The sequence below is a fragment of the Streptomyces sp. NPDC111606 genome, from assembly GCF_055656945.1.
In genome coordinates this window covers 56,279-170,098 of sequence record NZ_JBVKBY010000015.1, presented here as the reverse complement: position 1 = coordinate 170,098, position 113,820 = coordinate 56,279, and the positions used below count along the sequence as shown (strand labels likewise).

General features: G+C 69.8%; 102 protein-coding genes, 3 pseudogenes and 1 riboswitch (2 of these 106 only partly in view). Of the genes and pseudogenes, 41 read left to right on the top strand and 64 right to left on the bottom strand.

The genetic code is table 11. The annotated features are described in order from the left end of the window. The 3 genes in view from ACZ7M7_RS39915 to ACZ7M7_RS39905 are tightly spaced (each overlapping or abutting the next) and all read right to left on the bottom strand, a layout consistent with a single transcriptional unit that may run on beyond the window. Positions 1-1,544, bottom strand: partial view of an NADH-quinone oxidoreductase subunit C gene (locus ACZ7M7_RS39915; RefSeq protein ID WP_472125772.1) — the 5' portion only. It extends 139 nt beyond the left edge of the window; 1,544 of the gene's 1,683 nt are visible here — the first part of the coding sequence; it begins with the start codon at positions 1,542-1,544; the stop codon falls past the left edge of the window. Beyond that, entirely contained in the window at positions 1,541-2,209 is a 669-nt protein-coding gene (locus ACZ7M7_RS39910) for an NADH-quinone oxidoreductase subunit B (protein WP_472125769.1), read from the bottom strand. The genes ACZ7M7_RS39915 and ACZ7M7_RS39910 overlap by 4 nt, the downstream gene beginning before the upstream one ends. Beyond that, positions 2,200-2,622, bottom strand: a complete 423-nt coding sequence (locus ACZ7M7_RS39905) for an NADH-quinone oxidoreductase subunit A (RefSeq protein WP_328424719.1) — start codon at positions 2,620-2,622, stop codon at positions 2,200-2,202. The genes ACZ7M7_RS39910 and ACZ7M7_RS39905 overlap by 10 nt, the downstream gene beginning before the upstream one ends. Before the next feature lie 304 nt (positions 2,623-2,926). Here ACZ7M7_RS39905 and ACZ7M7_RS39900 point away from each other — a divergent pair, with 304 nt between their 5' ends. The 5 genes from ACZ7M7_RS39900 to ACZ7M7_RS39880 all read left to right on the top strand — a co-directional run bounded on the left by ACZ7M7_RS39900 (position 2,927) and on the right by ACZ7M7_RS39880 (position 9,936). Further along, on the top strand, positions 2,927-4,135 hold the full coding sequence (locus ACZ7M7_RS39900) for a sensor histidine kinase (RefSeq protein ID WP_472125763.1): 1,209 nt from the start codon (positions 2,927-2,929) through the stop codon (positions 4,133-4,135). A 137-nt stretch (positions 4,136-4,272) separates the two neighbouring features. Further along, complete coding sequence (locus tag ACZ7M7_RS39895) at positions 4,273-5,649, top strand: sensor histidine kinase (RefSeq protein WP_472125760.1); 1,377 nt, start codon at positions 4,273-4,275, stop codon at positions 5,647-5,649. Positions 5,650-5,950: 301 nt separating this feature from the next. Then, positions 5,951-6,649, top strand: a complete 699-nt coding sequence (locus ACZ7M7_RS39890) for a LuxR C-terminal-related transcriptional regulator (protein WP_383610069.1) — start codon at positions 5,951-5,953, stop codon at positions 6,647-6,649. A 286-nt stretch (positions 6,650-6,935) separates the two neighbouring features. Then, a complete protein-coding gene (locus ACZ7M7_RS39885; RefSeq protein WP_383630858.1) occupies positions 6,936-8,864 on the top strand; it encodes a 2-oxoacid:acceptor oxidoreductase subunit alpha in 1,929 nt (642 codons plus the stop codon). Beyond that, positions 8,857-9,936, top strand: coding sequence for a 2-oxoacid:ferredoxin oxidoreductase subunit beta (locus tag ACZ7M7_RS39880; protein ID WP_472125756.1), 1,080 nt, complete (start codon positions 8,857-8,859; stop codon positions 9,934-9,936). Before ACZ7M7_RS39885 ends, ACZ7M7_RS39880 begins: the two co-directional genes overlap by 8 nt. A 156-nt stretch (positions 9,937-10,092) precedes the next feature. Here ACZ7M7_RS39880 and ACZ7M7_RS39875 read toward each other — a convergent pair whose 3' ends face one another. Further along, positions 10,093-10,491, bottom strand: coding sequence for a winged helix-turn-helix transcriptional regulator (locus ACZ7M7_RS39875; protein WP_383610077.1), 399 nt, complete (start codon positions 10,489-10,491; stop codon positions 10,093-10,095). Between the two features lie 89 nt (positions 10,492-10,580). Between ACZ7M7_RS39875 and ACZ7M7_RS39870 the strand changes: the two genes are divergently transcribed. The 4 genes from ACZ7M7_RS39870 to ACZ7M7_RS39855 all read left to right on the top strand — a co-directional run bounded on the left by ACZ7M7_RS39870 (position 10,581) and on the right by ACZ7M7_RS39855 (position 14,347). After that, positions 10,581-11,435 (top strand): SDR family oxidoreductase, encoded by an 855-nt coding sequence (locus ACZ7M7_RS39870; RefSeq protein WP_472125753.1) that lies wholly within the window; start codon positions 10,581-10,583, stop codon positions 11,433-11,435. 121 nt (positions 11,436-11,556) lie between these two features. Further along, positions 11,557-12,546 carry an EamA family transporter RarD gene (rarD, locus tag ACZ7M7_RS39865; RefSeq protein WP_383610082.1) on the top strand — a complete coding sequence of 330 codons (990 nt, stop codon included), beginning with the start codon at positions 11,557-11,559 and terminating at the stop codon, positions 12,544-12,546. Between the two features lie 212 nt (positions 12,547-12,758). Further along, entirely contained in the window at positions 12,759-13,241 is a 483-nt protein-coding gene (locus tag ACZ7M7_RS39860) for a VOC family protein (RefSeq protein WP_383610085.1), read from the top strand. A 161-nt stretch (positions 13,242-13,402) separates the two neighbouring features. Then, positions 13,403-14,347 carry a M28 family metallopeptidase gene (locus ACZ7M7_RS39855; protein ID WP_472125749.1) on the top strand — a complete coding sequence of 315 codons (945 nt, stop codon included), beginning with the start codon at positions 13,403-13,405 and terminating at the stop codon, positions 14,345-14,347. A gap of 27 nt (positions 14,348-14,374) precedes the next feature. Here ACZ7M7_RS39855 and ACZ7M7_RS39850 read toward each other — a convergent pair whose 3' ends face one another. Continuing rightward, complete coding sequence (locus tag ACZ7M7_RS39850; protein ID WP_472125746.1) at positions 14,375-15,679, bottom strand: tetratricopeptide repeat protein; 1,305 nt, start codon at positions 15,677-15,679, stop codon at positions 14,375-14,377. A gap of 291 nt (positions 15,680-15,970) precedes the next feature. On the opposite strand from ACZ7M7_RS39850, the gene ACZ7M7_RS39845 reads away from it, so the two are divergent. The 3 genes from ACZ7M7_RS39845 (at position 15,971) to ACZ7M7_RS39835 (ending at position 18,721) form a co-directional block, all read left to right on the top strand. Then, positions 15,971-16,492, top strand: coding sequence for a DUF6668 family protein (locus ACZ7M7_RS39845; protein ID WP_472125743.1), 522 nt, complete (start codon positions 15,971-15,973; stop codon positions 16,490-16,492). 101 nt (positions 16,493-16,593) lie between these two features. Beyond that, a complete protein-coding gene (locus ACZ7M7_RS39840; protein ID WP_472125740.1) occupies positions 16,594-18,054 on the top strand; it encodes an amidase in 1,461 nt (486 codons plus the stop codon). A gap of 82 nt (positions 18,055-18,136) precedes the next feature. Beyond that, the gene (locus tag ACZ7M7_RS39835) at positions 18,137-18,721 is read left to right on the top strand and encodes a flavodoxin family protein (RefSeq protein ID WP_383610099.1); all 585 of its coding nucleotides are present in this window, start codon (positions 18,137-18,139) and stop codon (positions 18,719-18,721) included. Between the two features lie 23 nt (positions 18,722-18,744). On the opposite strand, the gene ACZ7M7_RS39830 is transcribed toward ACZ7M7_RS39835, so the two are convergent. The 5 genes from ACZ7M7_RS39830 to ACZ7M7_RS39810 all read right to left on the bottom strand — a co-directional run bounded on the left by ACZ7M7_RS39830 (position 18,745) and on the right by ACZ7M7_RS39810 (position 24,727). Next, positions 18,745-19,665: an ABC transporter permease gene (locus tag ACZ7M7_RS39830; protein WP_472125737.1), complete on the bottom strand. Its 921-nt coding sequence runs from the start codon at positions 19,663-19,665 to the stop codon at positions 18,745-18,747. After that, positions 19,652-20,761, bottom strand: a complete 1,110-nt coding sequence (locus ACZ7M7_RS39825; protein WP_472125734.1) for an ABC transporter ATP-binding protein — start codon at positions 20,759-20,761, stop codon at positions 19,652-19,654. The genes ACZ7M7_RS39830 and ACZ7M7_RS39825 overlap by 14 nt, the downstream gene beginning before the upstream one ends. Before the next feature lie 97 nt (positions 20,762-20,858). After that, positions 20,859-22,124, bottom strand: a complete 1,266-nt coding sequence (locus tag ACZ7M7_RS39820) for a LolA family protein (protein ID WP_472125731.1) — start codon at positions 22,122-22,124, stop codon at positions 20,859-20,861. A gap of 284 nt (positions 22,125-22,408) precedes the next feature. Beyond that, positions 22,409-23,434: a CHRD domain-containing protein gene (locus ACZ7M7_RS39815; protein ID WP_472125728.1), complete on the bottom strand. Its 1,026-nt coding sequence runs from the start codon at positions 23,432-23,434 to the stop codon at positions 22,409-22,411. Positions 23,435-23,716: 282 nt separating this feature from the next. Then, positions 23,717-24,727 (bottom strand): polyprenyl synthetase family protein, encoded by a 1,011-nt coding sequence (locus ACZ7M7_RS39810; protein WP_383610112.1) that lies wholly within the window; start codon positions 24,725-24,727, stop codon positions 23,717-23,719. A 228-nt stretch (positions 24,728-24,955) separates the two neighbouring features. On the opposite strand from ACZ7M7_RS39810, the pseudogene ACZ7M7_RS39805 reads away from it, so the two are divergent. From ACZ7M7_RS39805 to ACZ7M7_RS39795, 3 genes and pseudogenes are all read left to right on the top strand, one after another. Further along, positions 24,956-25,594: pseudogene (locus tag ACZ7M7_RS39805) on the top strand (oligopeptide:H+ symporter); the annotation flags it as partial. 22 nt (positions 25,595-25,616) lie between these two features. Next, positions 25,617-27,626: pseudogene (locus ACZ7M7_RS39800) on the top strand (CocE/NonD family hydrolase). A 281-nt stretch (positions 27,627-27,907) separates the two neighbouring features. Beyond that, a riboswitch (cyclic di-AMP (ydaO/yuaA leader) is annotated at positions 27,908-28,082 on the top strand. Between the two features lie 5 nt (positions 28,083-28,087). Further along, complete coding sequence (locus ACZ7M7_RS39795; RefSeq protein ID WP_472125725.1) at positions 28,088-28,852, top strand: transglycosylase SLT domain-containing protein; 765 nt, start codon at positions 28,088-28,090, stop codon at positions 28,850-28,852. A 36-nt stretch (positions 28,853-28,888) separates the two neighbouring features. Here the strand turns inward: ACZ7M7_RS39795 and ACZ7M7_RS39790 are convergent, their stop codons facing one another. Then, positions 28,889-29,719: an HAD family hydrolase gene (locus ACZ7M7_RS39790; protein WP_369272789.1), complete on the bottom strand. Its 831-nt coding sequence runs from the start codon at positions 29,717-29,719 to the stop codon at positions 28,889-28,891. A gap of 324 nt (positions 29,720-30,043) precedes the next feature. Here ACZ7M7_RS39790 and fahA point away from each other — a divergent pair, with 324 nt between their 5' ends. Both fahA and ACZ7M7_RS39780 read left to right on the top strand, forming a co-directional pair. After that, positions 30,044-31,264: a fumarylacetoacetase gene (gene fahA, locus ACZ7M7_RS39785; RefSeq protein WP_472125722.1), complete on the top strand. Its 1,221-nt coding sequence runs from the start codon at positions 30,044-30,046 to the stop codon at positions 31,262-31,264. Between the two features lie 177 nt (positions 31,265-31,441). Next, complete coding sequence (locus tag ACZ7M7_RS39780; RefSeq protein WP_472125719.1) at positions 31,442-32,380, top strand: M56 family metallopeptidase; 939 nt, start codon at positions 31,442-31,444, stop codon at positions 32,378-32,380. A gap of 42 nt (positions 32,381-32,422) precedes the next feature. Here ACZ7M7_RS39780 and recQ read toward each other — a convergent pair whose 3' ends face one another. The 15 genes from recQ to ACZ7M7_RS39705 form a co-directional block, all read right to left on the bottom strand. Next, positions 32,423-34,441, bottom strand: coding sequence for a DNA helicase RecQ (gene recQ / locus ACZ7M7_RS39775; protein ID WP_472125879.1), 2,019 nt, complete (start codon positions 34,439-34,441; stop codon positions 32,423-32,425). Positions 34,442-34,682: 241 nt separating this feature from the next. Further along, a complete protein-coding gene (nuoN, locus tag ACZ7M7_RS39770) occupies positions 34,683-36,332 on the bottom strand; it encodes an NADH-quinone oxidoreductase subunit NuoN (protein ID WP_383610128.1) in 1,650 nt (549 codons plus the stop codon). Further along, on the bottom strand, positions 36,329-37,900 hold the full coding sequence (locus ACZ7M7_RS39765) for an NADH-quinone oxidoreductase subunit M (RefSeq protein ID WP_451170418.1): 1,572 nt from the start codon (positions 37,898-37,900) through the stop codon (positions 36,329-36,331). Before ACZ7M7_RS39765 ends, nuoN begins: the two co-directional genes overlap by 4 nt. 5 nt (positions 37,901-37,905) lie before the next feature. Beyond that, on the bottom strand, positions 37,906-39,819 hold the full coding sequence (nuoL, locus tag ACZ7M7_RS39760; RefSeq protein ID WP_472125716.1) for an NADH-quinone oxidoreductase subunit L: 1,914 nt from the start codon (positions 39,817-39,819) through the stop codon (positions 37,906-37,908). A 15-nt stretch (positions 39,820-39,834) separates the two neighbouring features. Beyond that, positions 39,835-40,134, bottom strand: a complete 300-nt coding sequence (gene nuoK / locus ACZ7M7_RS39755) for an NADH-quinone oxidoreductase subunit NuoK (RefSeq protein WP_003998919.1) — start codon at positions 40,132-40,134, stop codon at positions 39,835-39,837. After that, positions 40,131-40,973 (bottom strand): NADH-quinone oxidoreductase subunit J, encoded by an 843-nt coding sequence (locus ACZ7M7_RS39750; RefSeq protein ID WP_383610134.1) that lies wholly within the window; start codon positions 40,971-40,973, stop codon positions 40,131-40,133. Before ACZ7M7_RS39750 ends, nuoK begins: the two co-directional genes overlap by 4 nt. Beyond that, a complete protein-coding gene (gene nuoI / locus ACZ7M7_RS39745) occupies positions 40,970-41,611 on the bottom strand; it encodes an NADH-quinone oxidoreductase subunit NuoI (protein ID WP_383610137.1) in 642 nt (213 codons plus the stop codon). The genes ACZ7M7_RS39750 and nuoI overlap by 4 nt, the downstream gene beginning before the upstream one ends. Further along, positions 41,604-42,968 (bottom strand): NADH-quinone oxidoreductase subunit NuoH, encoded by a 1,365-nt coding sequence (gene nuoH / locus ACZ7M7_RS39740; RefSeq protein WP_383610140.1) that lies wholly within the window; start codon positions 42,966-42,968, stop codon positions 41,604-41,606. Before nuoH ends, nuoI begins: the two co-directional genes overlap by 8 nt. Continuing rightward, the gene (locus ACZ7M7_RS39735) at positions 42,965-45,469 is read right to left on the bottom strand and encodes an NADH-quinone oxidoreductase subunit G (protein WP_472125711.1); all 2,505 of its coding nucleotides are present in this window, start codon (positions 45,467-45,469) and stop codon (positions 42,965-42,967) included. Before ACZ7M7_RS39735 ends, nuoH begins: the two co-directional genes overlap by 4 nt. Further along, positions 45,466-46,815 carry an NADH-quinone oxidoreductase subunit NuoF gene (gene nuoF / locus ACZ7M7_RS39730; RefSeq protein ID WP_383610146.1) on the bottom strand — a complete coding sequence of 450 codons (1,350 nt, stop codon included), beginning with the start codon at positions 46,813-46,815 and terminating at the stop codon, positions 45,466-45,468. Before nuoF ends, ACZ7M7_RS39735 begins: the two co-directional genes overlap by 4 nt. Next, complete coding sequence (nuoE, locus tag ACZ7M7_RS39725; protein WP_472125708.1) at positions 46,815-47,687, bottom strand: NADH-quinone oxidoreductase subunit NuoE; 873 nt, start codon at positions 47,685-47,687, stop codon at positions 46,815-46,817. The genes nuoF and nuoE overlap by 1 nt, the downstream gene beginning before the upstream one ends. Next, a complete protein-coding gene (locus ACZ7M7_RS39720; RefSeq protein WP_383610152.1) occupies positions 47,684-49,006 on the bottom strand; it encodes an NADH-quinone oxidoreductase subunit D in 1,323 nt (440 codons plus the stop codon). The genes nuoE and ACZ7M7_RS39720 overlap by 4 nt, the downstream gene beginning before the upstream one ends. After that, positions 49,003-49,764, bottom strand: coding sequence for an NADH-quinone oxidoreductase subunit C (locus tag ACZ7M7_RS39715; RefSeq protein WP_383610155.1), 762 nt, complete (start codon positions 49,762-49,764; stop codon positions 49,003-49,005). The genes ACZ7M7_RS39720 and ACZ7M7_RS39715 overlap by 4 nt, the downstream gene beginning before the upstream one ends. Continuing rightward, the gene (locus ACZ7M7_RS39710) at positions 49,761-50,315 is read right to left on the bottom strand and encodes a NuoB/complex I 20 kDa subunit family protein (RefSeq protein WP_383610158.1); all 555 of its coding nucleotides are present in this window, start codon (positions 50,313-50,315) and stop codon (positions 49,761-49,763) included. Before ACZ7M7_RS39710 ends, ACZ7M7_RS39715 begins: the two co-directional genes overlap by 4 nt. Before the next feature lie 15 nt (positions 50,316-50,330). Next, positions 50,331-50,690 carry an NADH-quinone oxidoreductase subunit A gene (locus ACZ7M7_RS39705; protein WP_030950624.1) on the bottom strand — a complete coding sequence of 120 codons (360 nt, stop codon included), beginning with the start codon at positions 50,688-50,690 and terminating at the stop codon, positions 50,331-50,333. Between the two features lie 713 nt (positions 50,691-51,403). Between ACZ7M7_RS39705 and ACZ7M7_RS39700 the strand changes: the two genes are divergently transcribed. Continuing rightward, positions 51,404-52,237, top strand: coding sequence for a C40 family peptidase (locus ACZ7M7_RS39700; RefSeq protein ID WP_472125703.1), 834 nt, complete (start codon positions 51,404-51,406; stop codon positions 52,235-52,237). Between the two features lie 77 nt (positions 52,238-52,314). Here ACZ7M7_RS39700 and ACZ7M7_RS39695 read toward each other — a convergent pair whose 3' ends face one another. Next, entirely contained in the window at positions 52,315-54,141 is a 1,827-nt protein-coding gene (locus tag ACZ7M7_RS39695; RefSeq protein WP_472125700.1) for a hydroxysqualene dehydroxylase, read from the bottom strand. A 116-nt stretch (positions 54,142-54,257) separates the two neighbouring features. Between ACZ7M7_RS39695 and def the strand changes: the two genes are divergently transcribed. Continuing rightward, a complete protein-coding gene (def, locus tag ACZ7M7_RS39690) occupies positions 54,258-54,887 on the top strand; it encodes a peptide deformylase (protein WP_472125697.1) in 630 nt (209 codons plus the stop codon). A gap of 218 nt (positions 54,888-55,105) precedes the next feature. On the opposite strand, the gene ACZ7M7_RS39685 is transcribed toward def, so the two are convergent. Next, on the bottom strand, positions 55,106-56,413 hold the full coding sequence (locus tag ACZ7M7_RS39685; RefSeq protein WP_383610169.1) for a geranylgeranyl reductase family protein: 1,308 nt from the start codon (positions 56,411-56,413) through the stop codon (positions 55,106-55,108). 98 nt (positions 56,414-56,511) lie between these two features. Here ACZ7M7_RS39685 and ACZ7M7_RS39680 point away from each other — a divergent pair, with 98 nt between their 5' ends. Both ACZ7M7_RS39680 and ACZ7M7_RS39675 read left to right on the top strand, forming a co-directional pair. After that, entirely contained in the window at positions 56,512-57,018 is a 507-nt protein-coding gene (locus tag ACZ7M7_RS39680; protein ID WP_472125694.1) for a GNAT family N-acetyltransferase, read from the top strand. Positions 57,019-57,173: 155 nt separating this feature from the next. Further along, entirely contained in the window at positions 57,174-57,485 is a 312-nt protein-coding gene (locus ACZ7M7_RS39675; protein ID WP_365063776.1) for a PASTA domain-containing protein, read from the top strand. Here the strand turns inward: ACZ7M7_RS39675 and ACZ7M7_RS39670 are convergent. The 4 genes from ACZ7M7_RS39670 to ACZ7M7_RS39655 are packed head-to-tail and all read right to left on the bottom strand — an operon-like array spanning position 57,472 to position 62,003. After that, a complete protein-coding gene (locus ACZ7M7_RS39670) occupies positions 57,472-58,167 on the bottom strand; it encodes a demethylmenaquinone methyltransferase (protein WP_472125690.1) in 696 nt (231 codons plus the stop codon). The genes ACZ7M7_RS39675 and ACZ7M7_RS39670 overlap by 14 nt on opposite strands. A 48-nt stretch (positions 58,168-58,215) precedes the next feature. Continuing rightward, positions 58,216-59,337: an acyltransferase family protein gene (locus tag ACZ7M7_RS39665; protein ID WP_472125687.1), complete on the bottom strand. Its 1,122-nt coding sequence runs from the start codon at positions 59,335-59,337 to the stop codon at positions 58,216-58,218. Between the two features lies 1 nt (position 59,338). Then, entirely contained in the window at positions 59,339-61,657 is a 2,319-nt protein-coding gene (locus ACZ7M7_RS39660; RefSeq protein WP_472125684.1) for a bifunctional polysaccharide deacetylase/glycosyltransferase family 2 protein, read from the bottom strand. A 19-nt stretch (positions 61,658-61,676) separates the two neighbouring features. After that, on the bottom strand, positions 61,677-62,003 hold the full coding sequence (locus tag ACZ7M7_RS39655; protein ID WP_472125681.1) for a hypothetical protein: 327 nt from the start codon (positions 62,001-62,003) through the stop codon (positions 61,677-61,679). A 234-nt stretch (positions 62,004-62,237) separates the two neighbouring features. On the opposite strand from ACZ7M7_RS39655, the gene ACZ7M7_RS39650 reads away from it, so the two are divergent. Then, complete coding sequence (locus ACZ7M7_RS39650) at positions 62,238-63,287, top strand: chitinase (RefSeq protein WP_472125678.1); 1,050 nt, start codon at positions 62,238-62,240, stop codon at positions 63,285-63,287. 14 nt (positions 63,288-63,301) lie between these two features. On the opposite strand, the gene ACZ7M7_RS39645 is transcribed toward ACZ7M7_RS39650, so the two are convergent. The 5 genes from ACZ7M7_RS39645 to ACZ7M7_RS39625 all read right to left on the bottom strand — a co-directional run bounded on the left by ACZ7M7_RS39645 (position 63,302) and on the right by ACZ7M7_RS39625 (position 68,592). Beyond that, positions 63,302-63,904, bottom strand: a complete 603-nt coding sequence (locus tag ACZ7M7_RS39645; RefSeq protein WP_383610193.1) for an imidazolonepropionase-like domain-containing protein — start codon at positions 63,902-63,904, stop codon at positions 63,302-63,304. A gap of 17 nt (positions 63,905-63,921) precedes the next feature. Continuing rightward, entirely contained in the window at positions 63,922-65,121 is a 1,200-nt protein-coding gene (mqnC, locus tag ACZ7M7_RS39640) for a cyclic dehypoxanthinyl futalosine synthase (protein WP_383610196.1), read from the bottom strand. A 99-nt stretch (positions 65,122-65,220) separates the two neighbouring features. Continuing rightward, positions 65,221-65,952, bottom strand: a complete 732-nt coding sequence (locus ACZ7M7_RS39635; protein WP_472125675.1) for a prepilin peptidase — start codon at positions 65,950-65,952, stop codon at positions 65,221-65,223. A gap of 25 nt (positions 65,953-65,977) precedes the next feature. Beyond that, positions 65,978-67,666, bottom strand: a complete 1,689-nt coding sequence (locus ACZ7M7_RS39630; protein ID WP_472125672.1) for a serine/threonine-protein kinase — start codon at positions 67,664-67,666, stop codon at positions 65,978-65,980. 77 nt (positions 67,667-67,743) lie between these two features. Continuing rightward, positions 67,744-68,592, bottom strand: a complete 849-nt coding sequence (locus ACZ7M7_RS39625) for a menaquinone biosynthetic enzyme MqnA/MqnD family protein (protein WP_328424814.1) — start codon at positions 68,590-68,592, stop codon at positions 67,744-67,746. 322 nt (positions 68,593-68,914) lie between these two features. Here ACZ7M7_RS39625 and ACZ7M7_RS39620 point away from each other — a divergent pair, with 322 nt between their 5' ends. Beyond that, entirely contained in the window at positions 68,915-69,118 is a 204-nt protein-coding gene (locus tag ACZ7M7_RS39620; RefSeq protein ID WP_003992177.1) for a cold-shock protein, read from the top strand. Positions 69,119-69,244: 126 nt separating this feature from the next. On the opposite strand, the gene ACZ7M7_RS39615 is transcribed toward ACZ7M7_RS39620, so the two are convergent. Beyond that, a complete protein-coding gene (locus ACZ7M7_RS39615; protein WP_472125669.1) occupies positions 69,245-69,793 on the bottom strand; it encodes a helix-turn-helix domain-containing protein in 549 nt (182 codons plus the stop codon). 132 nt (positions 69,794-69,925) lie between these two features. Here ACZ7M7_RS39615 and ACZ7M7_RS39610 point away from each other — a divergent pair, with 132 nt between their 5' ends. Genes ACZ7M7_RS39610 through ACZ7M7_RS39595 form a run of 4 tightly spaced genes read left to right on the top strand, consistent with a single transcriptional unit; the run spans position 69,926 to position 71,857 of the window. Beyond that, complete coding sequence (locus tag ACZ7M7_RS39610; protein WP_472125666.1) at positions 69,926-70,591, top strand: AzlC family ABC transporter permease; 666 nt, start codon at positions 69,926-69,928, stop codon at positions 70,589-70,591. Then, the gene (locus ACZ7M7_RS39605; protein ID WP_472125663.1) at positions 70,588-70,911 is read left to right on the top strand and encodes an AzlD domain-containing protein; all 324 of its coding nucleotides are present in this window, start codon (positions 70,588-70,590) and stop codon (positions 70,909-70,911) included. The genes ACZ7M7_RS39610 and ACZ7M7_RS39605 overlap by 4 nt, the downstream gene beginning before the upstream one ends. 25 nt (positions 70,912-70,936) lie before the next feature. Then, the gene (locus ACZ7M7_RS39600) at positions 70,937-71,179 is read left to right on the top strand and encodes a hypothetical protein (protein ID WP_472125661.1); all 243 of its coding nucleotides are present in this window, start codon (positions 70,937-70,939) and stop codon (positions 71,177-71,179) included. A gap of 27 nt (positions 71,180-71,206) precedes the next feature. Next, the gene (locus ACZ7M7_RS39595) at positions 71,207-71,857 is read left to right on the top strand and encodes a class I SAM-dependent DNA methyltransferase (protein WP_472125658.1); all 651 of its coding nucleotides are present in this window, start codon (positions 71,207-71,209) and stop codon (positions 71,855-71,857) included. Between the two features lie 12 nt (positions 71,858-71,869). Here ACZ7M7_RS39595 and kstD read toward each other — a convergent pair whose 3' ends face one another. Continuing rightward, on the bottom strand, positions 71,870-73,642 hold the full coding sequence (gene kstD / locus ACZ7M7_RS39590; protein WP_472125655.1) for a 3-oxosteroid 1-dehydrogenase: 1,773 nt from the start codon (positions 73,640-73,642) through the stop codon (positions 71,870-71,872). 279 nt (positions 73,643-73,921) lie between these two features. Between kstD and ACZ7M7_RS39585 the strand changes: the two genes are divergently transcribed. Then, complete coding sequence (locus ACZ7M7_RS39585; RefSeq protein ID WP_472125652.1) at positions 73,922-74,908, top strand: LysR family transcriptional regulator; 987 nt, start codon at positions 73,922-73,924, stop codon at positions 74,906-74,908. On the opposite strand, the gene ACZ7M7_RS39580 is transcribed toward ACZ7M7_RS39585, so the two are convergent. The 3 genes and pseudogenes from ACZ7M7_RS39580 to ACZ7M7_RS39570 form a co-directional block, all read right to left on the bottom strand. Further along, positions 74,850-75,965 carry a sugar ABC transporter substrate-binding protein gene (locus ACZ7M7_RS39580; RefSeq protein WP_383630795.1) on the bottom strand — a complete coding sequence of 372 codons (1,116 nt, stop codon included), beginning with the start codon at positions 75,963-75,965 and terminating at the stop codon, positions 74,850-74,852. The genes ACZ7M7_RS39585 and ACZ7M7_RS39580 overlap by 59 nt on opposite strands. Positions 75,966-76,134: 169 nt before the next feature. Further along, complete coding sequence (locus tag ACZ7M7_RS39575; protein ID WP_383610228.1) at positions 76,135-78,063, bottom strand: AMP-dependent synthetase/ligase; 1,929 nt, start codon at positions 78,061-78,063, stop codon at positions 76,135-76,137. A gap of 267 nt (positions 78,064-78,330) precedes the next feature. Beyond that, positions 78,331-78,981, bottom strand: a pseudogene (locus ACZ7M7_RS39570) (IS200/IS605 family accessory protein TnpB-related protein); the annotation flags it as partial. 221 nt (positions 78,982-79,202) lie between these two features. Here ACZ7M7_RS39570 and ACZ7M7_RS39565 point away from each other — a divergent pair. Then, a complete protein-coding gene (locus tag ACZ7M7_RS39565) occupies positions 79,203-80,537 on the top strand; it encodes a 3-oxoacyl-ACP reductase (protein WP_472125649.1) in 1,335 nt (444 codons plus the stop codon). Then, positions 80,537-81,388 (top strand): MaoC family dehydratase, encoded by an 852-nt coding sequence (locus ACZ7M7_RS39560; protein WP_472125646.1) that lies wholly within the window; start codon positions 80,537-80,539, stop codon positions 81,386-81,388. The genes ACZ7M7_RS39565 and ACZ7M7_RS39560 overlap by 1 nt, the downstream gene beginning before the upstream one ends. Here ACZ7M7_RS39560 and ACZ7M7_RS39555 read toward each other — a convergent pair. The 9 genes from ACZ7M7_RS39555 to ACZ7M7_RS39515 all read right to left on the bottom strand — a co-directional run bounded on the left by ACZ7M7_RS39555 (position 81,370) and on the right by ACZ7M7_RS39515 (position 89,100). Next, positions 81,370-82,032, bottom strand: a complete 663-nt coding sequence (locus tag ACZ7M7_RS39555; protein ID WP_472125643.1) for a TetR/AcrR family transcriptional regulator — start codon at positions 82,030-82,032, stop codon at positions 81,370-81,372. The genes ACZ7M7_RS39560 and ACZ7M7_RS39555 overlap by 19 nt on opposite strands. A gap of 58 nt (positions 82,033-82,090) precedes the next feature. After that, the gene (locus ACZ7M7_RS39550; protein ID WP_383610237.1) at positions 82,091-83,434 is read right to left on the bottom strand and encodes an SPFH domain-containing protein; all 1,344 of its coding nucleotides are present in this window, start codon (positions 83,432-83,434) and stop codon (positions 82,091-82,093) included. Further along, positions 83,431-85,095, bottom strand: coding sequence for an SPFH domain-containing protein (locus tag ACZ7M7_RS39545; RefSeq protein ID WP_472125639.1), 1,665 nt, complete (start codon positions 85,093-85,095; stop codon positions 83,431-83,433). Before ACZ7M7_RS39545 ends, ACZ7M7_RS39550 begins: the two co-directional genes overlap by 4 nt. 143 nt (positions 85,096-85,238) lie before the next feature. Beyond that, positions 85,239-85,541 carry a DUF4229 domain-containing protein gene (locus ACZ7M7_RS39540; protein ID WP_383610243.1) on the bottom strand — a complete coding sequence of 101 codons (303 nt, stop codon included), beginning with the start codon at positions 85,539-85,541 and terminating at the stop codon, positions 85,239-85,241. 88 nt (positions 85,542-85,629) lie between these two features. Further along, positions 85,630-86,154 carry a GNAT family N-acetyltransferase gene (locus ACZ7M7_RS39535; protein WP_472125636.1) on the bottom strand — a complete coding sequence of 175 codons (525 nt, stop codon included), beginning with the start codon at positions 86,152-86,154 and terminating at the stop codon, positions 85,630-85,632. Positions 86,155-86,194: 40 nt separating this feature from the next. Further along, positions 86,195-86,473 carry a uracil-DNA glycosylase family protein gene (locus ACZ7M7_RS39530; protein WP_472125633.1) on the bottom strand — a complete coding sequence of 93 codons (279 nt, stop codon included), beginning with the start codon at positions 86,471-86,473 and terminating at the stop codon, positions 86,195-86,197. Between the two features lie 175 nt (positions 86,474-86,648). Continuing rightward, positions 86,649-87,812 carry an aminofutalosine synthase MqnE gene (mqnE, locus tag ACZ7M7_RS39525; RefSeq protein ID WP_383610249.1) on the bottom strand — a complete coding sequence of 388 codons (1,164 nt, stop codon included), beginning with the start codon at positions 87,810-87,812 and terminating at the stop codon, positions 86,649-86,651. 74 nt (positions 87,813-87,886) lie between these two features. After that, on the bottom strand, positions 87,887-88,348 hold the full coding sequence (locus ACZ7M7_RS39520; protein ID WP_369272747.1) for an Lrp/AsnC family transcriptional regulator: 462 nt from the start codon (positions 88,346-88,348) through the stop codon (positions 87,887-87,889). A gap of 68 nt (positions 88,349-88,416) precedes the next feature. Beyond that, positions 88,417-89,100 (bottom strand): UbiX family flavin prenyltransferase, encoded by a 684-nt coding sequence (locus tag ACZ7M7_RS39515; RefSeq protein WP_383610252.1) that lies wholly within the window; start codon positions 89,098-89,100, stop codon positions 88,417-88,419. Positions 89,101-89,191: 91 nt separating this feature from the next. Here ACZ7M7_RS39515 and ACZ7M7_RS39510 point away from each other — a divergent pair, with 91 nt between their 5' ends. From ACZ7M7_RS39510 to ACZ7M7_RS39500, 3 genes are all read left to right on the top strand, one after another. Further along, complete coding sequence (locus tag ACZ7M7_RS39510; RefSeq protein ID WP_383610255.1) at positions 89,192-89,803, top strand: rhomboid family intramembrane serine protease; 612 nt, start codon at positions 89,192-89,194, stop codon at positions 89,801-89,803. A gap of 140 nt (positions 89,804-89,943) precedes the next feature. Further along, positions 89,944-91,350 (top strand): S1 family peptidase, encoded by a 1,407-nt coding sequence (locus ACZ7M7_RS39505; protein WP_472125628.1) that lies wholly within the window; start codon positions 89,944-89,946, stop codon positions 91,348-91,350. Positions 91,351-91,423: 73 nt separating this feature from the next. After that, on the top strand, positions 91,424-91,930 hold the full coding sequence (locus ACZ7M7_RS39500) for a hypothetical protein (RefSeq protein WP_383630770.1): 507 nt from the start codon (positions 91,424-91,426) through the stop codon (positions 91,928-91,930). 14 nt (positions 91,931-91,944) lie between these two features. Here the strand turns inward: ACZ7M7_RS39500 and mqnP are convergent, their stop codons facing one another. Together mqnP and ACZ7M7_RS39490 are read right to left on the bottom strand one after the other, a co-directional pair. Next, the gene (gene mqnP, locus ACZ7M7_RS39495; protein WP_383610264.1) at positions 91,945-92,847 is read right to left on the bottom strand and encodes a menaquinone biosynthesis prenyltransferase MqnP; all 903 of its coding nucleotides are present in this window, start codon (positions 92,845-92,847) and stop codon (positions 91,945-91,947) included. Further along, positions 92,844-94,301 carry a menaquinone biosynthesis decarboxylase gene (locus ACZ7M7_RS39490; protein ID WP_383610266.1) on the bottom strand — a complete coding sequence of 486 codons (1,458 nt, stop codon included), beginning with the start codon at positions 94,299-94,301 and terminating at the stop codon, positions 92,844-92,846. The genes mqnP and ACZ7M7_RS39490 overlap by 4 nt, the downstream gene beginning before the upstream one ends. A gap of 88 nt (positions 94,302-94,389) precedes the next feature. On the opposite strand from ACZ7M7_RS39490, the gene ACZ7M7_RS39485 reads away from it, so the two are divergent. Further along, positions 94,390-94,713 carry a PLD nuclease N-terminal domain-containing protein gene (locus ACZ7M7_RS39485; protein WP_383610269.1) on the top strand — a complete coding sequence of 108 codons (324 nt, stop codon included), beginning with the start codon at positions 94,390-94,392 and terminating at the stop codon, positions 94,711-94,713. Between the two features lie 19 nt (positions 94,714-94,732). Here ACZ7M7_RS39485 and ACZ7M7_RS39480 read toward each other — a convergent pair whose 3' ends face one another. Together ACZ7M7_RS39480 and ACZ7M7_RS39475 are read right to left on the bottom strand one after the other, a co-directional pair. Continuing rightward, the gene (locus ACZ7M7_RS39480) at positions 94,733-95,221 is read right to left on the bottom strand and encodes a hypothetical protein (RefSeq protein WP_451170340.1); all 489 of its coding nucleotides are present in this window, start codon (positions 95,219-95,221) and stop codon (positions 94,733-94,735) included. A gap of 115 nt (positions 95,222-95,336) precedes the next feature. Further along, positions 95,337-95,885: a hypothetical protein gene (locus tag ACZ7M7_RS39475; protein ID WP_472125623.1), complete on the bottom strand. Its 549-nt coding sequence runs from the start codon at positions 95,883-95,885 to the stop codon at positions 95,337-95,339. Positions 95,886-96,169: 284 nt separating this feature from the next. Between ACZ7M7_RS39475 and ACZ7M7_RS39470 the strand changes: the two genes are divergently transcribed. The 3 genes from ACZ7M7_RS39470 (at position 96,170) to ACZ7M7_RS39460 (ending at position 99,147) form a co-directional block, all read left to right on the top strand. Continuing rightward, positions 96,170-96,628: a nucleoside deaminase gene (locus ACZ7M7_RS39470; RefSeq protein ID WP_472125621.1), complete on the top strand. Its 459-nt coding sequence runs from the start codon at positions 96,170-96,172 to the stop codon at positions 96,626-96,628. Then, a complete protein-coding gene (locus tag ACZ7M7_RS39465; RefSeq protein WP_383610279.1) occupies positions 96,621-97,610 on the top strand; it encodes an isopenicillin N synthase family dioxygenase in 990 nt (329 codons plus the stop codon). Before ACZ7M7_RS39470 ends, ACZ7M7_RS39465 begins: the two co-directional genes overlap by 8 nt. A gap of 145 nt (positions 97,611-97,755) precedes the next feature. Continuing rightward, positions 97,756-99,147 (top strand): condensation domain-containing protein, encoded by a 1,392-nt coding sequence (locus ACZ7M7_RS39460; protein WP_472125618.1) that lies wholly within the window; start codon positions 97,756-97,758, stop codon positions 99,145-99,147. Between the two features lie 14 nt (positions 99,148-99,161). Here ACZ7M7_RS39460 and ACZ7M7_RS39455 read toward each other — a convergent pair whose 3' ends face one another. The 8 genes from ACZ7M7_RS39455 to hemL all read right to left on the bottom strand — a co-directional run bounded on the left by ACZ7M7_RS39455 (position 99,162) and on the right by hemL (position 107,465). Continuing rightward, the gene (locus ACZ7M7_RS39455) at positions 99,162-99,566 is read right to left on the bottom strand and encodes an SRPBCC domain-containing protein (protein WP_472125614.1); all 405 of its coding nucleotides are present in this window, start codon (positions 99,564-99,566) and stop codon (positions 99,162-99,164) included. Between the two features lie 192 nt (positions 99,567-99,758). Further along, positions 99,759-100,862, bottom strand: coding sequence for a c-type cytochrome biogenesis protein CcsB (gene ccsB, locus ACZ7M7_RS39450; RefSeq protein ID WP_472125611.1), 1,104 nt, complete (start codon positions 100,860-100,862; stop codon positions 99,759-99,761). Beyond that, entirely contained in the window at positions 100,859-102,586 is a 1,728-nt protein-coding gene (gene resB / locus ACZ7M7_RS39445) for a cytochrome c biogenesis protein ResB (protein ID WP_472125609.1), read from the bottom strand. The genes ccsB and resB overlap by 4 nt, the downstream gene beginning before the upstream one ends. Before the next feature lie 3 nt (positions 102,587-102,589). After that, positions 102,590-103,357, bottom strand: a complete 768-nt coding sequence (locus ACZ7M7_RS39440; RefSeq protein ID WP_328880046.1) for a cytochrome c biogenesis CcdA family protein — start codon at positions 103,355-103,357, stop codon at positions 102,590-102,592. Between the two features lies 1 nt (position 103,358). Further along, positions 103,359-103,973: a TlpA family protein disulfide reductase gene (locus ACZ7M7_RS39435; protein WP_472125606.1), complete on the bottom strand. Its 615-nt coding sequence runs from the start codon at positions 103,971-103,973 to the stop codon at positions 103,359-103,361. Between the two features lie 66 nt (positions 103,974-104,039). Further along, positions 104,040-105,326: a polysaccharide deacetylase family protein gene (locus tag ACZ7M7_RS39430; RefSeq protein ID WP_472125602.1), complete on the bottom strand. Its 1,287-nt coding sequence runs from the start codon at positions 105,324-105,326 to the stop codon at positions 104,040-104,042. Between the two features lie 109 nt (positions 105,327-105,435). Next, entirely contained in the window at positions 105,436-106,149 is a 714-nt protein-coding gene (locus tag ACZ7M7_RS39425; protein ID WP_383610301.1) for a histidine phosphatase family protein, read from the bottom strand. Beyond that, complete coding sequence (gene hemL, locus ACZ7M7_RS39420; protein WP_472125599.1) at positions 106,146-107,465, bottom strand: glutamate-1-semialdehyde 2,1-aminomutase; 1,320 nt, start codon at positions 107,463-107,465, stop codon at positions 106,146-106,148. The genes ACZ7M7_RS39425 and hemL overlap by 4 nt, the downstream gene beginning before the upstream one ends. Before the next feature lie 509 nt (positions 107,466-107,974). Here hemL and ACZ7M7_RS39415 point away from each other — a divergent pair. From ACZ7M7_RS39415 to ACZ7M7_RS39405, 3 genes are all read left to right on the top strand, one after another. Continuing rightward, complete coding sequence (locus tag ACZ7M7_RS39415) at positions 107,975-108,412, top strand: hypothetical protein (protein ID WP_003974483.1); 438 nt, start codon at positions 107,975-107,977, stop codon at positions 108,410-108,412. Between the two features lie 162 nt (positions 108,413-108,574). Beyond that, positions 108,575-110,200 carry an MFS transporter gene (locus tag ACZ7M7_RS39410; protein WP_472125597.1) on the top strand — a complete coding sequence of 542 codons (1,626 nt, stop codon included), beginning with the start codon at positions 108,575-108,577 and terminating at the stop codon, positions 110,198-110,200. Between the two features lie 213 nt (positions 110,201-110,413). Then, entirely contained in the window at positions 110,414-111,076 is a 663-nt protein-coding gene (locus tag ACZ7M7_RS39405; protein ID WP_472125594.1) for an HdeD family acid-resistance protein, read from the top strand. Between the two features lie 140 nt (positions 111,077-111,216). Here the strand turns inward: ACZ7M7_RS39405 and ACZ7M7_RS39400 are convergent, their stop codons facing one another. Further along, positions 111,217-112,263 carry a LacI family DNA-binding transcriptional regulator gene (locus ACZ7M7_RS39400; RefSeq protein WP_472125591.1) on the bottom strand — a complete coding sequence of 349 codons (1,047 nt, stop codon included), beginning with the start codon at positions 112,261-112,263 and terminating at the stop codon, positions 111,217-111,219. Positions 112,264-112,522: 259 nt separating this feature from the next. Here ACZ7M7_RS39400 and ACZ7M7_RS39395 point away from each other — a divergent pair, with 259 nt between their 5' ends. Next, positions 112,523-113,820, top strand: the 5' portion of a protein-coding gene (locus ACZ7M7_RS39395; RefSeq protein ID WP_472125587.1) for an ABC transporter substrate-binding protein. The gene runs 19 nt beyond the window's last position; only the first 1,298 of its 1,317 coding nucleotides appear in the window; its start codon is at positions 112,523-112,525; its stop codon lies beyond the right edge, outside the window.

Below are 113,820 nucleotides of genomic sequence, written 5' to 3'. Positions count from 1 at the left end.
GGGGTCTCCGACGGTGACTCGGCCTCGGGCTGGGCCTCGGCTTCGGTCTGGGCCTCGGCTTCGGCCTGGGTCTGGGTCTGCTCCTCGGCCAGGCTCTTCGGCTCGGGCTCAGGCTGCTGATCGGCTTCGGGCCGTGGCTCGACTGCCGGTTCGTCGAAGGCCGGGCGGGCGTGGTGCCAGGGGGCGTCCGAGCTGCGGGGGGTCGAGGGGAGCTTGGGAGTGGCCGACGGGGTGGAGGGGTTGGTGGCTTCGTCGGCCGTGTCAGCCGACGCCCCATCCGTTGCAGCCGCCTTGGACGCAGCCGCGCCGGAAGCAGCTGTATCCGACGCCGCCTCGCGGGATGCCTCCACATCGGAAGGGGTCCGCTGACTCGCCGAGCCCTCGTCTGCGCTCCGGGTGCGGCGCGGCGTGGTCGACGTGCCTGACGGGGTTGCCTGCGCACCGGTGCCCGCCGGGGACCCGCCGCCCGCCTCCGGCGAGTTCTCGGAGTCCATAGCGGCCACCTCGCCGGCCGACGCCTCGGCTGCCGGAGCCGTCTCCTGCTGAGCCGTAGCGGGCGTCTCCCTGCCCGCCTCCTGCTGGCTGACCGACCCTTCGGCTGCCGTGCGCGCACGCCGGGCCGCACCCGTCGCGGGCGCTGCACCAGCCAAGGGTTCCGTCTGGCTGGCCGAACCCTCCGCCGCCGTACGCGACCGCCGCGCCGCACCCGCAGCAGCAGCGCCCGTCGGAGCCCCACCCGCAGCCGGGGCCTCCGCCTGGCTCGCCGAACCCTCCGCCGCCGTACGCGACCGCCGCGCCGGACCCGCAGCAGGAGCGCCCGGCGGAGTCCCACCCGCAGCCGGCGTCTCCGCCTGGCTCGCCGAACCCTCCGCCGATGTGCGTGCTCGTCGGACCGGTCGCTCGCCCGCTGCGCGGGTCGGCCTTTCTCCGGGCGTGCGTGCCGCGCCGCGGGCCGGGCGGGCCGGGGCAGGGGGGAGTTGGCCCTTCAGGGGGCCCCATTCGTTCGGGTCGGGGACGCCGGGGGGCAGCATTTGGCGGCGTTTGGGGCCGCCGTGTTCGGACTCGCCGGGTTCCTTGGCGCCGGGCCAGGCCTTGGCGACGCGGGCGGCCAGGACGAAGTCCTTGCGGAGGGGGTGGCCCTCGAAGTTCTCCGGGAGGAGCAGGTGGTCGAGGGCGGGGTGGTCGGTGAAGGCGACGCCGAACATTTCGTGCGTCTCGCGTTCGTGCCAGGCCGCGCCCGCGTAGACACCGATCGCGGAGGGCAGGGTCGGCGCCTCGTGCGGGACCGTCGTGCGGACCAGCAGGCGCCGTACCGGAGACAGGGCGGCGACGTGGGCCGCGACGCGGAAGCCCGTGCCGGGTTCGTCGACGGCGCTCAGCCAGTCGAAGTAGGTGCAGCCCAGCTCGTCGCGGGCTGCTTCAAGTGCCGGGATCCAGGACGTCGGGGGGACGTCGACTGTCAGGACCTCGTAGGACTCCTCGGCCGTGGCCTCCGGGCCGAAGAGGTCCTCGACGGGGGCGGGCAGCCAGCCGATCGTCGTCATCGGTCGGTCTCCCCCGCGCTTTCGGCACCCGTTCCGCCGGCGCCGGGCGCCTCCGGCCCGCGCACGAGCCCACTCTGCAACGCCGCCGTGGAGGGCCGGGCCGTGCCGACGCCGTACCGCTCCCCCAGCGACTCCCGCGCGATCTTCTCCTGGAGCTTCAGGATGCCCTGGAGCAGTGCCTCGGGGCGTGGCGGGCAGCCGGGGACGTAGACGTCCACCGGGATGATCTGGTCGACGCCCTTGGTGACGGAGTAGGAGTCCCAGTACGGGCCGCCGCAGTTCGAGCAGGCGCCGAAGGAGATGACGTACTTCGGCTCGGGCATCTGTTCGTACAGGCGCTTCACGGCCGGGGCCATCTTGTCGGTGACCGTGCCCGAGACGACCATGAGGTCGGCCTGCCGGGGGCCGGGCGCGAAGGGGATCACGCCGAGGCGGATGAAGTCGTGGCGGGCCATCGACGCGGCGATGAACTCGATCGCGCAGCAGGCGAGCCCGAAGTTGAAGACCCAGAGCGAGTAGCGGCGGCCCCAGTTCAGGATCACCTTCATCGGCTCGGGGGCGAGGCGGGCCAAGGCGCCCAGCCGCTTCGGCTCCGGGAGCAGAACGGGCTCCGGCGAATCCACTTCCGCGCGCTCCGGCGAGTTCACTTCTGGCGTCACGTCCATGCCAGGACGCCCTTCTTGTATGCGTAGAGCAGGCCCACGGCCAGGAAGCCGAGGAAGATGAACATCTCGACGAGGGTGGTCGCGCCGTAGCCCGGGTCGGCGAACACCGTCGCCCAGGGGAACAGGAAGATCGAGTCGATGGCGAAGATCACGTAGAGGAAGGCGTAGACGTAGTAGCGGACCTGGGTGTGGGCCCAGCCCTCGCCGACGGGGTCGACGCCGCACTCGTACGTCAGGAGCTTCTCGGGCGTGGGGACCACGGGGCGCAGCAGTCGGCCCGCCCCGAAGGCGACAGCGACGAACAGCACGCCGATGACTGCGAGCAGTCCGACGACCGAGTAGGACTGGAAGTAGTCCGCCGAGACGACGACGTAATGCACATCCGCCGCGACGACGACGGTCTGTTCCGACACGTCCGCCCCTCGCTCCCTGACCTCGTTGCCTACCAGTGTCCTGCGACCTGTGTTCTCGTGAACACCGCTGTTCGACGATCTGTACGCACGGGAGTCTAGGCCCTGCTAAAGACAGCGTAAGCAGCCCGTCACACGTTGAGATCTCGTCGAGACTCGCCCCAGGACGCCGCACGTCCGTCGTCGGGATACGGCGGCCGATCCCCGGCCGGTCGCGAGGTTCGGCGCGGGGGTGGGGATTTCCCCCGGAAGACCGCGGCGGTCCGCCTCATGGCGCGGCGGCGCACCGCGCGGCACGCTAGCCCATATGACCGAAAGCCCCAGCCCTTCGTGGGACGCCTCCCGGCGTTCCGAGGGTGACCAGCCGCCGCTGCCGCCCGCCCGTTTCGCCTACGACCGGCACACCTGGAAGGAGATCGCGCACCTCCTGGCGAACCTTCCGATGTCGCTGCTCGGCTTCGTCTACGTCGTGACAGTGCTGTTCACCGGTGCATTGCTGACGCTGACGGTGATCGGGTTCCCGCTGCTCGCCGCCGGCCTGCTGGGCGCGCGGCAGTTGGGCAAGCTGGAGCGCTCACGCGCGCGTGCGTTGCTCGGGTTGCAGGTGGACGAGCCGAGTCGGCTGCCGTTGCGCGGCGGCAAGGACGGCTTCTTCCCACAGCTGTGGCTGGCGCTGAAGGACCCCGTCGGCTGGCGCACGATCCTGTACGACTTCATCCGCCTGCCCTGGGGCGTCCTCACCTTCACCATCACGCTGACCTCGCTGTTCGTGCTGTGGCCGGTGCTGCCGTTCATCGCGCGGGGCCTGGCGAACGCGGACCGGGCGATGGTGCGGAGCCTGCTGTCGCCCTCCGACGAGTTGGAGCGCCGTATCGCCGAACTGGAGTCGGACCGAGGGGTCGTGGTGGACACGGCCGCGGCCGATCTGCGGCGCATCGAGCGCGACCTGCACGACGGCGCTCAGGCCCGTCTGGTCAACCTGGCCATGGGGCTGGGCCTGGCCAAGGAGAAGCTGCTGGAGGACCCCGACGTGGCGGCGTCGATGGTCGCGGAGGCGCACGGCGAGGTGAAACTGGCGCTTCAGGAGCTACGGGATCTCGCCCGCGGCATCCATCCGGCCGTCCTGACCGACCGCGGCCTGGATGCCGCCCTTTCGGCGGTCGCGTCGCGCTGCACGGTGCCGGTGAAGGTGACCGTCGGCCTGCCGTCCAGACCGGCCGCGGCCATCGAGGGCATCGCCTATTTCACCGTCTCCGAACTGCTGCAGAACGTCAGCAAGCACAGCGGGGCGAAGTCGGCGTCGGTCGACGTGTGGCGTTCGGACGAGCGGCTGCTCATCCAGGTGTGGGACGACGGCCGCGGGGGCGCGCGCCTCGACGGCGGCACGGGCATGCGCGGTCTCGCCGACCGGCTGGACGCCGTGGACGGCCTGTTCGTCATCGAGTCACCCCTGGGCGGCCCTACGACTGTGACGGCGGAGCTGCCCTGGCGCGATCGCGTCCCCGGGCAGGGGTAGCGCAGGGGTAGGGAAAACCCCCCGTTCAAGACGCCGACGGCCTCCATGGTCCGTGGACCTGCGGCGCAGCAGGGTTGGAGATACGACGGCACAGCCCCGGGGCGGGGCTGACGGGACGAGGAGAACGGACGACGCCGATGGCCACGGAGTACGGACAGGGCTACGGGCAGGGCTACGGGCACGGGCTCGATTACCCCGAGCACGGCCTTCCCGAGCAGGGTGGCGAGCGACGGCACCGGCTGCCGGCCGGGCTGCGGGCGCCGTTCGAGGCACGCAGTTGGCGGGAGTTCGGGTATGTGCTGCTGAGCCTGCCGATCAGCATCATGCTGTTCGTGTACGCCATCACGATGGTGTCGCTGGGAGCGGGCCTGCTGGTGACGTTCCTCGGCGTCCCCGTGCTGGCGGCGGCGCTCGCCGGCTGCCGGGCCTTCGGGGCGCTGGAGCGGGCACGCGCGCGTGCGTTGCTGCACCTGGAGGTGGCCGACCCGGAGCCGCTGCGCATGCGTCGGCGCGGGTTCATGGCGTGGATGGGCGCCGTACTGAAGAGCGGGACGTCGTGGCGGAGCGTGCTGTACGCGGTGCTGCACTTCCCGTGGGCGGTGTTCTCCTTCGTCGTCGCGGTGAACGTCTGGGCGTACGGCTGGGCGCTGCTGACGTATCCGCTGTGGTTCTGGGTGTTCCCGATGTGGGCCGGACAGGACGGCCTTCAGGTGTACGGCGACGAGACGCACCAGTTCTACCTCGACAACCCCTTCGAGATCACGGTCACCGCGCTGGTGGGCCTGCTGTTCACGCTGGCCACGCCGTGGATCGTGCGGGCGCTGACGCAGGTGGACCGGCTGCTGGTGCACGGCCTGCTCGGCCCCTCGCGGCTGGCCACGCGTGTGGTGGAGCTGGAGTCGGACCGCGGTGTCGTCGTCGATACGGCCGCTGCGGACCTGCGGCGCATCGAGCGCGACCTGCACGACGGTGCCCAGGCCCGCCTGGTGGCTCTGGCCATGGATCTGGGTCTGGCGAAGGAGAAGCTGACGGAGGACCCGCAGGCGGCGGCGCGGATGGTCGACGAGGCGCACGGCGAGGTGAAGACGGCGCTTCAGGAGCTGCGAGATCTGGCCCGCGGGATCCATCCGGCCGTCCTCACCGACCGAGGACTGGACGCGGCCCTGTCTGCGGTGGCCTCGCGGTGCACGGTGCCGGTGGAGGTCCAGGTGGATCTGGAGGAGCGGCCGGTGCCGGCGATCGAGGGGATCGCCTACTTCACGGTGTCGGAGCTGCTGCAGAACATCAGCAAGCATGCGCGGGCCACATGGTCGGCCGTGGATGTGTGGCGGGTGGAGAACCGGCTGATGCTGCAGGTCGTGGACAACGGGATCGGCGGCGCCGACATATCCGGGGGATCGGGGCTCGCCGGGCTTGCGGAGCGGCTGGACGCGGTGGACGGGATTCTGGTGGTGGACTCGCCGGTCGGTGGGCCTACGCGGGTCACGGCGGAGCTTCCCTGGCGGACCGTGTAGCCGCACCTTGTAAGCCCACTGTGCAGTTCGACAAAAGTCATTGGCCTGGAGCGGACCTCGTCCGCCTCCAGGCCATCGTCACGCCCCCCACGGCCCTGCTTCGGTCCCGGCTCTTCGGCCCCGGCTCTCCTTCGGTCTCTTGCGCGCGAGTGCTCCCCGAGCACGCGCCCCCAAAGACGCCTCCTTTGTCCACAAGCGATCCCGTCCGGCTCGGGCAGGTTATCCACAGGCCCGGTGACGGAGAGCAGATCGCGGGATACTGAGGTCGCGAGGACGACAGGGCCGGGGCACACTCGGCCGAATGCCGAGGCACGGGGGGCCGGGGATCGTGGAGGACAGGGTGCGGGTGGTCATCGCCGAGGATTCGGTGCTGCTCAGGGAGGGGCTGACCCGGCTGTTGACCGACCGGGGGCACGAGGTCGTGGCCGGCGTCGGGGACGGCGAAGCGTTGATCAAGACCATCACGGAGCTGGACGCGCAGGGCGAGCTGCCGGACGTGGTGGTGGCGGACGTCAGAATGCCGCCGACGCACACCGACGAAGGCGTGCGGGCGGCCGTGCAGCTGCGCAGGACGCACCCCGGACTCGGGGTACTCGTACTGTCGCAGTACGTGGAGGAGCGGTACGCCACGGAACTGCTGGCCGGTTCCAGCCGTGGGGTCGGCTATCTGCTCAAGGACCGCGTGGCGGAGGTTCGGGAGTTCGTGGACGCCGTCGTGCGGGTGGCCCAAGGGGGTACGGCCCTCGACCCGGAGGTCGTCGCCCAGCTGCTGGGCCGCAGCCGTAAGCAGGACGTGCTGGCGAGGCTCACCCCGCGGGAGCGGGAGGTCCTGGGGCTGATGGCGGAGGGGCGGACCAACTCCGCGATCGCCCGGCAGCTGGTGGTGAGCGACGGTGCCGTCGAGAAGCACGTCAGCAACATCTTCCTCAAGCTCGGACTGAACCAGAGTGACGGGGATCACCGACGCGTTCTCGCGGTCCTCACCTATCTGAACTCCTGACGGACTGACACCGTGTCAGTCAAATAGGCAACCGCTCGCGCGGCACCCACCGAACAGACCGGCCGACAAGCACGAAAGCGGCAACCGAACAAAGAACAGGGAGCGTCTTCAAAAGAAGCGCCGGGGGGCGTGTAAATCATGACAAGTCAGGGTGGCGAACCAGCGCAAACCGACGTCCGTCATGCGAATGGCCCAGGGAGGGCGACCTTTGCGGACGTAGGGTTGATCCTGGGAAGGCTTGCGGGAAGGCCAGCGCAGACAGCCGCCTCGAAGGAGGTCCAGTTCAGTGACCAGCCAGGTCAGTAGCCCAGCGGAGCAGGCCGACGAAGCCGTCGTGGGAGAGCAGCGCAAACCGGCAGGGACGAAGGACGTCCGCCGGCTGGACCGGGTGATCATTCGTTTCGCGGGGGACTCGGGCGACGGTATGCAGCTCACCGGCGACCGTTTCACCTCGGAAACGGCGTCCTTCGGCAACGACCTGTCGACGTTGCCGAACTTCCCGGCCGAGATCCGCGCTCCCGCCGGCACTCTGCCGGGCGTGTCCTCCTTTCAGCTGCACTTCGCCGACCACGACATCCTGACCCCGGGCGACGCACCGAACGTGCTGGTCGCGATGAACCCGGCGGCCCTGAAGGCCAACATCGGCGATCTTCCACGAGGCGCGGAGATCATCGTCAACACGGACGAGTTCACCAAGCGGGCGATGCAGAAGGTGGGCTATGACACCAGCCCCCTGGAGGACGGCTCGCTCGACGGTTACAGCCTCCATCCGGTGCCGCTGACCACGCTGACGGTCGAGGCGCTCAAGGAGTTCGACCTCACCCGCAAGGAGGCCGAGCGCAGCAAGAACATGTTCGCGTTGGGCCTGCTGAGCTGGATGTACCACCGGCCGACGGAGGGCACCGAGAAGTTCCTGGCGTCGAAGTTCGCCAAGAAGCCGCACATCGCGGCGGCGAACATCGCGGCCTTCCACGCGGGCTGGAACTTCGGGGAGACGACCGAGGACTTCGCCGTCTCCTACGAGATCGCGCCGGCGACGACGGCCTTCCCGGTCGGCACCTACCGCAACATCTCCGGGAACCTCGCCCTGTCCTACGGGCTGATCGCCGCGTCCCGCCAGGCGGATCTTCCGCTCTACCTGGGCTCGTATCCGATCACCCCGGCCTCGGACATCCTGCACGAGCTGAGCCGGCACAAGAACTTCGGTGTGCGGACCTTCCAGGCCGAGGACGAGATCGCGGGCATCGGTGCGGCGCTGGGTGCGGCCTTCGGCGGTTCGCTGGCGGTGACCACGACGTCCGGCCCCGGTGTGGCGCTGAAGTCGGAGACGATCGGGCTGGCGGTGTCGCTGGAGCTGCCGCTGCTGGTGATCGACATCCAGCGCGGAGGGCCCTCGACGGGGCTGCCGACCAAGACGGAGCAGGCGGACCTGCTGCAGGCGATGTTCGGCCGCAACGGCGAGGCGCCGATCCCGATCGTCGCCCCGTGCACCCCGGCCGACTGCTTCGACGCGGCTCTGGAGGCGGCGCGGATCGCGTTGACGTACCGCACTCCGGTGATGCTGCTGTCGGACGGCTATCTCGCCAACGGCTCGGAGCCCTGGCGGATCCCGGAGCTGGAGGAGCTGCCGGATCTGACCGTGCAGTTCGCGCAGGGCCCGAACCACACCCTGGAGGACGGCAGCGAGGTCTTCTGGCCGTACAAGCGCGACCCGCAGACCCTCGCCCGGCCGTGGGCGATCCCGGGCACGCCGGGCCTGGAGCACCGGATCGGCGGCATCGAGAAGGAGGACGGCACGGGCAACATCTCCTACGCCCCGGCCAACCACGACTTCATGGTCCGCACCCGCCAGGCCAAGATCGACGGCATCGAGGTACCCGACCTGGAGGTCGACGACCCGCACGAGGCGAAGACGCTGGTGCTGGGCTGGGGATCGACGTACGGCCCGATCACGGCCGCGGTCCGCCGACTGCGCACCGCCGGCGAGTCGATCGCGCAGGCGCATCTGCGCCATCTGAACCCGTTCCCGAGCAACCTGGGCGTGGTACTCGGGCGCTACGAGAAGGTGGTGATCCCCGAGATGAACCTCGGCCAGCTCGCCACCCTGGTCCGGGCGAGGTACCTGGTGGATGCCCACTCGTACAACCAGGTCAACGGCATGCCGTTCAAGGCGGAACAGCTCGCCAAGGCTCTCAAGGAGGCCATCGATGCCTGAGACGTCCACGGAAGGCACGGGCACGATCGAGGCACTTTCGCTGATCCCCAGGGCCGAGGCCCGCCAGTCCATGAAGGACTTCAAGTCCGATCAGGAAGTGCGCTGGTGCCCCGGTTGCGGTGACTACGCGATCCTTGCCGCGGTCCAGGGCTTCATGCCGGAGCTGGGCCTTGCCAAGGAGAACATCGTCTTCGTGTCGGGCATCGGCTGTTCGTCGCGCTTCCCGTACTACATGAACACGTACGGCATGCACTCCATCCACGGCCGCGCCCCCGCGATCGCGACCGGGCTGGCCACATCGCGCCGAGACCTGAGCGTGTGGGTGGTGACGGGCGACGGTGACGCGCTGTCGATCGGCGGCAACCATCTGATCCACGCCCTGCGCCGCAACGTCAACCTCAAGATCCTGCTGTTCAACAACCGGATCTACGGCCTGACGAAGGGCCAGTACTCCCCGACCTCCGAAGTCGGCAAGATCACCAAGTCGACGCCGATGGGCTCGCTGGACGCGCCCTTCAACCCGGTGTCCCTGGCCATCGGCGCGGAGGCGTCCTTCGTGGCGCGGACGGTCGACTCCGACCGCAAGCACCTCACGCAGGTGCTGCGCGAGGCGGCCGCCCACCGGGGTACGGCACTGATCGAGATCTATCAGAACTGCAACATCTTCAACGACGGCGCCTTCGAGGTCCTCAAGGACAAGCAGCAGGCCGAGGAGGCCGTGATCCGGCTGGAGCACGGGCAGCCGATCCGCTTCGGCACCGATGGCGCCCGCGGCGTCGTACGGGACCCGCAGACGGGCGACCTGAAGGTCGTCACCGTGACCCCGGAGAACGAGTCGCAGATCCTGATCCACGACGCCCATTGCGCATCCCCGACCACCGCCTTCGCCCTGTCCCGCCTGGCCGACCCGGACACCCTGCACCACACCCCGATCGGCGTGCTGCGCTCGGTGGAGCGGCCGGTGTACGACACGCAGATGGCCGACCAGCTGGACACGGCGATCGAGCAGAACGGCAAGGGGGATCTGGCCGCGCTGCTGGCGGGTGGGGACACCTGGACGGTGGTGGGCTGACCGGCACGTTCGAAGAGAGTCGAGGGCCTGGATGTCGTACGGCATCCAGGCCCTCGGTCGTTCCGGCCTGGTCCTGCCGGGGCCTGGGTCCTGCCGACTCCTGGGATCGGTCGACTGCTGAGTCCTGTCGTTCAGGAGCCACTCCAGGCGCCCGCTCTAGGAGCCGCTCTTACGCGCGTCGTACGCGTCACGCGCCTTCTCTACGTCTTCCATCCGGTCCTTGGTCCACAGCGCCAGTCCGCGCACTTGTTCCGCCGCCTCGCGGCCCAGGTCGGTCAGGGAGTAGTCGACCCGCGGTGGGATCACGGGCTGGGCGTCGCGGTGGATCAGGCCGTCCCGTTCCAGGGTCTGGAGGGTCTGGGTCAGCATCTTCTCGCTGACCCGGCCGATCGCCCGGCGCAGTTCGCTGAAGCGGTAGGGGCGTTCCATCAGTTCGATCAGGACAAGGACGCCCCAGCGGCTGGTGACGTGCTCCAGGACCAGGCGGTAGGGGCACATCTGCTCGCCGATGTCGTACTTGCTCGTCGTCACGCTCACCGCGTCACTTACTGCCATACCAGTACCTTACTTCAAAGTGGGTACTTTCGTCGAGTTAGTGCACCTCCTAGGGTTAGTGCCAACGCACCCCACAAGGAGTTCTGATCATGAGCATCGTCGTCACCGGAGCCACCGGACACCTCGGCCGCCACGTCGTGGAGCAGTTGCTGGAGAAGGTTCCGGCCGACCAGGTCACCGCCGTCGTCCGCACTCCCGAGAAGGCCTCCGACTTCGCCGAGCGCGGCGTGAAGATCGCCGTCGCCGACTACAACGCGCCCGAGACCTTCGACGGACTGTTGGCTTCCGGCGACAAGGTGCTGCTCATATCCGGCAGCGAGGTGGGCAGCGACCGCATCGGCCAGCACAAGGTCGTCATCGACGCCGCAAAGGCAGCCGGTGTCGCCCTGCTCGCCTACACCAGTGCCCCCGGCAGCCTCACGGCCGCCCTCGCCGACGACCACCGCGGCACCGAGAAGGCACTCCTGGAGTCCGGGCTGCCGTACGCGTTGCTCCGCAACGGCTGGTACCACGAGAACTACACCGAGAACCTCGCCCCGGTCCTGCAGTACAACGCCGTCACCCACGCCGCCGGCGAGGGCCGCGTCTCCTCCGCCCCCCGCGCCGACTACGCGGCCGCCGCCGTCGCCGTACTGACCGGCGAGGGGCACGAGAACCAGACGTACGAGCTGGGCGGCGACGTCGCCTGGAGCCTCGCCGAGTACGCCGCCGAGCTGAGCCGGCAGACCGGCAAGGAGATCGCCGACAACCGCGTCTCCGCCGACGCCCTCGTCGGCATCCTGGCCGGCGCGGGGCTGCCCGAGCCGTTCGCCGTGATCCTGGCGGGTGTGGACGCCTCCATCGAGAAGGGCGAGCTGGTCGTCGGCAGCGGAGACCTGTCCCGGCTGGCCGGCCGTCCGACCACGCCGCTGGCCGAGGCGATCGCGGCCGGACTCAAGGCCTGAGATCCCATGAACTGACTCCCCCGGTTCTTCCTGGGCGCGTCACCCTCGCCTGTCATGACCGTATGGCGATACGGGCATGACAGGCGGGGGCATTCGGCGTTACCTTCGTGCAGACCGTCGTATGGGCGCGGTCCGGTGTGTGCGCGAAGGAGGGGCCGTGAGCGGGAAGTCGCAGGGAGAGCGGCGTATAGGACTGCTGAACGGCTTCGCCGCGTATGGGATGTGGGGGCTCGTTCCCCTCTTCTGGCCTCTTCTGAAGCCCGCCGGCGCGGCCGAGATCCTCGCGCACCGGATGGCCTGGTCCCTCGTCTTCGTGGCGGTCGCGCTGGTCTTCGTGCGGCGCTGGGCCTGGGCGGGTGAGCTGATACGGCAGCCGCGGCGGCTGGCGCTCGTCACCGTTGCCGCGGCCGTGATCACCGTCAACTGGGGCGTCTACATCTGGTCCGTGAACTCGGGACACGTGGTCGAGGCGTCCCTCGGGTACTTCATCAATCCGCTCGTCACCATCGCGATGGGCGTGCTGCTGCTGAAGGAGCGGCTGCGGCCGGTGCAGTGGACGGCGGTGGGGGTCGGCCTCGCGGCCGTGATCGTGCTGACCGTCGGGTACGGGCGGCCGCCGTGGATCTCCCTCGTCCTCGCCTTCTCCTTCGCCACGTACGGGCTGGTGAAGAAGAAGGTCAACCTCGGCGGCGTCGAGTCGCTGGCCGCGGAGACCGCGATCCAGTTCCTGCCTGCCGTGGGGTATCTGGCCTGGCTGGCGACGCACGGGGAGTCGACGTTCACCTCGGAGGGGCCCGGGCATGTGGCCCTGCTGGCGGCCACCGGCGTCGTGACCGCCCTGCCGCTCGTCTGCTTCGGCGCAGCCGCGATACGCGTGCCGCTCTCGACGCTGGGGCTGCTGCAGTACCTGGCGCCGGTCTTCCAGTTCCTGCTCGGCATCCTGTACTTCCATGAGGCGATGCCTGCCGAGCGGTGGGCCGGGTTCGCGCTGGTGTGGCTGGCGTTGACCTTGCTGACGGCCGATGCGTGGCGCTCCGCGCACCGGGGCAGGGTGGCCCGGCTCAGCGTGCCGCGGGTGGAGAAGCCGGCGTCCGCCGCGGTGGACGCCTGAAGCACCGGCGGGCTGAAACTGGCCGCACGGCGGACACCGGACAGGCCGAGACTGCCCGCACCGGCGGACACCAGACGGACCGAGACTGCCCGCACCGGCGGACACCAGACGGACCGAGACTGCCCGCACCGGCGGACACCAGACGGGCTGAGAGTGCCCCGCCCCGGCGATTCTCATTGCGGCCCCCTCCCTCACCCCATATGAGTGGTCGCATGACACAGGCACCGAAATCCACCTCCGCGCCCGCCCCCCTCCACTGGAAGCTCGTCGTCGACAGCGCCAACCCCCAGTCCCAGGCCGACTTCTGGGCCGCCGCGCTGCACTACGAGGTCGAGGACAACGGCGCGTTCATCGAGCGGCTGCTGGAGCTCGGCGTGCTGCCGCGGGAGGACGTCGTCGAGTTCCACGCGCGTCTCGCCTTCCGGGACCTGGTGGCCGTACGGCATCCGGACGACCCGTACGACAAGGACAGCGGGACCGGGCTGGGGCGGCGGGTGCTGTTCCAGCGCGTGCCGGAGGCGAAGTCCGTCAAGAACCGGCTCCATCTCGATCTGCACGCGGCGGCCGGGGAGCGCGAGAGCGAGGTCCAGCGGCTGCAGGGGCTGGGGGCGAGTGTGCTGCGGCACGTGAAGGAGCCGGGCGGGGAGTGGGCGGTGATGGCGGATCCGGAGGGGAACGAGTTCTGCGTGCAGTGAGGCATGCCGGACCCTCAAACCCCCTCCAGGCCCCGAACTTCCTGCGCTTACAGCCCTCTTGACGGAGAGTCAGGCTTAGCTCCACGATCCAGGCACCCCATTCACTGTGGCTCCCCTGTGGCCACCCCACAGGGAGCCCCCTGGAATTCGGAGCCCCCCACATGAAGCTCTCCGTCTCCGGGCGCGCGATGACGGCCGGTACCGTCGCGGCCGTCCTGCTGCTGACCGGCGGATCCATAGCCGGCGCGGCACCCGCGCCCTCCGTCGCCGCCGCGCCCGACATACCCGTGGCGAGCGTGAAGGCCCACCTCACTCAGCTCCAGTCCATAGCCACCGCCAACGGCGGCAACCGCGCCCACGGCCGCCCCGGCTACAAGGCGTCCCTCGACTATGTGAAGGCCAAGCTGGACGCCGCCGGGTACACCACGGCCATCCAGCCGTTCACTTCCGGCGGCCGTACCGGCTACAACCTGATCGCCGACTGGCCCGGCGGCGACACCAACCAGGTCGTCATGGCCGGCTCGCACCTCGACAGCGTCTCCTCCGGCCCCGGCATCAACGACAACGGCTCCGGCTCCGCGGCCGTCCTGGAGACCGCGCTCGCCGTGTCGCGGGCCGGCTACCAGCCCACCAAGCATCTGCGGTTCGCCTGGTGGGGGGCGGAGGAGCTGGGGCTCGTCGGCTCCCGCTACTACGTCAACAACCTCTCCGCCGCCAACCGCGCCAAGATCAGCGGCTATCTGAACTTCGACATGATCGGCTCGCCCAACGCCGGCTACTTCGTCTACGACGACGACCCCGCGATCGAGAAGACCTTCAAGGACTACTACGCCGGCCTCGGCGTCGCGACCGAGATCGAGACCGAGGGCGACGGCCGCTCCGACCACGCGCCGTTCAAGAGCGCGGGCGTGCCGGTGGGCGGGCTGTTCACGGGGGCCAGCCGTACGAAGACCGCGGCGCAGGCAGCCAAGTGGGGCGGTACGTCGGGGCAGTCCTTCGACCGCTGCTACCACTCGTCCTGCGACAACACGTCCAACATCAACGACACCGCCCTGAACCGCAACAGCGACGCCGTCGCGTACGCGGTGTGGGAGCTGTCGGACTAAGGCACCGGGCCTTCAGCCTCGGGGCCCTCAACCGGTGGGCGGTTCGGCCGACTTGGCGGCTCGGGCGGTGAGGCGGTCCATGCGGGCGTGGGCCGACTCCAGTTCCTCGGCCTCCTCGGCGGCCGGGCCGCCCTCCGCCATGAGCTCGTCCCACAGTGCGAGCAGATCCCGGCCGAGGGCCAGGCCCAGCGCCGGGTCACGTACCGCCCGCCAGGCCGTGGCCGCGCCGTGGAGGCTGCCGTAAGCCGCCTCCGCGTCGCGGGTGCGGTGATGCGTCCGGGCCACTTCCAGGGCGAGGGCGAAAGCACGCTCCGGCTCGCCCGCCAGGTACGCGATGTACGCGGCGAGTTCACGCATCCCGAGTACCTCGGGGTGCTCCAGCCCCAGCACTGCCGACGCCTGGGCCACCGTCCGCTCCGCGAGCGCCGTCGCCTCCGTCGTCCGCCCCTCCTTCACGGCCTCGTTGACCTGCGCCATCTGCTGCGCGAAGGGCGCGGCGTCGGCGGTCGTGGCCGGGGGCGTGTCGCCGAGGACGGCTTCGGCCACGGCGTCGAACCCGCGGGGCGGGGTGGGCTTGGGGTCGAGGTCAGGGGTGGGGTCGAGGACGAGGCCGGGGTCGGGGACCCGGGCGGAGGTGGCGGCGGGAGCAGGGGACGAGGCCGGGGCAGGGGGCGGAGCAGGCAGGTTCGTCGGCTCCGGCCACGCGTCCATGGACGGCGGTGGGCCGAACTCCCCCAGCGGCGGGGGGACCGTGCCGGGTACGGCGTCCTCCACCGGCTCGGGCAGCGCGCGCATCCGGAACGTGGGCGAGGCCTCCGGCTCCGAGCCCGGCAGCGGTCGTAGGACATGCGTGGGCCTGTCCCGGTAAGGAGCCTGATCCGAGGGGAGTGGCAAGGGCTGCGGGGCCGGCGGCGCGGGCTGTGCTGCCGGGGGCGCGGGTGGGGCGAGTGGGCCAGGCTGGTCCGCGGGGGGCCGTACGGCCTCTGCCGGCGCCGGAGACTCGCTCGGCGTCGCCGGAGGCGTCCGCACGGGCTCGTCGGTGAAGTGGCTGGATCCGTCCGCCTCCACCCGCAGCGGCACGACGTACCCGATCCGCTCGTCGTGGATCGTGGCGTGCACGGAATGACCGGCGGCGACGGCGATGCGCTGGAGGTGGGTCAGAACGGTGTGCTGGATCTCCTCACCGGGAACCGCGGTGACGGGTACGCCGCCGATCGACGCACCGCCCGCGCCCGGACCACCGGCGGGGACGCGTACGTCGATCGGCGCGACCACGGGGGCCGCCGCGGCGCGTTTGTGTTCCCGCTTCATCGCGCGGCTCAGTCGAGACATCGCTTCCCTCACTCGCATGTGTCGGGGGTTTCGCCGACAGCACGTTCGGGCTCCATGGTGCTCCCTCCCGCCGTCGGGTACCGCTTCCCCGGCATCAACATCCGGTCGTACAGGTCGGACACGTCGTGCACGTACTTCGGACACGTCGTACCCGTACTGTCGAGTCTCTCCGGTACCGCCCGGCGCGGGCGTCACCGGGTCGTCACAGACTCGTTCCAGGAGCTTGTGCCACGTCACAGCGTTCTCATGCCTGGCGCCAAGATCAATCGCGTGAGAGGGAGGAGTACGGGCATGCGGACTGACATGCACGTGCAGCAGGGGCGGCCCGAGCCGGGGCCGGAGATCTGGATCCGCGGACCGGTGGCCCTGCCCGAGGAGCCCTCGCCCTCCCCTGCCGCCGTCACGCCGCGGCGCTTCTCCTGGGTCGGCGTGCACGGCGGAGCGGGTGCCTCCACGCTCGCCGCGGTCTACGGCGGCCATGACTGCGGACGTGGCTGGCCCGGCCCGGCCGATCCCCCGTCGGTGCTGCTCGTGGCCCGCACGCATGCGGCCGGGCTGGCCGCAGCCCTGGGCGCCCTCGAGGTCTTCCGACGCGGGGAGGCTCCGCACGGGCTCGATCTCGACGCCGTCGTCCTGGTCGCGGACGCGCCGGGCCGGCTGCCGCGACCGCTCGCCGAGCGCGTCAAGGTGATCGAGTCGGTCATCGATGTGTACCGGGTGCCGTGGGTGGCTGCCTGGCGGCTCGGCGAACTGAGCGGGCAGGCGCCACGGGAGGCGGCGGCGCTGGCTCGGTTGACGGGGCGCTCTCGCTGAGGCGGACTGTTCGGGTCGGCGGTTCAGGCTCGGCGGTTCAGCTCGGCGGTTCAGCTCGGCTGAGCGCAGGGCCTTGCGAAGGCCTCGCGGAGAATCACCCCATGACGCCCGCACCCGGCCCAGGCCCTGACCCCGCTCCCATACCCACACCCACCATCGCCCCCGACCCCGGCTGCGGCCCCACCCCTGCCGCCCTGTCGGCCGTGGAGATCGCCTCGGCCGTACGCTCGCGCTCCCTCCGCGCAGTCGACGTGGTCGCGCAGGCCCTCGACCGGATCGAGCGGGCCGACCCCGTCCTGTCCGCCTTCATCGAAGTGTGGGGCGACGAGGCGCTCCGGCGGGCCGGTGAGGTGGACGCGCGGGTCGATGCGGGTGAGCGACTGCCGTTGGCCGGGGTGCCGATCGGGGTGAAGGGGCGGCGGGGGCTGCGGACCGCGGGGCCCCTGCTCGCGGCGGGGTGTGTGCCGGTCGGCGCGACGTCCGTTCCGGGGCCCGGAACCCCCTGGCAGACCTGGGGACTTGGCCGGTACGGCCGTACCGCCAACCCCTGGCGCCATGACCGTACGCCGGGCGGCTCCTCGGCCGGGTCCGCGGCGGCGGTGGCGGCGGGCCTGGTGCCGCTCGCGACCGGGAGCGACGGGGCCGGGTCGGTGCGGATTCCGGCGGCATGGTGCGGGGTCATCGGGTTCAAGGCCGGCAACGGACGACTGCCGTCGACCGATCGCACGGGGCTGATGACGCCGGGAGTGCTCGCGCGGTGTGCGGCGGATGTGGCGGCGTACTGGGGCGTGGTGTCGGGGGAGAAGGCGGCCTCGGACGGGCCACCCGCTTCCAGTGGGTACGGCAGCCTGGCCGGGCCAGCCGGTGCCGGGCTCCACGCCAGCCTCGCCGGGCCCCTCGGTTCCGGGCCGTACGACAGCCTGGCCAGACCCGTCGGTTCCGGGCCGTACGACAGCCTGGCCGGGCCAGCCACCGCCCCGCAAGACAGCCTGGCCGGGCCGCCCGACCCCGCCCCGCACGACAGGCCGACCGACCGGCCCGAGGTTCCGGCCGCCGTATGGTCCCCCGACCTCGGCTTCGACTCCCCCGACCCGGACGTCGTCGCCGTGGCCCACGCCGCGGCCGTACGGCTGGCCGAAGCCGGCGCGATACGGCTCATACGCCCACCCGCTCCGCTCCGCCTCGACGACCCCGCCCCGGCATGGCTCGCCCTGCGCTCCCCCGCCGCCGCCCCCGCCGACCCCCACACCCACCGCATCCGGGCCGCCAATGACACCCGCCTGGCCGACCTCTTCGCCGAGGCCCGGCTACTGCTGACCCCGACAGCACCCATCCCGCCGCACGGCCACGACGGTCCCGGCGACCGGTACTCCACCGCACTCACCTGGGCGTTCAACCTGAGCGGGCATCCGGCGATCAGCATCCCGGCGGGATTCGGGCCGGACGGGTGTCCGGTCGGGCTCCAGTTGGTGGCGGCGCATGGCGAGGAGTCGCTGTTGCTCGCGGCGGCAGGGATGGCCGAGAGACATATCGGACCTTGGCCGATCGTCGGCGGCATCTGAATGCGTATGCATATAATGCACATGCGATTAGTTGCCGTACGTCGACCATGGCCTGGTGACGGGCCGACCGTTTGGGGGACCCATGACCCGCCGTTTCCTGTTCGTCCTCGGCAGCAGCCGCCCGGACGGCAACACCGAACTACTGGCCCGCCGCGCCGCCGAGCAGCTGCCCGCGGGTGTTGAACAGCAGTGGATCGACCTCGCCGCACACCCGCTGCCCGACTTCGAGGATCTGCGGCACGACAGCGACCATGTCCGCCCCACGCAGGGGAACGTGGCACTGCTGCTCGACGCCACCCTCGCCGCCACCGACATCGTGATCGCCTCGCCCCTGTACTGGTACTCGGTGTCCGCCCACGTCAAGCGCTACCTCGACTACTGGTCGGGCTGGCTGCGCACCCCCGGGATCGACTTCAAGGCGACCATGGGCGGGCGCACCCTGTGGGGCGTCACCGCGCTCGCGCACGAGGAGCAGGAGGTTGCCGACCCGCTGGTCGGGACGCTGAGCAACTCCGCCGCGTACATGGGGATGCGCTTCGGCGGGGTGCTGCTCGGCAACGGCAGCAAGCCCGGTGACGTGCTGAACGACGCCGAGGCCCTGGCCCATGCGAAGACCTTCTTCGCGCAGGAGGCGCCGCTCGCACGCTTCCCGTACGAAACGGAGTGACTGCCGCCGAAACGGCGTGACTCCTATGCGGTGACGTCCTTCGCCGTGAACCTCGCCCACGCCGCCGAGCCGAACACCGCCGCGTACAGCGCCTGGATCCCCAGGTTCTTGACCAGGTCGTCCCAGTAGACGGGTTCGCGCATGAGGTCGGCGAAGGACAGCCAGTAGTGGGAGAAGAAGTACGGCTGGATCGCGTGCAGCTGGGGGATCTGGTCGAGGATCTGGACGGTGATCAGCAGGCCGACCGTCGTCGCCATCGCCGCGATGCCGCTGTTGGTCAGCGTCGAGACGAACAGCCCGAGCGCCGCCACACCTATCAGGGACGCGGCGACCACCAGGGCGATCAGCAGGGCGCGGCCCAGCCCCTCCGCGAAGCTGATCTGTGTGCCTGAGATCGTCGTCAGGTCGCCCAGCGGGAAGAGCAACGCTCCGACCGTGAGCGCCGAGCCGGCAACCACGAGGGTGGCCACCAGGCAGAAGGCCATCGTGGTGGCGTACTTGGTCAGGAGCAGGCGGGTACGGCCGGCGGGGGCGACCAGGAGATAGCGGAGGGTGCCCGCGTTCGCCTCGCCGGCTATCGCGTCGCCCGCGATGACGCCTATCGCCATGGGCAGGAAGAACGGGAGCGTCGCGGCCAGCGCGGTGAAGACCAGGAACAGGCCGTTGTTGGTGATCTGCGAGATGAACGCCGGCCCGCCGCCCTGCGGGCCACCACCCGTCGACCCATCGCCGCTCGTCTCGATCTTCACGGCGATCCCGACCAGGATCGGCACGGCTGCCAGGACGGCGAGCAGCGCGAGGGTGCGCCAGCGCCGGAACGTGGTGAGCAGTTCGCTGCGGAGGAGACCGAAGGTCCACAGCGGACTGACCTTGCGGGCGCCCGCGATCTCGATACCCGGCCGCATGTTCTCCCCGCCCTGCAGGGCCGCTTCAGCCTGCGACATCGAACCCCTCCCCCGTGAGCGCCACGAACGCGTCCTCCAGGGAGGCCCGTTCGACGCCGAAGCCCCGGACGCGCACTCCGGCCGACACCAACGCCGCGTTGACGTCCGCGAGATCACGGTCCGGAGGTTCTGCGGTCACCCGGTCTTCGGTGATGACGACGTCGCCGGCACCCTGCTCCTTCAGCACCCGGGCGGCGTCGCCGGGGTCGGGAGTGGTCACGACGAGCCGGCCGCGCGTCCCGGCCGCCAGCTCCGCGACCGCGCCCTGGGTGATCAGCCTGCCCTGGGCCATCACGGCCGCGTGCGTGCAGACCTGCTCGATCTCGTCGAGGAGGTGGGAGGAGAGGAAGACGGTCGTGCCGTCGGACGCCAACTCCCGGATCAGGGAACGGATTTCACGCATGCCCTGCGGATCGAGGCCGTTGGTCGGTTCGTCGAGGACGAGGAGTCTGCGCGGCTGGAGCAGCGCGGCCGCGAGGCCCAGCCGCTGCTTCATGCCGAGCGAGTACGCCTTGGCCTTCTTGCCGGACGCGGCCGCGAGGCCCACCCGGTCCAGTGCAGCCGCGACACGCGTGCGCCGGGTGCGCGGATCGGCGGTCGGGTCGGCGGAGTCGTACCGGATGAGGTTGTCGCGGCCGGAGAGGAAGCCGTACAGGGCGGGTCCCTCGATGAGGGCTCCGACGTGCGGCAGCACCGCGCGCGCAAATTGGGGCATGGGCTGCCCGAGCACGCGCGCGGTACCGGAGGTGGGCTGGATGAGGCCCATCAGCATGCGGATGGTGGTGGTCTTGCCCGAGCCGTTCGGGCCGAGGAAGCCGAAGACGCTGCCCGCCGGGACGGTCAGATCGAGACCGTCCACGGCGAGCTGCCCGCCGCGGTAGCGCTTGGTGAGCGCGCGGGTGGCAATCACCGTGTCGACGTGGTCGACGGGGGCCGAGGGGACGGTCCGACCGGCCTGGCCGACCGGGCCGACCGGGCCGACCGGGCCGACCGGGCCGACGTGACCAGCCCGGCCGACTCGATCCGTCCGGACCGCCCGATCCACCTGGCCGGCCTTGTCGACCTCGTCGCCCTCCGCGGCGGGCAGTTCCTCCATGTGCTCCCTTGGCTCCCTCGGCTCCTCTGGCACCTCGTCGCGTGGCGCGTGACGCGCGGCGGCGCAGGTGCGCCGCCGACGCCGCTCCGGCTGGGGCCTACTTGCCCGAGTCGGCCGCCTTCACGAGCGCGTCCTTGTCGACCGCGCCCACGTAGACCTTGCCGTCGTCCGTGATCAGGGCGTTGATCAGGCGGGTCTTGAAGACCGTGCCCGAGCCGAACTTGCCGGTGACCTTGTCGCCCAGGGCGTCGAGGAAGCCGCCCATGTCGCCGCCGACCTCGGCGCCGGAGGGGACGCCCTCGCCGCCGTTGTCGAAGACGGCCACGGAGTTCCAGCCCTCGCCGATGACCTCGGGACCCTCGTCGGAGGCCTTGCCGAGCTTGCCCTCGGACTTCAGGCCGCCGAGTTCCTTGTCGAGCTCCTTGCGCAGCTCGTCCTCGGACTTGGGGCCGCCGTGCTCCCGGGCCTTGCCTTCCAGCTCACCCTCCTCGGTGACCTTCGCACCCTTGGGCGGGGTGAAGTCGAAGGTCGAGGCGGCCGGCTTGGCGAAGCTGACCTGGGTGAAGCCGGCGTCGATCACTGCCGCGCCGCCGCTCGACGGGGTCAGCGTGAACTTCAGCGGCATGCCCGTCTTGGCGTCCACGGCCACGGTGATCGCGCCGACCGTGGTCCCGGACTGCTTCGGCTTGATGAGCAGCCGGTACGCGTCCCGGCCCGCGACATGTGCGGTGCCGTCGACGGTGACGGACGTGGTGTCGTCGACCGACTTGAGCGCCTCCTCGGCGAAGTCCTTGGGCGTGGCCGGAGCTTCTTCCTTCCCGTGCCCGTCCTTCGACTCCTCGGCGGTGCCGTGGAAGACCTCGTTCGACTTGCTGTCGTAGCCCCAGATGTCCTTGCCGTTGTGGATGAGGCTGTACTCGGAGGCGTTCTCCAGGAGGGAGAGCTTCTGCCTGTTCTCGCCGTCGAGGGCGACGCGCAGGGTGTGCGTGCCGGACGCCAGCTCGGTGAGCTTGGCGGTCGGGTCGGCGGACGATCCGCCGTCCGAGCCCGACGCCATGGCGCCGGAGGCGAAGCTGGACTCCAGCCCGCCGAGGTCCGGCAGCCCCAGGTCGGTGCTGATCTTCACGGTGCCGGACAGCTGCTGCACGTCCGACTGGGCGATCTTCTGGATGAGTTGCTCTGCGGTGATCTTCGGCAGGTCCGGGTCGCCGGAGTCGGCGAGCGCCGGGACGAGCCCGATGGTCGCCGCCGCGACGCCCACGACCGCGACCGGGACGACGTACCGCGCGGCCTTGCGCCGCCCCGCGCGGTGGTCGTCGACCTCCGCTGCGGCCGTACTGTCGTCGGATTCGTACGGTGCCATGTCTGCCTTACCTCCGTCGTCGGCGGCGGCTGTCCTTCTCGTTCGTCGCCCGCGAGTCTTTCGACCCCGCACTGCTCCACCCCTGTGCCGCCATTCTCACCCGAATCGGTGAGGAGTGGTGTTGTCCGTGGTGTCCATCTGACCAAATCGGCCGCAGAGATACGTCAACCTTCGGAGCCAACTCCGTGTACACCTCCGGTATGACGCACGAGGGCGGCGCCTCCCCCGACCCGTAGGGGTCGGTGTGGAAGACGCCGCCGTACGTGCCGCGCCGGCGCGCAGGATCAGCCGTTGATGAACACGTAGTCCGCCTGGTACGACACCCCGACGATCGCGCCCGGTGTGCAGGAGCCGGCCGGGGCGACGCCGCCGACGGTGTTCAGCCGCAGGATCTCGGCGGTGTCGGCGAGCAGGCCACGGTGCTTGCCGGACTGGCCGGCCTTCAGGTCCAGCTCGGGGATGTTCCCTTCGCCGTTGGGCGTCTTGGAGATGACGGCCCCCGTCACCGCACTGCCGTCCCGCGCGATCCACTGCGGCGTACCGGAGTTGGGGGCGACGAAGGAGTGTGCGATACGGCCGCCGAGTACGGCACTGACGTCTCGTTGGGCGAAGGCGTACCCGCCGCCCTCGGCCGGCTTGCACTCGTAGATCTGCTTGCCCTTGATGACGGATGCCTGGAAGTTGTCGAGCGCGTCGCGGAAGTCGAACTTGGCGACGGTGACCTTGTGGAGCTGCCCCCGGACGGCGCCGCCCGGGAACTCGGCGGTGTGGAGGTTGGCGTAGAAGGAACTCGGGTCGGTCTTGAGGGCGTTGAGAAGGGCGCGGTCCTTCACGGTGACGGTGCCGGTGAGGCTGTGCCCGTTGCTCTTGCCCTTCCCCCCGCCCTTGCCGAGCAGGCCACCGAAGTCGACCTTGATGCCGCCGTTGGTGCCCTTGGCGCCCTGGTGGATGTGGAGGGCGGTCGGTTTGCCGGTGCCGCGCCAGGCGACGGCGACGGACACCTTGTCGCCCTTGACCTTCACGAACTGCACAGCGGCACCGTCCTTGTCCCCGACGGCGGGGCCACCCGCCACGGGCACCTCGTTCGCCCCCCGAAGACTGGCGGCGAGGACCGTGCCCCCGGTGCCGGCAGCGGTCCCACTCCGGCTCACGATCCCCTGCGCATCGCCTCCGGCGTGACCCGCGTGGTCGGCGCGGACACCTCCGGCGGCGAAGGCGGGAATCACCGCGGCGGCGACCCCACCGGCGGCAGCCACCGCGACAGCGGTGACGATCAGGCTCTTACGGCGCTTCGAGAACGTCGCGTTCATGCCCATGATTCTGTTTTCTCCCCGTAATGCGGCTGACGCCCCCTGCGTCAGCTTCTGGGCATTCATACGGAGCCGATCTCACTTTGGACTCAGTCCAACGTAGTGACGTGCGTCACAGTCACGCCGAGTGCGAGTCCAGGCACTTCAGCCCGTCCGGCGTTTGAGGGCGAGGCCGTTCAGGCCGAAGCGGGGGTCTGGGGGCGACACCCCCCAGGACCCGGGGTCGAAGGGGCAGAGCCCCTTCAAGGACGGGAAGAGTAAGGGCGGCGGGGGCGGGAAAACCTACCCGGCCCGATGCACCACCGCATCGCACAACTCCATCAACGCAGCCTTGGCCCCGATGTCCGCCAACGGCGCCAGCGCGGCCCGCGCATCCTCCGCATACCGCACCGTGTCCCGCCGAGCCTGCTCCAACGCAGGATGCTCCCGCAGCGCGGCCAACGCCTCCGCATGCCGCGCATCGTCCGTCAGATCGGAGTCCAGCAGCTCGCACAGGGCGACATCCTCCGCCAGCCCCAACCGCTCGGCCCGCTCCCGCAACCGCAGCACGGGCAGCGTGGGAATCCCTTCCCGGAGATCCGTCCCCGGCGTCTTCCCGGACTCGTGGGAGTCACTCGCGATGTCCAGTACGTCGTCCGCGAGCTGGAAGGCGACCCCCAGCCGCTCCCCGTACTGGGTGAGCACATCGACCACCGTCTCGTCGGCGCCCGACATCATCGCCCCGAACCGGCACGACACCGCGACCAGCGACCCGGTCTTGCCGCTCAGCACGTCCAGGTAGTGCTCCACCGGATCGCGCCCGTCCTGCGGCCCTGCCGTCTCCAGGATCTGTCCGGTGACCAGCCGCTCGAACGCCTCGGCCTGCACCCGCACCGCCTCGGGTCCGAGGTCGGCGAGAGTGTGCGAGGCGCGCGCGAAGAGGAAGTCGCCGGTCAATACGGCAACCGAGTTCCCCCAGCGGGTGTTCGCGCTGTCGACACCCCGCCGCACCGCGGCCTCGTCCATCACGTCGTCGTGGTACAGCGTCGCCAGATGGGTCAGCTCCACCACGACCGCCGACGGCACGATCCCCGGCGCATACCGGTCGCCGAACTGGGCAGCGAGCATCACGAGCAACGGCCGGAACCGCTTTCCACCCGCCCGCACCAGATGCTGGGCGGCCTCCGTGATGAAGGGGACCTCACTCTTGGTGGCTTCGAGCAATCCCTCCTCGACAGCCGCCAATCCGGCCTGGACATCGGCTTCCAGAGCCTGGTCCCGCACGCTCAGCCCGAACGGCCCGACGACGGTCACGAGGGGTCTCCTGTCTGCTGGTGTCTACTGGCGGTTACACGGTTTGTCGATAGGTCGCTGCCATCACTCAAGTCAGCGTATCCGGTCACGTTTCGATCACCGATGCCGCCCACCCGTCCACCACGGGCGGTATCGGATCACGACCGGTATGTTTTTGATCACCTGATAAGGCGGGATATCCATCCACTTATAGGGAAGTAACGGTCCGAGTCCCGAACCGACGTCGGCATCGAGCCCGAGCGCGGTCCCCCGCCCCGCGACGACCATGCCTTCCTCGGCCAGCCGAAGGGCCTCCTCACCCTGTCCGGTCTTGAGGTCTGGGAACGCTTCTCGTTCCTCGGTATGCAGGCCATCCTCGTCCTGTACTTCGCCGACACGGTCACCCACGGCGGTACGGGCATGTCGGCCGGAACCGCGGCCTCCGTCTCCGCCGCGTACGGCACCCTCGCCCATCTGGTCCCGGTCGTCGGCGGCTGACTCGCCGACCGTGTCCTCGGCTCGTACCGGGCGGTGCTGTGGGGCGGCATCCTCATCGCCTGCGGCCATTACGCCATGGCGGTGCCGACCGCCGGCATGACCTGGGTGGGCCTCGGCCTGATCAGCGCAGGCACGGGGCTCCTCAAGCCCAACGTCGCCACCATGGTCGGCAAGCTCTACCGCACCGACGACGACCGCCGTGACGCCGGCTTCGCGCTCTCCTACATGGCGATCAACATCGGCGCCTTCGCGGGCCCGCTCATCACCGGCTGGCTCGGCGACGTCACCAAGCCCGCCCACTTCGGCCTCAACGGCGCGATCGCGGTGGCCGCGGGGCTCGCCGTGATGGCCGCGGCACGCCGGCTTCGCCGCACGATGCACCCGGTGCACCGACCTGACGGGGATACCGCTCATGCACATCCGTACGTCCTTCCCTACGAGACGACTCACCACGACATCCGCATCCCGCTCCCGGACGGGACCCTGCCGTACGCGCGCGTGTGGCGCCCCCTGACGGACGAGCCCGTACCGGCGCTCCTCGAGTACCTGCCGTACCGCCTGACCGACTGGACCGCACCCCGCGACCACCAGCGCCACCCCTGGTAGCCGGCCACGGTTACGCCTCCGTGCGCGTCGACATCCGCGGGCACGGCAGCAGCGAGGGCATGCCGACCGACGAGTACTCGGCGACGGAGCTCGCCGACGGGGGCGAGGTCGTCAACTGGCCGGCGGCCCAGCCCTGGTGCAATGGCCGGGTCGGCATGTTCGGCATCTCCTGGGGCGGCTTCAACTCCCTCCAGATCGCGGCCCTCGCGCCCGAACCGCTCAAGGCGATCGTCACGGTCTGCTCCGCGGACGATCGCTATGACAACGACGTGCACTACATGGGAGGTTCCGCCCTCGCCGTCGACATGCACGCCTGGGCCTCGACGATGCTGGCCTTCGTCGCCCGCCCGCCGGATCCGCTGTATGCCGGGGACACCTGGCGGGAGATGTGGCTCAAGCGGCTGGACGCCGTCGAACCGTTCCTGCACACCTGGCTCGGCCACCAGACGCGCAACGACTACTGGCGCCACGGCAGCGTCTGCGAGGACTACGGCGCGATCGACGCCGCCGTCCTGGCGGTGGGCCGCCGGCACGACCCGTACCGCGACACCGTCCTGCGCCTCGTCCAGCACCTGCCGGCGGATCGCGTGCGCGGCCTGATCGGCCCCTGGTCGCACCAGTACCCCGACACCGCGGCCTGCCGCCGGGCCCGGCGATCGACTTCCTCCAGGAGACGCTGCGCTGGTGGGACCACTGGCTGAAGGACGAGGACACGGGCGTCATGACCGAGCCCCTGCTGTGCTCGTACGTCAGTGACTCGCACCGCCCGGCCACGGTGTACCCCACGCTGCCCGGCCGCTGGGTCGGCGAGCCCGCCTGGCCCTCTCCGCACGTGCACGCGGTGACGTACGCCTTCCAGGGCGCCCCCGTCCTCGTCCGCTCCCGCATACACACCGGCATCGACGCCGGCCGCTTCTTCCCCTTCGGTAACGACGCCGACCTGCCGCCGGACCAGCGGGAAGAGGACGCGCGGTCCGCCTGCTTCGAGTTCGAAGTGGGCGAGGGGACCTGGGTGTTGGGGCGGCCGAAGGTGCGGCTGCGGCTGACGTCGGAGGTGCCGCGCGGGCAGGTCGTCGCCCGGCTCTGCGACGTGGCACCGGACGCCTCCTCGACCCTGGTCACGCGGGGCGTGCTGAACCTGTCGGCGCGCCACGGCCGGGACCGCACGGTGCCGTGGGAGCCGGGCGCGACCGAGGACGTGAACTTCGAGCTGAACGGCATCGGCCATGCCTTCCCGCCCGGCCACCGCATCCGCCTGGACGTCTCCTCCGCGTACTGGGCCGTGGATCTGGCCCCAGCCCGATTCGGCGGCGGGCTTCGAACTGGAACCGTCGGCAAGCTCGCTGGAACTTCCGGTATGCGCACGTGCGTTGGACGAATCGACTGACGGCACAGCCATCATTTTCGGGGAACCGGAGCAGGCGGAACCGCTCGGCGTGAACTCCCCCATCACGCTGGACGAGCCCCGCTCCGAGCGCCTCGTCGTGCGGGACGTGGCCAAGGCCGAGTGGCGCCTCAAGGTCGACCCCCGGTACAACGGCACGCGCGTGTACCCCGACGGCCTGGAGTTCACCGAGGACGCAGTGGAGACGTACACGATCAACGAGTGGGACCCCCTGTCGGCCCGCACCCGCTCGGACTGGTCGATCCGCCTGCACCGCCCGGAATGGGGTGGGACGCAACCGTGCGCACCCGCTCGGAGATCAGCTGCGACCGGCATGACTTCATCGCCTCCGACGAGGTGATCTGCATGGAGGGCGAAGAGGTACTTTTCCACCGGACATGGGAGAAACGGACTCCACGGACAGCCGGTTAAAGGCGAGTTGGATTCATTGCCCGATTTGCCGCTCTTGTGGAAGCCAGTGAGTTGGGTCACTTATGCCGATTCATGGAACCGTCCTGGCAAACCCACGTCTCCCCTTGCCCCCAGAGCAAGTTGAGGCTTGGCAACCGCAAAGGATCAAGCGCCCCATTCGCACCAGACCATGGTCAACCGGCCAACAGGTGACCACGGCACTTGTTCCGGACATGTGCTCTCGCATACGTTCCCGCTCAGTCGGGCGGACGCCTAATCCTGCCGCCGCCCGAGTCATCCACCCACGCAACTCACTCACGCACGGCAGGAGCGGGGGACCCAGGTAAGTCGCTGGACCGGACGCCTTGATGGCGCGCCGGACCGGCTCGGGGTGAAGTCGCGCCGCCGCACGGTGGCACGGCCGGGCATCTCCCGCCCGAACCCGACAGCTCACCTCGCAGGCGCCGGAGAGGAACAGCGCCATGCCCCGAGGCAAGCACCGCCGCCCCCGCACCAACCCGCTCACCCGGCACGTCATCGCAGCCGGCACCGGTACCGCCGCCCTCGCCATCCCGCTCCTGAGCGCGACCACCGCGAGCGCCGCACAGCCGGCCCAGTCCCCCACCGTCGCGCAGGCCGCTCCCCAGGCCGCCGTGAAGGCCAAGACCCTCGCGTACACCACGAAGAAGGGCGACACGCTCTACGGCATCGCCGACCGGTACGACGCGCAGGGCGGCTGGAAGCAGCTCTACAAGGACAACCGCAAGGCCGTCGGCGACGACCCCCGTCTGATCCACCCGGGCCTCGACCTGGAGGTCCGGGCGACGAAGAAGGCGAGCTCGCCGGGCAAGTCGGCCGACAAGGCGTCCGCGCCCGCCAAGAAGTCCAACGTCGCCAAGGCCACCCAGTCGTCCGTGAAGAATTACCCGAACAACCTGGACGGCTGGATCCGCAACGCACTGGACATAATGTCGCAAAACGGAATTCCGGGTTCTTACGAGGGCATTCACCGCAACATCATGCGCGAGTCGTCCGGCAACCCCCAGGCCATCAACAACTGGGACTCCAACGCCGTCGCGGGCACCCCGTCCAAGGGCCTCCTGCAGGTCATCGACCCGACCTTCGCGTCGTACCACGTGCCGGGGACGGTGTACGACCCCTACGACCCGGTCGCGAACATCACGGCCGCGTGCAACTACGCGGCCGCGCGTTACGGCTCGATCGACAACGTCAACGGTCCCTACTAGGCCCTGGCGCGGGAGCCTGGCCGCCGACGACATGCCCTACCGGGCGAAGTCGGCCAGGCTCCCCGCGAACAGCCTCTCGAGGACGACGGCGATGCCGTCGTCCTCGTTCGAGAGAGTGATCTCGTCGGCGACCGCCTTGAGTTCGGGATGCGCATTGGCCATCGCCACCCCGCGGGCGGCCCAGTCGAACATGGGGATGTCGTTGGGCATGTCCCCGAAGGCGATCGTCTCGCGAGCGCCGAGACCGAGATGCTCGGCGGCGAGCGCGAGACCGGTCGCCTTGGTGATGCCGCATGGCTGGAGTTCGACGGTCCCAGGCCCCGACATGGTGACCGTCGCGAGGGAGCCGACCACCGACCGCGCCGTCGCCGCCAACTCGTCGTCGGACAGGGTGGGATGGCGCAGCAGCACCTTACTGATCGGCTCACACCACAGGTCGTCGCGGTGCCGGACGCGTACGGCGGGCAGGGTGGGGTGCGGCATCAGGTACCCGGGCTCGATGAGCGTGAGCCCGTCCACGCCGTCCTGGTCGACGGCCGCGTACACCTGCCCCACCTCGGCCTCGATCTTGCCGAGCGCGGTCTCCGCCAGCTCCCGGTCCAGGGTGATGGACCACAGCAGACAGTCCGCTCCGGCGTCGTACAACTGCGCACCCTGTCCGCACACCGCGAGCCCCCGGCTGCCCAGGACGTCGAGGAGCGGGCGCACTCTGGGCGCAGGCCGCCCCGTCACGACGAGGTGCTGCGCACCGGCCGCCGCCGCCTGCGCGAGCGCATCGAGGGAACGATCGGAGAGCGTGTCGTCGCCTCGGAGCAGCGTCCCGTCCAGGTCAGTGGCGATGAGTGAATATGCGATGGGTCGGGCCATGATCAGAGAATACGGACAGGAGGCCCCATCGACTCGACTCGAACCGGACGGCTGCTGTGTTCACATGCGTTGACACCTGTTCCGGTTCCAGTTCTGACTCCGCGCGGGCAACTTCCTTTTGCTTGTGGCGATTTCACCCCCACGTGGTGCCTGCGGACTCCTGGACGGCACCGACCCCCCTCCTGTCGATGTGGCCGAGCGCGGCGACCTGCTGATTCGCCGACCCCCGCGACGCGAGTTCTGCACTGCCCAAGACCCTCGCCTCACCCGTAACGTGTGGCCCGACCACATGGCACGGAGCGTATGAGAGTGAGGCAGCACCCCATGCCCCCCTTCGATCTCCCCGAGGGCGACCCCTTCGGCACGCACAACCTTCCGTACGGCGTCTTCTCCCTTCCCGGCTCGGACTCCGCGCGACGGGTCGGCGTCCGGCTCGGCGACCACGTCCTCGACGCGGGCAAGGCGGCCTACGCACTCGGCTCGCCGTACGCCCCGCTGCTCGCCCAGGACTCCCTGAACGCGCTGCTCGCCGCGGGCCACACCACGTGGTCGGACGTACGGCGCGCACTGACGGCGTGGGTGACGGTGCCGGCGCACCAGGAGGCCATCGCGGACCTCCTCCACCCGCTGTCCTCAGTCACCCTGCACCTCCCCTTCGAGGTCGCGGACTACGTCGACTTCTACGCCTCCGAGAACCACGCCCGGAACGTCGGCCAGATCTTCCGCCCCGACGCCGAGGACTCCCTCACCCCCAACTGGAAGCACCTGCCGATCGGTTACCACGGCCGCTCCGGCACGGTCGTCGTCTCCGGCACGGACGTCGTACGACCGTCCGGCCAGCGCAAGGCTCCCGCCGATCCGGAGCCGGTCTTCGGCCCGTCGGTCCGCCTCGACATCGAGGCCGAGGTCGGCTTCGTGGTCGGCACGCCCTCGGAGATGGGCAGGCCGGTGGCGCTGGGCGACTTCCGTGAGCACGTCTTCGGCCTGTGCCTGCTCAACGACTGGTCGGCACGCGACGTCCAGGCCTGGGAGTACGTCCCCCTCGGCCCGTTCCTCGGCAAGTCCTTCACCACGTCGGTGTCGGCGTGGATCACCCCGCTGGACGCGCTGGAGGAAGCGCGGGTGGCACCGCCGGAGCGGACACACCCCCTGCTGCCGTACCTGGACGACTCCGGCCCCGACGCCGAGCCCGGCGGCTACGACCTGCGTATCTCCGTGGCCATCAACGGCCACGTCGTGTCCGAGCCCCCCTTCTCCACCATGTACTGGACGGCCGCCCAGCAGCTGGCCCACATGACCGTGAACGGCGCCTCCCTGCGCACCGGCGACCTGTACGGCTCGGGCACGGTGAGCGGCCCGACGGAGCGCGAGCGCGGCTCACTGCTGGAGCTGACCTGGAACGGCCGGGACCCTCTCGAACTCCCGGACGGCAAGCGGGCGTTCCTGGAGGACGGCGATGTGGTGACCCTGTCCGCCTGGGCCCCGGGCCCCGGTGGGGTTCGGGTCGGACTCGGGGAGGTGACGGGGCAGGTCGTGGCGTCGTGATCAGACGGGGCGGGGCGCAGTGACGCCGGGCATTCGGCGAGTCCTGCCCACTGACTCCTGCGATGGCCACCGTCATACTGGCTGGCGGTGGGAACCGAGCCGCAACCGGTGTTCGTAACCCACCGCCCCGTACTGCCGCCCCCGCACCTTCCCTGACCAGGATCCGGAGCCCTTGGCATGACCGTCTGCCTGCTCCTGTTGAGCATCGTCGCCCTGACGGCCGCCGTACCCGTCCCCCAGGCGCTGACCCGGGCCTCCTGGCCCGAACGGGAACCGGTGGTCGCGCTCTGGGTGTGGCAGTGCCTGGTCGCCACCGTCCTGCTGTGCTGCCTGACGGCCCTGGCGCTGGGCACCGCCGCGGTCTTCGGCACGGTACGCGCCCAGCTCTTCGCTCCGGCGCCGCCGTCGGTGACCGAGGCGTACGACCTCTCGGCCGCGCCCGCGTGGGCGGTGGCCTCCACCCTGCTCCTGGCCGCCGGTGCCGCCTGGACGACCGCGATGCTGGCCCGCGAACTCGTCGAGGCCCGTCGGCGGCGCGGCCAGGCCAGGGCCCACCTGCTCGAACGCGCCCCCGACCTGCCGGCCGGCCTGGGCTCGGGGCGGGGCCCGCTGCTGGTGCTGGAGGACGAGTACCCCGACGCCTGGTGGATGCCCGGCAGCCCGCCCCAGCTGATCGTCACCACGGGCGCCCTGCACCGCCTGACCGACCACCAGCTCGACGCCGTCCTCACCCACGAGCGCGGCCACGCCCGGGCCCACCACGACTGGCTGCTGCACCTCTCGACCGCGCTTGCCACCGGATTCCCCCACATCCCGTTGTTCGCCCACTTCTGCGACCAGACCCACCGCCTGGTCGAACTGGCCGCCGACGACACGGCCTCCCGCCGCTGCGGTCACCTGACGACGGCGCTGGCCCTGATCGAGCTCAACCAGCACCGAGGCGTCCTGTCCTGCGCGTCCACCAACCGCCTCCTGGGCGAACGCGTCAACCGCCTCCTTCAGCCGCCCCCACGCCTGGGCCGCCGCAACCGGGCCCTCACCACGACGCTGGCAGCGCTGGTACCGCTGCTCCCGCTCCTGATCACGTTCGCTCCGGGGCTGACGGCGTTGAGCTGACCGGCGTCGCCGACGAGCGCTCGCACACGCGGGTGGCTCTTCCTAGGCCCAGTCCTCCGGCTCCGGCTCCGGTTCCATCTCGGGCCAGTCGTCCGCCCCGTCATGGGTGCCAGGCCCAGGGTTCGTCTCGGCCGCCGCCCCCGCACCGGACTCGCCACGCAGGGAGGTCAGCACCTCGAGCACGCCCTCCCCATACGTGGCCAGCTTCTTCTCACCGACACCGCCGACGCTCCCGAGCTCACGCACGGACGCGGGCCACACCGTCACGATCTCCCGCAACGTCGCGTCATGGAAGATCACATAGGCCGGAACCCCCTGCTCCCGAGCCTGCTCGGCACGCCAGGCCCGCAGTGCCTCGAAAGCCGGCACCAGCGCCTCGGGCAGCTCGGCCACCGCGGCCTTCGCCTTGCGCTCTCCGCGCCCGGACCCGGCGGACCCCGACGCCGACCGCGAGGTCACCGGCTTCATCGGCTCCTTACGCAGCGGCACCTCCCGCTCCCGCCGCAGGACCGTCCCGCTCGCCTCCGTCAGCACGAGCGTCCCGTACTCGCCCTCGACCGCGAGCAGTCCCTGTGCCAGCAACTGCCGGACGACGCCCCGCCATTCGCCCTCGCCCAGCTCCTCGCCGATGCCGAAGACGGACAGCTGGTCGTGATCGAACTGGATCACCTTGCCGGTGCGCCGCCCCAGCAGGATGTCGACGATCTGCAGCGCCCCGAACTTCTGCCCCCGCTCACGCTGCAGCCGCACCACCGTCGACAGCACCTTCTGCGCAGCGATGGTGCCGTCCCAGGTCTCCGGCGGTGTCAGGCAGGTGTCGCAGTTGCCGCAGCCCGTCGGATCGGGGTCCTGGCCGAAGTAGGCGAGCAGCTGACCGCGCCGGCACTGCGCGGTTTCACACAGCGCCAGCATCGCGTCCAGGTGCGCGGCCGCCCGGCGCCGGAACGCCTCGTCGCCCTCGCCCGACTGGATCAGCTTGCGCTGTTGTATGACGTCGTTGAGGCCGTAGGCCATCCAGGCCGTGGAGGGGAGTCCGTCGCGGCCGGCGCGGCCCGTCTCCTGGTAGTAGCCCTCGACCGACTTGGGCAGGTCGAGGTGGGCGACGAACCGCACGTCCGGCTTGTCGATGCCCATACCGAAGGCGATGGTCGCCACCACGACCAGCCCCTCCTCGCGCAGGAACCGGGACTGGTGCGCCGCGCGCGTGCCCGCGTCCAGGCCGGCGTGGTAGGGCACCGCCTCGATGCCGTTGCGGCTCAGGAACTCGGCCGTCGCCTCCACGGACTTGCGCGACAGGCAGTACACGATGCCGGCGTCACCGGCGTGTTCCTCGCGCAGGAAGCTCAGCAGCTGCTTCTTCGGGTCCGCCTTCGGCACGATCCGGTACTGGATGTTGGGCCGGTCGAAGCTCGCCACGAAGTGCCGGGCACTCGGCATGTCCAGCCGCTGGGTGATCTCCTGGTGCGTGGCATGCGTGGCCGTCGCCGTGAGTGCGATGCGCGGGACGTCCGGCCAGCGCTCGCCCAGCAGCGACAGGGCCAGATAGTCCGGGCGGAAGTCATGCCCCCACTGGGACACACAGTGCGCCTCGTCGATCGCGAACACTGCGATCTTGCCGCGCGACAGCAGGTCCAGCGTCGACTCGACCCGCAATCGCTCCGGCGCCAGGTAGAGCAGGTCCAGCTCGCCCGCGAGGAACTCCGCCTCCACCACGCGCCGCTCGTCGAAGTCCTGCGTGGAGTTGATGAACCCGGCGCGCACGCCGAGCGCCCGCAGCGCGTCCACCTGGTCCTGCATCAGGGCGATGAGGGGCGAGACGACGATGCCGGTACCCGGTCTGACCAGGGACGGGATCTGGTAGCACAGCGACTTCCCGCCGCCGGTCGGCATGAGCACCACGGCGTCGCCGCCGGCCACCACGTGCTCGATGACGGCTTCCTGCTCGCCGCGGAAGGCCTCGTACCCGAAGACCCGCTGCAGTGCGGCGAGCACCTCGCCGTCACCGGCCTGTGCCACCTCGCTCAACCCTGGCATCTCGCTGATCCCGCCCGTCGCACCCATCGCCATGTCCCCCGTACGTCGACCCTCGACCACTGCCTCCACGATAGGGGCCGCCACCGACAGCGCCGGAGTTATCCACAGGCTCTCCGTTCACCCGTCCGTGAGCGAGCGATAGCCCTGAGCTATCGGCACGGGCGCCCCGCCATCACGCGGGCTCGCCACCGCGCGGTTCCCACCACATCACAGTGGCCCGGCATCCCCTGAGGGAAGCCGGGCCACCGCCGTGCAGGCGTGCGCCGGGTCAGCGCACGAACACCCCCGCATTGCCGGCCAGATCCAGGAAGTACTGCGGCGCCACACCCAGTACCAGCGTGACCGCCACGCCCACCCCGATCGCCGTCATCGTCAGCGGCGACGGAACGGCCACGGTCGGCCCCTCCGGGTTCGGCTCGCTGAAGAACATCAGGACGATGACGCGGATGTAGAAGAACGCCGCGATCGCGGACGAGATCACACCGACCACGACCAGCGGGCCCGCCCCGCCCTCCGCCGCCGCCTTGAACACGGCGAACTTCCCTGCGAAGCCCGAGGTCAGCGGGATACCGGCGAAGGCCAGCAGGAACACTGCGAACACGGCCGCGACCATGGGTGAACGCCGGCCCAGACCGGCCCACTTGGACAGGTGCGTCGCCTCGCCGCCGGCGTCGCGCACCAGCGTCACCACCGCGAACGCCCCAATCGTCACGAACGAGTAGGCGGCCAGGTAGAAGAGGACGGACGACACCCCGTCCGGCGTGGTCGCGATGACACCCGCGAGGATGAAGCCCGCGTGCGCGATCGACGAGTACGCCAGCAGCCGCTTGATGTCGGTCTGCGTGATCGCGACGATCGCACCGCCCAGCATCGTGACGATCGCGACGCCCCACATGACCGGCCGCCAGTCCCAGCGCAGGCCGGGCAGCACGACGTAGAGGATGCGGAGCAGCGCACCGAACGCCGCCACCTTGGTCGCCGCCGCCATGAACCCTGTCACCGGCGTCGGCGCGCCCTGGTAGACGTCGGGCGTCCACATGTGGAACGGCACCGCGCCCACCTTGAACAGCAGGCCCATGACGATCATCGCGGCGCCGACGAGCAGCAGCGCGTCGTTGCCCATCGTGTCCGCGAGCGCCGGGGTGACGTCCGGGACCGTACCGTCGACGACCTGCGCGATCGTCGCGTACGACACGGAACCCGCGTACCCGTACAGCAGCGCGATGCCGAACAGGGTGAACGCGGACGCGAAGGCGCCCAGCAGGAAGTACTTGACCGCGGCTTCCTGCGACATGAGCCGCTTGCGGCGGGCCAGCGCGCACATCAGGTACAGCGGGAGCGAGAAGACCTCCAGCGCGATGAACAGCGTCAGCAGGTCGTTGGCCGCCGGGAAGATCAGCATGCCCGCGACCGCGAACATCAGCAGCGGGAACACCTCGGTGGTGGTGAACCCGGCCTTCACCGCGGCCTTCTCACTGTCGCTGCCCGGCACGGACGCGGCCTGTGCGGCGAAGGAGTCGACCCGGTTGCCGTGTGCCTCCGGGTCGAGCCGCCGCTCGGCGAAGGTGAACAGGCCGACCAGACCCGCCAGCAGGATCGTGCCCTGCAGGAAGAGGGCCGGTCCGTCGACGGCGATCGCGCCCATCGCGGCGATGCCCGCCTTGGTCGTGGCGTATCCGCCGGCCGCCAGCGCCACCACGGCGGCGAAGGCGGCGACGAGCGCCACGACGCAGACGAACACCTGCGCGTAGTAGCGGGACTTGCGCGGGACCACCGCCTCGATCAGCACCCCGAGGATCGCCGCTCCGACGATGATCAGGGTGGGCGACAATTGTCCGTACTCGATCTTGGGTGCGTCGATCTTCGAGATCGGATCGGCCGCGGTTGTCCACAGGCTGTGGACGGCTGATGCGCTCACTTGGCCGCCTCCACCTCGGGCTGGGGGTCCTTCTTCTGTACGTCGGACATGGTCTGCTTGACCGCCGGGTTGACGATGTCCGTGAGGGGCTTCGGGTAGACGCCCAGGAAGATCAGCAGTGCCACCAGCGGGGCGACGACCACAAGTTCACGCACCCTGAGGTCGGGCATCGCGGAGACCTCCGCCTTCACCGGGCCCGTCATCGTCCGCTGGTAGAGGACGAGCGTGTAGAGCGCGGCGAGCACGATGCCGAAGGTGGCGATGATGCCGATCACCGGGTAGCGCGTGAATGTGCCGACCAGGACCAGGAATTCACTGACGAAGGGTGCAAGGCCCGGCAGCGACAGGGTCGCCAGGCTGCCGATCAGGAAGGTGCCGGCGAGCACCGGGGCGACCTTCTGCACACCGCCGTAGTCGGCGATGAGCCGCGAACCCCGCCGTGAGATCAGGAATCCGGCCACCAGCATCAACGCGGCCGTCGAGATGCCGTGGTTGACCATGTAGAGCGTCGCGCCGGACTGGCCCTGGCTGGTCATCGCGAAGATGCCCATGATGATGAAGCCGAAGTGGGAGATCGACGCGTACGCCACCAGGCGCTTGATGTCCCGCTGCCCGACCGCGAGCAGGGCGCCGTAGATGATGCTGATCAGCGCCAGTACGAGGATCGCGGGCGTCGCCCACTTGCTCGCCTCCGGGAACAGCTGGAGGCAGAAGCGGAGCATCGCGAAGGTGCCCACCTTGTCGACGACCGCGGTGATGAGGACGGCGACCGGTGCGGTGGCCTCCCCCATCGCATTGGGCAGCCAGGTGTGCAGCGGCCACAGCGGCGCCTTCACCGCGAAGGCGAAGAAGAAGCCGAGGAACAGCCAGCGTTCGGTGTTCGTCGCCATGTCGAGCGTGCCGTTGGCGCGGGCCTCGGCGATCTCCTGGAGGCTGAAGTTCCCGGCGACCACATACAAGCCGATCACCGCGGCCAGCATGATCAGACCGCCGACCAGGTTGTAGAGCAGGAACTTCACGGCGGCGTACGACCGTTGCGTGGACGCCACCTTCTCGCCGTGCTCGTGGGCACGGTCCCCGAAGCCGCCGATGAGGAAGTACATCGGGATGAGCATGGCTTCGAAGAAGATGTAGAAGAGGAAGACGTCGGTGGCCTCGAAGGAGAGGATCACCATCGCCTCGACGGCCAGGATCAGGGCGAAGAAGCCCTGCGTCGGCCGCCAGCGCCTGCTGCCGGTCTCCAGCGGGTCGGCATCGTGCCAGCCCGCGAGGATGATGAACGGCATCAGCAGCGCCGTCAGCGCGATCAGCGCCACCGCGATGCCGTCGACGCCGAGTTCGTAGCGGACCCCGAACTCCGCGATCCAGGCGTGGGATTCAGTGAGTTGGTAGCGGTCGCCGTTCGGCTCGAAGCGGACCAGGACGGTGATCGCGAGGGCGAGCGTGGCGAGCGAGAAGAGCAGCGCCAGCCACTTGGCGGCGGTGCGCCGGGCGGCCGGTACGGCGGCCGTGGCGATCGCCCCGATCGCCGGGAGCGCCGCCGTAGCTGTCAGCAGAGGAAAGGACATCGGTATCAGACCGCCCTCATCAGCAGGGTCACGGCGATGAGGACCGCCGCACCCCCGAACATCGAGACCGCGTACGACCGTGCGAAGCCGTTCTGGAGCTTGCGCATCCGTCCGGACAGACCGCCGACCGACGCCGCCGTGCCGTTGACGACGCCGTCGACCAGGGTGTGGTCGACGTACACCAGGGAGCGCGTGAGGTGTTCGCCGCCGCGCACGAGGACGACGTGGTTGAAGTCGTCCTGGAGCAGGTCGCGCCGGGCGGCCCGGGTGAGCAGCGACCCGCGCGGGGCGACGACCGGGACCGGCCGGCGGCCGTACTGGCCGTAGGCGATGGCGACGCCGATCACCATGCAAGCGACGGTCGCGCCGGTGACGACTCCCGCGCTGATCGGCGGATGGCCGTGCTCGAACCCGGTGATGGGCTCCAGCCAGTGCACGAAGCGTTCGCCGATGCTGAAGAACCCACCGGCGGCGACCGACCCGACGGCCAGCACGATCATCGGGATCGTCATGACCTTGGGCGACTCGTGCGGGTGCGGCTCATTGCCCTTCTCGTCGGGCTGCCAGCGCTTCTCGCCGAAGAACGTCATCAGCATCACGCGCGTCATGTAGTACGCCGTGATGGCCGCGCCCAGCAGCGCGCAGCCGCCGAGGATCCAGCCCTCGGTGCCGCCCTTGGCGAACGCCGCCTCAATGATCTTGTCCTTGGAAAAGAAGCCGGACAGGCCCGGGAAACCGATGATGGCGAGGTAGCCGAGGCCGAAGGTGACGAAGGTGACCGGCATGTACTTGCGCAGGGCGCCGTACTTGCGCATGTCCACCTCGTCGTTCATGCCGTGCATGACCGAACCGGCGCCGAGGAACAGCCCGGCCTTGAAGAAGCCGTGCGTCACCAGGTGCATGATCGCGAAGACGTAGCCGATGGGGCCGAGGCCGGCGGCGAGGACCATGTAGCCGATCTGCGACATGGTCGAGCCGGCCAGCGCCTTCTTGATGTCGTCCTTCGCGCAACCGACGATCGCACCGAAGAGGAGCGTGACGGCACCGACGATGGTGACGACCAGCTGCGCGTCCGGCGCGGCGTTGAAGATCGCTCCGGAACGCACGATCAGGTAGACGCCCGCGGTCACCATCGTCGCGGCGTGGATGAGGGCCGAGACCGGGGTCGGGCCCTCCATCGCGTCCCCGAGCCAGGACTGCAGCGGCACCTGGGCGGACTTGCCGCACGCGGCGAGCAACAGCATCAGGCCGATGGCGGTGAGCCTGCCCTCGCTCGTGTCGGCGACGAGTCCGGCCTCCTCGTGGGAGCCGAGCACCGGCCCGAAGGCGAAGCTGCCGAACCAGAGGAACATCAGCATGATCGCGATCGACAGGCCCATGTCGCCGACGCGGTTGACCAGGAAGGCCTTCTTCGCGGCCGTGGCCGCGCTGGGCTTGTGCTGCCAGAAGCCGATCAGCAGGTAGGAGGCGAGACCGACGCCCTCCCAGCCGACGTACAGCAGCAGGTAGTTGTCGGCGAGGACGAGCAGCAGCATCGCCGCGAGGAACAGGTTCAGATAGCCGAAGAAGCGGCGGCGCCGCTCGTCGTGCTCCATGTACCCGACCGAGTACAGGTGGATCAGCGAGCCGACGCCGGTGATCAGCAGCACGAACGTGATCGACAGCTGATCGAGGCGGAAGGCGACGTCCGCCTGGAAGCCCTCGACCGGGATCCAGCTGTACAGGTGCTGGGTGAGGGTCCGGCTCTCGGCGTCCTTGCCCAGCAGGTCGGCGAAGAGGATCACGCCGAAGACGAAGGAGACGAAGGACAGGAGCGTGCCGATCCACTGGCCGACGGCGTCGAGACGCCGGCCGCCGCACAACAGGAGGGCCGCTCCGAGCAATGGCGCCGCGATCAGCAGCGCAATCAGGTTCTCCACGATTCTTCCGACCCCTTAGAGCTTCATCAGGCTGGCGTCGTCGACCGAGGCCGAGTGGCGGGAACGGAACAGCGACACGATGATCGCGAGCCCGACGACCACCTCCGCGGCGGCGACGACCATCGTGAAGAAGGCGATGATCTGGCCGTCGAGATTGCCGTGCATCCGCGAGAAAGCCACGAGCGTGAGGTTGCACGCGTTGAGCATGAGCTCGATGCACATGAAGACGACGATCGCGTTGCGCCTGATCAGCACGCCGGTGGCGCCGATCGTGAACAACAGGGCGGCGAGGTAGAGGTAGTTGACCGGGTTCACTTCGACGCCTCCTCGGGCCGCTTGAAGGTCGACGGCTCGATCGCGGTCCGCTCCAGCCGTTCCTCCGCGCGCTGTTCCAGGGCCCGCAGGTCGTTGAGCGCCTCGGTGGACACGTCACGGATCTGGCCGCGCTCGCGCAGCGTCTTGCTGACCGTGAGGTCGGACGGGGTGCCGTCGGGCAGGAGGCCCGCGATGTCGACCGCGTTGTGGCGGGCGTACACGCCGGGGGCCGGCAGCGGCGGGACGTGCTTGCCTTCGCGGACGCGCTCCTCGGACATCTCGCGCTGGGTCTTGGCACGCTCGGTGCGTTCGCGGTGCGTGAGCACCATGGCGCCGATGGCGGCCGTGATCAGCAGGGCGCCGGTGATCTCGAAGGCGAAGACGTACTTGGTGAAGATGAGGGTGGCGAGGCCCTCCACGTTGCCGTTCGCGTTCGCCTGGGCGAGACCGTTGAACTCCGTGATCGAGGCATTGCCGATACCACCGATCAGCAGGGTGCCGAAGCCCAGGCCACAGAGAAGGGCCAGCCAGCGCTGGCCCTTGATGGTCTCCTTCAGGGAGTCAGCGGCCGTGACGCCGACAAGCATCACCACGAACAGGAACAGCATCATGATCGCGCCGGTGTAGACGACGATCTGCACGATGCCCAGGAAGTATGCGCCGTTGGCGAGGTAGAAGACCGCCAGGATGATCATGGTCCCGGCGAGACAGAGCGCGCTGTGCACGGCCTTCTTCATGAAGACGGTGCACAGGGCGCCGATCACGGCGACGGTGCCGAGGACCCAGAACTGGAAGGCCTCTCCGGTGGAGGTGGAGTAGGCGGCGAGTTGCTCGGTCATCGGCCGGTCACCTTCTCGGACGCCGGTTCGTCCTCACCGACGGTCGAGTCCGCGTCCTGCGGGACCTCGCCCTTGGAGAGCGCGACCTGCTGGGTCGTGCCCGGCGCGGCCTCCGTCACCAGACCCCGGTAGTAGTCCTGCTCGTCCGTGCCCGGGTAGATGGCATGGGGGCTGTCGACCATGCCGTCCTCGAGACCGGCGAGCAGCTGCTCCTTGGTGTAGATGAGGTTGGCGCGGCTGGAGTCCGCGAGCTCGAACTCGTTGGTCATCGTGAGCGCGCGCGTGGGGCACGCCTCGATGCACAGGCCGCACAGGATGCAGCGGGCGTAGTTGATCTGGTAAACGCGGCCGTACCGCTCGCCCGGCGAGTAGCGCTCCTCGTCGGTGTTGTCGGCGCCCTCCACATAGATGGCGTCGGCGGGGCAGGCCCAGGCGCACAACTCACAGCCGACGCACTTCTCCAGGCCGTCCGGATGGCGGTTGAGCTGGTGCCGTCCGTGGAAGCGCGGAGCGGTGGTCTTCTGCTGCTCCGGGTACTGCTCGGTCAGCCGCTTCTTGAACATGGCCTTGAAGGTCACGCCGAAGCCGGCCACGGGGTTCTGGAAACCGGGCTTGGTCTCCTTGGGCTCCTCAGCCATCGGACGCCTCCTTTCCATCCAGAGATCCGTCACTCTGAGTATCGGGCCCACCACTGACAATCAGCTCCCGCTCATGGCGCGGGCGACGTCGAGGCACTGGCGGAAGTTCCTGTCCGGGCAGTGGCGGTACGGGGAATCCGCCCGCCATCGCGTCGAAGCCGGCGGGTTCCTCCGCGGTCTGCTCGGCCGTCTTCGCCCGGTCGCGGAACATGTCCACGACGAAGGAGAGCAGGAGCAGCGCGAGGACGCCGCCGCCGACGTAGAGGGCGATGTCGGCGAAGTCGTAGTTCTCGTTCCGCAGGGTCCGCACGGTCGCGACGAGCATCAACCAGACCACGGAGACCGGGATGAGGACCTTCCAGCCGAGCTTCATCAGCTGGTCGTAGCGGACGCGGGGCAGCGTGCCGCGCAGCCAGATGAAGAAGAACAGCAGCAACTGGACCTTGATCACGAACCAGAGCAGCGGCCACCAGCCGTGGTTCGCGCCCTCCCAGAAGGTGCTGACCGGATACGGGGCCCGCCAGCCGCCCAGGAAGAGCGTCACGGACACCGCCGAGACCGTCACCATGTTCACGTACTCGGCGAGCATGAACATCGCGAACTTGATCGACGAGTACTCGGTGTTGAAGCCGCCGACCAGGTCGCCCTCGGACTCCGGCATGTCGAAGGGGGCGCGGTTGGTCTCGCCGACCATCGTCACGATGTAGATCAGGAAGGAGACCGGCAGCAGCACGATGTACCAGCGGTCCTGCTGCGCCTCGACGATCGCCGAGGTCGACATCGACCCGGAGTAGAGGAACACCGAGGCGAAGGCCGCGCCCATCGCGATCTCGTACGAGATCATCTGCGCGCAGGAACGCAGGCCACCCAGCAGCGGGTAGGTGGATCCGGAACTCCAACCCGCAAGGACGATGCCGTAGATGCCGACCGAAGCGACCGCGAGGATGTAGAGCATCGCGATCGGCAGGTCGGTGAGCTGCATCGTGGTGCGCTGGCCGAAGATCGAGATCTCGTTGCCGGCCGGGCCGAAGGGGATCACCGCGATCGCCATGAAGGCCGGGATGGCCGCGACGATCGGCGCGAGGACGTAGACGACCTTGTCCGCGCGTTTGACGATGACGTCTTCCTTGAGCATCAGCTTGATGCCGTCGGCGAGCGACTGGAGCATGCCCCAGGGGCCGTGCCGGTTGGGGCCGATGCGCAGCTGCATCCAGGCGACGACCTTGCGCTCCCAGACGATGGAGAACAGCACGGTCACCATCAGGAAGGCGAAGCAGAACACCGCCTTGATGACGACCAGCCACCAGGGGTCGCGGCCGAACATCGACAGGTCTTCAGCGGCGAGGAAAGGGCTCATGCCTCCACCTCCTCGGGGGCCTCGGACGCGAGGGTCGCCGGGCCGATGCGGACGAGTGAGCCGGGCAGCGCCCCGGTGTCGGAGGCGACGCCGGCGCCCACGGAGTTCAGTGGGAGCCACACGACCCGGTCGGGCATCTCCGTGATCTGCAGGGGCAGTTCGGCGACTCCGGCGGGGCCGGTCACGGCGAGGATGTCGCCTTCCTTCACGCCGGCCTCGGCGGCCGTGGCGGCCGACACCCGCGCGTGGGCGGCGTGCCGGGTGCCGGCGAGCGCCTCGTCGCCCTGCTGGAGGAGCCCCTGGTCGAGCAGCAGCCGGTGCCCGGCGAGGACTGCCTCACCGGCGGCCGGCCGCGGCAACTGGGCGGCGATCGTCAGGGGTTCGGTGGCCCTGGGTCCGTCCCAGGCGCCGAGCCGGTCGATCTCCGCGCGCGTGGTGCGCAGATCCGGCAGGCCCAGGTGTACGTCCATGGCGTCGGCCAGCATCTGCAGCACGCGCGCGTCGGTCGGGGCCAGGCGGCGGGTCATCTGGTCGGGCTTGAGCGCGGCCTCGAAGAAGCGCACCCGGCCCTCCCAGTTGAGGAAGGTGCCGGCCTTCTCGGCGACCGCCGCGACCGGCAGGACCACATCGGCGAGCTCGGTGACCTCGCCGGGCCGCAGCTCCAGCGACACCACGAAGCCGACCTCGCCGAGCGCCTCACGCGCGCGTGCCGGGTCGGGCAGGTCGGAGACCTCGACACCCGCGACCAGCAGGGCCTGGAGTTCACCGGCCGCGGCGGCCTCGACGATCTGGCCGGTGTCGCGGCCGTAGCGGTGCGGGAGTTCGGCGACTCCCCAGACGGCGGCGACCTCCTCCCGCGCGCGCGGGTCGGTCGCGGGACGTCCGCCCGGCAGCAGCGACGGCAGCGCGCCCACCTCCACGGCAGCGCGCTCCCCCGCCCGGCGCGGGATCCACACCAGCTGGGCACCGGTCGCGGACGCGGCCCGTACGGCGGCGGTGAGCCCGCCCGCCACGCCGGCCAGCCGCTCGCCGACGACGATCACCGCACCCTCGGTGCGCAGCGCGTCGGACGCCTTCGATCCGGCCTCGTCCAGGCCGACTCCGCCGGCGAGCGCGTCCAGCCACTCGGTCTCGGTGCCGGGGGCGGCGGGCAGCAGGGTGCCGCCGGCCTTCTCCAGTCCGCGCGTGGCGTGCGTGGCGAGCGAGAAGACCTTCTGGCCGTGCTTGCGCCAGGCCTTGCGCAGCCGCAGGAAGATGCCGGGCGCCTCCTCCTCGGCCTCGAACCCGGCCAGCAGGACGGCCGGTGCCTTCTCCACGGCGGTGTACGTGACGCCCGTACCGTCGAGGTCACGGCCGTGACCTGCGACCCGCGCGGCGAGGAAGTCGGCCTCCTCGCTGCTGTGCAAGCGCGCGCGGAAGTCGATGTCGTTGGTGTCGAGCGCCACGCGCGCGAACTTGCTGTACGCGTAGGCGTCCTCGACGGTGAGACGGCCGCCGGTCAGCACGCCGGTCCGGCCGCGTGAGGCGAGCAGCCCCTGGGCCGCGATCTGCAGCGCCTCCGGCCAGGAAGCCGGCTCGAGGTCACCCTCGGCGTTGCGCACCAGAGGCGTCTGGAGCCGGTCGCGCTGCTGCGCGTACCGGAACCCGAACCGCCCCTTGTCGCAGATCCACTCCTCGTTGACCTCGGGGTCGTTGGCGGCCAGTCGCCGCATGACCTTGCCGCGCCGGTGGTCGGTGCGGGTGGCGCAGCCGCCGGAGCAGTGCTCGCAGACGCTCGGCGAGGACACCAGGTCGAAGGGGCGGGAGCGGAATCGGTACGCCGCCGAGGTCAGCGCGCCGACCGGGCAGATCTGGATGGTGTTGCCGGAGAAGTACGACTCGAAGGGGTCGCCCTCGCCGGTGCCGACCTGCTGGAGCGCGCCCCGCTCGATCAGCTCGATCATCGGGTCGCCCGCGACCTGGTTGGAGAACCGGGTGCAGCGGGCGCACAGCACGCACCGCTCGCGGTCGAGCAGCACCTGCGTGGAGATCGGCACGGGCTTCTCGTACGTCCGCTTCCTGCCCTCGAAGCGGGACTCGGCGTGCCCGTGCGACATGGCCTGGTTCTGCAGCGGGCACTCGCCGCCCTTGTCGCAGACCGGGCAGTCCAGCGGGTGATTGATGAGCAGGAGCTCCATCACACCCTTCTGGGCCTTCTCGGCGGCCTGCGAGGTCAGGTGCGTCTTCACGACCATGCCGTCCGTGCACGTGATCGTGCAGGACGCCATCGGCTTGCGCTGGCCCTCGACCTCGACGATGCACTGGCGGCAGGCGCCGGCCGGGTCGAGCAGGGGATGGTCGCAGAAGCGGGGGATCTCGATGCCGAGTTGCTCGGCGGCCCGGATGACCAGGGTGCCCTTCGGCACGCTGATCTCGGCGCCGTCGATCGTCAGCGACACGAGATCCTCCGGCGGGACCGCCGCCTCTCCCCCTCCGGAGGGAGCGCTGGTGGTCACAGTCATGCGTTCACCTCCGTGCGGTGGTCGGCCCAGGCCGTCGACTTGGCCGGGTCGAACGGGCAGCCGCGGCCCGTGATGTGCTGCTCGTACTCCTCACGGAAGTACTTCAGCGAGGAGAAGATCGGCGAGGCGGCACCGTCGCCGAGGGCGCAGAAGGACTTGCCGTTGATGTTGTCGGCGATGTCGTTCAGCTTGTCGAGGTCGGACATGACGCCCTTGCCGGCCTCGATGTCACGCAGCAACTGCACGAGCCAGTACGTGCCTTCGCGGCAGGGCGTGCACTTGCCGCAGGACTCGTGGGCGTAGAACTCGGTCCAGCGGGTGACGGCGCGCACGACGCAGGTCGTCTCGTCGAAGCACTGGAGGGCCTTCGTGCCGAGCATGGAACCCGCGGCGCCCACTCCCTCGTAGTCAAGGGGGACGTCGAGGTGCTCGTCGGTGAACATCGGCGTCGAGGAGCCGCCCGGGGTCCAGAACTTCAGGCGATGCCCGGGCCGCATCCCGCCGCTCATCTCCAGCAGCTGGCGGAGCGTAATGCCGAGCGGGGCCTCGTACTGGCCGGGGTTGGTGACATGGCCGCTGAGCGAGTAGAGCGTGAAGCCCGGGGACTTCTCGCTGCCCATCGACCTGAACCAGTCCTTGCCGCGATTCACAATCGCGGGAACTGACGCAATCGACTCGACGTTGTTCACAACAGTCGGGCAGGCGTAGAGACCTGCCACCGCAGGGAAGGGGGGACGGAGCCGCGGTTGACCACGGCGGCCTTCGAGCGAGTCGAGCAGTGCGGTCTCCTCACCGCAGATGTACGCGCCCGCGCCCGCGTGCACGGTGAGTTCGAGATCGAGGCCGCTGCCGAGGATGTTCTCTCCGAGGTAGCCGGCCGCGTAGGCCTCGCTCACGGCCGAGTGCAACCGCCGCAGCACAGGGACGACTTCACCGCGCAGATAGATGAAGGCATGCGACGACCTGATGGCATAACACGCGATGATCATGCCCTCGATGAGGCTATGCGGGTTCGCGAAGAGGAGCGGAATGTCCTTGCAGGTTCCGGGCTCCGATTCGTCGGCGTTGACAACTAGATAGTGCGGTTTTCCATCGCCCTGGGGAATGAACTGCCATTTCATTCCCGTCGGGAATCCCGCGCCGCCGCGCCCGCGAAGACCGGAGTCCTTGACGTACGCGATCAGGTCGTCCGGCGTCATGGCGAGCGCCTTGCGAAGGCCCTCGTACCCTTCGTGCCTTCGGTAGACGTCCAGCGTCCAGGACCTGTCCTCGTCCCAGAAGGCCGACAGCACGGGTGCGAGCAGCTTCTCGGGGCTGTTTTCCTTCAGCTCGGGTGCCAATGTCATCACTCCCCCTCCTCGGCGACAGGCCCTGCCGGGTGGGCCGGGTCGGACGCGGACGAATCCTGCGGCGCGTCGTGCGAGCTGAGGTGTTCAGCCGGCGACGGTTCGTGCACTGCCCTGTCCTGCGGTCCCTCGTGCGGGCCGCCGTTCCGCGGATGGACCACGCGCGCGGGTGCGGCCTCTCCCCTGGCCAGGCGGAGGCCCACCAGCGACGCCGGGCCCGCACTGCCGCTCTCCTCGACGGCCCCGGGCCGCTCGTCGGGGAAGCCGGCCAGGATCCGCGCGGTCTCCTTGAAGGTGCACAGCCGAGCGCCACGCGTGGGCTCGACGGGCCGTCCCGCCCGGAGGTCGTCGACCAGGCTCTTGGCGCTGGCGGGGTTCTGGTTGTCGAAGAACTCCCAGTTGACCATCACGACCGGTGCGAAGTCGCAGGCCGCGTTGCACTCGATGTGCTCCAGCGTGACCTTGCCGTCGTCGGTGGTCTCGCCGTTGCCGACGCCCAGGTGCTCCTGGAGCTCCTCGAAGATCGCGTCACCGCCCATCACCGCACACAGGGTGTTGGTGCACACGCCCACCTGGTAGTCGCCGGAGGGCCTGCGGCGGTACATCGTGTAGAAGGTGGCGACCGCGGTGACCTCGGCCGTGGTCAGGCCGAGCACGTCCGCACAGAACTGCATCCCGGTGCGCGTGACGTGGCCCTCCTCCGACTGCACGAGGTGCAGCAACGGCAGGAGGGCGGACCGGGAGTCCGGGTAGCGGGCGATGATCTCGCGCGCGTCGGTCTCCAGCCGGGCTCGAACGTCGTCCGGGTAGCCGGGCGCGGGCAGTTCGGGCATGCCCAGGCTGACGCCCCGCTCCGAAGAAGAGGTGGTCACCGGTCGACGCCTCCCATCACGGGGTCGATGGACGCGACGGCGACGATGACGTCGGCGACCTGGCCGCCCTCGCACATCGCCGCCATGGCCTGCAGGTTGGTGAAGGACGGGTCACGGAAGTGGACCCGGAAGGGGCGGGTGCCGCCGTCGGAGACGACATGCACCCCGAGCTCGCCCTTGGGCGACTCGACGGCCGCGTAAGCCTGTCCCGGCGGGACGCGGAAGCCCTCGGTGACCAGCTTGAAGTGGTGGATCAGGGCCTCCATGGAGGTGCCCATGATCTTCTTGATGTGGTCGAGGGAGTTGCCGAGCCCGTCGGGTCCCAGGGCGAGCTGGGCGGGCCAGGCGATCTTCTTGTCGGCGACCATGACGGGGCCGGGCTGGAGCCGGTCCAGGCACTGCTCGACGATCCCGAGCGACTGGCGCATCTCTTCCAGGCGGATCAGGAAACGCCCGTAGGAGTCGCAGGTGTCGGCGGTCGGGATCTCGAAGTCGTACGTCTCGTAGTCGCAGTACGGCTGCGACTTGCGCAGGTCGTGCGGCAGGCCGGTGGAGCGCAGGATCGGGCCGGTGGCGCCGAGGGCCATGCAGCCGGCCAGGTCGAGATAGCCGATGTCCTGCATGCGGGCCTTGAAGATGGGGTTCCCGGTGGCGAGCTTGTCGTACTCCGGGAGGTTCTTCTTCATCTTCTTCACGAACTCGCGGATGTGGTCCACCGCGCCGGGCGGCAGGTCCTGGGCGAGTCCGCCGGGGCGGATGTACGCGTGGTTCATCCGCAGGCCCGTGATGAGCTCGTAGATGTCGAGAATCATTTCACGATCACGGAATCCGTAGATCATGATCGTGGTGGCGCCGAGCTCCATGCCGCCGGTGGCGATGCACACCAGGTGGGAGGAGAGCCGGTTCAGCTCCATCAGGAGCACCCGGATGATCTTGGCGCGCTCGGTGATCTGGTCCTCGATGCCGAGGAGCTTCTCGACGGCGAGACAGTAGGCGGTCTCGTTGAAGAAGGACGTCAGGTAGTCCATGCGCGTCACGAACGTGGTGCCCTGCGTCCAGGTCCGGTACTCGAGGTTCTTCTCGATACCGGTGTGGAGATAGCCGATGCCGCAACGGGCCTCGGTGACCGTCTCGCCGTCGATCTCCAGGATCAGGCGGAGCACCCCGTGGGTGGAGGGGTGCTGCGGGCCCATGTTGAGGACGATGCGCTCGTCGTCGGCCCGGGCCGCGGCCTGGACGACCTCGTCCCAGTCGCCACCGGTGACCGTATATACGGTGCCCTCGGTGGTCTCACGGGCGGATGCTGACTGCGTGCTCACGAGTACGACCTCCGCTGGTCCGGAGCCGGGATCTGGGCGCCCTTGTACTCGACGGGGATACCGCCGAGGGGGTAGTCCTTGCGCTGCGGGTGGCCCTGCCAGTCGTCCGGCATCATGATCCGCGTCAGGGCGGGGTGACCGTCGAAGACGATCCCGAAGAAGTCGTACGTCTCGCGTTCGTGCCAGTCGTTCGTCGGATACACGGAGACGAGCGACGGGATGTGCGGGTCGCTGTCGGGGGCGCTGACTTCGAGGCGGATCAGCCGGTTGTGGGTGATCGAGCGCAGGTGGTAGACGGCGTGCAGCTCGCGGCCGGGGTCGCTGAGGTAGTGGACGCCGCTGACGCCGGTGCACAGTTCGAAGCGCAGGGCCGGGTCGTCGCGCAGGGTGCGGGCGACGCGGACCAGGTGCTCGCGTTCGATGTGGAAGGTGAGTTCGCCGCGGTCGACGATCGTCTTCTCGATGGCGTTGTCGGGGAGGAGTCCCTGTTCCTCCAGTGCGCCCTCGAGTTCGTCGGCGACCTCGTCGAACCAGCCTCCGTAGGGGCGGCTCGCCGGTCCCGGGAGCCGGACCGAGCGGACGAGACCGCCGTAGCCGGATGTGTCGCCGCCGCTGTTGGCGCCGAACATGCCGCGCTGGACGCGGATCTCCTCGCCGCCCTGGCCGCGCTGGCCGGGGAGGTTGGAGGCGGAGAGGTCCTTCTCGGGGTTGACCCCGTTCGACCCGTTCGCGCCGTTGGTACCGTTCGCGTCGCTCACTGCAGCAGCCCCTTCATCTCGATCGTGGGCAGGGCCTTGAGCGCCGCCTCCTCCGCCTCGCGGGCCGCTTCCTCGGCGTTCACGCCGAGCTTGGAGGTCTGGATCTTCTGGTGGAGCTTGAGGATGGCGTCCAGCAACATCTCGGGCCGCGGCGGGCAGCCGGGGAGATAGATGTCGACCGGGACGATGTGGTCGACGCCCTGGACGATCGCGTAGTTGTTGAACATGCCGCCCGAGGAGGCGCAGACCCCCATGGAGATCACCCACTTGGGGTTAGGCATCTGGTCATAGACCTGCCTGAGCACCGGCGCCATCTTCTGGCTGACCCGGCCGGCGACGATCATCAGGTCGGCCTGGCGCGGCGAGCCGCGGAAGACCTCCATGCCGAAGCGCGCCAGGTCGTAGCGGCCGGCGCCGGTGGTCATCATCTCGATGGCACAGCAGGCGAGGCCGAAGGTGGCCGGGAAGACGGACGATTTACGCACCCAGCCCGCGGCCTGCTCGACGGTGGTCAGCAGGAATCCGCTCGGCAGTTTTTCTTCGAGTCCCATGTCGTTAAAGGCCCCTCAGTCCCATTCCAGGCCGCCGCGCCGCCATACGTACGCGTACGCGACGAAGACGGTGAGCACGAAGAGCAGCATCTCCACGAGCCCGAAAATCCCCAGGGAGTCGAAGGTGACGGCCCAGGGGTAGAGGAAGACGATCTCGATATCGAAGATGATGAAGAGCATCGCCGTCAGGTAGTACTTGATCGGGAAGCGCCCGCCGCCGGCCGGCGTGGGGGTCGGCTCGATGCCGCACTCGTAGGCTTCGAGCTTGGCCCGGTTGTACCGCTTCGGACCGATCAGCGTGGCCATGACCACGGAGAAGATCGCAAAGCCTGCCCCGAGGGCTCCCAGTACGAGGATGGGCGCATAGGCGTTCACCGCTCCTCGCTCCTCTCAGTCGGCACTGACTGCTGGCGGTTGCACTGGGCTCACATCCGCCTCACCGGTCCCACAAGCCCCGCTCGTCCCGGCGAAGATCGAGAACATGTGAAGCAGGTCACAAGCCCAACTGCCTCGCATCCTATGCCTGCCGCTCTGTGATCTGCGACACGGGGTATTACACAAGCTTTGTGATCTCCACCACCTGACGAAGGATCATGAAGCCGGATGAGCGGTGATCTTCGCACGAGAAGCGTCCGAGTGATCACCAGAGGTGACATTTTCGCTCATCACTGCAGCTCGGAGGGGTCGTCTCAATATCAAGAGACTTCTCTTGCATGCAAATTGGTGATGGACGGGCTGTCTTGATAGAGGAGCGCGTTCACACTTCAGAGGGAGCCCCGGAGGGGGATGTGGACGCGTGCACGCGTTCACGAGCGTCGGCGGGCGTGATCCGGGCACAGGACGCGCACGAGGCTGTGACCGTTGCGTGACCTCCGCCACATGATGAGAGAGCCCTGAGAACCGGGCTTGGCCACCGGTCTCAACAAGTGGTAAGCGCTGGGCAATTCGGACTTAATGATGAAAGACCGTGATCACGGGCTGAGTGCTATGCGTCCGCAATGTCCGTTACGGCGTCAATAAAGGGCGTCACGCCGGGAATTTGGGGCCGCCATTGAGTAACTGTGGCGCAGCACACGTTTCTTGTAGGTATGGAGGAGCCCCTGATACCGGTTGTTCTCATGTCCCACACCGCTCACATACGCAGCCACCGGAAGCCCCGCCGCAGCGCGACGACGACCATCGCGATGCGCGCCGGAGTTACCGGTGGCGTCCTCAGCATGGCAGCGGCTGGCGCTGCGGCTACGGCGAACGCCGCCGAGCCGGTGACGCAGACCATCGAACTGCCCGCCCTCACGGGCGACCTGGCGAACCAGCTCGCCCAGTCCGCGGACGCCACTCAGCTGGCGGCGGCGAACTACGAGCTCGACGCCGAGCGTGACGCGGCCGCAGCCGCGGCGGCCAAGGAAGCCAAGAAGGACCTCGCGGAGGCCAAGAAGAAGGCCGAGGCGAAGAAGAAGGCCGAGGAGGCCCGCCGGGCCGCCGCAGAGGCCGCCGCCTCGCGCAGCGCCGAGCGGACCACCCTGTCCGCCTCCGCTTCCACGAGCACCGACGTGTCCGCTCCCGCCAGCGGCAGCGTCGGGACGGTCGTCTCCTTCCTCAAGGCCCAGCTGGGAGACGCGTACGTCATGGGTGCCACCGGCCCCAGCGCGTGGGACTGCTCCAGCCTGGTCCAGGCCGCGTTCAAGCAGGTCGGCGTCGACCTGCCGCGGGTCTCGCAGGACCAGTCGATGGCCGGCACCGACGTGTCGCTGTCCAACCTTCAGGTCGGCGACATCCTGTACTGGGGCGGCAAGGGCTCCGCGTACCACGTGGGCGTCTACATCGGAGACGGCCAGTACCTGGACGCGGCCAACCCGTCCAAGGGCGTCGTCATCCAGGACCTGTCCGGGTACCCGGCGTCGGGTGCGGTGCGCGTCCTCTGAGTCGCGTCCGGGTCGCATCCGACTCGCAGAGATCAACGTAAGGGCCGCAGCCGCTCGGGGGCAGCGGCCCTTACGCCTCATCCGAGGTCGAAGGTGTTGGGCAGACCCAGCCTGTAGCGCACTTCGTCGACCCGCTTCAGCGGCTCCAGCTCCGGGGGCCGGTAGAGCCCCCAGGTCCGGCATCGTTCGGCGTCCGAATCGTCCGCTTTCAGGAGGGCGTTGACGGCCAGGCGGGCCGATTCGTTGGCGCCCTCCATCGACGCCAGGTCGACGTCGGTGCGGACGTAGTCACCCGCGAGGAAGAAGTTCGGGACCTTTGTGCGGGCCGTGGGGCGGTTGTAGAGGGTTCCCGTGGGGTGGATGAGGAGCTGTTCGCGGTTCTGCGGGTTCGGGCCGCCCAGGCCCGTCACCGCCGGGTCCATGAACCAGCCCAGGCGGTCCTCGTCCCGGAGCGTGGTCCTGCCCGCGTCGTTGAGGCCGTCCTTGAGCTGAGCCCAGAGTTCGGCGACGACCTCCTCCTTGGTGCACTCCTTGGCCGTCTTGCCGTACAGGATGCCCGGCTTGTCCCACTCCGAGATGATCGCGGAGAGGCAGTCGTGGGCGCGCCCGTCGCCGTAGTCGCGGGAGAAGTCCCGGCCGGCCCAGAACTGCGCCTGGCCGACGCCGGTGACCGCCCACGGTGAGTCGAGGCAGTTGATGTGGCCGTGCACGACGGGGGTGGGCGTGCGCAGGTAGAACATCACGCCGGTCATCCAGTCCGTCTGCAGCGCGTCGCACCGGGCGAGCTGGGGGTCGGCCGCGCGCAGGGCCGGGCCCCACGTCCCGCGGGCGTGCTCGACGGGCAGGGCGGAGATGTAGTGGTCGGCGGTGACGGTGCGTTCGTCGCCGCCGTCGCGGGCCGAGACGCGGACGCCGGTCACCCGACCACCGTCGTAGTGGACCTCGCGGACCTGGGTGCCGAGGGCGAAGTCGACGCCCAGGGAGCGCAGGTGCCTCTCCCAGGGGTCGATCCAGGCCTCGCTGGTGGGTGCGTTGAGGACGCGGTCGATGTCGGCGTCGCCGTCCATGCCGCGGCCGAGCAGGCCCCATAGGAGCAGGGCCTCGATGATGACGCGGCCGACGGTTCGGGTGGACGCCACCTCCGCGCGTGTGGCGACGAGGTTGCGGGTCTGGCCGATGCCGAGGAGCGTCCGGTACTCCTCGCTCATCTCCTCGGCGCGGATGAAGTCCCACCATGCGACCTTCTCCCACACCTCCTCTCGGCGGGCGTCGCAGCTGGTGAGGTGGACCAGAAGGCGGTCGGCGAAGTAGGCCACCTCGTGGGCGGGGAGGCGGGTGCCGAGGTCCAGGACCGACAGGAGCTGGTCGCGGATCCAGCCGAGGGTGAGGTCGCCGGGGCGGGGCGGGGTGGTGCCGCGGCGGAGCGGGAAGTGCAGGTCGGGGCGGCCGTCGGCGCGGGCGAACAGGGCCTCGGTGCCGCTGACGAGGTTGTCGTGGACGCCGTGTGCGTTGCCGACGACGGGGATGCGGCGCATGGTGTCCGGCAGGTTCCGGTAAAAGCCGGGGAAGAAACGGAAGCCGTGCTCGGCGGGGAGGTCCGCGCGGCCGCCGGTCGCCGTGCCCGGGACGGGCATCGAGCGGGCCTTGCCGCCGAGGGCGTCGTAGTACTCGTAGACGGTGACGGCGTAGCCGCGTTCGGCGAGTTCGTGGGCGGCGCTCAGGCCGGAGACTCCGCCGCCCAGGACGGCGACGCGTCCACCGGAAGCAGCCTTCGCGGTTCCCGCGGACCATAAGGCGAGGCCTCCGGCCACTCCCCCGGCACCGGCCAGAAAGCGTCTGCGGGTGTGGCCGGATCGTGTGTGACCTGTCTGCTCCTGGGGCTTCTGCGTGTGTTCTGTTGTCATGAATCCCGGAGGGTAGGGAGGGTCTGCGGAGGTCGGAAGCCTGATTCCCGGCCGACCACAGCATTCTCACAACCCGCAACAGGACAAGGACAGAAGCCCGGAAAGGGAGAAAAGCGATGCCCAGCGTTTTTGTGCAAGGCAGGCCCGTCGACTCGCATCCGCCGCTCGCGCCGGAGGCCCGGCAGGGGACGGTGCGCAGGATCACCGAGATGGGTGAGGAGGTGTTGCACAAGCCGTGCCGGGACGTGACCGAGTTCGGGCCGGATCTCGCCGCGCTCATCGACGACATGTTCCTGACGATGTACATCGCCGACGGGGCCGGCCTGGCGGCGAACCAGGTCGGTGTCGCTCTGCGGCTGTTCGTGTACGACTGCCCGGACGACGACGGGGTCCGGCACGTCGGGCACATCGTCAACCCGGTGCTGGAACCGCTCGACGCGGCGCGCAGGAGGCTCCTCGACGACAGCGAGGGGTGTCTGTCGGTGCCGGGCGCGGTGATGGACGTACCGCGTCCGGACCGGGCCGTGGTGCGCGGCCTCGACAGGGACGGCGAGCCGGTCGTGATCGAGGGCACGGGGTACTTCGCCCGTTGCCTCGCGCACGAGACCGATCACTGCAACGGGCAGGTCTATGTGGACCGGCTCTCCAAGCGGGAGCGGAAGGAGGCGCTGCGGCAGGTGGCGGACCGGCGGGACGAGGTGTTCGCGCGCCGGGCCGCCAACATCGAGGCCCTCAGCAGGGCCTAGGTCGTGTCCGCAAAGTCCCGTCGTCCGCCCGGAGGGCGGGCCCCGCGGCGTCCGGTGCGTGCTCTCGGCGTGCCGGGCGGAGCCCTGTGTACTGGATGTACTCGGGGCTTCGCCCGGTGCGGCGGTGGGGGCCCCTCCCGCTCGAGCGAAGCCGAGAGTGGGGGAGCGGGCCAGGCGTCGCGGGGCAGGCGGGACTTTGCGGACACGGCCTAGGGGCCTCAGGCCTTCGGTGCCACCTTGCTGAGGCCGTTGATGATGCGGTCCATCGCGTCGCCGCCGGTCGGGTCCGTGAGGTTCGCGAGCAGCTTCAGCGTGAACTTCATCAGCATGGGGTGCGTCAGGCCGCGCTGGGCCGCGATCTTCATGACCTTCGGGTTGCCGATGAGCTTCACGAAGGCACGGCCCAGTGTGTAGTAGCCGCCGTAGGTGTCCTTCAGGACGCGCGGGTAGCGCTGGAGGGCCATTTCGCGCCCCGCGGGAGTCGAGCGGGCGTGGGCCTGGACGATGACGTCGGCGGCGATCTGGCCGGACTCCATGGCGTAGGCGATGCCCTCGCCGTTGAAGGGGTTCACCAGGCCGCCGGCGTCGCCGACCAGGAGCAGGCCCTTGGTGTAGTGCGGTTGGCGGTTGAAGGCCATCGGGAGGGCGGCGCCGCGGATGGGGCCGGTCATGTTCTCCGGGGTGTAGCCCCAGTCCTCCGGCATGGAGGCGCACCAGGCCTTCAGGACCTCGCGCCAGTCCAGTTCCTTGAAGGAGTCGGAGGTGTTGAGCACGCCCAGACCGACGTTCGACGTGCCGTCGCCCATGCCGAAGATCCAGCCGTAGCCGGGCAGGAGGCGGTCCTCGCCGGGGCCGCGGCGGTCCCACAGCTCCAGCCAGGACTCCAGGTAGTCGTCCTCGTGGCGGGGGCTTTCGAAGTACGTCCGTACGGCCACGCCCATCGGGCGGTCCTCGCGGCGGTGCAGGCCCATCGCCAGCGACAGGCGCGTGGAGTTGCCGTCGGCGGCGACGACCAGCGGCGCGTGGAAGGTGACTTCGCGCTTCTCCTCGCCGAGCTTGGCGTGGACGCCCGTGATGCGGCCGGTGCGGTCGTCGATGATCGGGGCGCCGACGTTGCAGCGCTCGTAGAGGCGGGCGCCGGCCTTCTGGGCCTGGCGGGCGAGTTGCTCGTCGAAGTCGTCGCGCTTGCGGACGAGGCCGTAGTCGGGGAAGGAGGCGAGATCGGGCCAGTCCAGCTGGAGGCGCACGCCGCCGCCGATGATCCGCAGGCCCTTGTTGCGCAGCCAGCCCGCTTCCTCGGAGATGTCGATGCCCATGGCCACGAGCTGTTTGGTCGCGCGCGGGGTCAGGCCGTCACCGCAGACCTTCTCCCTCGGGAACTGGGTCTTCTCCAGCAGCAGGACGTCGAGGCCGGACTTGGCCAGGTGGTACGCCGTCGCAGAGCCGGCCGGCCCCGCGCCCACGACGATCACATCGGCGGTGTTCTCGGAGAAGGGCGAGGAGTGGGGCTCGGGCACGACGGTCACGGCGGGATCTCCCCAAGTTCGAAATCTGTGTGCCGACCGGCACTGGACATGGGCAGTCTATTCAGCAGCATTGATCACCCGGCTGAAGGGCTGCCTCCGTGAACCGAGCTCTCCCTGTCGTACAGCTCCGTGTCCCCACCGACGAGGACGCCGTCGCCTGGCACCGGATCTTCGCCCACCCGGATGTCATGGAGTTCCACGGCGGACGGGCCGCGGAGCTGTCCGTCTACGAGGAGCTCACCGCCCGCCAGCGCCGGCACGACGCCGAGCGCGGGTACTGCCTGTGGACCGTCCTCGACGAGAACGATCAGGTCATCGGCTTCACCGGCGCCCAGCCGTGGGAGCGGGAGTGGGGTCCCAGGAGCGAGATCGAGATCGGCTGGCGGCTCGGGCGGGAGCACTGGGGCAAGGGGTACGTCAGCGCGGCCGCGCACCAGACGCTGGACCGGGTGCGGGCGGCCGGGGTGCCGGGCGTGGTGGCGATGGTCGACGCCCGCAACGAGAGGTCGATCGCGGTGACGCGGCGGCTGGGGATGCGGCTCGCCGAGGTGTTCGCCACGCCGGACGCGCGGCAGAAGGGGCACTGCTACCGGCTCGATCTGTGACACCGGAACTGCACAACTCGCTTCCGGATTTTTCACCCTGAGTAATCGACTGTTACAGAAAGGTACTTGACGCTTCCGGACGGTACCCCCGGGCGGTTACCCTTCCAGTACCGCTGGGGGTGACATCTGTGCGCATAACACCCAAAACGCCCGAGGTGCGAGTACCGAAACTCGTCGGACTGATGGCCATGGACGCGCGCGAGGAAGCGAAGTCGCACGGCCTTCTCCTCAACGCACCGGACCGGCCGGACTTCCACCTGGTCGTCGTCGACTACGTCGTTCGCCAGTACCCCCAGCCCGGTGCCGAGGTGCCGCGGGAGTCGATGGTCTACGTCTGGTTCGACTTCGGCGAGGGTGAGGGCGGCGGAGGCGTACGCGAGCCACGCATCCCACGGCCGCCCGGTGGCGGACTGCAGCGCGAGCTGGACGAGCCCGGGGATCCGTACCCCGTCGTCAGCTCTGCTTGAAGCCCCGGTGCAGGGTCACGATCCCGCCCGTCAGGTTCCGCCAGGCGACCTTCGACCAGCCCGCCTTGCGCAGCCGCTCGGCGAGGGCGGGCTGGTCGGGCCAGGCGCGGATGGACTCGGCGAGGTAGACGTAGGCGTCGGGGTTCGAGGACACCGCACGCGCGACCGGGGGCAGGGCGCGCATCAGGTACTCGGTGTAGACGGTGCGCAGGGGCGCCCAGGTCGGGTGCGAGAACTCGCAGATCACGACCCTGCCGCCGGGGCGCGTCACCCGGTGCATCTCGCGCAGCGCGGTGTCGAAGTCCTGGACGTTGCGCAGCCCGAAGGAGATCGTCACGGCGTCGAAGGTGTCGTCCTTGAACGGCAGCTTCGTCGCGTCGCCCGCCGTGAACGGCAGCCAGGTGTGCTTGCGCTTGCCGACCTGGAGCATCCCGAGGGAGAAGTCGCAGGGGACGACGTACGCGCCGGTCTGCGCGAACGGCAGTGAGGAGGTGGCGGTACCGGCGGCCAGGTCCAGGATCTTCTGCGCCGGGCGGGCGTCGACGGCCTTGGCAACCTCCTTGCGCCATCTGCGGTCCTGGCCGAGCGACAGCAGGTCGTTGGTCAGGTCGTACCGTTCCGCCACGTTGTCGAACATCGAAGCGACTTCGTGCGGCTGCTTGTCCAGGGATGCGCGGGTCACGGGCCCATTGTGGCAGTACGGCCGTACGCACTCCGTGGCAGTACTGCCTCAGGGGAGCAGCTTCGGCTTCTTCTTCCCGGCCACGTCCTCCACCCAGCCGCACAGCAGCACGAACACCGCGATCAGGAGCCAGCCGATGCCGAACATGAACCACTGGCTCTCCAGCGGCAGGTACCTCTCGAACGCGGGCACGTTCCAGAACCGGTCGATCAGCGGGACGGCGAGGATCAGGGCGATCTCGTGCCAGAGGTAGATCGTCACGGCACGGGCGTTGAAGACCGTGACGAGGCGGTCGAGGGGGCGGACACGGGTCAGCCGGGCGAAGTCGATGCGGAAGTACTCCTTCGCGTACATCAGCAGCGTCACATAGCCCGCCGACCAGAACGCCTGGGCGAGCGGGATGTCGTCCAGGTCGTACGAGCCCGTCTCGGCCTGGTGCGTGAACGCGTACCAGCCGCCGTACGCGATCGCCGCGAGCGAGAGGCCGGCGACGGCATACGGCTTGAAGCGGCGCAGGACGCCGTCGCGGTGCGCGAAGCCGAGGATCCAGCAGAAGAGGAACGTGGCGAGGTCGGTGAGGGCGCTGCCGAACCGGTTGTCCGGGGGCTCCCACAGGAAGTGGACGACGAGGATCGGTGCCAGGGACAGGAACAGGACGAGCACCGGGGCCAGGCGGAAGACGCGCAGCAGGAGCGGCGAGAGCAGGACGAACCAGAGGTACGTCCGCAGGTACCAGAGGATCTCCCAGGCCTGCTCGGCCCACGCGTTGCCCGGCGGGTCGCCGAGCGGCACGATCCAGTAGACGATCTGCCGGCCCGGCATCCAGTCGTGGATCAGCATCGCCACGACCACGAAGACGCCCCAGAACCAGAACGGCGGCAGGAGTCGCCGCATCCGGCCGCGGACCACCCTGAGCGCCGGGCGCTCCAGGGACTTCGCCATCAGGGTGCCGGCCAGGGCGAACATGACTCCCATCGAGGGGAAGACCATGCCCGCCCAGGCCCAGCCGAAGGTGTGATAGGTGACGACGCGGATGAGGGCGACGGCTCGGAGGGTGTCGAAGTAGCGGTCCCTGGCGGGGGGCTCGGACCGCGGATCCGGGCCTGTGTCCCTGGCGTCCGTGGCGGCGGCAACCGGCGCGGCAAGCGCCCCTCTCCTGTGCGCCCCCACCTCAGCTCACCCCCGCCGGCGTTCCGACCTCGCCGGTCCGCTTCAGTTTCTGCCAGCGCAGACGGCCGCCCGTCATGGCGGTGACGCAGGAGTGGATGAGGACCAGGTACATCATCTGCCGGTAGGCGAGTTGCTGGAGGGGCATCATCAGCAGGTAGCGGTACTTCTCGCGGTCCAGGCGGAAGGCGTACGCGGCGCAGACCAGCTGCACGGCGAGCACCGCCAGCCAGGCCAGCAGGGCCGCCTTGAAATCGACGAAGATCATCGAGTAGACGGTGAAGACGTCGATGAGCGGCGCGAAGACCGGCGTGACGATCTGGAAGATGACCACGAGAGGCATGCCGACCCGGCCGAAGCGACCCGAAGGGCCCTTGTCCGTCAGGGACTTGCGGTGCTTCCACAGCGCCTGCATGGTGCCGTAGGACCAGCGGTAGCGCTGCGACCACAGCTGCTTCAGGGAGCCCGGCGCCTCGGTCCACGCGCGCGCGTGCTCCTCGTAGACGACCCGCCGGCCCGCGCGGTGTATGGCGATGGTGATGTCGGTGTCCTCGGCGAGCGTGTCCTCGCTCATGCCGCCGACCTCCAGTACCGCCTGCCGGCGGAACGCGCCGATCGCGCCGGGGATGGTGGGCATGCAGCGCAGCAGGTCGTACATACGGCGGTCCAGGTTGAAGCCCATCACGTACTCGATGTGCTGCCAGGCGCCGATGACGGTGTTGCGGTTGCCGACCTTGGCGTTGCCGGCGACCGCACCGACCTCGGGGTCGGCGAAGGGCTGCACCAGCCGGCGTACGGTGTCCGGCTCGAAGACCGTGTCGCCGTCCATCATCACGACGATGTCGTAACTGGCGCTGCGCACGCCGTTGTTCAGCGCGGCCGGCTTGCCCGCGTTTTCCTGGCGGATGACGCGGACGTTGGTCATGCCGAGTTCGTGGGCCGCGTTCCGGGCGATCTCGGAGGTGCCGTCCGTCGAGCCGTCGTCGACCACGATGATCTCGATCGGATGGGTGCTCTTCGCCAGCGACCCCAGGGTGTTGGCGATGCACTCCTTCTCGTTGTACGCCGGGACGATCACGCTCACCGGCCGATGGACAGCAGGCCCCCAGCTGAACCGGCGTCTGTTGCGCTGCCGGTAGTGGCGGCGGGCGAGGATCAGCATCATGCCGAACCGGCCCATGACGGCGACGCCGACGACGAGGAGGCCGACCGACAGCACCGGCACCGTCCATTCGGCGACGGCCACGGCCCCGATCAGGGCCTTGCCCTCGTACAGCGTCGTGCCGGTGGCCTCGCGGTGGGCGGCCTGGAGGCTCGAAGCCCCCGCGCCGGCCTGCCCGTTCGGCTCCTGCCGCGCCGCCTGACCATCCAGCCGCTGCCCGCCTGTCCGAGCGCCACCCGCCTGAACACCACCGGCCGCCGCCTGCCGGCCGCTCGCCGACTCCTCCTCCTGAATGGCGCCGCTGATCGTCGTGAAGGTGTAGCCCTTCGCCTTCATCTTCTCGATGTACGTCGGCAGCGCCTTGATCGTCTGTGACCGCTCGCCGCCCGCATCGTGGAAGAGCACGGACGCGCCCTCGCTGTCGTCCGGCGTCGCCCACTTGATGATCTTCGAGACGCCGGGCCGCTTCCAGTCGTCGCTGTCGGTGTCGACGAACACGCTGGTGTAGCCCTGCTCGCCGAGCTTCTTGTAGACGGGCCAGCTGTAGTTGTCGATGGCGTCCGTCTCCGAGGAGTACGGCGCCCGGAACAGCGTGGTCGTGATGCCGGCCGCACCCGCGAGGGCCAGCTGGGTCTGCTGCATCTCGCGGTTGACGCGGGCGTCGCTCTGATAGGAGAGGTCGACGTGGGTGAAGGTGTGGATGCCCACCTCGTTGCCCTGCTCGACCATGTCCGCGACGATCCCCGGGTAGCGCGAGACCATCGAGCCGACCAGGAAGAACGTGGCGGGGATGTCGTACTTCTTCAGGATCGCCAGCACTTGGGGCGTCCACGTGGGGTTCGGACCGTCGTCGAAGGTGAGCGCGATCGTCTTGTCCGGGACGGAGACGGTGGTGGCCCGACCGCCCCGGAAGGTGAGGATCGGCCCGCCGTCGAGGACCTTGTCGGGGACCTTGCTGGAGCTGGCCCCGGTGCGCACGCGCTGGTCGCCGCCGACCTCGGCGCGCAGATAGCCGTCGAGCAGCATGACGCTGGTCAGCGCGAGCAGGAGCAGTCCGGCGAGGATGACGCGCGGTTTCTGCAGCGCCGCGGCCCTGCCCGCCGCCCGCTGGATCCGGGTGGGGGCGCGGCGGCGGCCGCGTGAGGGAGTCGTCGTAGTCATGGGTGTGGGTGCGTTCCGGTCAGTCGGCGGCGGCCGGGGAGGCGGACACGGTCGGGGCGGTGCTGGGCGGCTCGCCGGTCGCGGTGCGCGTCGGGGGCGTACCGGAGGGCTTCACGGGCGGGGTGCCGGTCCCGCCCTGCGGCTGGGCGCCGCCGCCGGGACCGGAGTTCGGGGCACCGGCAGGGCCGCCGCCCCCGAAGGGCAGCAGTTGGGACGGCGTGAGTGAGGTGCCGACGTCCATGAAGGCCATGCCCAGGACGACCGCGTACCCGAGGCAGCCGACGCCGACCAGGAGGCCGAGGCGACGCAGCAGCTTGGAGCGGCGTCCTGAGTTGTCAACGAACACGGGCCCTTCCGCGGACCCGTTGCCGCGTTTGCGGCGGCGACCGCGGGCGTCACTGCGCCGGGGGACGTCCGCGCGGTTTTCGATGGCAGGCTCGGAATGCATTCCCCGGAGATTACGGAGGCTTTATGTGCCACAAACTCGCTCTCCATGTGAGGCACATATGAGAAACGCCTCGACCTGTACGTTCCCTGAGAGTTTTCGGCAACGGCCCCGCAGGGATGAGAGATTTCCAGCATGCAAACGTACTCAGGGAAAACGGCGGCCGGACTCACCTGCCTGCTCGCGCTGACCACGGGGTGCTCCGCGGGCTCCGGCGGTGCGTCGGACGCGGCGCCGCCGACCCCCCAGCGGCCCAGCTCCTCGCCCTCCGCATCGGCCTCCCCCGCGGCCTCCGGAACGGCCGCCGCGAGCACGTCGTACGCCCCCTACGTGAGCGCCACCGAAGCCTCCGAAAACGACTCCGCCGGCTCCCCGGCGACGTACAACCTGGCTTTCGTCATCTCGGACGGCAGCCACTGCACCCCGAAATGGAACGGCACCACCGCCATTTCCGACTCGGCCGTCAAGTCCCGTATCTCGAAACTCAAACAGAACGGCGCCACCGTCCGGGTCTCCTTCGGCGGCGCCTCCGGCAAGGAAATGGCGGCGAGTTGCGACAGCGCGTCCGAGCTGGCGGCGGCGTACGGGACGGCACTGGACGCGGCGGGTTCCACCCAGGCCGACTTCGACATCGAGGGCGACGAGTTGACCGACTCGGACTCGGTGGACCTGCGTTCGGAGGCGATCGCCCTGCTGCAGCAGGAGCGCGGCGACCTCCGCGTGTCCTTCACGCTGCCGGTGATGCCTTCCGGCCTCGACGACGACGGTGTGGCGCTGCTGGAGTCCGCCAACCGGCACGACGTACAGGTCTCCACCGTGAACCTCATGACGATGAACTACGGCGGGTCGTACACCGGCGACATGGGCGCCTACGCCCTCACCTCCGCCAAGGCCGCCCACACGCAACTCAAGGAGCTCTTCGGCACATCCGACGCGACCGCCTGGCGGGCCATGGCGCTCACCTCGATGCTCGGCGTCAACGACGTCGACAACGAGACGTTCACGCTCGACGACGCGGCGCAGGTGCGGGAGTTCGCCGAGAAGGAGGGGATCGGGTGGGTGTCGATGTGGGCGACGTTCCGGGACCAGCAGTGTGCCGACGGCTCCTCCTCGGACGACCCGCTGACGAACTGCAGCGGGGTCGACCAGGAGGACGGGGCGTTCGCGGAGGCGTTCGCGGGCTGATCCGTTACGGGGGGCTAGCGCCGCCGGTACACCAGCCGCCCGTCCACGACTGTGGCCACACACGTGCCCGCCCCGCGCGCCGCGAGCTCGGCCTCGTCGCGCACGTCGAAGAAGGCGAACCGGGCGGCGGAGTGCTGCTCCCTCGGTTCCGCGAACTCCACCGGCAGCCCGGAGGCGTAGGGGTCGAGCGCCGGGGTTCCACCGGGGCGCCCGAGCCGGCCCATGGCCAGGCGGGAGCGGTGCAGGGCGTCCCGCACCGCCGGGTTGCGCAGTTCCTCGCAGGCCACCCGGACCGTGCCGTGGGCCAGCATGCGCTGCAAGCCACGCCGGGCGCTCGCACCCCAGCGGGCGTCGTCCATGTCCAGCGCCGCGAGCGCCTTCCCGGTCAACGGCGCGGTGCCCAGCAGGTCCGCCTCGCGCGGATCCGGGTGGTACGCCTGTTCCAGCAGCTCATTGCCGTGCGGATTGATCAGTCCGGGCGTCAGGATGCCCGGCCACTCCCGCACCCGCGCCCGCGGATGGGCGGCGGCCAGATCCGCCAGCTGCCCGACGTCAGCGATCAACTCGCCCTGGACGACGAGTGCGTGACCTCTGGAGTCGGCGTGAATCGTCAGCACGAGAGCCCCGGCCAGGCCTAGTTCGACGCGAGGATCTTCAGCTCGGGATGCGCCGTGCCGCCCGCGATCGCCGTGGACGAGATGTGCGAGGCAACCCGCTCGTCGACGGGGTCGTTCGCCGGGTCGTCGTGCACGACGAGGTGCTCGTACGTGGTCGCCCGCTGGGCCGGAACCCGCCCCGACTTGCGGATCAGGTCGATGATCTCCATCCGGTTGGAGCGGTGCTTGGCACCGGCGGAGGAGACGACGTTCTCCTCCAGCATGATCGAGCCCAGGTCGTCGGCGCCGTAGTGCAGCGACAGCTGGCCGACCTCCTTGCCGGTGGTCAGCCAGGAGCCCTGGATGTGGGCGATGTTGTCCATGAACAGCCGCCCGATGGCGATCATCCGCAGGTACTCGAAGATCGTGGCCTGCGTACGGCCCTTCAGGTGGTTGTTCTCGGGCTGGTAGGTGTACGGGATGAAGGCCCGGAAGCCGCCCGTGCGGTCCTGGACGTCACGGATCATCCGCAGGTGCTCGATGCGCTCGGCGTTCGTCTCGCCCGTGCCCATCAGCATGGTCGACGTGGACTCGACGCCCAGCCGGTGCGCGGCCTCCATGATCTCCAGCCAGCGCTCACCGCTCTCCTTCAGCGGGGCGATGGCCTTGCGCGGCCGCGCGGGCAGCAGCTCGGCACCGGCGCCGGCGAAGGAGTCGAGGCCGGCCTCGTGGATGCGGGTGATGGCCTCTTCGATGCTCACCTTGGAGATCCGGGCCATGTGCTCGACCTCGCTCGCCCCCAGGCTGTGGATGACGAGCTGCGGGAACTCCTTCTTGATGGCCGCGAAGTGCTTCTCGTAGTACTCCACGCCGTAGTCCGGGTGGTGACCGCCCTGGAACATGATCTGCGTACCGCCGAGTTCGACGGTCTCGGCGCAGCGCCGCAGGATGTCGTCGAGGTCACGGGTCCAGCCCTTGGCCGTGTCCTTGGGGGCGGCGTAGAAGGCGCAGAACTTGCACGCCGTGACGCACACGTTCGTGTAGTTGATGTTGCGCTCGATGATGTACGTCGCGATGTGCTCGGTGCCGGCGTACCGGCGGCGGCGTACGGCGTCGGCGGCGGCGCCCAGCGCGTGCAGCGGGGCGTCGCGGTAGAGGTCGAGCGCTTCCTCTGGGGTGATCCGCCCACCCGCTGCGGCACGGTCGAGCACAGACTGGAGGTCGGCCTTCTCGGTCACCGGGGCGTCCCTTTCGTCAAGCAGTTGGACAGACCGAACCAGCCTACGCCAGGCGTTTTGGGCCAGGGACGTCAGGCCGCTCCCAGCCGGCGGTCGGCGTCACGCCGCGTACGCCCCGATCAGCAGTCCCACGAGCGCCCCGCCGAGCAGGAACGGCCCGAACGGGATCGCCGTCCTGCGCCCGGCCCGCCGCAGGACGACCAGCGCACCGCCGTACAGAGCACCGAACAGGAACCCGGCGAAGGTGCCGAGCATGACCGTCGGCCAGCCGTACCACCCCAGCGCCGCCCCCACCCCGAGCGCGAGCTTCACATCGCCGAAGCCCATGCCGCCGGGGTTGATGAGCCACAGCACGAAGTAGCCGGCGCCGAGCGCGAGGGCGGCCCACAGGGCGGTCGGCCAGTCGCCGGCGTGCTCGGGGACGAGGGCGACCAGGCCGAGCAGCAGCAGCGCGGCGGCCGCGAGCGGCAGGGTCAGGACGTCGGGCAGCCGCCGCACCCTCAGGTCGACGACCGTGAGCAGCACGCCGACGGGCGCCAGCAGCAGCCAGACGCCCAGCTCGGGACGGGTGTCGGTGGCGGCGGCGAGGACGGCGCAGACGAGGGCGGTGACGGTGGCCATGAGGGCCGTACCGGGCCCGTACGACGGAGCGTCGGTGCACTCGCGACACCGAGCCCACCCGATCCAGCCCCCGATCGGGTGCCCGCCCGGGCACCGCTCCCGCCACCCCTGCTCCGCCGTGACGGAGAACCGATGGGCGGGCCGGGGCAGCAGCGTGCCCGCCGCGGCACCCCAGAGTGCGGCCACGACGACAAGGACGAGCGTGCTCACCCTCACGTGTTCAGTCCCAACGTGTTCAGCCCTGCTCGACCTTCGACAGCCGCGCCTCGGGTTTGCCCTCCGCGTCGCTCTCCGAGCGGAACACCAGGTCGTCGCCCGCCGGGGAGATCCGGACGGTGTGCGGTGCCGGGTTGCAGCCGCCGTGGTTGGTCTTCCTGCCCACGGACGTGACGACGAGCTCCTTCGCCGTCACCTTCTTCAGGGTCAGTACGTCGTTGCAGACGAGGCCGAGCAGGTCCGTCTGCCGGAGTGTGCCCAACTCCTCGCCCACGTCGGCCTTGTGCACGGTGAGCCGGTAGGTCCCCGACGGCAGGGCGCCGTCCAGGGCGGTGGCCTGGCCCTCCCAGGTGCCGAGATAGCGGCCGGGCACGGAGCCCTCGCCCGGGGTGGGGGTGCTCTTGCCCGGCGATGCGGACGAGGCGGCGTCGGAACCCGCGTTGTGGTCCTGGTCCCCGCCCGGCAACAGGTCGAACACGACCACGGACCCCACCGTCACCGCGGCCAACGCCCCCGCCACCGCGAGCGCGACGGTGCAGCTCAGCCTCCGGCCACGGCCGCCCTCCCCCGGCGCCGAGGCCGCCGCGACGGAGAGGGAGAGCTTGCCGGGGCGGCTGTCGGAGGCCGGGGTCGCGTCCTGCGGCGGGGCATCGCGGGGCTCGGGGACGGCGGCGGGCGGCATGGACGCACCCGCTCCGCCCAGCCCCGGCATGACCGGCGGCGGCCCGAACTCCCCCACCGTCGCCTGCCGGCTGAAGCCCACCGGCCCCGACGCGACGTCGTCTCCCGGTCGGCCGGTCTCGCCCGGCTCCCCCGCCTCCAGGTTCAGCAGCCGCACGGCACTCCGGCTGACCTGCTCGACCAGCCCGCCCGGCAGCCATCCGCCCGTCACCAGCCGGGCCGCCCCGTCCGGAGCCAGTCGCCGGGCCACCTCAGTCGGCGTGGGCCGGGCACCGGGCTCCTTGGCCAGGCAGGCCTCCACCAGCTCCCGCACCTCGCCGTCCAGCGGGCCGAGTTCGGGCTCCTCGTGCACGACCTTGTAGAGCAGCGCCGCCGACGAGTCCCCGGAGAACGGGGGCGCCCCGGTCGCCGCGTACGCCACTACCGCGCCCAGCGAGAAGACGTCCGCCGCCCCCGTGGCGCCCTTGCCCACGATCTGTTCGGGCGACATGTATCCGGGGGAACCGATCGAGACGCCGGTGGACGTCAGGGAAGCCGTGCCGTCCATGGCCCTCGCGATGCCGAAGTCGATCAGCAGGGGGCCGTCCAGTGTCAGCAGGACGTTCGACGGCTTCACGTCCCGGTGCACCAGCCCCAGTTCGTGCACGGCCGCCAGCGCCTCGGCCAGCCCGGCCCCCAGCGCTCGTACCGAATGCGCGGGCAGCGCTCCCGAGTCCGCGACCGCGGCCGACAGCGACGGACCCGCCGCATAGGCCGTGGCCACCCACGGCACCGCCGCCTGCGGATCCGCGTCCAGCACGGGAGCCGTCCACGCACCGCCCACCCGCCGCGCTGCGTCCACCTCCCGGCGGAAGCGGGCGCGGAACTCCTCGTCCAGCGCGAAGTGCGGATGCACGATCTTGACGGCGACCGTACGGCCGCCCGTGCTGCGGCCGAGATACACCCGCCCCATGCCACCGGAGCCGAGCCGGCCGAGCAGCCGGTACGGCCCGACGGCCGTGGGCTCGTCAACTCCGAGCGGCTGCATCGGCGTCCACCCCTCCCCCGTACGGCCCATTGCGCCCTTGGAACTTCCAGCAGATTAATGCGCGCGGACCCTGCCTCTTACGGCTGAAGCAGATCCACCTTCACATCCGCTGCAAAGCCCGTCGTCGGTCCCACCCGCCGCGCGAACTCCGCGACCGCCTCCAGCTGCGGGCCGCCGAAACGGAAGTCGAGGGTCGTGAAGTACCGCTCCAGGACCTGCTCGTCGAAGGCCTCCCAGCGGGCCGCCTGCTCGGCGACCTTGCCGACCTCGTCCAGGGAGAGGTTGCGGGAGGACAGGAAGGCCTCGTGGACCTGGCGGGTGATGGCCGGCTCGCGCTCCAGGTAGTCCCGGCGCGCCGCCCAGACCGCGAAGACGAAGGGCAGGCCGGTCCACTCCTTCCAGAGCGAGCCGAGGTCGTGCACCTCGAGGCCGTAGCGCGGACCGTCGAGGAGGTTGGCCCGCAGCGCCGCGTCTCCGATGAGTACGGCCGCCTCCGCCTCCTGCATCATCAGGCTGAGGTCGGGCGGGCAGGTGTAGTAGGCGGGCTGCACGCCGTAGCGCTCGGCGAGCAGCAGCTGGGCCAGCCGGACCGAGGTGCGCGAGGTCGAGCCGAGGGCGACCCGGGCACCGTCCAGCCGGTCCAGCGGGACCTGCGAGACGATCACGCAGGACATCACCGGGCCGTCGCAGCCGACCGCGATGTCAGGAAAGGCGACCAGGTCGTCCGCGTTGCGCAGGAACTCCACGAGGGTGATCGGCCCGATGTCGAGGTCGCCCCGCACCAGCTGCTCGCTGAGCTTCTCGGGAGTGTCCTTGGTCAGCTCGAAGTCGAGAAGCGTGCCCGTTCTCGCGAGCCCCCAGTACAGGGGCAGGCAGTTCAGGAACTGGATGTGGCCTACGCGCGGCCTGGTGCGAGAATTGTCCACATCGCGAGACTAGACCCCATGGGGTAGCGTGCATCCTTCAGGGTGGCGACTCTCCGGTGACGCTCAGATCACCAACGCCCCCGTCAACCCCGACACGTGAGTTCAAACGTCCGGGTGACGTGATCTTGACCTCTATTGCTTTCGGCTGCCTGCGTGCTAGGCTCGCCGCAAGTTGCAGTTTGGTTTCCCTTGCAGTACAGAGCCTGCGGAGCATGTGACCGCGGGCTCTCGTCGTTTTCAGACGTATGCAGTTGTGCGGCATTTTGTTTTCACACTTGCAGGGTTCTGGAGCAGGGCAACCCTTTGGGCCCAAGGAGGGCTTATGGCTACCGGAACCGTGAAGTGGTTCAACGCCGAAAAGGGCTTTGGCTTCATCGCCCAGGAAGGCGGCGGCCCCGACGTCTTCGTTCACTACTCCGCGATCAATGCGAGCGGCTTCCGTTCGCTGGAGGAGAACCAGCAGGTCTCCTTCGACGTGACCCAGGGCCCGAAGGGCCCGCAGGCGGAGAACGTCACCCCCGTCTGATCAGTTCGATCAGTCTGATCATTCGGTCTCGGAGCCTGGTGCTTTGATCCGGAACAGATAGCAGTACCCAAGGAGCCCCGTGCCGCAAGGCAACGGGGCTCCTGCCTTTTCCGCCCCGGCCGAGGGCTAGATGTGCTGCATGACCAGCACGAACGTCGTCCCGGGGGCGAGCGCCTCGTACGAGTGGGGCACATCCCCGCGATAGGACATGTAGTCGCCGGGCTCCAGCTCGGCCTCGTCCCCCCGCGGCCCCGCCTTCACCCGCCCCGTGCTCACGATCAGGTGCTCCACCGACCCCGGAATGTGCGGCTCCGACTCCCGGGCCGGGCCGGGTTCGGCGCGCAGGTGATAGAGGTCCCGGCGAGCGCCGGGCGGACTGGCGGAGAGCAGTGTGGCCACGTAGTCCGCCCGCTCGGAGGCGACCGTGGGTCCCTCCCCCGCCCTGATGACCTGGACCGCCGGCGACGGCGGCTCCACCAGCACGCTGAACGGCACACCGAGCGCGACCCCCAGCGCCCACAGCGTCTCCACGCTGGGATTCCCCCCGCCGGTTTCCAGCTGGGAGAGCGTGGACTTCGCGATACCGGCCCGTTTGGCCAGCTCGGACAGGGACAGCCCGGCCCGGGTGCGCTCGCGCCGCAGCGAGGCGGCGATCCACGTCAGGGGCTCGCTCATCGGTTCACTTCCCGTCGTTCGCTGCACCGGTCCACTCGTTCGCCTTGACGAACGGGCGTCCGCTTGTTCATTCTGGAAAACATGCGTTCGCTACTCCGAACACCGATGATGTCATCTCTTCCGGTACCCGCGATGACAGCCCTGGTGCGCGACAGCGCCCTCATCTGGCTGGCCGGCGGTGTCGTGGGCGTCTCCTTCGGTGCGATCTCGGTGGCCGGCGGGCTGCCGGTGTGGGTGCCGGTGGTGATGTCACTGGTCGTCTACGCGGGCTCGGCCCAGTTCAGCGCGGTCGGCGTACTGCTGGCCGGGGGCGGGCCGTTCGCCGCGGCGGCCACCGGGCTGTTCCTCAACACCCGTACGGCCGCCTTCAGCCTGGCCGTGGCGGACGTCCTCGGCCGGGGTCGCCTCGCCCGCCTCCTCGGCGCCCACCTCGTCTCCGACGAGACGGTGGCCTTCACCCTCGCCCAGCCGGATCTCGCACGGCGCCGGGCAGCGTTCTGGGTGAACGGCCTCGGCCTGTTCGTCGCCTGGAACATCGGTGTCCTCGCCGGCGCGCTCGCCGGAACGGCACTGGGCGACACGGCGACGTACGGCCTGGACGCCGCCTTCCCCGCCGTACTGGTCGCACTGGTCCTGCCCACCCTTCGCAAGGACTCCGCCGTACGCCGTGCCGCGCTCCTCGGCGCCGCCCTCGCCCTGGCCGCGGTACCGGTCGTCCCGGCGGGGGTGCCGGTGCTGCTGGCGCTGGCGGGACTCGTCGCGTACCGCTCACCCGCCAGGAAGGAAGGCGGGTCATGACCGGCACGACGGGAACGGTCGTCATGATCCTGGCGCTGGCGGTGGGGACGTACGCCTTCCGTCTGGTCGGCCCGGCGCTGCACGGGCGGGTCGCGCTCCCCGCGCGGGTCCAGGAGCTGCTGGCTGCGGGTGCGATGGTGCTGCTCGTCGCGCTGCTGGCGACAGGGACGTTGACGGAGGGCGACGGCTTCGCGGGGTGGGCGCGGCCGGCCGGGGTGCTGGTGGGCGGCGTGCTGGCGTGGCGGCGGGCGCCGTTCCCGGTGGTGGTGCTGGGGGCGGCGGTGGCCACCGCGGTGCTGCGGGCGGCGGGGGTGCCCTGAGCCGGGCCCGTGGGAGAATCGCCGGGTGAACAACGGGGACGAGAACAGCCACGGGGAAGACGGCGGTGCAGCCGCCGACAACAAACTGGCGATGGGCATTCCGCTCGGTCTCTCCTTCGGCACGAGCATCGGCATCGTGCTCGGCCTGACCGTCTTCGACAACCTCGGGCTCGGGCTGGCCCTGGGGATGGGGTTGGGCATCGCCGTCGGCGCCGCGATCGGCGGTGGCCGGATGCGAACGGGGCAGGCGCGGGACGGAGCCGAGTAGCGGTCTCGTTCGCTAGGGTCCCCGCCCATGGCCGACTCCGACTTCCTGACGACCACGCGCACCTTCTACGACGCCATCGCCGAGGACTACGCGGACCTGTTCCGGGACGAGCTCGCGGGCAGGCCCTTGGAGCGGGCACTGCTGGGGGTGTTCGCCGAACTCGTCGAGGGGGACGGGCCGGTGGCCGACCTGGGCTGCGGACCCGGCCGGACCACCGCACGGCTCGCCTCACTCGGCCTGCCGGTGTTCGGGCTCGATCTGTCGGCGTCGATGCTGGCGATCGCGCGCCGCGAGAACCCGGGGCTGCGGTTCGAGCAGGGTTCGATGCTGGAGCTGGAGCTGCCGGACGGCGCTCTGGCCGGTGCGCTGTCCTTCTACTCCTCCATCCACACGCCTGTGGACCGGCTCCCGGACCTGTTCGCCGAGTTCCACCGTGTGCTGGCGCCGGGCGCGCCCCTGCTCGTCGCGTTCCAGGCCGGTGACGAACACCGGCACCACGACCGGCCCTTCGGGCACCCTGTCTCGCTCACCTTCCAGCGTCGCCGCCCGCAGGACATGGCCGACCTGCTGACGGGGGCCGGCTTCGCCCTCGTCTCCCGGACGGTCCGCGAAGCCGACCCGGCGCTGGACGAGACGTCCCCGCAGGCGTTCCTGATCGCCCGCAAGCCCGGGCGCTAGGTCGGACACGGCCTAGAGGCTCCCGGCGATGTCCCGTGCAGCGATGTACCCGAACGTCATCGCCGGGCCGATCGTCGAGCCCGCGCCCGCGTAGCTGTGCCCCATGACGGCCGCACTCGCGTTGCCGGCGGCGTACAGCCCCCGGATCACCGAGCCGTCCTCCCGCAGCACGCGGGCGCGCGTGTCGGTGAGGAGGCCGCCCTTGGTGCCGAGGTCGCCGGGGACGATGCGGAAGGCGTGGAACGGGGGCAGCCAGAGGGGCGCGAGGCAGGAGTTGGGCAGCACGGACGGGTCCGTGTAGTAGTGGTCGTAGGCGCTGTCGCCCCGCTTGAAGTCGGGGTCCCTGCCTTGCCTGGCCTGCGAGTTGAAACGGTCGACCGTGGTCCGCAGGGCCGCCGCCGGGACGCCGATCGAGCGCGCGAGCGCGTCCAGGGTCCAGGCCTTGTGCGCGGCGCCCGAGCTGTACCAGTCGGCAGGCAGGGGCAGGGCCGGGAGGACGTCCTTGAAGAGGTACCGGTTCCGGTAGTTCTGGTCCACGATCAGCCAGGACGGGATGGCCGGGCTCGTGTCGTGGACGTCGTACATCGTGTGGACGACGTCGCTGTAGGGGGCGGCCTCGTTGACGAAGCGGGCGCCGGCTGCGTTGATCAACAGGCCGCCGGGGAGGGTGCGTTCGGCAAGGCAGAAGTACGGCTGGCCGGGGAGCGGGATCGCCGGCCCCCACCAGGCGTCGTCCATGAGGCCGAGGGCGGCGCCGAGCCGGTGCCCGGCCCGGATGCCGTCGCCGGTGTTCTCCTTCGCGCCCACCGTCCAGTCCGTGCCGATGGGCTGCCGCTGGTAGTGCTCGCGCATCGCCGCGTTGTGCTCGAAACCGCCCGAGCCGACGATCACGCCACGGCGGGCCCGGACCAGGCCGGGGGCGCCGTCCCGGGTGACCACCGCGCCGCTCACGGCGCCGTTCTCGACGTACAGGTCGGTGAGGGGAGTACCGAGCCACACCGGGACCCCTGCCGACCGCAGTCCCAGGCGCAGGCCCGCCGCCAGCGACTGTCCCATGGTGAGCGGCTTCTCACCTCTCAGCGCCGCGGCCGTACCGCGGGCGAGACAGGCCGCGGCCCCGGCCGCGCCCTTGACGTTCACCGCCGCCAGGGCCAGCCACTTGTAGTCCGCGCTGAAGACGACCATGCCGGGGGGCACGTCCATGTACGGGGGGTTCAGCCGCGCCAGTTCGGGGCCCAGGAGGTTGCCGTCGAGCTGGTCGGGCTCGATGGAGCGGCCGTTCGGGAGGCCGCCGGGCAGCTCGGGGTAGTAGTCGGCGTACCCCTCCATCCAGCGGAATCGCAGCGGGCTGTTGGCCATGACGAAGGACAGCATCGCCGGGCCGTGCGCGAGAAAGGCCCGCTGCCGTTCGACGGGGACGTCCGACCCGACGACGGCGGCAAGATACTCGGCCGCCTTCGCCGGCGTGTCCGGCACACCGGCCGCGAGGATCACCGAGTTGTTGGGAATCCAGATCCCGGCCCCGGACCGCGCGGCGGACCCTCCGAAGGTGGGCGCCTTCTCCACCACCACACAACTCAGCCCCTGCTTGGCGGCGGTCAGCGCGGCGGTCATGCCGGCGGCTCCGGAGCCGATGACGACGACGTCGTAGGTGCCCAGGAGCGGCAGGTCGGCGGCGTGAGCGGCGGGCTGGGCCACGGCGCCGGCGCCGAGGGCCGTGCCTGCGGCACCGGCGGCACCGGCGGCCAGTACGTGTCTTCGCGAAGGGTGCTCGCTGCTGGTCATGGAGACCTCCCGCCCTGGACGCCACGTTTCTGAGGGTGTGTCAGAAATGCGAATGTGGCGCGGATGCGGTGTGAAGTCAAGGGCGCCGCAGGAGCGTTGAAGCTGCCGTCCGGTCGCGTCTTGTGGGTCGGCACCCGCTCCCTCCCCCGCCATGGTCCGGACTCCGGCGAGGGTGTGGAGCGGGTTGCCGCCCGGGCCCTTCGAGGATCGTCGCCGATCGGGCAACACCCAGTCAATCCTTGGGATTTGTGGCTGCACCCAAGCATTAACTTAGAGCTCATGACCCTCGATGACCTGCGTGTGTTCGTGGCCGTATGCCGTGCCGGGAGTCTCAGCTCGGTGGCCCGGGAGCTGGGGTGCACCCAGTCGGCGGTGAGCCAGCATGTGAAGCGGCTGGAGCGGGAGACCGGGGTCGCGTTGCTGGAGCGGCAGCCCCGGGGGGTCGTGCCGACGCAGGCCGGCCGGGTGCTGGAGGCGGCCGCCGCCGAGGGGATATCGGGGCTGGACCTCGCCGTACGGCAACTGCGGGATCTCGTCGACGGCGAGAGCGGGTACGTGCGGGTGGCGACAGGCGCGACGACCGTACGGCACTTCATGGCGGAGGCCGTCGTCGCGTACCGACGGCGGCATCCTCGGGTCAACCTGGAGTTCCGCACGGTCAGTTCGGGCCGGGGCAGCTTCGACGCGCTGGCCGACGGCACACTCGACCTGGCCTGGATCACCCTCGGGCCGCAGGTGCGCGGTATCGAGCAGCGGCCGGTGGTGGAGCTGCCGTGGGTGCTGGCGGTGCGATCCGACGATCCGCTCGCGGCGCGGCCGCACGTCGACGTCGGCGCCGACCTGCGTGACGTACGGCTGATCCGGCTGCCGCCGAACTCCGCCTCGGCGGCCCATCTGGACGCCGCCTGCGCCGAGCTGGGCGTCCGGTTCGCGCACGACACGAGCGTCGCCGACTGGGACACCGCGCTGCTGCTGGCCGAGCTCGGGGTCGGACGGGCGGTCCTGCCCGCGCTGCCGGGGCTGCCGGTCCCCGGCGAGGGTGAGCTGCGCCTGATTCCGCTTCCCGAGCTGCGCCCCCTGCCCGTGGGCTGGGCCGTGCGCCGCTGGGACTCGCTCAGCCCGCCGGCCCGGGCCTTCGCGGATCTGGTGGAGTCCCACCGCCGGGGCCGCCCGGGGCTGACGGGCACTGCAGAGGCCGTCTCGGCGTCTACTCCAGGCCGATGGCCGCGCAGTCCGCCTTGTACTCGGCGGTGCAGATGTCCTTGACGGTGTAGACGCCGTCCTGGATCACCGTCTGCTTGATGTTGCTCTTCGTCAGAGGGACCACCGAGACCAGCTGGGACGGGATGCCGTCCTGGGTCGGGCTGTCGACCGAGTCCTGGGTCAGGGCGTCGAACTGGATCGCGCGCCCCTGGGCCTTGTACACGGCCATCTTCGCGGCGTTGGTCGCCTCCAGCAGGAACGACTTGTACACCGACATGAACTGCTCGCCCGCCACGATCCGCTGCACCGCGTCCAGGTTGGCATCCTGCCCGGTCACCGGCGGGATCCTGCTCGCGCCGGACTCCTTCAGCGCGTCGATGACGGCGCCCGCCATGCCGTCGTTCGCCGAGTAGACGGCGGCGATGTTGTCCAGCCCGACGGCGGAGATCGCCTTCTCCATGTTCGCCTTGGCCGTCTCGGGCGCCCACTTGTCGGTGTCGTACCGCTTGACGATGTTCACCTCGCCGTCGAGCTCGTCGAGCGCGCCCTTCTTGAACCGGGCGGTGTTCGGGTCGGCGGGGTCACCGTTCATCATGACGACCTTGCTGGTCGCGGCCTTCGCGCCGAGTTCCTCGACGAGGGCGCGGCCCTGCACCTCGCCGACGAGCTCGTTGTCGTGGGAGACATACGCGTCGATCGGCCCCTCGGCGAGCCGGTCGTAGGCGATGACGGGGATGCCGGCGTCCTTCGCCTTCCGCACGTCCGGCGCGATGCCCTTGGCGTCCAGCGCGTCCACGAGGATCACGTCCACCGCGTCGGCGATCATCTGCTGGAACTGCTGACTCTGCTTGTCCGTGCTCGACTCGGCGTTGGCGTAGACGACCTTGCCCTTGTCGCGGGTGAGGGAGGCGACTTCCTTCTTGATGAGCGGGTAGTCGAACTTCTCGAAACGGGCCGTGGCCTTGTCGGGCAGCAGGAGCCCCACCGTGACGTCGTCACCCTTGTCGGGCGACTCGGAGCTGTCACCGCCCCCGACGCCGTCGACCACACCGCACGCGGCGAGCGAGAGCGCCGAGGCGGACGCGGCGAGGGCTATGGAGAAGCGGCGTACAGCGGGCATGCGGGGGGTACGAGCAATCACTACTGGTGCCTTCCGAGCGGATGAGCGGCTTTGCTACCCGGTGGCGGTAGCCAACGTGGCCATGGCATGTCACGTCAAGCAATTGTCGTAACGAGACGGCAACCGTTTGTCGTGATGTCGGGTCCTGGCGGGTTGCCCCGAACCGCGGCTATTTCGTGTACAGCTCCTCGACCTCCGCCGCGAAGTCCCGCATGACAGCCTCCCGTCGCAGCTTCATCGACGGCGTGAGGTGGCCGTCCAGCTCCGTGAAGTCCGTCGGCAGGATCGTGAAGCGGCGGATGGACTCCGGGCGCGAGACCAGCTTGTTGGCCTCGTCGATCGCGCGTTGCAGGATCGCCCTCAGCTCGGCGTCGTCGACGACGAGTTCCGCGGGGACGGGGTGCTTGCCGTTCATGCGGCGCCAGTGGCTCACACCGTCCATGTCCAGGGTGATCAGGGCGGACACGAAGGGCCGCCGGTCGCCCACGACCATGCACTGGGAGATCAGGGGGTGGGAGCGCAGCCAGTTCTCCAGGGGCGCCGGGGCCACACTCTTGCCGCCCGCCGTGATCAGGAGTTCCTTCTTGCGGCCGGTGATCGTCAGATAGCCCTCGTCGTCCAGGGCGCCGATGTCCCCGGTCGGCAGCCAGCCGTCGGCGGCAGCCGGGACGACGCCGCCCGCGGAAGGGTCCCAGTAGCCGCGCAGCACCTGTTCGCCGGAGATGAGGATCTCGCCGTCCGAGGCGATCCGGATGCGGGTGCCGGGCAGGGGCCAGCCCACCGTTCCCAGGCGGGGCTTGGAGGGCGGGGTCACCGTCGCGGCGCCTGTCACCTCCGTCAGGCCGTAGCCCTCGTAGATCTCGATGCCGGCGCCGGAGTAGAAGGCGGCCAGGCGGCGGCCGAGCGGTGAGCCGCCGCAGATCGCGTACCGCACCCGGCCGCCCATCGCGTTGCGGATACGGCGGTAGACCAGGGGGTCGTAGAAGGCGCGGGCGGTCTTGAGCGTGGTGCCCGGGCCACCGCCCGTCCCCGAGGCCTTTGCCTCCATCGCCTCGCCGTAGCGCTCGGCCACCGACGCCGCGCGGTCGAAGGAGGACGCCCGGCCGCCCGTCTCGGCCTTGGCGCGGGCGGAGTTGAAGATCTTCTCCAGCATGTAGGGGATGGTCAGCAGGCACGTGGGGCGGAAGGCCGCCAGGTCCGGCAGCAGGTCCTCCGCCTTCAGGCTCGGCGCGTGGCCGAGGCGCACCCTGGCCCGGATGCAGGCCACCGCGACCATACGGCCGAAGACGTGCGACATGGGGAGGAAGAGCAGCACCGACGCCTCTTCGCTCGTGCGCGCCTTGAAGATCGGGTAGAGCAGCTCGATCGCGTTGTCCACCTCGGCGAAGAAGTTGCCGTGCGTCAGCGCGCAGCCCTTGGGGCGGCCCGTCGTGCCCGAGGTGTAGATGAGCGTCGCCAGCGTGTCCGGCACCAGCATGCCCCGCCGTACGCCCACTTCGCCGTCCGGCTGCTGCGCGCCCAGCTCCGCCAGCCGCTCCACATGGCCCTTCTCCATCACCCACATGCGGTGCAGGTCGGGCACCCGGTCGAGTTCAGGGCCGAGGGCGGCCGCCTGCGCGGCGGTCTCGGTGACCAGGGCCACCGCACCGGAGTCCTGGAGGATCCAGCGGGTCTGGAAGACGGACGAGGTGGGGTAGACGGGGACCGTGACGAGGCCGGCCGCCCATGCGCCGAAGTCGAGGAGCGTCCACTCGTACGTCGTCCGCGCCATGATCGCGATCCGGTCGCCCGGCTCCAGTCCCTCGGCGATCAGGCCCTTCGCCACCGCCTGCACCTGCTCGGCGAACTGCGCCGCCGTCACGTCGGACCACCGCCCGTCCTCGCCCCTGCGGCTGAGGACGACCGCGTCCGGCGCCGCGGCCGCGTTGTCGAAGGGCAGGTCCCCGAGCGACCCGTGGGTCACCGGCGGCGCGAACGGCGGTACGTACGCCTCCCGCACGGCACCGTCCAGTCGTCGCGTCTCGGGCTGCACCAGGGTCGGGCCCGGAGCGTCGTCGAAGGCGGCCGAGGCGGCGAATGAAGGAAGCGGGGTGGACACGGGCGGCTCCTGCGGCGGGCGTGCAGCGACGAAACTGCTTGCTGCATGACGTACGTGCCTCGCGCACCGTGGCGTTCACCTGCCGAGGCCTGCGGAAACGGGTTACCGCTGGTTAGGCAGGCGATCGTACGGCGCGGGCGTGTGGGGGTTGTGCGGGTTCGGGGGTGGTCCGGAGCCGGGTATGTGCAACGTCGGGGGTTATGTGAGGGGCACTCAGCTTCGCCTCACCGTCCCCTTACCTTCGCTCCAGGACAGCGGTCACCGTTCCTACTCAGTGAGCTGGAGTGAGTCTTGGACCCAATCCTGCTCACTGCGGACACCCCGAACGGTGTTGGGTGTCCTGGTCGCCCGCGTTCGCTCCGGCTCCGGCGGCACGGATCCGGTCCGTGGTCCGGGAATTCGGGGGCGGGGTTCCTCACGTCCCGGGGTGCCCGGTCGGGCCTGGACGGTCCGATGCCCCACACGATCACTCCGGTCGTGTGGGGGCGGTGCCGTCCGTCGCCGGATCGGGTGCCCCAGGGCGCGTCTGCCGATCGCCACGGCTGCTGCGTCGTGGCGTGTGGTCTTCCGGGTTGCGGTGGTGAGGGGTTTCTGCCAGTGCTGGGCGCCCCAGCGGCTGGTGTAGGCGGGGTCGACGGCGACGAGGGGGATGCCGAGTTCGACGGCCATGCTGAGGAGCAGGACTCGCAGCCTGGAGGTGGGCATGCCGGAGATGAGGTTGCGGAAGCGTGCGCGGCGGCCGTGCTTCTCCCGGGTGGTCTCTGCGGTGAAGTCCAGATCCTCGATGGCGATGGCGAGGCCATGCCGCTTGGCGAAGTGCAGCAGGCGGATCAGTGCGTGGCGGACCTGGGCGTCGCGGTGGGTGGTGGTACCGGACAGGTCGTAGGCGAAGCGCAGGGGTGCGCCCGTGGGGTTGCCGTCCACCCCGGCATCGCAGTAAGCCCCTCACCACACCCAACGACCACCACCAGCGAAGGTCACGCATTCGACACAGGAACTCTCGTTCCCCTTCAACAAGAACGCGCCTGCCGCAGCCCGAAAACTCACTCATGCGCACCAGCACGCACTCACACCCCTCATGGACTTACCTCGGGTAACCTTACTCCGGAGTCAGCACCGGAGCGCACTGGGAGTGGGACATGGCCGACCGCTATCTGAGCTTCACCGGCACGGCCCCCGGCCGCTTCCTCACCCGCCGGCTCGGACTGCCGCAGCCCGCCCCGCTGCAACGCTGGTCACCGGAGCGGCCCTCGCTGAAGGGGGATCGGCTGCTCCTGACGGCCGGCAAGTCGGACCTCGGCCTCACCGATGCCGGCGCCCGCACCGCTCTGGGCCTCGACCTGACGACCGACCCCTCGGGGAAGCCCGCCGCCGCCGTCCTGGACGCCACGGGCGTGCGGGACGTCGAGACGCTCGCCGAGGTGCACGCGGCCCTGCACCCCGTCGTGCGGTCGGTCGCCGAGAGCGGCCGGATCGTCGTGCTCGGCGCGCCCCTCGACCCCGCCGACCACCACCAGGCCGCCGCCCAGCAGGCCCTGGAGGGCTTCACGCGCTCGCTCGGCAAGGAGATCGGGCGGGGCAGGACGGTGAATCTCGTAAGGCTGACGGACGCGGACGCCGCCGAGTCGACCCTGCGCTTCCTCCTCTCCCCCAAGTCGGCGTACCTCAGCGGCCAGGTCATCGAGGTGGGTTCGGCTCCGGCGGACGTCACCGCACCCCACGACCCACCCCACGACACCGACCGCCCCCTCACCGGCCGCACCGCGCTGGTCACCGGCGGCGCGCGCGGCATCGGCGAGGCGGTCGCCGAGACGCTGGCCAGGGACGGCGCCCGGGTCGTCGTACTCGATGTGCCGCAGGCCGAACAGGACGCCCGGCGCGTGGCCGACCGGCTCGGCGGCACCGCGCTCGCGCTCGACATCACCTCCCCCGACGCGGGCGCGCGCATCGCCGCCGCGCTGCCCGACGGCCTGGACGTCCTGGTGCACAACGCCGGGATCACACGCGACCGGCGGCTGGTCAACATGCCCGCCGAGCGCTGGAGTTCGGTACTCGACGTCAATCTCGCGAGTGTGCTGCGCACCACGGACGCGTTGCTGGAGAGCGGAACGCTGAAACGAGGCGGGCGGATCGTGGCGACGGCGTCGATCGCGGGGCTGGCGGGGAACGCCGGGCAGACCAACTACGGCGCGAGCAAGGCGGGCATCGTCGGACTGGTCCGAGCCCTCGCGCCACGTGCGCGGGCCGAGCACGGGGTGACGGTCAACGCGGTCGCGCCCGGGTTCGTCGAGACGAGGATGACGGCCGCGATTCCCCTGTTCATCCGGGAGGCGGGGCGCCGGATGAACTCCCTCGCGCAGGGCGGACTGCCGATCGATGTCGCCGAGACGACGGCCTGGCTCGCGGATCCGGGATCCGGAGGCGTCAACGGGCAGGTCGTCCGGGTATGCGGCCAGAGCCTGCTGGGGGCGTGATGTCCCTCGTCCTCACCGCTCCTCCTTCGCTTCCGCCCCTGCTCGCCCGGGGCGCCCTGCTGTCACTCTTCAAACGCCCGGGCCCGCAGGCGGAGTTCCCGCGCACGAGGCTCGTTCTGCCGGACCTCCGCGTCGACCTCGCCCGGCTGGCCGCCTACGAAAGGGTGTGCGGGTTCCCCACCGGGGACGACGCCCTGCCGGTGACGTATCCGCATGTGCTCGGCTTCCCGCTGGCGATGCGGCTGATGAGCGGCCGGGACTTCCCGCTGCCGCTGCTCGGTCTCGTCCACACGTCGATCACCGTCACCCGGCACCGGGCCCTCACCGCCACGGGTGCGTACGAACTCTCCGTGCACATCGACGGGTTGATGCCCCACCGGCGCGGCACGGAAGCCGCCGTGATCACCGAGATGCGGGCCGGCGACGAGGTCGTGTGGGAGTCGCGGAGCACGTATCTGGCCAGGCACCGCACCGACGCCCCGGCGGCCGCACCGCACGTGCAGGACGTGCAGGAGCACAAGCCGCTGCCCGCCGTCGCCGACTGGCGGCTCGCCGCCGACATCGGACGCCGCTACGGGGCCGCCTCCGGCGACCGCAACCCCATCCACCTCCACCCGCTCACCGCCCGCCTGTTCGGCTTCCCGCGGGCCATCGCGCACGGCATGTGGACGGTGGCCCGCTGCCTCGCCGCGCACGGCACACCGGAAGCGGTGCGGGTGCGGGCCGGCTTCCGGGCGCCGGTGCTGCTGCCGGGGACGGTGACGTACGCCGCGCAGGGCGGGCGGTTCGAACTGCGGGGCGGCGAGGGCCGCGTCCACCTGGCCGGGGAGGTCTACCCGCTCGCCTCGTGAGGGGCGTCCGGCGGTGACCAGGGCCGGCCGTCCATGAGGTTGCCGAGACCGGCCCACGCGAAGTTCATCAGAGTGGCCGCCGCCTCCCGCGCCGTCACGGTCGGCGTGGCGTTGGCCCAGTCGGCGAGCGACTCGGCGGCGCCGACCAGGGCCTCGGCGAGACCGGCGACCTCGCTCTCGGGGAGGTCGGGGTCGCGGTGGGCCTCGCGTGCGGCCGCGAGGATCAGCTGCGTCACGAACTCGACGATCTCCGCGCGCATCGCGGCGACCTCGGAGGCGAACGGCTCGCCATGGGTGCGGGCCTGGAGGTGCAGGACGGACCAGGCGTCCGGGTAGTGCGAGGTGTGGGCGAAGAACGCCCGCAGCCCGTCCCAGAGCTGGCGGTCGGCGGGCAGCTCGGTCCGCACGCCGGAGCGCACTGCTACGACGAGCGCGGCGGCCTCGCGCCGGATGCAGGCGGTGAAGAGGTCTTCCTTGGAGTTCAGATACAGATACACCAACGGCTTCGAGACACCCGCCAGTTCGGCTATCTCGTCCATCGACGCGGCCATGTACCCGCGCCTGCCGAAGGTTCGCACGGCGGCGTCCAGCATCTGCTGCTCACGGACGGCCCGCGGCATCCGTTTGGTCTTCACGGCACCCATGGCCGACAGCGTACGGGCCGGGAGGGAGATCCCACCCGGCCCACCGTGAACGCCTGCCCTACTTGTCGTCGCTCAGCTCGTCGGCGAACCGTGCCACCCGGTCCGTCAGCAACTGCCCGTCGACGGGCGGCAGGGCCGTCAGCCGGGGCAGCAACTGCGCGGTGAGCAGGGTGGACAGGGCCGAGGTGTCGGCGCCGGTGCCGTCGGTCCGTACGACCACCGGCTGAGGTGCCCGGCCGGCGAGCTTCGCGCCCACCTCCAGGCGGCGCCGAGCCAGTTCGTACTGGAGGACCGCGCGGTTGTCGCGGTAGGCCTTGGCCAGAGCGCGCTGGGCACGTGCCTCGTTCTCGGCGGCGATCAGGCCGCTGCGGCCCCGCGTCTCGATCTCGAACCGCACCCGCTGGGCGTTGGTCTCCTGCTCCTCCAGCAGCTGGGCGACCTCTTCACGGGCCCGGTTCAGCGCGGCCTTGACCTCGACGATCCGGGCGTCGCGCACCTTCTTGGCCCGCTCGATGTCCATGCCCAGCTGGTCGATGCGGCGCTTGCGGATCAGCCCCCACTCCTGGTCGTACGCCGTGCGCTCCTTGGCGACCCGCTCCCGGGTGGCCAGGTGCTGCTGGTACTGCGCCGGCAACTGCACGTCCGGGATGTTGGATCCGGTGATGCGCACGCCGTAGCCGGACAGCTGGCGGTTGAGCAGCTCCTGCATGTCGGCCACGTCCGAGCCGCGCAGGTCGTACGCCCGCTCGGTGCGCATCTTGCGCGCCCGCTGCCGGATCGCGTCCTGTACGGCGCTGGAGAGCACCAGGTCGAAGTTGCCCGCGCCGATGGTGCGGACGAACAGCACGGCGTCCGTGATGCGGAACTTCAGGAAGAACTCGATGGAGCGCAGCGGCACGTTCTCCTGCGTCGGACAGGCCATGACCGGCGCGGAGTACGGGATCTCGGTGGCGGTGTCGACGACGAAGTCGACCCGGGACCACGGGTGCCACAGGTAGTGGCGGCCGGCGTCCAGGGTGCGGATGACGGCGCCGTAGCGGGTCAGCACGCCGTTGGTGCCCTGTTCGATCTCGACGATCGAGGAGCGCCACCACCACAGCACGCCGATCAGCAGCAGGACGACACCGCCGACGTAGGAGAGGGTGGCGAGGGTGCCGTAGGCGAGGTCCCCGGCGGCCGACTCGGCGTCCGCCTCCTGGAGGGACAGCATCACGCCCATGAACAGGGCGTAGACGCCGAGCCACAGCGGCAGCATCCACCACAGGCGACGCCGGTGGCGCGGGATGATGACCGGGATCAGGGTGTCGGCCTCGCCGCCGCGCAGCAGCCGCGCGATGTCGCTCCAGGGGGCGACCTTCTCGGAGATGACCGACCGGCGGTGGGAGGAACGGGCGGTGCTCACTGGTCGGCCCCCTCGGAGACGTCAGAGCTGATGGAGCTGTCGGAGCTCTCGGAACTGTCGGTCGATGCGGGCTGTTCGGGCACCTGCGGCACCGTCGGCCGCTCGGCCGCCAGCAGCGCGCCGATCTCCGTCTCGCGCGAGGCGATCCGCTCGGACACCTCGGGCAGACGCGACCGTACGGCTGCCATGTCCTCGTCGGTGAACAGTTCCGTACCGCGCTCGCCGACCAACTCGCGGGCCAGCTCCAGGAAGTCGATGCCGGCGACGCCGTCGGTCGCGCCGCCGATGCGCACCAGCCGGGGCAGGTGGTCGGCGACCTGTTCCAGCGTGTCCAGCACCTGCTGCTGGTAGCGGTACTCCAGGATCTCCGGCGCCTCCGCCGCGGTCACCGCGCGGATGTCGAGGGCCTGTGCCTCCAGCAGGGCCGCGTTGGCCTTCGCCTCGGACTCGGCCTGGACGTAACGCTGCCGGGCGAGCGCCTCGGCGCGGTTGGTCTCGCGCTCCACGGCCGTGTCCATCTGCGCCTGGTACTGGGCGATGTCGGCCTGGATCGCGGAGAGCGTCTCGTGGCTGGAGGCGAGTTCGCGGGTGAGGTCGCCCTCGTCCTGCTCCTTGCGGAGCTGGAGCGCGTACTCGTGCGTGTACGCCTCCTTCGCCACCCGCACCATCTCGGGCGCCGCCAGGTCCATGCGGTAGCGCTGGTCGGACGGTTCGGCGTGGGTGATGTTGGCGTTGGTCAGCTCGACGGCCGGGCGGAACTGCTGGTTGAGCAGGTCCAGCAGGCGGCCGGTGTCCTCGCCGACCATGTCGTAGATCCCGGCGGCTTCCTGTTCGTAGACGAGGGTGCGGATCGTCTCGCTCACCGCGTTGCTCAGCTTCTCCTCGAAGCCGCGCACCGCGCCCAGCGTGTAGACGAACTCGGTCGGATCGCTGATCCGGAACTGGATGAACAGGTCGATCGACGCCTTCACGCCGCCCTTGGTCGGTGCCTCGCGCACCGGGGCGTTGAAGGGGTACTCGATCGTGGTGTTGACGATGTACGACACCCGCTTCCACGGGCTCAGCAGCACGATCCGGCCCGGGCCGACGACCCTCTCCAGCTTGCCGAACCGGGTGATCATCGCCTGGCAGCCGTCCGGCACCATGACCATGCCCTGGCGCCACCACACGAAGGCGACGGCGCCCAGCGAGATGACCCAGTAGTGCACGCCGAACAGCGGGTTGGTCAGGACGTCGGCGCCGGACGCGCCCACGATTCCCGCACCCACCGCGCCCAGCACGAGCAGTGTCAGCACGGGCAGCATGGAGATCAGGGAGCGGCCCTTGGGGATCACCATCGGGCAGATCGCGTGCACCATCTCGGTGCCCTCGCGCACCTGCTCGCTGCGGCCGAGCGCCTCCCCGGCCTCGTCCAGCGGCACCGTCTTCTGCCGCATCACGGTGGCGGTGGAGCCGCCCTGTTCCCGGGCGGCCGGAAAGTCGGCCGGGTCGATGCCCTGGCCCTGGGCGTCGTACTCCTCGCCGCCGTCTCCCCGTGTCCCCCGACCGCCGATCTGCCGCCGCAGTTCGTCCTGCGCGGCCGTCCTCGGATCGGTTCCGGAGACGACGGCGTCGGCAACGCGTCGTGCGCTCTTCTTTGCCTGCGCGCGCGCTCGTGCCACGGTTCCCCCTTACGTTCACGAATGCCGGTGCGAACAGCCGTTCCACCGACGTGGATCCGGCCATCCCACACCATGGATCCGGACAAGCGTAAGGGCGGGGCCCGTGCAGTTACCGAGTGGTATCGCTGCCGGGACGCGGCAAGCTAGGAGGTCTGGCCCTGCGGCCGAGCCGTCTCGTCGACGACGTCGTCCTCCTGGCTGCGGTTCGCCTCCAGGTTGGCCTTCACGCGGTCGACCTTCTGCACGATCTGCACGGAGGCGCGGTCGCGCTCCTTGCGCAGGACGACGAAGCTGATGGGCGCCGAGAGCAGCAGCGCGAGCAGGACGACCCACATGCCGTTGGAGTCGCCGAGGCCACGCGGGGCGAGGCCGGAGTAGACGAGGCCCCAGACGACCACGAGGCAGCCCACGAAGATTCCGAGGCGCATCAGTGTGTAGCGGAGCATCTCAATCCACTCTTCCGATTCCAAAAAGGGCCACTGTCCAGTGAAGCACGCGGGGCGGCCGATCTTGCAGGGGGGTCGGCGGGGTGGGTCAGTCGAGCGGCAGCAGCATGATCACGTCTTCGCGGTCGTCGCCCGGTGCGAGCCGGATGGCGTCGGGGATCCGCCCGACCTCCTTGTAGCCGCAGGAGCCGTAGAAGTTTTCGAGGCCGAGCCCGCCGCGGCAGGTGAGGCGGATCGCCTCGATGCCGTCGAAGGTGCGGGCGGCCCGCTCGGCAGCGGTCAGCAGGTCGCGGCCGTAGCCCTTGCCCTGGTGGCGGGGGTGCACCATCACCGTGTACAGCCACGTCCAGTGGGTCATCAGCCGGTGCGTGTTGAAGGTGAAGAAAGCGGTCGCGGACACCTCGCCCGCCTCATCCTGGCCGACCAGCAGCCGACTGCGCCCTTCCGCCATCCCCACGAAGTGCCGCACCAGTTCCGGGCGGATCGCCTCCCGTGTCACCGGCGGCACGAAGCCGACGGCTCCGCCCGCACTGGAGACGTCGGTCCACAGGTCGAGGATGCCGTCGCGGAGGTCGGGGGTGACGGCCGGGTCGAGTGTGAAGGTAAGGGACACGGCGCAATCGTAGCCATTACACGGAGCGCGGCGAAAGCCATTACGACAACGCCCGCGCCGCCACCTTCAGGTCCGAAACGAGCCCCGCGTACGCCGCCTCCCGGTCCGCGTCGTCCCGGGCCCGCAGCACCGACGACGGATGCACCGTCGCCATCAGCTTCTCCGGCCGGCCGTTGATCTCGCGCTTCAGCAGCGTTCCGCGCACTTCTCCGACCCGGAACGCCGACCCCAGCAGCGCCTTGCCCGCGCTCGCGCCCAGCAGCACGATCAACAGAGCGCTGGAGGAAGCCGGCCTGGATCCGGCGGACGCGTACGCCACCAACGCCGTGAAGCACGAGCATGACGCGCGCGTTCCGGTCGCCGACGCCGAAGACGGTTCGGGTGGCGTCCCGGTGGAGGGGACGGTCGGGGAGGAAGGGGTCAGCGATGTAGGCGTCCTCGGGCGCCTTGGTGCTCACCATGGCGGACGAGGACTACGGCCCCGCCTCCCGGAATCACACGCGCATCGGCTGGGGGGACTCGCGGCGCGCCGGGTCCGGGCCGTCGTACTCACGGATGATCTCGTAGCGCGTGTTGCGCTCCACCGGGCGGAAGCCCGCGTCCCGGATGAGGTCCAGCAGGTCCTCGCGGGTCAGCTTGTTCGGCGTGCCGAAGTTGTCCGCGTCGTGGGTGATCTTGTACTCGACGACCGAGCCGTCCATGTCGTCGGCGCCGTGCTGGAGGGCCAGCTGGGCGGTCTGGACGCCGTGCATGACCCAGAAGACCTTGACGTGCGGGACGTTGTCGAACAGCAGACGGGACACCGCGAAGGTCTTCAGGGCCTCCGCGCCGGTCGCCATCTGGGTCCTGGCCTGGAGGCGGTTGCGTACCTTGCCGTCCTTCATGTCGACGAAGTCGTGCTGGTAGCGCAGGGGGATGAAGACCTGGAAGCCGCCCGTCTCGTCCTGCAGCTCACGCAGGCGCAGGACGTGGTCCACCCGGTGCCGCGGCTCCTCGATGTGGCCGTACAGCATGGTGCTCGGGGTCTTCAGACCCTTCTCGTGCGCCAGGCGGTGGATCCGGGACCAGTCCTCCCAGTGGGTGCGGTGGTCCACGATGTGCTGCCGCACCTCCCAGTCGAAGATCTCGGCGCCGCCGCCGGTCAGCGACTCCAGGCCCGCGTCGATCAGTTCGTCGAGGATCTCCGAGGCCGACAGTCCGGAGATCGTCTCGAAGTGGTGGATCTCCGTGGCCGTGAAGGCCTTCAGGGAGACGTTCGGGAGGGCGGCCTTCAGCTCGCGCAGGGAGCGCGGGTAGTAGCGCCACGGGAGGTTCGGGTGCAGGCCGTTGACGATGTGCAGTTCGGTGAGGTTGTCCGACTCCATCGCCTTGGCGAGCTTGACGGCCTCCTCGATGCGCATCGTGTACGCGTCCTTCTCCCCCGGCTTGCGCTGGAAGGAGCAGTACGCGCAGGAGGCCGTGCAGACGTTGGTCATGTTGAGGTGGCGGTTGACGTTGAAGTGGACGACGTCGCCGTTCTTGCGCGTGCGCACCTCGTGCGCGAGGCCGCCGAGCCACGCCAGGTCGTCCGACTCGTACAGCGCGATGCCGTCCTCGCGGGACAGCCGCTCGCCGGAGCGGACCTTCTCCTCCAGCTCGCGCTTGAGCCCGACGTCCATGCGTGCACCTCTCTCGGAAAGACTCCGTAAACCGTACTCCCCGCCCCTTCGGGCGGGGGGACCCCCATCAGGCGCTACGCGCCCTCTTCCTCGGGCAGCTGTCCGACCCGGTTCTCCCACTTGGTGGAGAGCACGATCGTCGTACGGGTGCGGGAGACGCCCTTGGTGCCGCTGAGCCGGCGGATGATCTTCTCCAGCCCGTCCACGTCGGCCGCGCGGACCTTGAGCATGTACGAGTCGTCGCCCGCGATGAACCAGCAGTCCTCGATCTCGCCCAGGTCCCGCAGGCGGCTCGCGACGTCCTCGTGGTCGGTGGCGTCGGACAGCGAGATGCCGATCAGCGCGGTGACGCCGAGGCCGAGTGAGGCGGCGTCCACGGTGGCGCGGTAGCCGGTGATGACGCCGGCCGCTTCCAGCCGGTTGATGCGGTCGGTGACGCTGGGTCCCGACAGGCCGACGAGGCGTCCCAGCTCCGCGTAGGAGGCCCGGCCGTTCTCCCTCAGGGCCTGGATGAGCTGCCTGTCCACCGCGTCCATGCGATCGAAGCCTTCCGGTGAAGAGTTCCCGAAGTGATGAGAGTTACTGCGACTTGCTCAGATGGCGTTCATGTCGTGCGGGTTCCGCCGCCGAGTTCGCCCTTCCAGCGGCGGTAGAGCCGGTGCTCGACACCCGCCGCGTCCAGCACGCGTCCGGCGACGAAGTCCACCAGGTCCTGGATGTGGGTGGCCCCCGCGTAGAAGGCGGGCGAGGCGGGTACGACGGTGGCGCCCGCGTCGTCCAGGGTCACCAGGTGCCTCAGCGTCTGGCCGTTCAGCGGGGTCTCCCTGACGGCCACGACCAGCTTGCGCCCCTCCTTGAGGGCCACGCTCGCCGCGCGTTGGAGCAGGTCCTTCGACAGGCCCAGCGCGACGCCGGCGACGCAGGCGGTGGAGGCCGGCACGATCAGCATGCCCTTCGTGGGGTACGACCCCGAGGACGGGCCCGCGGCGAGGTCCCCGGCGTTCCAGTACCGGACACCCGCGATGTCCGGCTCGAAGGTCCCGGGCTTGCCGTCGGCGCCCCGCGCGAGCCACTCGCGCAGGTCGTCCTGCCAGTGGGCGTCGCGGAAGGAGATCCCGGTCTCGTCGAGGAGCGTGAGCCGGGACGCCCTGCTGACGACCAGATCGACGCTCTCCCCCGCGGCGAGGAGCGCGCGCAGCACCGCGGCGGCGTATGGGGTGCCGGAAGCGCCGGACACCCCTACGATCCAAGGCGTACGCGGCGTCTCTCCTGGCTTGACTGGGTTCACGACACCGAGCCTATCCGGCCTTACGGGGTGGGAACCGGTGCAGGGGTGCGGCCCGTTGCACAGAGGGGACGAGCGAGCACCGGGGGTCGCCATGTCTGGTCCGGAAGCCGGGTGGTCACAGAGCGATCGTGCGCTGGCCGCGGGCAAGCTGGTGCTGGCCTGGGTGGCGCTGTTGTGGCTGCTCGAAGTGGTGGACGCGGCCACTGGGCATGCGCTGGACGGCTTCGGCATCACCCCCCGCGACTCCTCCGAACTGGTCGACGTGGCCCCCGCCGCCTTCATCCACTTCGGCTTCGGCCATCTGGCGGCGAACACCGTGCCGCTCCTGGTCCTCGGCTTCCTCGCCGCACTCGCGGGTCTCCGGCGGTTCCTGCTGGTCTGCGCGCTCATCATCCTCGTCGACGGCCTGGGCGTGTGGCTCATGGCCCCGGCCCACACCAACACCGCGGGCGCCTCCGGAGTGATCTTCGGATTCTTCGGCTTCCTCCTGGTCACCGGCTTCGTCGAGCGGCGCCCCCTGGGTGTCCTGGCGGGCATCCTGGTGGCCGCAGTCTGGGGCGGCTCGATCCTGTCGGGCCTGGTCCCGACGCAGACGGGCGTCAGCTGGCAGGGACACCTGCTGGGGCTGCTGGCCGGGGTGGCGGCGGCGTTCGTGTTCCGCCGCCCGGCCGAGGCTCCGGGGTCCGCCAGGCGAGGACCGTGACGAAATTCCATGTCCGAAAATAATCCCCGAACTCGCCCGACGTGCATGATAGGTTCACGTCAAGCAATGGAAAAGTAGGAAAAACTACTTCATTGCAGTCACTCCACAATTGAATCAGGGGGAAATAGTTGCGTCACAACATGGGGGAAAACCGGCGTCGCCTCGCCGCGGTTGCCGCGGTTTCGGCACTGGCGGGTTCGATGGTCCTCGTTCCACAGGCCGTGGCAGCGGAATCCGGGACCGCGCCGGAGCGGTCGGTCTTCTTGAACTCCGAGCGCGAGACGGGCGTTGACCGGCCCGTCCTCGACGGCATCAAGAAGACCGCGGAAGAGCAGGGGATATCCCTGGACAAGGCCTTGGACTCCTATCTCGCCGAGGCCGCGTCCGCCGCGAAGCCCACACCGGAAAGCCAGCCCGACGGACCGGTGGACACACCTGACGTCATGGTGGACGACCTAACGGCGGGAGAACTGGAGGACATCCAGGCCATGGCGGCGGAGGACCAAATTCCGCTCGCGACGGCCATCGACCGGCACGGATGGCAGGATCAGTTCACCGAGATCACCGAACAGTTGGAGACGTCCTTCCCGGGCGAGTTCTCCGGCGCGGAGAAGACCGCGGACGGCGCGTGGTTCGCCTTCAAGGGCGAGGCACCCGCCGAGGCACTGAAGCTCGCCGACAGCCTGCCTGCCGCCGCCGAGGTGGTCAGCAACCGGGGATTCTCCGAGGCCGAACTGGCCGCGGTCCAGGAGAGCGCCCACGCGGACGCCCTCACCCAGCAGGACGTCCACCAGGCGATCAGCTACTACGACGCCAAGGCGGGCGAGGTCACGGTCCAGGTCGAACTGGACCCGGCGGCTCCGAAGACGGCCGCGCGTTCGGCCGCCTTGCGCGAGCGGGTCGCCTCCGCCGTCGGCACCGGCGGGATCCGGGTCACGGTGAAGGTCGTGGACAACGCCTCCTACGAGAAGCAGGACGGATACATACGGGGCGGCGGCTATCTGTCCGTCGGCTGTACGTCCGGATTCAACCTGAAGGCGATATCCAGCGACACCAAGCGGCTCGGAACGGCCGGCCACTGCACGGAGGTCGCTTCCCAGACGTACTCCAACCACAGCACCCACGGCGGTTCCACCGGCGTCAAGACGGTCTGGAGCCACCAGGGCGGAAACGGCGATCTCGGCTACACCAGCAAGGGCAACAAGGCCAGCACCCGCACCTTCTACCAGAAGACCAACAGCGCCCGGTACGCGGACGATCGCGGCGCCATGCCGGCCGTCGGCACCTCGATCTGCAAGTTCGGCAGAACTTCGGGGAAGACCTGCAGCACCGTCAAGTACCGCAATGTGACTGTCGGAAATCTCAAGCACATGGTCGTCATGAAGGGGAACGCCTGCAAGCCCGGCGACAGCGGCGGCCCCTGGTACTACGGAGGAACGGCCTACGGCATTCACACCGGACTCGTCAGGGACGGTGGGACGCAGCGGTGCCTGTTCACTCCGGCATACCTCTTCCAGAACCGCGGATACGACGTGTGGACCCGCTAGTTGACGAATGAGATGATCGGGACGGGAATCATCACACCCGTCCCGATCATTCATGTGAAAAAAGGTTGCCCTGATGAAGTCGCTCAAGGTCATTCTGTTTGCTTCCGCGGGCGTTCTGGCTATTTCAGCCTGCAGCAACTCCGACGGTGGTGCGGAACCGGTGAAATCAGCCACTGAAAGCACGGAGCAGGTTTCCATCCCCAGTGATGAAAAGCTCTCCTTCGTCGATTCCGACCCGAAGATCATCGTCCATGATCTGGCCGTGTCCCCGGGCATGGCCGTGAGTGGGCGCCTCGCCTACGAGGCGGACAGCAAGTGCCTCGTGGTGAACGGCAAACGTGCGGAAGAGGCGTTCACCGCGACCCCGATCTGGCCCAAGGACGTCGAGCCCGTCCTGAACGAGGGAAAACGGGGCGTGCGCGTCCCCGGCTTCGGAACCGTGCTGGAGGGTGACACCGTCCACGCCGGCGGCAGCTACTGGAAGGCCGACGACAAGAGGGTGCGCGCCTCCGGAATCGACCCCGCCTGCCGGGCCGAGGACGGGTTCATCGTCTTCAACGCCGACTCCTTCACGAAGTGAGGCGCGCCCTCTGATCAGACCGTGAGCCCCCGCACCAACAGGTCCAACAAGGCACACGCGAACAGGGCGATCCCGATGAACCCGTTGACGCTGAAGAACGCCCTGTTCAGGCGGGACAGATCGTGCGGGCGGACGATCGAGTGCTCGTAGACGAACGCGCCGGCGACGATCAGCAGGCCCAGCCAGAAGAACGTGCCCGCGTCCGTGGCGAGGGCGTACCAGACGAACAGGGCCGTCGTGACCGTGTGGCAGGCCCGGGCGCCCCAGATCGCCGCCGGGATGCCGAAGCGGGCCGGGACCGACATGACGCCGATCTCGCGGTCGGTGTCGATGTCCTGGCAGGCGTAGATCAGGTCGAAGCCGCCGATCCAGATGCCCACCGCGAGGCCAAGGATCACCGCGTCCCAGGACCAGGTGCCGGTGACCGCAAGCCAGCCGCCGACCGGGCCCATCGCCTGGGCCAGACCCAGGATGGCCTGGGGGAAGTTCGTGAAGCGTTTGCCGTAGGGGTAGACCACCATCGGGATCACCGCGATGGGGGCGAGGGCCAGGCACAGTGGGTTCAGCAGCGCCGCCGAGCCCAGGAAGATCACCAGGGCGATCAGGGCGCCGGTCCAGGCGTGCCGGACCGACATCGCACCCGTCACCAGCTCGCGGTGGGCGGTGCGCGGATTACGGGCGTCGATCTCGCGGTCGATGATCCGGTTCACGGCCATGGCGAAGGTCCGCAGACCCACCATGCAGATCGTCACCAGGAGCAGCCGCCCCCAGTGGATGTTCCTGTCCCACTGGAACATCGCGGTGAGCGCGGCGATGTACGCGAACGGCAGCGCGAACACCGAGTGCTCGATCATGACGAGGCGGAGGAACGCCTTCGTGCGTCCTGGCTGCGGAATCGCGGCGGAGGCGCTGCTCACAGTCCGTACTCCTTCCAGCGGCGGTCGACCTTCGCCGCCGTCTCGGGGTCGGACTCCACCATGTCGGGCCAGCCGCCGTCACGCGTGTAGCCCTCCTCGGGCCACTTCTTCGTCGCGTCGATGCCCGCCTTGCCGCCCCAGAACTGCTGGTAGGAGGCATGGTCGAGATGGTCGACGGGGCCTTCGACGACCGTGAGGTCACGGGCGTAGTCGGTGTTGCCGAGCGCCCGCCAGGCGACCTCGTGCAGGTCGTGGACGTCACAGTCGGAGTCGACGACCACGATGAGCTTGGTCAGGGACATCATGTGCGCGCCCCAGATCGCGTGCATCGTCTTCTGGGCGTGCTTCGGGTACTTCTTGTCGATCGAGACGATCGCGCAGTTGTGGAATCCGCCGGCTTCGGGCAGGTGGTAGTCCACGATGTCCGGGATGATGATCTTCAGCAGGGGGAGGAAGAAGCGTTCCGTCGCACGGCCCAGGGGTCCGTCCTCCGTCGGAGGGCGGCCTACGACGATCGACTGCAGCAACGGCCGCTTCCGCATCGTCACGCAGTCGATCTTCAGCGCCGGGAACGGCTCCTGCGGCGTGTAGAAGCCGGTGTGGTCGCCGAACGGCCCCTCCGGCAGCATCTCGCCGGGCTCCAGCCACCCTTCCAGCACGACCTCGGCCTGCGCCGGCACCTGCAACGGCACCGTTTTGCAGTCCACCATCTCGATCCGCTTGCCGGAGACGAACCCGGCGAACAGGTACTCGTCGATGTCACCGGGGAGCGGGGCGGTGGAGGCGTACGTCACGGCGGGCGGGCACCCGAAGGCGATGGCGACCGGCAGCCGCTCGCCCCGCCGCGCCGCGACCTGGTAGTGGTTCCGGCTGTCCTTGTGGATCTGCCAGTGCATGCCGATCGTGCGCTTGTCGTGGCGCTGGAGGCGGTACAGACCGAGGTTGCGGACGCCGGACTCCGGGTCCTTGGTGTGGGTGAGCCCCAGGTTGAAGAAGGAGCCGCCGTCCTTGGGCCAGGTGAACAGCGCCGGCAGCCGGTCGAGGTCGACCTCGTCGCCCTGCAGCACGACCTCCTGCACGGGCGCGCCCGACGACTTCACCTTCTTCGGCGGCACGTGCGTCATGGCGCCGAGCTTCCCGAAGGCCTCGCGGACCCCGATGAAGCCGTGCGGCAGCTCGGGCTTGAGCAGCCCGCCGATCTTTTCGGAGATCTCACCGTACGACTTCAGGCCCAGGGCCTTGAGCAGCCGCCGGTCGGTCCCGAAGACGTTCATCGCGAGGGGCATCGAGGAGCCCTTCACGTTCTCGAAGAGCAGCGCGGGACCGCCGGACTTCTGTACGCGGTCGACGATCTCCCCGACCTCGAGATACGGATCGACCTCAGCCTTGACGCGCTTGAGGTCGCCTTCGCGCTCCAGCGCCCTGAGCAGGGAACGAAGATCGTCGTAAGCCATGGGGTCAAGTATCCCCGAGCGGCTACCCTGGCCCTTAACCCGGGGGCCGTGCTCCCGGTCCGACGACCGTTTCGCTGGAGAGGGGCCCATGCTCCGCGTGCTGATGTTCCTCGTGCCACTGGCGCTCAGCGTGTATGCCTTCATCGACTGCATCAGTACGAAGGAGGACGAGATCCGCCACATGCCCAAGCCGCTGTGGGCCATCCTCGTCCTGGTCTTCCCGCTGGTCGGCTCGATCTCCTGGCTCATCGCAGGCAAGAAGCGCAGCCCTGCGGCCGAGGGCTGGTCCGGTGTCCGGGACAACCGGCGCCGACAGTGGGTCGCGCCCGACGACAATCCGGAGTTCCTGAAGTCCCTCGACGAGGACGACGACGGGACGAAGGACGACAAGCGCAAGCGGGACGAGCCCTGACACGGAGCTGCGGCTCCGCCTACGCCTCGTACAGCTCGCGCAGCTCCCTCAGCCGTGCCAGTTCCCGTGCCGCGGCCGGGCGATTGCCGAGGTCGAGGGCCATCGTGCCGCGGCCGTAGGCGTAGAAGACGTCCTCGCGCGTCTGCGGGTCGAGTCTCCGCACCCTGCGCAGGGCGAAGAAGCAGACGTCCAGGGAGAGCTTCGTCCCCGACAGCCAGTCGCGGGCCGGGGCCGTGAGGCGGTCGCGCAGGACGTCCTTGACGTGGTCCCGCGTCAGACGGTCGGCCTCGTCGGGGCGGGGGACGCCGGGATGGTGCGGGTGATCAGCGAGGTCGTCCGCCCAGTCGGCCAGCGTCCGCACGATCTCGTGGGCCGCATCGAGGTCGCCGGGGTCCGACGCGAGCAACCGCCCCGCCAACTCCCGCGCCTGTCGGCCCCGCTCCTCGTCATCACCGCACGCGGCCACGAAGGCCGCCAGCGCACCGCCTCTCTGACGCAGCTCGGCCACCTGCCAAGCCCACTCCCGCCCCGCCACACAACCTCCCCACCCCGGCACTCCTCGTGATCACCGGGCCCGGCCACACAACACCCGGCGCCCACCGGCCCGCCACCGAATTTCCGCGTCAGCGCAAGGCGGCGGCCTCGCGCGCGAAGGCGTCGAGGGCAGCGAAGTCCGCATCCCGCAGGCCGAGGCGCGCGTCCACGTGCCGGAGCAGCGCGGGGCCGGCATGGCGTGCGGCGACGAAGCGCCGGTCAGGGGCGCCGAGTTCGTCGTCCACCCAGGCGAACGGCCTGCCGTCGGCATGTGCGACGAGGTGGCGGGTCTTCCAGAAGGTGCCGTCCGGCCCCTCGTCGTGCATCGCCGGCCACTCCACCACGGCCAGGTCCGGCAGACCGAGCACCGGCGAGATGAAGGTGTTCGCCTCCGCTCCCCACGTGGTCGCCCACGCCAGGTCGTACAGCTCACCCAGTTCGAGGAGCCTTTGGCCGTGGTCGGCGTTGAGCCACACCCGTAGCGGCCGCACGCGATACGCGGGCGTGTCACCGTGCCGGGCGAGCCGGCCCTCGGGCTTCATCCGGTGGGTCGAGTAGCCGTCAGGGCGGCGCTCGGGCTTCGCGGCGTACGGGTTCAGCGGGCCGTCGACGTCGAGGTAGAGCAGGGGGCGGCGCACGGGTTTGCTCCTCTCGGCGTGAGGGGCGTGGCGGCGAGCGTAGCTCCGGTGCCGGGTCGGGGGCCCTCGCTTTTCGCGGCCGAGCAAACGTCGGCCCGGCTCTGGACGATTCGGCGCGAGGGGGCACGGCAGTTGTTCACCGCGGGCGGCATCCTGCGTACGCCGGACACGGTGACGTGCTTGGCGCCCTTCAACGGGGAGAGCCGGATGGTGCTGCGTCGTTGAGGCGGGTGGGTAGTCATCCCAGGTCGCCACCGCGTCTCCCCCGCAGGAAAGTGAGAGGCATGGAGCTCTTGGATCACGCCACGGCCCGCGCCTGGCTGGCCACCGCCGTCGAGGAAGCGCGCGCCGGGCTCGCCGGGGGCGGTATCCCGATCGGGGCCGCGCTCCATGGCCCGGACGGAGCCGTCCTCGGCCGCGGGCACAACCGGCGCGTGCAGGACGGTGACCCTTCGATGCACGCGGAGACGGCCGCGTTCCGGGCGGCGGGACGGCAGCGGTCGTATCGCGAAACGACCATGGTGACCACGCTCTCGCCCTGCTGGTACTGCTCCGGGCTGGTACGGCAGTTCGGGATCTCCCGCGTCGTCATCGGCGAGGCGGTCACCTTTCACGGCGGGCACGACTGGCTGGCCGAGCACGGCGTGGAGATCGTGCTGCTCGACGACCCCGAGTGCATCGCGATGATGCGCGACTTCATCAGGAACAATCCGGCACTGTGGAACGAGGACATCGGTGAGTGAGCCACGAATTCCGACGGTCGACCTCGGGCCCTGGATCGAGGGCGACGCCCGGGCGCGCGGCGCGATCGCCCGTACCGTCGACAAGGCCCTGCAGACCGCCGGCTTCCTGCTGGTCACCGGGCACGGCGTGGACCCTGCGCTGCGGGGACGGATCCGGGAGGCGGCCCGCGCCTTCTTCGTGCTCCCGGTAGCGGCCAAGCAGGCGTACGAGGCCAAGGTCGGCGGCCGCGGCTGGCTCGGCCCCGGCGCCGAGGCGAACGGCTACGCGGAGGGCACCGAGACCCCGCCGGACCTGAAGGAGTCGCTGACCTTCGCGACGCACGAGCCCTTCGAGGACCCGATCGTCAACGCCGAGTGGTATGCGCCGAACGTCTGGCCGGCCGAGGTCCCCGAACTCCGGGCGCTGTGCGAGGAGTACCTCGCGCGGATGGGCGAGCTGGAGAACCGGCTGCTCTCCCTGCTCGGTGAGGCCCTCGGCCTCGAACCCGACTTCTTCAGCCGGCACATGGCCCACCCGACCTACGGCTTCAACATCAACTGGTATCCGGGAGCGGAGGTGATCGGTGAGCCGGAGCCCGGTCAGTTCCGGATCGGGCCGCACACCGACTTCGGGACCGTGACGATCCTCGACCGGCAGGAGGGGAAGGGCGGCTTGCAGGTCTACACGGACGACGGCGGCTGGGAGGACGCGCCGTTCGATCCGGCGGCGTTCACCATCAACATCGGGGACCTGATGGCCCGTTGGACCGGCGACCGGTGGCGGTCCGGGCGGCATCGCGTCCTGCCGCCGCCCGCCGACGCCCCCACCGAGGAGCTGATGTCCCTCGTCTACTTCGGGGAGTGCACACCCGGCACCCGCGTGGAGTCGGTGCCCGCTCCGGTGGGACGGGTGGCGTACGCGCCGGTGGACTCGCACGTGTATCTGCGGGAGAAGCTGAACTCGATCACCGTCGACCGACCGCCGTCGACCGACGTCAACTGATCATCGTCAACCGGCCGCCGCCCGTTGCTGACCGTCGGATGATCATGGTTGAGTGATCACAACGAGCCGTTTCTGAGAAAGGGTTGCCTCGTTGGGCGGGATACCACCCTTTCGGGTGTGTCCCCCGCCGCGAATGGAGCCGCCCGTGCGAATGACTGACATCCAGCGCTGCGAGGTCCGACCCGGACGACTCGTCGAATGGACGTTCAGTCCGGCGACCGTGGCGACGGCGGCAGACCTCCCGGAGGACTCCCGCCCACCGGCGTACATCCAGGAGTCGCACCTCAGGACCGCCCGATCCGTGCGCGAGGACGGCCTGTTCGTGCCGACCTGGCTCGGTACCGCGTTCGACCTCCCGGGCCGGGCCGACCTCGACGCGCTGGGAGAGGCGCTGCGCAGGTGGACGCTGCGGCACGAGACGCTGCGCAGCGGCTTCCGCTGGTCCGGCCGGCCCGCCGACGAGGTACGCCGGTTCACGCTCGATGCCCACGCCGTGTCCCTGCACCGCACCGAGGTCGGCGACTTCACCGACCCCACGGCCTTGGTACAGCACCTCCAGGACCGCTTCGACGTCACCGCGGACGCGCTGCGCTGGCCCAACCTCATCTACACGGCCGTCCTCCGCGACGACTCCACCAGCGTGTACATGGCCTTCGACCACAGCAACGTCGACGCCCACTCCATCCATCGCATCCCCGCCGAGATCCACGAGCTCTACGCCGCGTGCCTCGCGGGCGCGAGCGTGGAAGGGACGCCGGCCGGCAGCTACGTCGACTTCTGCGAGATCGAGCGGACGGACGCCGACCGGATCGACGACGGTCACGACATCGTCGGCCGCTGGCGCGAGTTCATCCGGCGCTGCGACGGCAGGCTGCCCGACTTCCCCGTCGATCTGGGCCTGGACCCCGAGGGCGGGCTGCCCACCCAGGAGCTGCTGCGCGAGCCGCTCACCGACGCGGACACCGCCGCCGCGTTCGAGGCGTACTGCCGTCCCTACGGCGGCAGTTCGGTCGGCATCCTGGCCGCGACCGCCCTCATCGTCCACGAGATCGGCAGCGCGCCCGTCTACCGCACCGTCGTGCCGTTCCACACCCGAGTGAAGTCCCGGTGGTCCGACTCCGTCGGCTGGTACGTCGGCGGCGCGCCCATCGAAATCCCCATGGAGCAGGCCCACGACCTGCCCAGCGCGCTGCGCACGGTACGCGCGGCGCTGCACGCCAACCGGCACCTGGCCCGTATGCCGCTGGCCCGGGTGCTCCGCCTGCTCGGCGCGGACTTCCGCCCCACGTCACCCGACCTGTACTCGATCGTCTCCTTCGTCGACACCCGCGGCGTCCCCGGCTCCGGCCACTGGGCCGAGCGCAAGGCGTACGGGCTGATCAGGGTGTCGTACGGCGACCAGGTGTGCGCGTGGGTCACGCGGCTGCACGAGGGCCTGTGGTTCGCGAGCCGCTACCCGGACACCGACGTCGCGCAGAAGAACATGCGGCTGTACGTGGAGCGGCTGCGGGACGTCATCGTCTCGACCGCCTCGTAGTTCCGGGGTGGCGCTCAGGAGCCGCCGTCCAGCACCGCGATCAGCGCCTCGAAGCGGGCCCGCCAGCGCTGCTCCGACTCCGTGTCGTCCTGGAACTCGTACGTGAAGCGCAGCGCGGTCCCCGTCTCGCCGTCCCGTTCCAGGTGGAACCGCAGCCTTCCGCCGTCCGCCATCGTGTACTCGGCGACCCGCTCGACGTCCCATGCCGTGACCTGCCCGGATCCGACGTCACGCAGTGTGATCGCGCCGCCGAGCCGGGGTTCCAGGACGTCGGCGGGCGTGAACCAGGCGGCGAGCCCTTCGGGGGTGCCGAGCGTCGGCCAGACCGTCTCCACGGGCTGGGGGAGCCGCACCAGGAAGTGCAGGATGTGCGTGTTCCCGTGGGTCTGGCTGATGCCCTGTTCTACGGAACCGCTCATGACACCAGCCTGACCCCGCCGAGGACGATGCGCACCCGTTACGGGCGCTGACCTGCACGGTCGACGACGGCCCGGTGGACGACGTCCTCGGCCACGTTCCGCAGATCCGTATCCACGCCCTCTACCTGTCCGTACGACAAAGGCCGGTTCCCATGACCTGGGTCACGGGAACCGGCCTTGGCCGCGAGGGACTTACACCCCGGCGTACGAGTGCTTGCCGGAGACGAAGATGTTCACGCCGTAGTAGTTGAACAGCCAGCAGCCGAAGGCGATCAGGGCCAGGTAGGCGGCCTTGCGGCCCTTCCAGCCGGCTGTGGCACGGGCGTGCAGGTAGCAGGCGTAGGCGACCCAGGTGATGAAGGACCAGGTCTCCTTGGGGTCCCAGCCCCAGTAGCGGCCCCAGGCGTCGCCCGCCCAGATGGCGCCCGCGATGATCGTGAAGGTCCACAGCGGGAAGACGGCGGCGTTGACGCGGTAGGAGAACTTGTCGAGGGACGCCGAGGCGGGCAGCCGGTCCAGGACGGAGTTCGCGAAGCGGCCGGGGGTGCCGCCGTTCGCGAGCTTGTTCTCGTAGCTGTCCTTGAAGAGGTAGAGCAGCGTGGACATCGCGCCGACGTAGAAGACCGCGCCGCAGAAGATCGCCGTGGAGACGTGGATGTACAGCCAGTACGAGTGAAGGGCGGGAACCAACTGGTCGCTGGCGGTGTACAAGACAGTGACGGCGAGGCCGAGATCGAGGAGGACCGTGGTGATCAGGAACAGCCCGAGCCAGCGCACGTTCTTCTTCAGCGCGAGCAGCGACAGGTACACCCCGACGGCGACCGTGGAGAAGGTGATGTTGAACTCGTACATGTTGCCCCACGGCGCCCGCTCCACCGACAGAGCCCGAGTGAGCACACCACCGAACTCGATCAGGAAGGCGAGCACGGTGAGGGAGATGGCGATACGCCCGTAGAGGTCGCCCTGCGCGTCCCCACCGTGCGCCCCGGGCCCGTCCGGCACGTCACGCCGACCGGCGGTGGCCCGCACGACGACCTTCGGCCGCTCCAGTACGGCGGTGGAGCCGCCCTTCTTCACGGTGACGGCCGGCGCGGCAGCGGCCTTGGCGGCCTTCGCCGGGGTGAGCGCGGCGGCCGTGCGGCCGACCTTGCTGCGGCTGCCGAGGAGCCATTCGGCGATGTACGCGAAGAAGGCCAGGGTGTAGACGGCCATCGACGAGTAGATCAGCGTGTTGCTGATGTTCGCCAGGTTTTCGTTGGTGGCGGCGGCCAGCTCGGTCGCTGCGGCGAGAGTCACTTGGTGTCAGCCCCTTCGGCGGGTGCGACTTGGGGGTCGGGGGAAGCTTCGGAATCTGCGGGGTCGTCGGCGGCGGCATCGGGTGCGCCCGGCGCCTGCTCGTACAGGATCCCGGCGAGATCGCCGAGCTCCTCGGGCACCTTGGCGGACTCGCTGCGGCCGAGGCCGGCCATCTCGACGACCGTGACGCCGTCGGGGCCGGGGGCTGCCCGCACCCAGACGCGGCGGCGCTGGATGAACAGGGAGGCGGCCAGGCCGAAGATCGCAGCGAGGGAACCGGCGAGCGCCCAGCCGCTACCGGGCTGGCGGGCCACCTGGAAGCCGGCCCACTCCTTGACCTCCTTCTCGAAGGTGATCGAGCCGGCACCGTCCGGGAGCTTCATGGTCTCGCCGGGCTTCAGGTTCTCCCTGAGCTGTGCGCCCTTGGAGTCCTTGAACCCCTTCAGGTTCTTCTTGTTCAGCTGGTACACGCTCTGCGAGAGGCCCGCGTTGACACCGAGGTCGCCGTGGTAGGCCTCCAGGTTCAGCACCGGGTTCAACAGCGCCGGGAACTGCGAGGCGATCTCGTTGCCCTTGACGTAGGAGGGAAGGAAGAAGGCCTGGAAGCCGAGCTGGTCCCACTTGCCCTTGGCATCGCGGTAGCCGTCCATGACCTTGATCGCACCGGTGGAGGTGACGTTGCCGTCGAGAGGCAACAGCGGTACCGCGTCGCTGTAGACGACCTTGCCCTTGCCGTCGCGGACCGTGACGACGGGGGCGTAGCCGTGGCTGACGAGGTAGACCTTCGAGTCGCCGATCTCCAGCGGCTCGTTGACCTTGATGGTGGTCTTCTCGTCCTTGCCGAAGGCCCCCACGCTGTAGGTGACGTCCGCCTTGTAGACACGCGGGGTGCCGCGGTTGGGGCCGGACGGCTCGTAGCTGCCGACGAAGTTCTTCAGGTTGAAGCTGAACGGATCCAGGTCGTCCTGGCTGAAGAGGCTGCCGGACTTGAAGTCGTCGTACTGGGTGAGGGTGTTGGAGAAGCCGTCTCCCTCGACGATCAGCTTGTTGCCCTCGGACTTGTACAACTGGCCCCAGGCGAAGGCGATCAGCATCACGATCAGCGCGATGTGAAAGGCAAGGTTGCCGACCTCGCGCAGATAGCCCTTCTCCGCGGCGACGGCGTCACCGGCGAGGTGGGCCCGGAAGCGGCGCTTCTTCAGCAGCGCGAGCGCCGCCTCGCGGACCTGCTCGGGCTCGGCCTCGGTGCGCCAGGTGGTGTAGGCGGGCAGCCGGGTCAGGCGCCGCGGGGCGCCCGGCGGACGGCCACGGAGCTGGCCGACGAACTGCCAGGTGCGCGGGACGATGCAGCCGATGAGGGAGACGAACAGCAGGATGTAGATCGCGGAGAACCACACCGAGCTGTAGACGTTGAAGAGGCCGAGCTTGTCGTAGATCGGCGCGAGCGTCTCATGTGCCTTGCGGAACTCGGCGACCTTCGTCTCGTCGATGCCGGTCTGCGGGATGAGCGAGCCAGGGATCGCGCCGAGCGACAGCAGCAGAAGCAGCAAAAGCGCGACCCGCATCGAGGTGAGCTGCCGCCAGAACCAGCGGGCCCAGCCGATGACACCGAGGGAGGGGAGGTGGGAGATCTCCTCGACGGGGGCGGTGGAGAGCTGAGAGCCGGCGGTGCCCAGATCCTGGTCGTCGGCGGCCGGGGTCGCGTCGGTTGTCGTCTTGCTCATGGATCAGATCCCCACAGTGAAGCCGTTGGACCAGACCTGCATCTCCTGCACGATGCGGTCCCACGCGCCGGTCAGCAGCAGCACACCGGTCACGATCATCATGGTGCCGCCGATGCGCATTACCCAGACATAGTGGCGCTTGACCCAGGCGAAGGCGCCGAGGGCCTTGCGGAAGGCTACGGCAGCGAGCACGAAGGGGATGCCGAGGCCGAGGCAGTAGGCGACGGTCAGTATGGCGCCGCGGGCGGCACTGGCCTCGTTGATGGCGAGCGTCTGCACGGAGGACAGGGTCGGGCCGATGCACGGCGTCCAGCCGATGCCGAACAGCGCGCCCAGCAGGGGCGCACCGGCGAGTCCGGTGGTCGGCCTGGTGTGGAAGCGGAACTCCCGCTGGGTGAGCCAGGGCATCATCCCCATGAAGAAGACGCCCATGAGGATCATCAGGACGCCGAGAATCTTCGACAGGACGTCCTTGTGCTCCTGAAGGGTCGAGCCCCAGTAGCCGAACAGCGCCCCGCCGGAGACGAACACGACGGTGAAGCCGAGCACGAACAGGGAGGCGCCGGCGACCATGCGTCCGCGGCGGGCCTCGGCCAGGTCGGTGCCGCTGACTCCGGTGACGTACGACAGATAGCCGGGGACGAGAGGCAGGACACACGGGGAGAAGAAGGAGACGAGCCCGCCGAGCATCGCGATCGGCAGCGCCAGCAGCAGGGCACCGTGCAGCACGGTGCCGTTGTACTCCGCGGCGAGGGTGAGCGCTCCGGCCACGTCACTTCTCCGCGAGGACCGGCTCGATCATGCCCCGCAGCGACTCCTCGCTGAGGGGCTGCAGCGCACGCGCCGCGATCTTGCCGTCCCGGTCGATGACGAGGGTGGAGGGGATCAGCTGCGGGTTGAGCGTGCCCTTCTCGAAGCGGAGCATCAGCTTGCCCGTCGGGTCGTACAGGCTCGGGTAGGTGATCCCCTGCTCCTTCTCGAAGGCGAGCGCGGGGGTGGTGCTGGTGTCGCGGGTGTTGATGCCGACGAACTGGACGCCCTGGTCCTTGAGGTCGCTGGACACCTTCTCGAAGTTCTTCGCCTCGAGCCGGCAGGGCGGACACCATGATCCCCACACGTTGACGACGAGGATCTTGCCCTTGTAGTCGGCGGTGGTCAGCTTCTTGTCGTCGACGGTCTTGCCGTCCAGCACGGGCGCCGTGGTGCGCTTGCCCTGCGCGACCGTGTCGATGCCGTTCTTGCCGGTGACGAAGTTGGTGTCACCGCCGCCGCCCGACGTGCCGCCGGAACTGCACGCGGACAGGGTCAGCGCGGTGGCCGCGGCTGTCGCGGTGAGCAGGACGAGACGTCGGCGGTTCGAGCGCTGGGGGGCGCTTGCGGCACTCATGTGAAAAGTTTCGCATGCCCGTTCCGGGGATCTTGCGCACCCCCCTTGCGGGTGGAAAACCGCATTTCAGGCAGCGTTTTGGGTGCTGTTGGAGCTGCCCGCGTCGCCCTTCATGAACGCCTTCCAGCCGCCGGCCGGCTCCTGCCCGACCTCCAGCGTGCGCAACTTGTCCAGAACATCCGGCTTCTGTACGTCCATCCAGTCCACGAACTGCCGGAAGGAGACGAGCCGGACGTCGCCGCCCTTCTCCTTCTCGCGCGCGATGTGCTTGAGGGCCTCCTCGACGGCGTCCATGTAGATGCCGCCGTTCCACTGCTCGAAGTGGTTGCCCACGAAGAAGGGGGCGCGGTTTGTCTCGTATGCCCGCTTGAATCCCTGGATGTACGCCTGTGCGGACTGCTCGCGCCAGGCCGGGTAGTTGTGGCTGGGCGCGTTCGTGGAGTTGATCGACTGATTGGCGAGCATGTTGTAGTCCATGGAGAGGACCTCGAACGAACGGCCGGGGAAAGGTATCTGCTGCAACGGCAGATCCCACAGCCCCTGCTTCTTCGTCGGCCACACCTGACGCCCGCCGGGCGAGGAGGCGTCGTAGCGCCAGCCGAGCTCGCGGGCGGTGGGCAGCAGGTTGTCCTGACCGAGGAGACAGGGCGTGCGACCGCCGACGAGTTCCTTGTCGTAGTCGAAGGGCAGGGAGGGCAGGTCGGTCCACCCGGAGTTCGTACGCCACTCCTTGACGAAGGACTTGGCCTGGTCGATCTCGCTGCGCCACTGCTGCGCGGTCCAGTTGCCGACGGTGCCGTTGCCGCCGCAGAAGTGGCCGTTGAAGTGGGTGCCTATCTCGTGGCCGTCGAGCCAGGCCTGGCGGACACCCTTCAGCGTGGCCTTGATGTGGTCGTCGGTGAGGTAGCCGATGTCGGAGGCGCCGCGCGGGTTGTTCGGCGGGTCGTAGAGCCGCTTCTTCGACTCGGGCAGCAGATAGAGCCCCGAGAGGAAGAAGGTCATGTGCGCCTCGTGCTGCTTGGCGAGGTCGAGGAAGCGCGGGAAGAGACCGTTGCCGACCTCACCGGCACCGTCCCAGGAGAAGACGACGAACTGCGGCGGCTCCTGACCGGGCTCCAGCGGCTCGGGCTTGCCGGGCTGGTTCGGCTGCTTGCCGGTGTACGAGGTGGAGCCGTCACCTATGGGCTTGGCGCGCTGGGTCTGGGTGCCGGGCCGGTTGTCCCCGCCGTCGCCGGAACCTTCACCCTGGTTCGACCCGTCTGACTGCGTGAAGGTGCCGCACCCCGCGAGTCCGAGTGCGGCAGCGGCTCCGGCGCCGAGCCCGAGAATTCCCCTCCGGTTGATGTCGCGCATTGCATTCCCGTCCGTCGCATCCTCTGGTGGTCACCCAGTCAGAGGGCGCGACGAACGGGCAGGTTCCTCCAGATCGCGGAGGATTCGCAACAAATGTCACAAAGGTGTCTTAGGCGCCGAAGGCCTTGTCCTTCCCCTTCACCGGCTTGGCACCGGCGCGGAGATGGGCCGGGACGAGATCGATGGCCGGCTCGCTGTAGCCGACGGACACGATCTTGTCGCCCTGGTACGTGAAGGTCGTCAGGGACGCCAGCGTGCACTGCCGCTTGCGCGGGTCGTGCCACAGCCGCCGCTTCTCGACGTAGCTGCGCACGATCCAGATCGGCAGCTGATGACTGACCAGCACGGCCTCGCGCCCACGCGCGGCGTCCTTGGCGGCATCCAGCGCGCCCATCATGCGGATGACCTGCTCGACGTACGGCTCACCCCAGGACGGCTTGAAGGGGTTGACGAGGTGCTTCCAGTTCTCCGGCCTCTTCAGGGCCCCGTCCCCCACCCCGAAGGTCTTGCCCTGGAAGACGTTGCCGGCCTCGATGAGCCGCGCGTCGGTCGCAAGGTCCAGGCCGTGCGCCTTGGCGATCGGCGTCGCGGTCTCCTGCGCCCGCTCCAGCGGGGAGGCGCAGACGTGCGTGACGTCCCGGGAGGCGAGATGCTCGGCGACCCGGTCGGCCATCTGCCGCCCGAGGTCGGACAGGTGGTACCCCGCGAGACGGCCGTAGAGAATCCCGTCCGGGTTGGCCACCTCGCCGTGCCGCATGAGGTGGACGACGGTGATGTCGCTGTTGCTGGTGGGGCTGTCGTTGGTCATGGGGGTGTCGCTCATGCCGCCGTGGCCTCCGCCGCCGCTCGGGCCGCTGCCGGGAGGGCGTCGGCGATCCGCTGGACGGCCTGCTCGTCGTGTGCCGTGGAAACGAACCAGGACTCGAAGGACGAGGGCGGCAGATAGACGCCCTGCGCCAGCATCGACTGGAAGAAGGCGGTGAAGCGGAAGGACTCCTGCCGCTTGGCGTCCTCGTAGTTGCGCACTTCCCGGTCCGTGAAGAACACGGAGAACATGTTGGAGGCGGTCTGCAGCCGGTGCGCGACGCCTTCCTTGGTGAGGGCCTCGGTGACGAGGGACTGGATGGCCTCCGACACGGAGTTGACCTTGTCGTACGCCGCCTCGTCGAGGAGCCGCAGCTGGGCGAGCCCGGCGGCGGTGGCGACGGGGTTACCGGAGAGGGTGCCGGCCTGGTAGACGGGTCCGGCGGGCGCGAGGTGGGCCATCACATCGGCACGGCCACCGAAGGCGGCGGCCGGGAAGCCGCCGCCCATGACCTTGCCGAAGGTCATGAGGTCGGGCTTGACCCCGTCGACGCCGTACCACCCGGCGCGGCTGGTGCGGAAGCCGGTCATGACCTCGTCGGAGATGTAGAGGGCGCCGTTCTTCCCGCAGGCGTCCTTCAGCCCCTGGTTGAAGCCGGGCAGCGGCGGGACGACGCCCATGTTGCCGGGCGAGGCCTCGGTGATCACACAGGCGATCTCACCGGGGAAGCGGTGGAAGGCCTCGTGGACGGACTCGAGGTCGTTGTAGGGCAGGACGATCGTGTCGCCGGCCTGGGCGCCGGTGACGCCGGGGGTGTCGGGAAGAGCGAAGGTCGCGACTCCTGACCCGGCAGAGGCGAGCAGCGAGTCGACGTGCCCGTGATAGCACCCGGCGAACTTGATCACCTTGGACCGCTGGGTGAACCCGCGGGCCAGCCGGATGGCGGACATCGTGGCCTCGGTGCCGCTGGACACGAGCCGCACCTGCTCCAGCGGCTCGATCCGGTCGACCATCTCCTCCGCGAGCGCGACCTCGCCCTCACCGGGCGTACCGAAGGAGGTACCGCGGGAGACGGCGTCCTGGACGGCGGCGATCACGTCCGGGTGGGAGTGCCCGAGGATCATGGGGCCCCAGGAGCAGACGAGGTCGACGTACTCACGTCCGTCGGCGTCGGTCAGATACGGACCGCTGCCGGACACCATGAACCGGGGCGTTCCGCCCACGGCGCGGAAGGCACGGACCGGGGAGTTCACGCCGCCGGGTGTGACGGCGGCCGCACGGTCGAACAGGGCCTGCGAGGCCGGTGCTTCGTATGGGTAGGGCGATTCGCTCATGGCCTGCGACTTCTCCGACCTTCTCGGGCTCCGATTGCCAGTGACCTCCTCAGGGTAGGCCAGCGGGAGGTGACGGCAGCGGGGCCACCGCTGACCGGGCAACCGGTCTCCGCCCGCCCGCGATCTGCGAGACTGGGCGTGATACACACAGCTCATGCGGGGCGTGATGGTCGGGGGCTGAAGGCATCCCGCGGACGGGTGTTTCAACGCACGTTTCGGCGCGCGGCCGTGGGGGAGGTCACTGACACGATGATCGGGTTGCGCGGCCGGGGCCACGCGTCCTAGAAAAGCAGTCGGGTGGAGATATGCATCGCGGTGGCGGACTGGGCGAGGGGACTGATGACCTGGGTCCTCGACGTGCCCGGCGGGGAAAACACCGGCGCGAGGCAGAGGATTCGAACGAAGCACGTCAGGGACACGTAGTACCGGATATGCCGAGTGTTCCGAACGAATCAGAGCGGGCCGACCGACGCAGTGATCGGCTGAGGGTGAGCGGGAATGGTGGTCGGGTGGGGGTGACGTACAAGTACTTCGGCGCGCCTGACGGCGCGACCGCGGCCCGCGTCCCGATCTCGATGCGCCCCGAGGAACTCGGCGGCGACGAGCTTGGCATGAACGGCATGTTCACCAAGATCAAGCCGGAGACCATGGCCGCGATGGTCCTCACGGGCATCGAGGGCGTCCCCCTGCACAAGGTGCCGCCCCTGGAGCTGGTCGTTCTCCACCCCGACTACGCCGTGGTCAAGCTGCCGATGACGGTCGTGGACCCCCTGCGCGGCATAGGAGAGGAAGCGGTGGGCGCGGCGGCGTTCATCTGGTCGACCGTGCCGGACCGGGGTGGGCCCCGGGATGCGTTCAACGTGTATCAGCTGCTGCACGAGTGGCAGGACTTCTCGCATCGGTTGCACGAGGCTGGGCATCAGCCCTACTGCCTCGTCTGGCCCTGAGCGGACGGCGCACGGCCGACAACCCCCCTCCCCCAACCCCCCGTAGCGGGTGAGGCGCAGGTCAGGTCTTTCGGATGTCATGGGGGTGACGGCGGCGCAGGCATCTGCCGTCGCCCGGCGGTCTCTCTCGGCGCGCCGGTCCCACTCGACGAGGTGGACGCCTTGAAGCACTGGCGCGCTCTGATCGTTCTGGGGACGGCCCAGTTCCTGATGGTCCTGGACACCTCGGTCATGAACGTCTCCATCAGTCAGCTGGTCGAGGACTTCGACACCGAGGTCACCGCCATCCAGGCGGTCATCACGCTGTATGCCCTCGTCATGGCCGCGTTCATGATCATTGGTGGCAGGTTCGGGGACATTCTGGGGCGTCGGCGCATGTTCCTGATCGGGCTGGTCGTCTACGCCACGGGGTCGGCGCTGACCGCCGTCGCCCCCACCCTGTGGGTCCTCGCCCTGGGTTGGTCCGTCATCGAGGGGCTCGGCGCCGCCATGGTGCTCCCGGCCATGGCTGCCCTCGTCGCGGAGTCGTACCGGGGGCCGGACCGGGCCGTCGCCTATGGCGTCATCGGGGGGCTCGCGGGCGCGGGGATCGCGGTCGGCCCGCTGCTGGGCGGCTGGGTGACGACGTACCTCACGTGGCGGTTGGTCTTCGCCGGTGAGGTGGTGGTCGTCGCGGCCGTCCTGCTCTGCCACCGGGTGATCCCGCGCTCCGCCCCGGCCGGCACCCGGCCCCGGCTGGACGGCGTCGGTGCCGTGCTCTCGGCAGCCGGGCTCGGGCTGGGGGTGCTGGGGGTGTTGCAGAGCAGTACCTGGGGATGGGTGCAGCCACGCAATCCTCCGTTCACCATCCTGGGGTTCGCTCCGACGCTGTTCGTCGTCGGCGCCGGGGTCGCGGTCCTGGCCGCCTTTCTGCACTGGGAGCGGCGGCGGGATCACCGGGGCGCGGACCCCCTCGTGCATGTGTCCCTGCTCGGCAGACCCGCGTTGCGATCCGGACTGATGACGCTGCTGAGCCAGAACCTCATCCTGCTGGGACTGTTCTTCACCATTCCGCTGTACCTGCAGGTGGTGCAGGGGTTCGACGCCTTCCAGACGGGGCTGCGCCTGCTCCCCGTGTCCGTCGCCATGCTCGCGACTTCCCTGTGCGCGTCCTCGCTGGGGCGGGTGGTGGGGCCGCGCCGGATGGTCCGGCTGGCTCTGACGACCCTGGCGGCGGCCGTCGTGTGGCTGCTGGCCACCATCGACCCGGTCATCGACGACGCGCAGTTCGCAGGAGCCATGGCGCTGCTCGGCGTGGGTATGGGCCTGCTCGCCTCGCAGCTCGGCAATGTGGTTCAGTCCAGCGTCGGCGAGGTGGAACGCAGTGAGGTCGGAGGCCTGCAGTTCACGGCCCAGAATCTGGGTTCGGCGCTGGGGACCGCGCTGATCGGATCGATCCTCATCGGTTCGCTGGCCCATGCCTTCACCACCCAGGTCGCGGACGACCCGCGGCTGTCCACGCAGACGCAGGAGGAGGTCGGTGTGGCCCTCGAGGCGGGCGTCACCTTCGTCGCCACCGACCAGGTGCGCTCCGCCGCCCAGCGCGCCGGACTGCCGCCGTCCGAGGTCGAGGCCGTGACGGACTCCTACGCCTCGGCGCAGCTCGACGGCCTGAAGGCGGCGATCCTCGCGACCGGCGGCATCACTCTCGTCAGCTTCCTGGTCACGCCCCAGCTGCCGGCCGGACGGACGAGCCGTGCCCGTCGGCCGCGGACCGATGCTCCGGCAGGGGCCGGATCGACGTCGTGAACCGGGCGGAAGGGGTACCTGCCGTGTCCCGTAACGCCGGCCCGGCACGCGAACGGCACTCGGCGGCCCCCTCGTCGCGGCGCAGTCCCCGGATCACCCGCCGTGGGTGACCCGGCCGTCGGCTGTGCACGGGACGATGAGGCGGTCGGGGTCCCCGTATCGCCGCTTCGGCGGTCCGGGAGCGACCCGCTCGATCACGCGAGGAGAAGAGCGATGACCATGCCGCGTGAACCGGCGTCGCGCGCCGGACCGGAACCCCCTGCCGGTGGGATGGCCCCCGGCCCGGTGGAGGATCCCGCGGATGTACTGGCGCGACTGGGCCGTTCATGGATCTGGATCCTGGGCTCGGCGGTCGCGACGCTGGTGCCAGGCATTCTGATACTGGTCTGGCCGGATGGCACGCTGCACGTCCTGGCGGTCCTCATCGGCCTGTATCTCCTGGTCACCGGCGTGTTCCGGTTTGTCGACGTGTTTGCGCGGGAGGAGCACGGCGAACGACTGCCCGGACTGCTCCTGGCCGTGCTGTACCTGCTGGCCGGAGTCCTGTGCCTGCGGAATCCGCTGCAGACCATCACCGCGCTCTCCCTGATCGTCGGCGTCGTCTGGCTCGTGTCCGGTGTCCTCACCCTCTACACGGCCATCGCGGCCAAGGGCCTGCCGCACCGTGGCGTCGTCCTGTGCGTCGCCGTGCTCGGCATCGTCGCGGGGATCGTGGTGCTCGCCCTGCCGGCCGAGTCCGCCCGCGCGTTGACCCGGCTGCTCGGCCTGTGGCTGGTCCTGCTCGGTGTGGCCGAGGCGGCGGTCGCCTTCGCGTGGCGGGCGGCGCTCCGAAGGGCGCGCGGCACGGGCGCGCAAGATCCCGCCCCCATGGCATGACGCCCCAGCGCCGTTCATCCGGGCGCTGTGCGTGGTCCGAAGCGACGGGCCCTTCGAGTCGTACGAGCGCGCACCTGGGGACGTGTGGCTGCCGAAGGCACAGGTGAGTGACGAAGGGAGTCGCGGCCCGGTCGGGCTCGTCAGGTGCCGGACTCGTCGTCCGCGCGGAACACGGGCGCCGTGGTGGCCCGCGGCATCACATGCGTGGGCAGGACGACGTGCCGTTCGTGCTCGGCCTCGGAGTCCTCGATGAGCCGCAGGGCCAGCTCGCCTGCCTCGCGGCCGATGTCCGCGGCGGACTGGGCCACCGTGGACAGGTCGAACCAGTCGGCGAGCGGCTGGTCGTCGAAGCCGAGGACGGAGATCCGTTCCGGCACGGCGATCTGTGTCCTGCGCAGGATCCGGACGGACGCGACCGCGACCTCGTCCTGCTCGGCGAAGATCGCGGTGGGCGGCTCGCGCAGGCTGAGCAGCGTGCCGAGCGCCTCGGCGATGCCGCGCCTGTCGGCGACCTGCACCGCGGTCACGAGGTCGTCGTCGAGCGGGACGCCCGCTTCGGTGAGTGCCTGCTGGTAGCCGAGCAGCCGTTCGTTGGAGCTGAAGGAGAAGCCGCTGGCGCCCTGCGTCGCCAGGAAGGCGATGCGCCGGTGGCCGAGGTTGAGCAGGTGCCGGGTGCCGTGCAGGGCGCCGGCCACGTCGTCGACGTAGACGCTGGGCCGTCCTTCGACGTGCTGGCTGACGTAGATGACGGGGATGCCGAGGCTGTCCAGCCGCGCGGTCTCGTCGTCGGTGAGGTCGAAGGAGAACACCAGCAGGGCGTCCGCGTTGCGCCGGGCCGGGAGGTGGTCGAAGAACGAGGTGCGCTCGGCCAGGTCGGGGATCACATAGACGTTGAGCTCCATGCCGGCCGCCCGCAGCAGCGGGGCCAGGCTCGACAGGGCGGCTCCCATGAACCACGCGTCGAGTGTGGGCACGAGCACCGCGACGTTCCCGGTTCGGCCCGTGACAAGGCTTGCAGCCTGTCGTGACACGGCGAAGTTCAGCTCGCGCGCGGCCTTCTCGACGCGGGCGCGCACGTCGGGCGAAACGGTGGAGAGTCCGCGCAGCGTGCGGGAGACGGTGGATGTGGAGACCCCGGCCCGTTCGGCCACGTCGGCCATCGTCGGGTGCCGCTGAGCTGGTGGCATGAGCGGACGGTAGCACAGGGGACACGCCGTCCACGGGTCTGTGTGACAGCGCTTTCACGTAACACTTCGCAGTACTACCGCTAAGTAACACATTGACTTCCGGTTAGGCCGCCCCTAGCTTGCAAGCGTTGTCTCGACGGCGTCGAATCGCTGTCGAATTCCCCCAGAGCCGTCAAAGAAATGGCTCTGACCTGCCTGATTGTCCAATCAGAGCAATGACAACGCAGTCTCAAGAGGAACCGCACGCCCAGGAGAGACAGTGACGATCAAGACCTCCCCAATGTCCAGGACCGCGACCAGAGCGTTCCGGTGTTCGGCCGCACTCGCCACCGGCGGGCTGCTCATCACCGCCTGCTCCCCCTCCGCCGGCACCGACTCCGGGCAGTCCGGAGCACCGTCGTTCGAGGGGCGCGGCCCCATCACGTACGTGGCCGGCAAGGACACCACCGGCACCGTCCAGCCCATGATCGACCGCTGGAACAAGCAGCACCCGAAGGAGAAGGTCACCTTCATCCAGCTGCCGACGGACCCGGACGCCCAGCGCCGGCAGATGATCCAGAACGCGGAGACGAAGTCCGACGCCTACACGGTGTTGTCCCTCGACGTCGTGTGGACGTCGGAGTTCGCCGCCCACCAGTGGATCGACAGGCTGCCGCAGGAGCGGTTCCCGCTGGGCAGAATGCTGAAGCCGGTGGTCGAGACGGCCAAGTACCGCGGCGGCCTGTACGCGGTTCCGGGCAGCTCCGACGGCGGCATGCTGTACTACCGCTCCGACCTGCTGAAGAAGGCCGGGGTCGGCCAGCCCCCGGTCACCTGGGCCGAGTTGAAGGACGCCTGCGCCAAGGTGAAGAAGCTGCCCGAGGCGAAGGACATGTCCTGCTACGCCGGGCAGTTCCAGAAGTACGAGGGCCTGACCGTGAACTTCGCCGAGGCCGTGAACTCGGCGGGCGGCACCGTCACCGACGCGAAGGGCACGCCGGACGTCGACACCCCCGAGGCCAGGAAGGGCCTGGACTTCCTCGTCGACTCCGCGAAGGACGGGACGATCCCCGAGGAGAGCGTCACCTACCAGGAGGAGGACGGCCGCCAGGCGTTCCAGTCCGGCAAGCTCGTCTTCCTGCGCAACTGGCCCTACATGTACGGCCTGGCCGCCAAGAGCGGGATCAAGGGGAAGTACGCGGTCGCCCCGCTGCCCGGCCTGAACGGGCCCGGCGCCTCCAGCCTGGGCGGCCACAACATGGCCCTGTCCTCCTTCGCGAAGAACAAGGCCACCGCCCTGGACTTCATCAAGTTCTTCACCAGCGAGGAGAACACGGCCACGCAACTCAAGGAGGCCTCCGCCGCCCCGCCGTACGCCTCCCTGTACGACGACAAGGCGCTGACCGCGCAGTACCCGTATCTGCCCGTGCTCAAGGAGTCCATCCTGCGGGCCGTGCCGCGCCCGCGCGTCGTGCAGTACGGCGATGTGACCGCGGCGGTCCAGCAGCAGGCCTACGCCGCCCTGACCGGTGACAAGAGCAGCGCGCAGGCGCTGAAGGACCTGCAGGCGGCGCTGCA

Bases quoted from the DNA above. Each gene is read 5' to 3' on its own strand.
- ACZ7M7_RS39910 (WP_472125769.1), bottom strand. From the start codon at position 2,209: ATGGACGTGACGCCAGAAGTGAACTCGCCGGAGCGCGCGGAAGTGGAT.
- ACZ7M7_RS39900 (WP_472125763.1), top strand. From the start codon at position 2,927: ATGACCGAAAGCCCCAGCCCTTCGTGGGACGCCTCCCGGCGTTCCGAG.
- ACZ7M7_RS39895 (WP_472125760.1), top strand. From the start codon at position 4,273: ATGGCCACGGAGTACGGACAGGGCTACGGGCAGGGCTACGGGCACGGG.
- ACZ7M7_RS39890 (WP_383610069.1), top strand. From the start codon at position 5,951: ATGCCGAGGCACGGGGGGCCGGGGATCGTGGAGGACAGGGTGCGGGTG.
- ACZ7M7_RS39880 (WP_472125756.1), top strand. From the start codon at position 8,857: ATGCCTGAGACGTCCACGGAAGGCACGGGCACGATCGAGGCACTTTCG.
- ACZ7M7_RS39875 (WP_383610077.1), bottom strand. From the start codon at position 10,491: ATGGCAGTAAGTGACGCGGTGAGCGTGACGACGAGCAAGTACGACATC.
- ACZ7M7_RS39870 (WP_472125753.1), top strand. From the start codon at position 10,581: ATGAGCATCGTCGTCACCGGAGCCACCGGACACCTCGGCCGCCACGTC.
- rarD (WP_383610082.1), top strand. From the start codon at position 11,557: ATGGGCGCGGTCCGGTGTGTGCGCGAAGGAGGGGCCGTGAGCGGGAAG.
- ACZ7M7_RS39860 (WP_383610085.1), top strand. From the start codon at position 12,759: ATGACACAGGCACCGAAATCCACCTCCGCGCCCGCCCCCCTCCACTGG.
- ACZ7M7_RS39855 (WP_472125749.1), top strand. From the start codon at position 13,403: ATGAAGCTCTCCGTCTCCGGGCGCGCGATGACGGCCGGTACCGTCGCG.
- ACZ7M7_RS39850 (WP_472125746.1), bottom strand. From the start codon at position 15,679: ATGTCTCGACTGAGCCGCGCGATGAAGCGGGAACACAAACGCGCCGCG.
- ACZ7M7_RS39845 (WP_472125743.1), top strand. From the start codon at position 15,971: ATGCGGACTGACATGCACGTGCAGCAGGGGCGGCCCGAGCCGGGGCCG.
- ACZ7M7_RS39840 (WP_472125740.1), top strand. From the start codon at position 16,594: ATGACGCCCGCACCCGGCCCAGGCCCTGACCCCGCTCCCATACCCACA.
- ACZ7M7_RS39835 (WP_383610099.1), top strand. From the start codon at position 18,137: ATGACCCGCCGTTTCCTGTTCGTCCTCGGCAGCAGCCGCCCGGACGGC.
- ACZ7M7_RS39830 (WP_472125737.1), bottom strand. From the start codon at position 19,665: ATGTCGCAGGCTGAAGCGGCCCTGCAGGGCGGGGAGAACATGCGGCCG.
- ACZ7M7_RS39825 (WP_472125734.1), bottom strand. From the start codon at position 20,761: ATGGAGGAACTGCCCGCCGCGGAGGGCGACGAGGTCGACAAGGCCGGC.
- ACZ7M7_RS39820 (WP_472125731.1), bottom strand. From the start codon at position 22,124: ATGGCACCGTACGAATCCGACGACAGTACGGCCGCAGCGGAGGTCGAC.
- ACZ7M7_RS39815 (WP_472125728.1), bottom strand. From the start codon at position 23,434: ATGAACGCGACGTTCTCGAAGCGCCGTAAGAGCCTGATCGTCACCGCT.
- ACZ7M7_RS39795 (WP_472125725.1), top strand. From the start codon at position 28,088: ATGCCCCGAGGCAAGCACCGCCGCCCCCGCACCAACCCGCTCACCCGG.
- ACZ7M7_RS39790 (WP_369272789.1), bottom strand. From the start codon at position 29,719: ATGGCCCGACCCATCGCATATTCACTCATCGCCACTGACCTGGACGGG.
- fahA (WP_472125722.1), top strand. From the start codon at position 30,044: ATGCCCCCCTTCGATCTCCCCGAGGGCGACCCCTTCGGCACGCACAAC.
- ACZ7M7_RS39780 (WP_472125719.1), top strand. From the start codon at position 31,442: ATGACCGTCTGCCTGCTCCTGTTGAGCATCGTCGCCCTGACGGCCGCC.
- recQ (WP_472125879.1), bottom strand. From the start codon at position 34,441: ATGGGTGCGACGGGCGGGATCAGCGAGATGCCAGGGTTGAGCGAGGTG.
- ACZ7M7_RS39765 (WP_451170418.1), bottom strand. From the start codon at position 37,900: ATGTCCTTTCCTCTGCTGACAGCTACGGCGGCGCTCCCGGCGATCGGG.
- ACZ7M7_RS39750 (WP_383610134.1), bottom strand. From the start codon at position 40,973: ATGACCGAGCAACTCGCCGCCTACTCCACCTCCACCGGAGAGGCCTTC.
- nuoI (WP_383610137.1), bottom strand. From the start codon at position 41,611: ATGGCTGAGGAGCCCAAGGAGACCAAGCCCGGTTTCCAGAACCCCGTG.
- nuoH (WP_383610140.1), bottom strand. From the start codon at position 42,968: ATGAGCCCTTTCCTCGCCGCTGAAGACCTGTCGATGTTCGGCCGCGAC.
- ACZ7M7_RS39735 (WP_472125711.1), bottom strand. From the start codon at position 45,469: ATGACTGTGACCACCAGCGCTCCCTCCGGAGGGGGAGAGGCGGCGGTC.
- nuoF (WP_383610146.1), bottom strand. From the start codon at position 46,815: ATGACATTGGCACCCGAGCTGAAGGAAAACAGCCCCGAGAAGCTGCTC.
- ACZ7M7_RS39710 (WP_383610158.1), bottom strand. From the start codon at position 50,315: ATGGGACTCGAAGAAAAACTGCCGAGCGGATTCCTGCTGACCACCGTC.
- ACZ7M7_RS39700 (WP_472125703.1), top strand. From the start codon at position 51,404: ATGGAGGAGCCCCTGATACCGGTTGTTCTCATGTCCCACACCGCTCAC.
- ACZ7M7_RS39695 (WP_472125700.1), bottom strand. From the start codon at position 54,141: ATGACAACAGAACACACGCAGAAGCCCCAGGAGCAGACAGGTCACACA.
- def (WP_472125697.1), top strand. From the start codon at position 54,258: ATGCCCAGCGTTTTTGTGCAAGGCAGGCCCGTCGACTCGCATCCGCCG.
- ACZ7M7_RS39660 (WP_472125684.1), bottom strand. From the start codon at position 61,657: ATGACTACGACGACTCCCTCACGCGGCCGCCGCCGCGCCCCCACCCGG.
- ACZ7M7_RS39650 (WP_472125678.1), top strand. From the start codon at position 62,238: ATGCAAACGTACTCAGGGAAAACGGCGGCCGGACTCACCTGCCTGCTC.
- ACZ7M7_RS39630 (WP_472125672.1), bottom strand. From the start codon at position 67,666: ATGCAGCCGCTCGGAGTTGACGAGCCCACGGCCGTCGGGCCGTACCGG.
- ACZ7M7_RS39620 (WP_003992177.1), top strand. From the start codon at position 68,915: ATGGCTACCGGAACCGTGAAGTGGTTCAACGCCGAAAAGGGCTTTGGC.
- ACZ7M7_RS39615 (WP_472125669.1), bottom strand. From the start codon at position 69,793: ATGAGCGAGCCCCTGACGTGGATCGCCGCCTCGCTGCGGCGCGAGCGC.
- ACZ7M7_RS39610 (WP_472125666.1), top strand. From the start codon at position 69,926: ATGACAGCCCTGGTGCGCGACAGCGCCCTCATCTGGCTGGCCGGCGGT.
- ACZ7M7_RS39605 (WP_472125663.1), top strand. From the start codon at position 70,588: ATGACCGGCACGACGGGAACGGTCGTCATGATCCTGGCGCTGGCGGTG.
- ACZ7M7_RS39595 (WP_472125658.1), top strand. From the start codon at position 71,207: ATGGCCGACTCCGACTTCCTGACGACCACGCGCACCTTCTACGACGCC.
- kstD (WP_472125655.1), bottom strand. From the start codon at position 73,642: ATGACCAGCAGCGAGCACCCTTCGCGAAGACACGTACTGGCCGCCGGT.
- ACZ7M7_RS39585 (WP_472125652.1), top strand. From the start codon at position 73,922: ATGACCCTCGATGACCTGCGTGTGTTCGTGGCCGTATGCCGTGCCGGG.
- ACZ7M7_RS39580 (WP_383630795.1), bottom strand. From the start codon at position 75,965: ATGCCCGCTGTACGCCGCTTCTCCATAGCCCTCGCCGCGTCCGCCTCG.
- ACZ7M7_RS39565 (WP_472125649.1), top strand. From the start codon at position 79,203: ATGGCCGACCGCTATCTGAGCTTCACCGGCACGGCCCCCGGCCGCTTC.
- ACZ7M7_RS39560 (WP_472125646.1), top strand. From the start codon at position 80,537: ATGTCCCTCGTCCTCACCGCTCCTCCTTCGCTTCCGCCCCTGCTCGCC.
- ACZ7M7_RS39555 (WP_472125643.1), bottom strand. From the start codon at position 82,032: ATGGGTGCCGTGAAGACCAAACGGATGCCGCGGGCCGTCCGTGAGCAG.
- ACZ7M7_RS39540 (WP_383610243.1), bottom strand. From the start codon at position 85,541: ATGCTCCGCTACACACTGATGCGCCTCGGAATCTTCGTGGGCTGCCTC.
- mqnE (WP_383610249.1), bottom strand. From the start codon at position 87,812: ATGGACGTCGGGCTCAAGCGCGAGCTGGAGGAGAAGGTCCGCTCCGGC.
- ACZ7M7_RS39520 (WP_369272747.1), bottom strand. From the start codon at position 88,348: ATGGACGCGGTGGACAGGCAGCTCATCCAGGCCCTGAGGGAGAACGGC.
- ACZ7M7_RS39510 (WP_383610255.1), top strand. From the start codon at position 89,192: ATGTCTGGTCCGGAAGCCGGGTGGTCACAGAGCGATCGTGCGCTGGCC.
- ACZ7M7_RS39505 (WP_472125628.1), top strand. From the start codon at position 89,944: ATGGGGGAAAACCGGCGTCGCCTCGCCGCGGTTGCCGCGGTTTCGGCA.
- ACZ7M7_RS39500 (WP_383630770.1), top strand. From the start codon at position 91,424: ATGAAGTCGCTCAAGGTCATTCTGTTTGCTTCCGCGGGCGTTCTGGCT.
- ACZ7M7_RS39490 (WP_383610266.1), bottom strand. From the start codon at position 94,301: ATGGCTTACGACGATCTTCGTTCCCTGCTCAGGGCGCTGGAGCGCGAA.
- ACZ7M7_RS39485 (WP_383610269.1), top strand. From the start codon at position 94,390: ATGCTCCGCGTGCTGATGTTCCTCGTGCCACTGGCGCTCAGCGTGTAT.
- ACZ7M7_RS39470 (WP_472125621.1), top strand. From the start codon at position 96,170: ATGGAGCTCTTGGATCACGCCACGGCCCGCGCCTGGCTGGCCACCGCC.
- ACZ7M7_RS39455 (WP_472125614.1), bottom strand. From the start codon at position 99,566: ATGAGCGGTTCCGTAGAACAGGGCATCAGCCAGACCCACGGGAACACG.
- resB (WP_472125609.1), bottom strand. From the start codon at position 102,586: ATGAGCAAGACGACAACCGACGCGACCCCGGCCGCCGACGACCAGGAT.
- ACZ7M7_RS39435 (WP_472125606.1), bottom strand. From the start codon at position 103,973: ATGAGTGCCGCAAGCGCCCCCCAGCGCTCGAACCGCCGACGTCTCGTC.
- ACZ7M7_RS39430 (WP_472125602.1), bottom strand. From the start codon at position 105,326: ATGCGCGACATCAACCGGAGGGGAATTCTCGGGCTCGGCGCCGGAGCC.
- ACZ7M7_RS39425 (WP_383610301.1), bottom strand. From the start codon at position 106,149: ATGAGCGACACCCCCATGACCAACGACAGCCCCACCAGCAACAGCGAC.
- hemL (WP_472125599.1), bottom strand. From the start codon at position 107,465: ATGAGCGAATCGCCCTACCCATACGAAGCACCGGCCTCGCAGGCCCTG.
- ACZ7M7_RS39405 (WP_472125594.1), top strand. From the start codon at position 110,414: ATGACCATGCCGCGTGAACCGGCGTCGCGCGCCGGACCGGAACCCCCT.
- ACZ7M7_RS39400 (WP_472125591.1), bottom strand. From the start codon at position 112,263: ATGCCACCAGCTCAGCGGCACCCGACGATGGCCGACGTGGCCGAACGG.